The 113,816-nt window shown below is 64.8% G+C and carries 102 protein-coding genes and 7 tRNA genes (2 of these 109 cut by a window edge); 56 read left to right on the top strand and 53 right to left on the bottom strand.

The genetic code is table 11. From position 1 onward, the window contains the following. Together guaB and AXZ77_RS08895 are read right to left on the bottom strand one after the other, a co-directional pair. Positions 1–1,255, bottom strand: partial view of an IMP dehydrogenase gene (gene guaB / locus AXZ77_RS08900; protein WP_098410874.1) — the 5' portion only. It extends 194 nt beyond the left edge of the window; the window shows 1,255 of its 1,449 coding nt (coding positions 1–1,255); its start codon is at positions 1,253–1,255; its stop codon lies beyond the left edge, outside the window. A 300-nt stretch (positions 1,256–1,555) separates the two neighbouring features. Beyond that, positions 1,556–2,518: a tellurium resistance protein gene (locus AXZ77_RS08895; protein WP_098410873.1), complete on the bottom strand. Its 963-nt coding sequence runs from the start codon at positions 2,516–2,518 to the stop codon at positions 1,556–1,558. A gap of 107 nt (positions 2,519–2,625) precedes the next feature. Between AXZ77_RS08895 and speB (AXZ77_RS08890) the strand changes: the two genes are divergently transcribed. Then, positions 2,626–3,615, top strand: coding sequence for an agmatinase (gene speB / locus AXZ77_RS08890; RefSeq protein ID WP_098410872.1), 990 nt, complete (start codon positions 2,626–2,628; stop codon positions 3,613–3,615). 38 nt (positions 3,616–3,653) lie between these two features. Here the strand turns inward: speB (AXZ77_RS08890) and AXZ77_RS08885 are convergent, their stop codons facing one another. Next, complete coding sequence (locus tag AXZ77_RS08885; protein WP_176536001.1) at positions 3,654–4,547, bottom strand: GNAT family N-acetyltransferase; 894 nt, start codon at positions 4,545–4,547, stop codon at positions 3,654–3,656. A gap of 479 nt (positions 4,548–5,026) precedes the next feature. Between AXZ77_RS08885 and AXZ77_RS08880 the strand changes: the two genes are divergently transcribed. The 7 genes from AXZ77_RS08880 to AXZ77_RS08850 all read left to right on the top strand — a co-directional run bounded on the left by AXZ77_RS08880 (position 5,027) and on the right by AXZ77_RS08850 (position 11,620). Continuing rightward, complete coding sequence (locus tag AXZ77_RS08880; RefSeq protein ID WP_098410870.1) at positions 5,027–6,124, top strand: hypothetical protein; 1,098 nt, start codon at positions 5,027–5,029, stop codon at positions 6,122–6,124. A gap of 118 nt (positions 6,125–6,242) precedes the next feature. Next, the gene (locus AXZ77_RS08875; protein ID WP_098410869.1) at positions 6,243–7,148 is read left to right on the top strand and encodes a DMT family transporter; all 906 of its coding nucleotides are present in this window, start codon (positions 6,243–6,245) and stop codon (positions 7,146–7,148) included. 50 nt (positions 7,149–7,198) lie between these two features. Next, entirely contained in the window at positions 7,199–8,053 is an 855-nt protein-coding gene (locus AXZ77_RS08870; RefSeq protein ID WP_098410868.1) for an ATPase, read from the top strand. A 54-nt stretch (positions 8,054–8,107) separates the two neighbouring features. Next, the gene (metA, locus tag AXZ77_RS08865) at positions 8,108–9,028 is read left to right on the top strand and encodes a homoserine O-succinyltransferase (protein ID WP_098410867.1); all 921 of its coding nucleotides are present in this window, start codon (positions 8,108–8,110) and stop codon (positions 9,026–9,028) included. Then, complete coding sequence (locus tag AXZ77_RS08860) at positions 9,003–9,986, top strand: alpha/beta fold hydrolase (RefSeq protein WP_098410866.1); 984 nt, start codon at positions 9,003–9,005, stop codon at positions 9,984–9,986. Before metA ends, AXZ77_RS08860 begins: the two co-directional genes overlap by 26 nt. Before the next feature lie 136 nt (positions 9,987–10,122). After that, positions 10,123–11,019 (top strand): polyphosphate kinase 2, encoded by an 897-nt coding sequence (gene ppk2 / locus AXZ77_RS08855; RefSeq protein WP_098410865.1) that lies wholly within the window; start codon positions 10,123–10,125, stop codon positions 11,017–11,019. Beyond that, the gene (locus tag AXZ77_RS08850; protein WP_098410864.1) at positions 11,012–11,620 is read left to right on the top strand and encodes a TetR/AcrR family transcriptional regulator; all 609 of its coding nucleotides are present in this window, start codon (positions 11,012–11,014) and stop codon (positions 11,618–11,620) included. The genes ppk2 and AXZ77_RS08850 overlap by 8 nt, the downstream gene beginning before the upstream one ends. Before the next feature lie 101 nt (positions 11,621–11,721). On the opposite strand, the gene AXZ77_RS08845 is transcribed toward AXZ77_RS08850, so the two are convergent. After that, positions 11,722–12,315, bottom strand: a complete 594-nt coding sequence (locus AXZ77_RS08845) for an outer membrane protein (protein ID WP_098410863.1) — start codon at positions 12,313–12,315, stop codon at positions 11,722–11,724. Between the two features lie 249 nt (positions 12,316–12,564). On the opposite strand from AXZ77_RS08845, the gene AXZ77_RS08840 reads away from it, so the two are divergent. The 10 genes from AXZ77_RS08840 (at position 12,565) to AXZ77_RS08790 (ending at position 24,660) form a co-directional block, all read left to right on the top strand. Then, the gene (locus AXZ77_RS08840; protein WP_098410862.1) at positions 12,565–13,311 is read left to right on the top strand and encodes an SDR family oxidoreductase; all 747 of its coding nucleotides are present in this window, start codon (positions 12,565–12,567) and stop codon (positions 13,309–13,311) included. A gap of 109 nt (positions 13,312–13,420) precedes the next feature. Beyond that, a tRNA-Ser gene (locus AXZ77_RS08835) sits at positions 13,421–13,510 on the top strand. A 583-nt stretch (positions 13,511–14,093) separates the two neighbouring features. Then, positions 14,094–15,197: a transporter substrate-binding protein gene (locus AXZ77_RS08825; protein ID WP_098410860.1), complete on the top strand. Its 1,104-nt coding sequence runs from the start codon at positions 14,094–14,096 to the stop codon at positions 15,195–15,197. Next, a complete protein-coding gene (locus AXZ77_RS08820; protein ID WP_098410859.1) occupies positions 15,194–15,802 on the top strand; it encodes an ANTAR domain-containing response regulator in 609 nt (202 codons plus the stop codon). Before AXZ77_RS08825 ends, AXZ77_RS08820 begins: the two co-directional genes overlap by 4 nt. Further along, the gene (locus AXZ77_RS08815) at positions 15,780–16,667 is read left to right on the top strand and encodes an ABC transporter permease (protein WP_098410858.1); all 888 of its coding nucleotides are present in this window, start codon (positions 15,780–15,782) and stop codon (positions 16,665–16,667) included. The genes AXZ77_RS08820 and AXZ77_RS08815 overlap by 23 nt, the downstream gene beginning before the upstream one ends. Further along, entirely contained in the window at positions 16,667–17,587 is a 921-nt protein-coding gene (locus AXZ77_RS08810; RefSeq protein ID WP_078523182.1) for an ABC transporter permease, read from the top strand. The genes AXZ77_RS08815 and AXZ77_RS08810 overlap by 1 nt, the downstream gene beginning before the upstream one ends. A gap of 81 nt (positions 17,588–17,668) precedes the next feature. Continuing rightward, positions 17,669–19,300, top strand: coding sequence for an ABC transporter substrate-binding protein (locus tag AXZ77_RS08805; protein ID WP_098412492.1), 1,632 nt, complete (start codon positions 17,669–17,671; stop codon positions 19,298–19,300). A gap of 6 nt (positions 19,301–19,306) precedes the next feature. Further along, positions 19,307–20,266, top strand: coding sequence for an acetamidase/formamidase family protein (locus AXZ77_RS08800; RefSeq protein WP_078523181.1), 960 nt, complete (start codon positions 19,307–19,309; stop codon positions 20,264–20,266). A gap of 5 nt (positions 20,267–20,271) precedes the next feature. Beyond that, positions 20,272–22,086, top strand: coding sequence for an ABC transporter ATP-binding protein (locus tag AXZ77_RS08795; protein WP_176536000.1), 1,815 nt, complete (start codon positions 20,272–20,274; stop codon positions 22,084–22,086). Between the two features lie 354 nt (positions 22,087–22,440). Then, positions 22,441–24,660 (top strand): choice-of-anchor F family protein, encoded by a 2,220-nt coding sequence (locus tag AXZ77_RS08790; protein ID WP_176535999.1) that lies wholly within the window; start codon positions 22,441–22,443, stop codon positions 24,658–24,660. A gap of 98 nt (positions 24,661–24,758) precedes the next feature. Here the strand turns inward: AXZ77_RS08790 and AXZ77_RS08785 are convergent, their stop codons facing one another. Together AXZ77_RS08785 and AXZ77_RS08780 are read right to left on the bottom strand one after the other, a co-directional pair. Further along, positions 24,759–25,619, bottom strand: coding sequence for a polysaccharide deacetylase (locus AXZ77_RS08785; protein WP_098410856.1), 861 nt, complete (start codon positions 25,617–25,619; stop codon positions 24,759–24,761). A gap of 12 nt (positions 25,620–25,631) precedes the next feature. After that, on the bottom strand, positions 25,632–26,264 hold the full coding sequence (locus AXZ77_RS08780) for a TetR/AcrR family transcriptional regulator (protein ID WP_078605170.1): 633 nt from the start codon (positions 26,262–26,264) through the stop codon (positions 25,632–25,634). 138 nt (positions 26,265–26,402) lie between these two features. Here AXZ77_RS08780 and AXZ77_RS08775 point away from each other — a divergent pair, with 138 nt between their 5' ends. The 7 genes from AXZ77_RS08775 to AXZ77_RS08745 all read left to right on the top strand — a co-directional run bounded on the left by AXZ77_RS08775 (position 26,403) and on the right by AXZ77_RS08745 (position 33,783). Beyond that, positions 26,403–27,464, top strand: a complete 1,062-nt coding sequence (locus tag AXZ77_RS08775; protein ID WP_098410855.1) for an ABC transporter substrate-binding protein — start codon at positions 26,403–26,405, stop codon at positions 27,462–27,464. A 58-nt stretch (positions 27,465–27,522) separates the two neighbouring features. Then, entirely contained in the window at positions 27,523–28,323 is an 801-nt protein-coding gene (locus AXZ77_RS08770; RefSeq protein WP_098410854.1) for an ABC transporter permease, read from the top strand. 2 nt (positions 28,324–28,325) lie between these two features. Next, the gene (locus AXZ77_RS08765) at positions 28,326–29,120 is read left to right on the top strand and encodes an ABC transporter ATP-binding protein (protein WP_078601523.1); all 795 of its coding nucleotides are present in this window, start codon (positions 28,326–28,328) and stop codon (positions 29,118–29,120) included. Further along, positions 29,117–29,884 carry an SDR family NAD(P)-dependent oxidoreductase gene (locus tag AXZ77_RS08760; protein WP_176535998.1) on the top strand — a complete coding sequence of 256 codons (768 nt, stop codon included), beginning with the start codon at positions 29,117–29,119 and terminating at the stop codon, positions 29,882–29,884. Before AXZ77_RS08765 ends, AXZ77_RS08760 begins: the two co-directional genes overlap by 4 nt. Then, on the top strand, positions 29,881–30,612 hold the full coding sequence (locus tag AXZ77_RS08755; RefSeq protein ID WP_098410853.1) for an SDR family NAD(P)-dependent oxidoreductase: 732 nt from the start codon (positions 29,881–29,883) through the stop codon (positions 30,610–30,612). Before AXZ77_RS08760 ends, AXZ77_RS08755 begins: the two co-directional genes overlap by 4 nt. A 13-nt stretch (positions 30,613–30,625) precedes the next feature. Further along, positions 30,626–31,594, top strand: coding sequence for an agmatinase (gene speB / locus AXZ77_RS08750; RefSeq protein ID WP_098410852.1), 969 nt, complete (start codon positions 30,626–30,628; stop codon positions 31,592–31,594). 293 nt (positions 31,595–31,887) lie between these two features. Continuing rightward, positions 31,888–33,783: an acyltransferase family protein gene (locus tag AXZ77_RS08745; protein WP_176535997.1), complete on the top strand. Its 1,896-nt coding sequence runs from the start codon at positions 31,888–31,890 to the stop codon at positions 33,781–33,783. A 54-nt stretch (positions 33,784–33,837) separates the two neighbouring features. Here AXZ77_RS08745 and AXZ77_RS08740 read toward each other — a convergent pair whose 3' ends face one another. Then, on the bottom strand, positions 33,838–34,194 hold the full coding sequence (locus AXZ77_RS08740) for a hypothetical protein (RefSeq protein ID WP_098410850.1): 357 nt from the start codon (positions 34,192–34,194) through the stop codon (positions 33,838–33,840). A 549-nt stretch (positions 34,195–34,743) separates the two neighbouring features. Here AXZ77_RS08740 and AXZ77_RS08735 point away from each other — a divergent pair. Beyond that, the gene (locus AXZ77_RS08735) at positions 34,744–35,163 is read left to right on the top strand and encodes a CBS domain-containing protein (RefSeq protein ID WP_098410849.1); all 420 of its coding nucleotides are present in this window, start codon (positions 34,744–34,746) and stop codon (positions 35,161–35,163) included. 69 nt (positions 35,164–35,232) lie between these two features. Here AXZ77_RS08735 and AXZ77_RS08730 read toward each other — a convergent pair whose 3' ends face one another. Beyond that, positions 35,233–35,649: a cytochrome c gene (locus AXZ77_RS08730; protein WP_255266446.1), complete on the bottom strand. Its 417-nt coding sequence runs from the start codon at positions 35,647–35,649 to the stop codon at positions 35,233–35,235. Positions 35,650–36,180: 531 nt separating this feature from the next. On the opposite strand from AXZ77_RS08730, the gene AXZ77_RS08725 reads away from it, so the two are divergent. The 3 genes from AXZ77_RS08725 (at position 36,181) to AXZ77_RS08715 (ending at position 39,774) form a co-directional block, all read left to right on the top strand. Next, positions 36,181–37,062: a Crp/Fnr family transcriptional regulator gene (locus AXZ77_RS08725; RefSeq protein ID WP_098410848.1), complete on the top strand. Its 882-nt coding sequence runs from the start codon at positions 36,181–36,183 to the stop codon at positions 37,060–37,062. Between the two features lie 160 nt (positions 37,063–37,222). Further along, entirely contained in the window at positions 37,223–37,657 is a 435-nt protein-coding gene (locus tag AXZ77_RS08720; protein WP_098410847.1) for a hypothetical protein, read from the top strand. A gap of 161 nt (positions 37,658–37,818) precedes the next feature. Then, positions 37,819–39,774 carry an ATP-binding protein gene (locus tag AXZ77_RS08715; RefSeq protein ID WP_176535996.1) on the top strand — a complete coding sequence of 652 codons (1,956 nt, stop codon included), beginning with the start codon at positions 37,819–37,821 and terminating at the stop codon, positions 39,772–39,774. Here the strand turns inward: AXZ77_RS08715 and AXZ77_RS08710 are convergent. The 9 genes from AXZ77_RS08710 to AXZ77_RS08670 all read right to left on the bottom strand — a co-directional run bounded on the left by AXZ77_RS08710 (position 39,767) and on the right by AXZ77_RS08670 (position 46,990). Further along, positions 39,767–40,462 (bottom strand): response regulator transcription factor, encoded by a 696-nt coding sequence (locus AXZ77_RS08710; RefSeq protein WP_176535995.1) that lies wholly within the window; start codon positions 40,460–40,462, stop codon positions 39,767–39,769. The genes AXZ77_RS08715 and AXZ77_RS08710 overlap by 8 nt on opposite strands. A gap of 130 nt (positions 40,463–40,592) precedes the next feature. Next, on the bottom strand, positions 40,593–41,939 hold the full coding sequence (locus AXZ77_RS08705) for a hypothetical protein (protein ID WP_098410844.1): 1,347 nt from the start codon (positions 41,937–41,939) through the stop codon (positions 40,593–40,595). Further along, complete coding sequence (locus tag AXZ77_RS08700) at positions 41,926–42,963, bottom strand: helix-turn-helix transcriptional regulator (RefSeq protein WP_141536245.1); 1,038 nt, start codon at positions 42,961–42,963, stop codon at positions 41,926–41,928. The genes AXZ77_RS08705 and AXZ77_RS08700 overlap by 14 nt, the downstream gene beginning before the upstream one ends. Positions 42,964–43,199: 236 nt before the next feature. Then, positions 43,200–43,601 carry a curli-like amyloid fiber formation chaperone CsgH gene (gene csgH, locus AXZ77_RS08695; protein ID WP_098410842.1) on the bottom strand — a complete coding sequence of 134 codons (402 nt, stop codon included), beginning with the start codon at positions 43,599–43,601 and terminating at the stop codon, positions 43,200–43,202. A 73-nt stretch (positions 43,602–43,674) separates the two neighbouring features. Beyond that, entirely contained in the window at positions 43,675–44,088 is a 414-nt protein-coding gene (locus tag AXZ77_RS08690) for a hypothetical protein (protein WP_098410841.1), read from the bottom strand. 93 nt (positions 44,089–44,181) lie between these two features. Next, positions 44,182–44,538 carry a hypothetical protein gene (locus tag AXZ77_RS08685; protein WP_098410840.1) on the bottom strand — a complete coding sequence of 119 codons (357 nt, stop codon included), beginning with the start codon at positions 44,536–44,538 and terminating at the stop codon, positions 44,182–44,184. A 688-nt stretch (positions 44,539–45,226) separates the two neighbouring features. Beyond that, positions 45,227–45,601, bottom strand: coding sequence for a hypothetical protein (locus AXZ77_RS08680; protein ID WP_098410839.1), 375 nt, complete (start codon positions 45,599–45,601; stop codon positions 45,227–45,229). Positions 45,602–45,707: 106 nt separating this feature from the next. Beyond that, the gene (locus AXZ77_RS08675; protein ID WP_098410838.1) at positions 45,708–46,142 is read right to left on the bottom strand and encodes a host attachment protein; all 435 of its coding nucleotides are present in this window, start codon (positions 46,140–46,142) and stop codon (positions 45,708–45,710) included. 8 nt (positions 46,143–46,150) lie between these two features. Next, positions 46,151–46,990 carry a universal stress protein gene (locus tag AXZ77_RS08670; RefSeq protein ID WP_176535994.1) on the bottom strand — a complete coding sequence of 280 codons (840 nt, stop codon included), beginning with the start codon at positions 46,988–46,990 and terminating at the stop codon, positions 46,151–46,153. 369 nt (positions 46,991–47,359) lie between these two features. Between AXZ77_RS08670 and AXZ77_RS08665 the strand changes: the two genes are divergently transcribed. Beyond that, positions 47,360–47,782, top strand: a complete 423-nt coding sequence (locus tag AXZ77_RS08665; RefSeq protein ID WP_098410836.1) for a cytochrome c — start codon at positions 47,360–47,362, stop codon at positions 47,780–47,782. Positions 47,783–47,820: 38 nt separating this feature from the next. Beyond that, positions 47,821–48,246, top strand: coding sequence for a DUF2267 domain-containing protein (locus tag AXZ77_RS08660; RefSeq protein WP_098410835.1), 426 nt, complete (start codon positions 47,821–47,823; stop codon positions 48,244–48,246). Positions 48,247–48,259: 13 nt separating this feature from the next. On the opposite strand, the gene AXZ77_RS08655 is transcribed toward AXZ77_RS08660, so the two are convergent. Further along, positions 48,260–48,931 (bottom strand): phosphoribosyltransferase, encoded by a 672-nt coding sequence (locus AXZ77_RS08655; RefSeq protein ID WP_098410834.1) that lies wholly within the window; start codon positions 48,929–48,931, stop codon positions 48,260–48,262. Positions 48,932–49,267: 336 nt separating this feature from the next. Between AXZ77_RS08655 and AXZ77_RS08650 the strand changes: the two genes are divergently transcribed. Then, on the top strand, positions 49,268–50,005 hold the full coding sequence (locus AXZ77_RS08650; RefSeq protein WP_098410833.1) for a sulfite exporter TauE/SafE family protein: 738 nt from the start codon (positions 49,268–49,270) through the stop codon (positions 50,003–50,005). Here AXZ77_RS08650 and AXZ77_RS08645 read toward each other — a convergent pair whose 3' ends face one another. The 3 genes from AXZ77_RS08645 to AXZ77_RS08635 all read right to left on the bottom strand — a co-directional run bounded on the left by AXZ77_RS08645 (position 50,006) and on the right by AXZ77_RS08635 (position 53,079). Further along, entirely contained in the window at positions 50,006–50,704 is a 699-nt protein-coding gene (locus AXZ77_RS08645; protein ID WP_098410832.1) for a DUF2927 domain-containing protein, read from the bottom strand. It abuts the gene before it with no gap. Between the two features lie 62 nt (positions 50,705–50,766). Next, on the bottom strand, positions 50,767–51,204 hold the full coding sequence (gene aroQ / locus AXZ77_RS08640) for a type II 3-dehydroquinate dehydratase (protein WP_098410831.1): 438 nt from the start codon (positions 51,202–51,204) through the stop codon (positions 50,767–50,769). Positions 51,205–51,426: 222 nt separating this feature from the next. Beyond that, positions 51,427–53,079: a BCCT family transporter gene (locus AXZ77_RS08635; RefSeq protein ID WP_098410830.1), complete on the bottom strand. Its 1,653-nt coding sequence runs from the start codon at positions 53,077–53,079 to the stop codon at positions 51,427–51,429. Between the two features lie 346 nt (positions 53,080–53,425). On the opposite strand from AXZ77_RS08635, the gene AXZ77_RS08630 reads away from it, so the two are divergent. After that, positions 53,426–54,628: a M24 family metallopeptidase gene (locus AXZ77_RS08630; RefSeq protein ID WP_098410829.1), complete on the top strand. Its 1,203-nt coding sequence runs from the start codon at positions 53,426–53,428 to the stop codon at positions 54,626–54,628. A 137-nt stretch (positions 54,629–54,765) separates the two neighbouring features. On the opposite strand, the gene AXZ77_RS08625 is transcribed toward AXZ77_RS08630, so the two are convergent. Then, a tRNA-Ser gene (locus tag AXZ77_RS08625) sits at positions 54,766–54,855 on the bottom strand. Between the two features lie 179 nt (positions 54,856–55,034). Between AXZ77_RS08625 and AXZ77_RS08620 the strand changes: the two genes are divergently transcribed. From AXZ77_RS08620 to AXZ77_RS08590, 7 genes are all read left to right on the top strand, one after another. Continuing rightward, positions 55,035–56,135: an AI-2E family transporter gene (locus AXZ77_RS08620; protein ID WP_255266445.1), complete on the top strand. Its 1,101-nt coding sequence runs from the start codon at positions 55,035–55,037 to the stop codon at positions 56,133–56,135. 69 nt (positions 56,136–56,204) lie between these two features. Beyond that, complete coding sequence (locus AXZ77_RS08615) at positions 56,205–57,635, top strand: YdiU family protein (protein ID WP_098410828.1); 1,431 nt, start codon at positions 56,205–56,207, stop codon at positions 57,633–57,635. A 27-nt stretch (positions 57,636–57,662) separates the two neighbouring features. Then, positions 57,663–58,382 carry an endonuclease/exonuclease/phosphatase family protein gene (locus tag AXZ77_RS08610; protein ID WP_078523140.1) on the top strand — a complete coding sequence of 240 codons (720 nt, stop codon included), beginning with the start codon at positions 57,663–57,665 and terminating at the stop codon, positions 58,380–58,382. Positions 58,383–58,446: 64 nt separating this feature from the next. Then, entirely contained in the window at positions 58,447–59,343 is an 897-nt protein-coding gene (locus AXZ77_RS08605; RefSeq protein WP_098410827.1) for a DMT family transporter, read from the top strand. Between the two features lie 104 nt (positions 59,344–59,447). Further along, the gene (gene eno / locus AXZ77_RS08600; RefSeq protein ID WP_098410826.1) at positions 59,448–60,722 is read left to right on the top strand and encodes a phosphopyruvate hydratase; all 1,275 of its coding nucleotides are present in this window, start codon (positions 59,448–59,450) and stop codon (positions 60,720–60,722) included. Positions 60,723–60,920: 198 nt separating this feature from the next. Then, positions 60,921–61,595 carry a haloacid dehalogenase type II gene (locus tag AXZ77_RS08595; RefSeq protein WP_098410825.1) on the top strand — a complete coding sequence of 225 codons (675 nt, stop codon included), beginning with the start codon at positions 60,921–60,923 and terminating at the stop codon, positions 61,593–61,595. After that, the gene (locus AXZ77_RS08590) at positions 61,592–62,020 is read left to right on the top strand and encodes a cupin domain-containing protein (protein ID WP_078541337.1); all 429 of its coding nucleotides are present in this window, start codon (positions 61,592–61,594) and stop codon (positions 62,018–62,020) included. The genes AXZ77_RS08595 and AXZ77_RS08590 overlap by 4 nt, the downstream gene beginning before the upstream one ends. Here the strand turns inward: AXZ77_RS08590 and AXZ77_RS08585 are convergent, their stop codons facing one another. Both AXZ77_RS08585 and AXZ77_RS08580 read right to left on the bottom strand, forming a co-directional pair. Continuing rightward, positions 62,021–62,467: a DUF4405 domain-containing protein gene (locus AXZ77_RS08585; RefSeq protein WP_098410824.1), complete on the bottom strand. Its 447-nt coding sequence runs from the start codon at positions 62,465–62,467 to the stop codon at positions 62,021–62,023. It lies immediately after the preceding gene. A 78-nt stretch (positions 62,468–62,545) separates the two neighbouring features. After that, entirely contained in the window at positions 62,546–63,655 is a 1,110-nt protein-coding gene (locus AXZ77_RS08580; protein WP_098410823.1) for an anhydro-N-acetylmuramic acid kinase, read from the bottom strand. 59 nt (positions 63,656–63,714) lie between these two features. Here AXZ77_RS08580 and tyrS point away from each other — a divergent pair, with 59 nt between their 5' ends. From tyrS to AXZ77_RS08565, 3 genes are all read left to right on the top strand, one after another. After that, a complete protein-coding gene (gene tyrS, locus AXZ77_RS08575) occupies positions 63,715–64,962 on the top strand; it encodes a tyrosine--tRNA ligase (RefSeq protein ID WP_098410822.1) in 1,248 nt (415 codons plus the stop codon). Positions 64,963–65,036: 74 nt separating this feature from the next. Next, positions 65,037–65,219, top strand: a complete 183-nt coding sequence (locus tag AXZ77_RS08570) for a DUF4169 family protein (RefSeq protein ID WP_078523133.1) — start codon at positions 65,037–65,039, stop codon at positions 65,217–65,219. Next, entirely contained in the window at positions 65,216–65,440 is a 225-nt protein-coding gene (locus AXZ77_RS08565; RefSeq protein ID WP_078523132.1) for a ribbon-helix-helix domain-containing protein, read from the top strand. Before AXZ77_RS08570 ends, AXZ77_RS08565 begins: the two co-directional genes overlap by 4 nt. Here the strand turns inward: AXZ77_RS08565 and AXZ77_RS08560 are convergent. The 3 genes from AXZ77_RS08560 to AXZ77_RS08550 form a co-directional block, all read right to left on the bottom strand. Then, positions 65,416–66,243, bottom strand: coding sequence for a 1-acyl-sn-glycerol-3-phosphate acyltransferase (locus AXZ77_RS08560; RefSeq protein ID WP_255266444.1), 828 nt, complete (start codon positions 66,241–66,243; stop codon positions 65,416–65,418). The two genes, AXZ77_RS08565 and AXZ77_RS08560, sit on opposite strands and share 25 nt — an antisense overlap. Then, positions 66,240–67,016 (bottom strand): GNAT family N-acetyltransferase, encoded by a 777-nt coding sequence (locus AXZ77_RS08555; protein ID WP_255266443.1) that lies wholly within the window; start codon positions 67,014–67,016, stop codon positions 66,240–66,242. The genes AXZ77_RS08560 and AXZ77_RS08555 overlap by 4 nt, the downstream gene beginning before the upstream one ends. A gap of 169 nt (positions 67,017–67,185) precedes the next feature. Continuing rightward, on the bottom strand, positions 67,186–67,365 hold the full coding sequence (locus AXZ77_RS08550; protein ID WP_093477165.1) for a DUF3553 domain-containing protein: 180 nt from the start codon (positions 67,363–67,365) through the stop codon (positions 67,186–67,188). A gap of 25 nt (positions 67,366–67,390) precedes the next feature. On the opposite strand from AXZ77_RS08550, the gene AXZ77_RS08545 reads away from it, so the two are divergent. Further along, positions 67,391–68,005, top strand: coding sequence for a histidine phosphotransferase family protein (locus AXZ77_RS08545; protein WP_098410821.1), 615 nt, complete (start codon positions 67,391–67,393; stop codon positions 68,003–68,005). A gap of 25 nt (positions 68,006–68,030) precedes the next feature. Here the strand turns inward: AXZ77_RS08545 and AXZ77_RS08540 are convergent, their stop codons facing one another. The 11 genes from AXZ77_RS08540 to AXZ77_RS08490 all read right to left on the bottom strand — a co-directional run bounded on the left by AXZ77_RS08540 (position 68,031) and on the right by AXZ77_RS08490 (position 76,803). Further along, positions 68,031–69,296: a glutamate-5-semialdehyde dehydrogenase gene (locus AXZ77_RS08540; RefSeq protein ID WP_098410820.1), complete on the bottom strand. Its 1,266-nt coding sequence runs from the start codon at positions 69,294–69,296 to the stop codon at positions 68,031–68,033. Continuing rightward, positions 69,293–69,553, bottom strand: coding sequence for an RND transporter (locus AXZ77_RS08535; protein WP_098410819.1), 261 nt, complete (start codon positions 69,551–69,553; stop codon positions 69,293–69,295). The genes AXZ77_RS08540 and AXZ77_RS08535 overlap by 4 nt, the downstream gene beginning before the upstream one ends. An 81-nt stretch (positions 69,554–69,634) precedes the next feature. Continuing rightward, positions 69,635–69,711, bottom strand: a tRNA-Asp gene (locus AXZ77_RS08530). Positions 69,712–69,739: 28 nt separating this feature from the next. Then, positions 69,740–69,816, bottom strand: a tRNA-Asp gene (locus AXZ77_RS08525). 318 nt (positions 69,817–70,134) lie between these two features. Then, positions 70,135–71,076, bottom strand: coding sequence for a pirin family protein (locus tag AXZ77_RS08520; RefSeq protein ID WP_098410818.1), 942 nt, complete (start codon positions 71,074–71,076; stop codon positions 70,135–70,137). A 136-nt stretch (positions 71,077–71,212) separates the two neighbouring features. After that, positions 71,213–71,288 (bottom strand) — tRNA-Val (locus AXZ77_RS08515). A gap of 42 nt (positions 71,289–71,330) precedes the next feature. Further along, positions 71,331–72,044, bottom strand: a complete 714-nt coding sequence (locus AXZ77_RS08510) for a dimethylsulfonioproprionate lyase family protein (protein ID WP_098410817.1) — start codon at positions 72,042–72,044, stop codon at positions 71,331–71,333. A 137-nt stretch (positions 72,045–72,181) separates the two neighbouring features. Beyond that, positions 72,182–72,256: transfer RNA gene (locus tag AXZ77_RS08505), tRNA-Val, on the bottom strand. Between the two features lie 14 nt (positions 72,257–72,270). Continuing rightward, positions 72,271–72,732: an HU family DNA-binding protein gene (locus AXZ77_RS08500; protein ID WP_098410816.1), complete on the bottom strand. Its 462-nt coding sequence runs from the start codon at positions 72,730–72,732 to the stop codon at positions 72,271–72,273. 111 nt (positions 72,733–72,843) lie between these two features. Continuing rightward, entirely contained in the window at positions 72,844–75,258 is a 2,415-nt protein-coding gene (gene lon / locus AXZ77_RS08495; RefSeq protein WP_098410815.1) for an endopeptidase La, read from the bottom strand. A gap of 210 nt (positions 75,259–75,468) precedes the next feature. Then, the gene (locus AXZ77_RS08490; protein ID WP_098410814.1) at positions 75,469–76,803 is read right to left on the bottom strand and encodes an ATP-binding protein; all 1,335 of its coding nucleotides are present in this window, start codon (positions 76,801–76,803) and stop codon (positions 75,469–75,471) included. Positions 76,804–76,839: 36 nt separating this feature from the next. Between AXZ77_RS08490 and AXZ77_RS08485 the strand changes: the two genes are divergently transcribed. Both AXZ77_RS08485 and AXZ77_RS08480 read left to right on the top strand, forming a co-directional pair. Continuing rightward, entirely contained in the window at positions 76,840–77,712 is an 873-nt protein-coding gene (locus tag AXZ77_RS08485) for an MBL fold metallo-hydrolase (protein WP_255266442.1), read from the top strand. A gap of 71 nt (positions 77,713–77,783) precedes the next feature. Further along, positions 77,784–77,858 (top strand) — tRNA-Asn (locus AXZ77_RS08480). 343 nt (positions 77,859–78,201) lie between these two features. Here AXZ77_RS08480 and AXZ77_RS08475 read toward each other — a convergent pair. Genes AXZ77_RS08475 through AXZ77_RS08450 form a run of 6 tightly spaced genes read right to left on the bottom strand, consistent with a single transcriptional unit; the run spans position 78,202 to position 84,102 of the window. After that, positions 78,202–79,590 (bottom strand): acetyl-CoA carboxylase biotin carboxylase subunit, encoded by a 1,389-nt coding sequence (locus AXZ77_RS08475; RefSeq protein WP_098410812.1) that lies wholly within the window; start codon positions 79,588–79,590, stop codon positions 78,202–78,204. Next, positions 79,587–79,835 carry a biotin/lipoyl-containing protein gene (locus AXZ77_RS08470; RefSeq protein WP_255266441.1) on the bottom strand — a complete coding sequence of 83 codons (249 nt, stop codon included), beginning with the start codon at positions 79,833–79,835 and terminating at the stop codon, positions 79,587–79,589. Before AXZ77_RS08470 ends, AXZ77_RS08475 begins: the two co-directional genes overlap by 4 nt. A 24-nt stretch (positions 79,836–79,859) precedes the next feature. After that, the gene (locus AXZ77_RS08465) at positions 79,860–81,185 is read right to left on the bottom strand and encodes an aspartate aminotransferase family protein (protein WP_218000481.1); all 1,326 of its coding nucleotides are present in this window, start codon (positions 81,183–81,185) and stop codon (positions 79,860–79,862) included. A gap of 4 nt (positions 81,186–81,189) precedes the next feature. Further along, positions 81,190–82,272: a phosphotransferase gene (locus tag AXZ77_RS08460; protein ID WP_218000480.1), complete on the bottom strand. Its 1,083-nt coding sequence runs from the start codon at positions 82,270–82,272 to the stop codon at positions 81,190–81,192. Further along, positions 82,265–83,239: a biotin-dependent carboxyltransferase family protein gene (locus AXZ77_RS08455; RefSeq protein WP_098410810.1), complete on the bottom strand. Its 975-nt coding sequence runs from the start codon at positions 83,237–83,239 to the stop codon at positions 82,265–82,267. The genes AXZ77_RS08460 and AXZ77_RS08455 overlap by 8 nt, the downstream gene beginning before the upstream one ends. Further along, on the bottom strand, positions 83,236–84,102 hold the full coding sequence (locus AXZ77_RS08450; RefSeq protein ID WP_098410809.1) for an allophanate hydrolase subunit 1: 867 nt from the start codon (positions 84,100–84,102) through the stop codon (positions 83,236–83,238). The genes AXZ77_RS08455 and AXZ77_RS08450 overlap by 4 nt, the downstream gene beginning before the upstream one ends. A gap of 172 nt (positions 84,103–84,274) precedes the next feature. On the opposite strand from AXZ77_RS08450, the gene AXZ77_RS08445 reads away from it, so the two are divergent. The 7 genes from AXZ77_RS08445 (at position 84,275) to AXZ77_RS08415 (ending at position 91,733) form a co-directional block, all read left to right on the top strand. Then, entirely contained in the window at positions 84,275–84,937 is a 663-nt protein-coding gene (locus tag AXZ77_RS08445) for a GntR family transcriptional regulator (RefSeq protein ID WP_098410808.1), read from the top strand. Between the two features lie 304 nt (positions 84,938–85,241). After that, positions 85,242–86,000 (top strand): 5-oxoprolinase subunit PxpA, encoded by a 759-nt coding sequence (pxpA, locus tag AXZ77_RS08440; protein WP_255266440.1) that lies wholly within the window; start codon positions 85,242–85,244, stop codon positions 85,998–86,000. Beyond that, complete coding sequence (locus AXZ77_RS08435) at positions 85,997–87,472, top strand: TCP-1/cpn60 chaperonin family protein (RefSeq protein WP_098410807.1); 1,476 nt, start codon at positions 85,997–85,999, stop codon at positions 87,470–87,472. Before pxpA ends, AXZ77_RS08435 begins: the two co-directional genes overlap by 4 nt. Positions 87,473–87,494: 22 nt before the next feature. After that, the gene (locus AXZ77_RS08430; protein WP_098410806.1) at positions 87,495–88,580 is read left to right on the top strand and encodes an ABC transporter ATP-binding protein; all 1,086 of its coding nucleotides are present in this window, start codon (positions 87,495–87,497) and stop codon (positions 88,578–88,580) included. An 82-nt stretch (positions 88,581–88,662) separates the two neighbouring features. Beyond that, on the top strand, positions 88,663–89,871 hold the full coding sequence (locus AXZ77_RS08425; protein WP_098410805.1) for a hypothetical protein: 1,209 nt from the start codon (positions 88,663–88,665) through the stop codon (positions 89,869–89,871). Between the two features lie 103 nt (positions 89,872–89,974). Beyond that, positions 89,975–90,877, top strand: coding sequence for an ABC transporter permease (locus AXZ77_RS08420; RefSeq protein WP_176535992.1), 903 nt, complete (start codon positions 89,975–89,977; stop codon positions 90,875–90,877). A gap of 22 nt (positions 90,878–90,899) precedes the next feature. Next, entirely contained in the window at positions 90,900–91,733 is an 834-nt protein-coding gene (locus AXZ77_RS08415; RefSeq protein WP_098410803.1) for an ABC transporter permease, read from the top strand. A 28-nt stretch (positions 91,734–91,761) separates the two neighbouring features. Here AXZ77_RS08415 and AXZ77_RS08410 read toward each other — a convergent pair whose 3' ends face one another. The 7 genes from AXZ77_RS08410 to AXZ77_RS08380 form a co-directional block, all read right to left on the bottom strand. Next, positions 91,762–92,169: a DUF4345 domain-containing protein gene (locus AXZ77_RS08410; RefSeq protein ID WP_098410802.1), complete on the bottom strand. Its 408-nt coding sequence runs from the start codon at positions 92,167–92,169 to the stop codon at positions 91,762–91,764. A gap of 35 nt (positions 92,170–92,204) precedes the next feature. Continuing rightward, entirely contained in the window at positions 92,205–93,032 is an 828-nt protein-coding gene (locus AXZ77_RS08405; protein ID WP_098410801.1) for an NAD(P)H-binding protein, read from the bottom strand. Between the two features lie 105 nt (positions 93,033–93,137). Then, positions 93,138–94,142, bottom strand: coding sequence for an AraC family transcriptional regulator (locus AXZ77_RS08400; protein WP_098410800.1), 1,005 nt, complete (start codon positions 94,140–94,142; stop codon positions 93,138–93,140). Between the two features lie 202 nt (positions 94,143–94,344). Next, complete coding sequence (locus AXZ77_RS08395; RefSeq protein WP_098410799.1) at positions 94,345–95,637, bottom strand: HlyD family type I secretion periplasmic adaptor subunit; 1,293 nt, start codon at positions 95,635–95,637, stop codon at positions 94,345–94,347. 37 nt (positions 95,638–95,674) lie between these two features. Continuing rightward, complete coding sequence (locus AXZ77_RS08390; RefSeq protein WP_098410798.1) at positions 95,675–97,570, bottom strand: cadherin-like domain-containing protein; 1,896 nt, start codon at positions 97,568–97,570, stop codon at positions 95,675–95,677. A gap of 3 nt (positions 97,571–97,573) precedes the next feature. Continuing rightward, positions 97,574–99,346 (bottom strand): type I secretion system permease/ATPase, encoded by a 1,773-nt coding sequence (locus tag AXZ77_RS08385; RefSeq protein WP_098410797.1) that lies wholly within the window; start codon positions 99,344–99,346, stop codon positions 97,574–97,576. A 73-nt stretch (positions 99,347–99,419) separates the two neighbouring features. Further along, the gene (locus AXZ77_RS08380) at positions 99,420–106,202 is read right to left on the bottom strand and encodes a peroxidase family protein (RefSeq protein WP_098410796.1); all 6,783 of its coding nucleotides are present in this window, start codon (positions 106,200–106,202) and stop codon (positions 99,420–99,422) included. Positions 106,203–106,565: 363 nt separating this feature from the next. Here AXZ77_RS08380 and AXZ77_RS08375 point away from each other — a divergent pair, with 363 nt between their 5' ends. Both AXZ77_RS08375 and AXZ77_RS19560 read left to right on the top strand, forming a co-directional pair. Next, positions 106,566–107,939: a sensor histidine kinase gene (locus AXZ77_RS08375; protein WP_176535991.1), complete on the top strand. Its 1,374-nt coding sequence runs from the start codon at positions 106,566–106,568 to the stop codon at positions 107,937–107,939. A gap of 197 nt (positions 107,940–108,136) precedes the next feature. Beyond that, complete coding sequence (locus AXZ77_RS19560) at positions 108,137–108,805, top strand: response regulator transcription factor (protein ID WP_098410794.1); 669 nt, start codon at positions 108,137–108,139, stop codon at positions 108,803–108,805. A 71-nt stretch (positions 108,806–108,876) separates the two neighbouring features. Here the strand turns inward: AXZ77_RS19560 and ppsA are convergent, their stop codons facing one another. After that, positions 108,877–111,264 carry a phosphoenolpyruvate synthase gene (gene ppsA / locus AXZ77_RS08365; RefSeq protein ID WP_098410793.1) on the bottom strand — a complete coding sequence of 796 codons (2,388 nt, stop codon included), beginning with the start codon at positions 111,262–111,264 and terminating at the stop codon, positions 108,877–108,879. Between the two features lie 191 nt (positions 111,265–111,455). Continuing rightward, a complete protein-coding gene (locus AXZ77_RS08360; RefSeq protein WP_098412482.1) occupies positions 111,456–111,998 on the bottom strand; it encodes a flavin reductase family protein in 543 nt (180 codons plus the stop codon). A gap of 284 nt (positions 111,999–112,282) precedes the next feature. On the opposite strand from AXZ77_RS08360, the gene AXZ77_RS08355 reads away from it, so the two are divergent. After that, a protein-coding gene (locus AXZ77_RS08355; protein WP_098410792.1) for an SLC13 family permease crosses the window boundary here: on the top strand, positions 112,283–113,816 show its 5' portion. It continues 296 nt past the right edge of the window; only the first 1,534 of its 1,830 coding nucleotides appear in the window; its start codon is at positions 112,283–112,285; its stop codon lies beyond the right edge, outside the window.

Here is a 113,816-nt window from a genome sequence, read left to right as displayed (position 1 = left end):
TGTAGGGCACCTGCCCCTCGATGCCTTCCGGCACGAGCTTGTCGTTCGCCGCATCCTTCTGGAAGTAGCGATCCGCCGAGCCGCGCGCCATCGCACCCAAGCTGCCCATGCCGCGATAGGATTTGAATGAGCGGCCCTGATAGAGGATCACCTCGCCGGGGCTCTCATCGGTGCCCGCGATCATCGAGCCGACCATGGCGCAGCTTGCGCCCGCCGCGATGGCTTTCGCGAAATCGCCCGAGAACTTGATGCCGCCATCGGCGATGATCGGCACGTCGCCGGCAGCCGCCACGCAATCCATGATCGCGGTCAGCTGCGGCACGCCCACGCCCGCGACCATCCGCGTCGTGCAGATCGAGCCCGGGCCGATGCCGCATTTCACCGCGTCGGCACCCACGTCGATCAGCGCCTTGGTGGCGTCGGCGGTGGCCACGTTGCCCGCGATCACCTGCACGTCGCTCGACAATTGCTTGATGCGCTTCACCGCGTCGATCACGCCCTGGCTGTGACCGTGTGCCGTGTCGACCACCACGATATCGCAGCCCGCGTCGATCAGCGCCTCGGAGCGCTCGAAGCCCGCATCGCCCACGGAGGTCGCAGCGGCCACGCGCAGGCGGCCCAGATCGTCCTTGCAGGCGGTCGGGTTGAGAACGGCCTGCTCGGTGTCGCGCAGCGTCAGGAGGCCCGTCAGCTTGCCTTCGTCATCGGTCACCAGCAGCTTCTCGATCCGGCGCTCGCGCATCATCGCGATGGCTTGGGCGCGGTCGGCGGGCTCTTGCAGGATCGCGAGACGGTCGGTGGTCATCATCACCGAAACCGGGGTCTCGTCCTTCTGGGCGAACCGCATGTCGCGGTTGGTCACGATGCCCACGACGCGGCGGTTTTCATCGACGACCGGGAAGCCGGAGAAACCATAGCGCTCGGTCAGAGCCTTCGCATCCGCGAGCGTCTGGTCGGGGCGCAGCGTGATCGGGTTGTAGACGATGCCGCTCTCGAAGCGCTTCACGCGGCGGACCTCGTCGGCCTGCTGCTCGACGGTGAGGTTCTTGTGGATCACGCCCACGCCGCCCGCCTGCGCCATCGCGATCGCCATGCGCGCCTCGGTGACGGTGTCCATTGCGGAGGACAGAAGCGGGATGTTGAGCCGGATTTTCTTCGTCACCTGGGTCGAGACATCTGCGGTTGCAGGAAGCACCGAAGAGGCTGCGGGAAGAAGAAGAACGTCGTCGAAGGTGAGCGCCTCGCGAATCTGCATGGGGGGTCTCCAGTGTCCAGATGCGTTTGGCAGTTTGCTGTTTCACGCAATGGACGCGAAGGCAACCCCTCGCGGACGCGAGCACAGGGCGCTGTGCGCAAACGAGGGGTATAGCGCCATCGTGTCAGCCTCCTACGGTGGCGCGGGGCGACCAGCCCCGGGCCGCGCCCGACCCTCCCCCCGGGAGGGCGCATTGGCGATGTCAGCGCAGGCACATCCGACTTACGGGCTTGCAGGATAAAACGCCCGGCCACAATGGAGCAAAGCGCCCACCCGAAGCTCGGGCGCCGCCCTCTCGCCTCACGCAATCGCGGCGTTGGTCTTCATCGCAAGCTGACCCTTCGCCCAAAGCTGCAGCACTTTCAGCGCGATCGGCACCACGATCAGCGTCGCCGCCGTCAGCATCAGCGCGCCGGGCAGCGCCCAGACTCCGCCAAGCGCAAGCCAGCACCCCGCCGTCGCCGCTGCCGGGAATGTGAACGCCCCCCAGAGCGGCGAGAAGCCCCCCGCGAGCAGCCAGCGTATCGACACGACCAGCGCCAGAAGGAAAGCCGCCGCGAGGATCGCCATCGCCTGCGCGATCCCCATCGCGCCGAACGCGCTCGCCACGGTGCCGATCAGAGCGGCCGGCGCAAGGTGAATGGCGAGCAGCGGGCGCAGCGGCGCAGGCACGCGCTCGCGCGAGAATTGCTGCAGCGAGATCATCCAGATCACGACCGCCGACAGCATCGCGACCCAGAACATCACCAGCGCCACCGTATCGAGCCCGAGGATCACCCCCGCCACTGCGCCGACGATCCAGCCCGAGAAGGTCAGCTGCCATGTCGGATTGACGCGGCGCTGCTCCGCCGGGCCGGTTGCGAGCGTGTAAATCACCGCCGCAATCAGCCCCAGATGGACGACCACGCCCAGCCAGAAGACGATCGCTGCCAGCCCGCCATAAGGCGCAAGCGAAGCCGCAATCAGGTAGATCGTCAGCGTTCCCGCGGCGAGCCCCGCGCGCCCGGGCAGCACGCGCAGATCCTCGAACACCACGCCCGGACGCCGCACCACCTTCGCGCCATAGGCTATCAGCGTGAACAGCGCGAGCAGCGTCACCGCGCCCAGAAACAGCTCCGCCAGATCGGGCGGCAGCGCGAATTGCCCGACGCCGCGCCGCCACGCGATCCCGAGGCCCATCAGCCCCAGCACGGGCGGGAACATCGCGGGCGGGGTGCGGCGAAACAGGCCCTTGGGCGTCATCTTGGGCGGGGCGAAGGACATGCGCTCTCCTCGGGCAATCGGAAAATCGTTTCGGTCGCGCAGAAGCTTGCAATATTTCGCGCGCGGCGAAAAGCTGTCCGAGGTGCGACAGGGTGTCAGGAGGCAAGATGGCGGGACATGGATATGAATCGGGGCGGCTGAACCTGCCCTTCGTGGGGATTTCCACTTTCGGCAAGCGCGCTTACGTGGCCGATTGGGATGCGATCGAGGCCGATGTGGCGGTGATGGGCGCGCCCTTCGATTTCGGCACGCAGTTCCGCCCCGGCGCGCGGTTCGGGCCGCGGGCGGTGCGCGAGGCCTCGACCCTGTTCTCCTTCGGCCATGCCGGGGCTTACGATCACGAGGATGACGCGACCTATCTCGGGCCGGAGGTCACGATCGTCGATATCGGCGATGCCGACATCGTCCATACCGACACGGTAAAGAGCCATGCCAATATCGAGACCGGCGTGCGGGCGATGCTGAAGGCGGGAGCGCTGCCGGTGGTGATCGGCGGCGATCACTCGATCAATATCCCCTGCATCCGCGCCTTCGAGGCCGATTGCGCTGAGAAGGGCCCGATCCATATCCTGCAGATCGACGCCCATCTCGATTTCGTGGACGAGCGGCACGGCGTCACCCAAGGGCACGGCAACCCGATGCGCCGCGCCGCCGAGAAAGGGTATGTCTCGGGGATCACCGCGCTCGGCATTCGCAACGTCTCCTCGACCTCGAAGGAGGGCTATGACGCCGCCCGCGCGATGGGCGACGATTTCCTGAGCGTGCGGCAGGTCCGCAAGCTGGGGGCCGAGGGCGTGCTGGCCCGTATCCCGGACGGCGCGCGGATCTATGTCACGATCGATATCGACGGGTTCGATCCCTCGATCGCGCCCGGCACCGGGACGCCGAGCCATGGCGGGTTTCTCTATTACGAGGTGCTGGAGATCCTGCAGGGCGTGGCGAAGCGGCACGAGGTCGTGGGCATCGATCTGGTCGAGGTCGCCCCCGATTACGACCCCACCGGCTCCACCCCGATCCTTGCTGCGCAAGTGCTGCTGAATTTCCTCGGCTTCATCTTCCATGCGCGACAGTCCGGCGGTGCGCCTGCGGCGGGCTGAGGAGCCTCCGGCGGGGATATTTTCCTCAAGGAGAAGGGTTAACCGGGCAGCACCCACAGGGTCGCCCCAAGGCTGTGAGGCTGCGCGCCGGTGCCCAGTTTGAAGTGCATCCGCCCTGCCCCGTCCTCGCTATCCACCGCGCCCAGATCGAGCTGTCGGATGCCGCGCGCTTTCAGCCGCAGCGCCGCGTGCCAGAGCATCAGATTATGCGCGCCCGACGCGCGCCCCTGCGGCCCGGTCCAGCCGATGTGATAGCTCGCCCCGTCGCCATGGAGCAGGAAGATGCCACCCGCGAGGCGCTGCCCCGTGGCATCCTCGATGCGCAGCGCGAGGAGATCCGCCGGACCGTGATCCGCCCAGGCGCGGGTGAAGCCGGGCGGCAAGGCGCGGTAGCCACGCGCCCGTTGCTGCGCGGCATCGGCGGAGAGAAGCCAGTCGATCTCGGGCTCTAACCTCACCTGAAGCCCCGCGCGCTCCGCCGCCGCCAAGCGATTGCGCCATTTTCCGGCCAGTCCGGCGCGCAGTGCCTCCGTCTCGGGGTGCAAGGACCAAAGCGCGTGGTGGCGGGACGTGATCAGCGGGACCAGCCCGACCCCGGCCAGCGGCGCGTCCGGCGTCGCAAGGGTGATCCCCCATCGGCGCGCGATCCGGCGCAGCACCGCGATTTGGAGAGAGCGATCTAGGCCCGGAGCGAAAACCGGCCCGCGCGACAAGAGCCAAAGCCCACCGCGCCCGATCATCTGGGCCAGTGCGATCCGACTGCCCTCATGCGTGATCTCGAGCCGCAGGACGCGCCGCCCCCGCGCGGCAGCAAGCGTCCCATAGAGTGCCGCTTGCTGAAAGGCTGGCGGGTGCCCGGGCGCAAGCGCGCGCAACGCCCGATCCCAGCCCGCATCGGGGCCTGACAATTGCGTGAGACGGATAGGTTTCATCGCCGCCATTAAGGCTTGCTTTACCTAAGCTGGGGTTAATGACGACGCGAAACATGACAACCCTGAGGCGAAAATGGCCCGCGCTCCTGAAGATCCCCCGCGTGCAAAGCGCAGACAGCCTCCGCCTCCCGGGAAATCGTTGCAAGCGCGCAAGACCGACGGGCCGCCACATCTGCCAGCTCCACGCGCCACGCTTTGGAGTGCGTTTTTGGTCGCGCTTTTCGGCGCGGCTCTCTGGCTCGGCCTGCTCGCGATTCTCAAGCTTTCCAAGAGTTTCTAAACTTTTCAGTTCAGAACTTGACGTAAACGTCACCTTCGAGTGGCCCCGAAGACACGTTTTTGATGGCAAGCCGGCAACAGAACGTGACGTCACCGTGATGCGCAGATTGATTTACACCTTCCGGGTGATAGCGTCGCCAAAAGGAATTCCGTCGGGACGTTTGGATCTCCTTCGGGACACGTTAGGGAAGAGGAACATTATGAAACGTGTGATGACTTCGATGGCCGCACTCGCGATTGGGGCAGGCGCGGCCCATGCGGGCGGGGTGGAGCGCTCGACGCAATCGGTCGGCATCCTGTTCGAGCAGGGCAATTACGCTGAATTCAGCGTAGGCGGTTTCAACCCGGATGTGTCGGGCACCTACCCGCTCAACAACTCGAACTCGGGCGACATGGCTCCGGGCTACGGCACGGTGAGCCTTGGTTACAAGCAGCAGCTCAACGACCAGTGGGATCTCGCAGTCATCTTCGACCAGCCCGTCGGCGCGAAAGTGAACTACCCCGCAGGCGCCACCGGCAATCCGCTTGCAGATTACCCGATCGCAGGCTCGAAGGCCTCGATCAAATCGTCCGCAGTCACCGCCCTCGTACGCTATAAAATGCCGAACAACGTCTCGGTTTATGGCGGTCTGCGCAGCGAAAGCGTCCAAGGGCACGTGACCTTGCCGGCTCTCGGCTACTCCATGTCCACGTCGGACGAGACCGATTTCGGGTATGTGGTCGGTGCGGCTTGGGAGAAGCCCGAGATCGCCGCCCGCGTGGCGCTGACCTACAATTCGAAGATCGAGCACGAGTTCTCCGTGACCGAGAATGGCTCGCCGAGCGCCCCCTTCTCGACGACGGTTCCGGAATCGGTGAACCTCGAGTTCCAAACCGGTATCGCGAAAGATACTCTGGTTATGGGCTCCGTCCGCTGGGTGCATTGGAAGCAATTCGACATCACCCCGCTGGGCTACCAGATGGCGACCTCGGGTGACTCGCTCGTCGACTACGCGAACAACACGATCACCTACAACATCGGCCTGGGCCGCCGCTTTACCGACCAATGGTCGGGCGCGATCATGTTCGGCTACGAGAAGCACCAGGGCGGCACCGTCGGCAACTTGGGCCCGACCGATGGTTACAAATCGGTGTCCTTCGCTGCGAGCTATCAGGCGACCGACAACATCAAGATCACTGGCGGTCTGCGCTACGTCGATATCGGCGACGCGAAAACCACGCTTCCGCCGGGCGTCCAAACCGACTTCTCCGGCAATGACGGTTGGGGCGCGGGTCTGCGCGTTGGCGTTAGCTTCTGATCGCAAGCCTCTGATATTTCAGGAAAAGCCCCGCTTCGTGCGGGGCTTTTTCTTGGGGCCTCGGCAATGCCGCAAGTTCCGGGTGGTGCGCGTCGCTGCCGCCCGCTAGATCGAAGCGATGAAACACGCACCCGCCCCTTTATCCCTCACCCCGCTCGCCTGGGCGCTCCTCGCGGCGCTGGCGCTGATCTGGGGCTCGTCCTTCCTGTCGAACCGCGCAGCGTTGGAAGGCGCGGGCGTCTTTACCGTGGTCTTCCTGCGTGTGGCCTCGGGCGCGGTGCTGATCTGGGCCTATGTCGCGCTGCGCCGCCTGCCGGTGCCGCGGCATCCGATCTATCTCGGGCATTTCCTGATCATGGGGCTGTTGAACAACGCCATTCCCTTCTCGCTCATCGTCTGGGGGCAGAAGCATATCGATAGCGGGCTGGCCTCGATCCTGAACGCCTCTACCGCGATTTTCGGGGCGCTGGTCGCGGCCGTTGTCTTTACCGACGAGCGGCTGAGCGCACGCAAGGCCACCGGCATCGCGGTCGGCTTTGCAGGCGTCGTGGTGGCGATCGGACCGGATGCGCTGAAAGGGTTCGACCTGACCTCGGCGGGCCAGCTCGCCGTGCTGGGCGCGGCGCTGAGCTATGGCTTCGCCGGAGCCTATGCGCGCTTTGCAATCAGAGGGTTACGGCCCGAAGTTGCCGCGGCCGGGATGCTCACCGGCGGCGCGATCTGGACCCTGCCGATCCTGCTTGTCACCGACGGCGTGCCGAGCTTCGATTACGCGCCCTCGGTCTGGATCGCGATGCTCTGGCTCGGCTTCGGCTGTTCGGCGCTGGCCTACCTTCTCTATTACCGCATTCTCGCGCTGGCGGGGGCGGCCAACCTCGCGCTTGTGACGCTTCTAATCCCGCCCGTCGCGATCCTCGCGGGTTGGGCGGTCTATGGCGAACGTCTGGGCTGGGCGGAGGCCTTGGGCTTCGCGATCCTCGCGCTTGGCCTGATGATCCTGAACCGCCGTCCCAAAACCCCGTGACGCGCGCGCCTTGCCGGGCTACACCGGGGCGAAAGACCAATGGGGACGACATGATCTATTCCAATCGCGCCGAGTGGCTGGCCGCCAAATCGAGGAAGGTAGCGCTGTTCGGCATGTCCGGCCTCGGCAAGACCTGGGCTGCGAACCTCCTGCGCGACGAGGGCTGGTTCCACTACTCCGTCGATTACCGGATCGGCACGCGCTACATGGGCGAATATATCGCCGACAACTTCAAGCGCGAGGCGATGAAGAACCCGTTCCTGGCGGAACTTCTGCTGTCGGACTCGGTCTATATCGCGTCGAACATCACGTTCGAGAACCTCGCGCCGCTCTCGACCTATCTCGGCAAGCCCGGCGATCCGGCCAAGGGCGGGCTGCCCTTCGAGGAATATCTGGAACGGCAGAGCCAGCACCGCACGGCGGAGATGGCGGCGCTGCTGGATACGGCGCATTTCATCGACCGCGCGAAGCAGATTTACGGGATCGAGAATTTCCTGTGCGATTCCGGCGGCTCGATCTGCGAGGTGGTGGACCCCGACGACCCCGAGGATCCTATCCTGACCTCGCTGTCGCAGAACCTGCTGATGGTCTGGATCGAGGGCTCCGAGGCCCATACCGAGGAGCTGATCAACCGCTTCTCGCGCGCGCCAAAACCGATGTATTATCAGCCCGAGTTTCTGGCCGCGAAATGGGCCGAGTATCGCGAGTTGAACGGCGTGGCGGAGGCGCAGGTCGACCCCGACGATTTCGTGCGCTGGACCTATGCGCAGGCGCTGGCGCATCGTCAGCCGCGCTATGCGGCGATGGCGAAAAACTGGGGCGTGACGATCCGTGCCGAGGATCTCTACCTTGTCCGCGACGCGAAAGATTTTACATCGCTGATCGCTGATGCTTTGCCCGCGTGAGCCAAGACACTTCGCGCATCACTTTAACTTCGCCTTGTAAGAGATTGAGAAACAATGCCGATCAAGCTTCCTGAGAACCTCCCCGCCTTCGACATCCTGTCGCGGGAAGGCGTGATGGTGATGTCGCCCGAGCGCGCATCCCGGCAGGAAATCCGCCCCATTCGGATCGGTCTTCTCAATCTCATGCCGAAGAAAATCCAGACCGAGAACCAGTTCGCCCGGCTGATCGGTGCGACGCCGCTGCAGATCGACTTCCAGCTGATCCGCATGAGCGAGCACCAGACGAAGAACACCGCCGCCGCGCATATGGAAGAGTTCTATCGTCCATTCGAGGAGGTCGAGGCCACCGGCGAGAAGTTCGACGGTCTGATCATCACCGGCGCCCCGATCGAACATTTACCTTTCGAGGAAGTGACTTACTGGGAGGAGCTCAAGCGGATCTTCGAGTGGACCCAGACCCATGTCTTCTCGACCTTCGGCGTGTGCTGGGGCGGCATGGCGATGGCCTATTACTTCCACGGCGTGAACAAGCATATGCTCGATCACAAGGCCTTCGGCTGCTTCCGGCACCGCAATTGCGCGCCCGCCTCGCCCTATCTGCGGGGCTTCTCGGACGATCTGCTGATCCCGGTCAGCCGCTGGACCGAGATGCGGCGCGACGAGCTGGAAGCGGCGGGCATGACCACGCTGATCCATTCCGATGAAACCGGGCCCTGTCTGGTCGAAGATCGCGCCCATCGCGCGCTCTATATCTTCAATCATCTCGAATATGACAGCGGCACGCTAAAGGAAGAATACGATCGTGACGTCGCGTCGGGGAAACCAATCAACGTCCCCGCGAATTACTATCCTGAGGACGACCCTAGCCGGGTGCCGACCAACAGGTGGAAAAGCCACGCCCACCTGCTTTACGGCAACTGGATAAACGAGATTTATCAGGAAACGCCGTATGATCTGGCCGAGATTGGTAACTAGCCTTGTCGTGCTGCTGCTCATCTTGGGCGGCGCGACATGGGGGTTGGAGAGCTGGCGGGCCCGCATGGCGGAGCAGCGCTATCCCCCCAACGGCATCTTCGTCGATGTCGGCGACCAGCGCGTTCATATGGTCATCAAGGGCGATCACGGCCCGGCAGTGGTATTGATCCACGGCGCGTCGGGCTCGGCCCGCGACCTGACCTTCGATCTCGCTCCGGAACTGGCGAAACGCTATCGCGTCTTCGTGCCCGACCGTCCGGGGTTCGGCTATTCCGACCCGCTGCCGGCGGATCAGGATACGATCGAAAATCAGGCCAAGCTGCTGCAGGAGGCGACCAAGCTCGCGGGCGCGGACGTTCCCATCGTGCTTGGCCATTCCTATGGGGGCGCGGTGGCGATTGCCTGGGCGGTGTATCAGCCCGGAACGCTCTCGGGTCTGGTGCCGGTCTCCGCGCCTTCGCATAGCTGGGATAGCGGGCTGCCGCTGCTCTATGAGATCACCTCGCCGCCGCTGGGTCAGGCGGTCGTCGTGCCGCTGATTTCGGCCTGGACCCCGCCCGCGATCATCCGCTCCGAGGTCGAGAGCGTCTTCACGCCGCAGGAGATGCCGATCGGCTATCTGCACTGGTTCGGCCCCGGCATGACGCTGCGGGTGCAGACGATGCGGGTGAATGCCCGTCAGCGCGCCAGCCTGAAGCCGGAAATTCAGGCGATGATCCCGCATTACCCCGATCTCGATCTGCCGGTGGTCTCGGTCCACGGCACGGCCGACACCATCGTGGGCGAGCAGATCCACGCGGTGCCGTTCACGAACGAGGTGCCGGGGGCAGAGCTGATCTCGCTCGACGGGATCGGCCATATGGTCCCGCATGTCGCGTTGCAGCAGACGGTCGCTGCGGTCGATCGCGTGGCCAAGCGCGCGGGCTATTCGATCCCGATGCGCGCGGCTGCGGAGTGAGGGCCGCCTGAGCGCCCGGCCCTCCGGCTTTGCACACAAATCACAGACGCGCGTTCGCCGCCCCTTGCGCATGCGGCGCCGCTTGCACCGCCCCTGCCCGCGCAGCATACTGCCGTGAAACGACAAAAGGCAGATCATGGCCAAGGATAAGAGCGACCCGCCGTTTGACATCCCCTTCGTGGGCGACATCACCCGCTACCTTGAGACCGAAGCGCCCGATGCCGTGCGCGAGGCGATCGAGGAGGCGGGCAAGGATGACATGCTCTCGCCCTCCTATCCCTATGACGAGGAGATGAAGCGCAAGAAATACGACCGCCAGATGGAGGCGCTTCAGGTCGAACTGGTCAAAATGTTCTGGGACGCCAAGGAAACCGGCAAGCGGATCGCGGTGATCTTCGAGGGGCGCGACGCGGCGGGCAAAGGCGGCACGATCGGGCGGATGCGGCAGAACCTGAACCCGCGCTCGGCCTATGTCGTGGCGCTGCCCAAACCCACCGAGACCGAAGCCACGCAATGGTATTTCCAGCGCTATATCGACTGGCTGCCCGCGGCGGGCCAGATCGCGATGTTCGACCGGAGCTGGTATAACCGGGGCGTGGTCGAGCATGTCTTCGATTTCTGCACGCCCCAGCAGCGCGAGCATTTCTTCTACCAGCTTCCCGATTTCGAGAAGATGCTGGTGGATGACGGGGTCATCCTCGTGAAGCTCTGGCTGAACGTGGACCGCGCCGAGCAGCTGCGCCGCTTCCTCAAGCGCGAGAAGGACCCGCTCAAGCAATGGAAACTGAGCTGGATCGACGTCGAAGGGCTCAAGCGCTGGGACGCCTATTCCGAGGCGATTCAGGAGACGCTCGAGCGCTCTGACACCGATCATGCGCCCTGGACGGTGATCCGCTCGGACGACAAGAAACGGGCCCGGATCGCCGCGATCCAGACGGTGCTGAACGCGGTCGATTACGCGCATAAGGACCCCGAGGCGATTGGCGAAATCGACGGTAAAATCTGCGGCGGCATCGACGTTCTGAATGTCTAAGCAAGGCTATCATCACGGCAATCTGCGTCAGGCGCTTGTCGCCTCCGCGCTGGAGCTGATCGAGGAGAAGGGCCCGACCGGGTTCACGCTCTCGGAGGCGGCGAAACGCGCAGGCGTGACCCCGGCTGCGGTCTATCGCCATTTCGAGGGGCGCGAGGACCTGATCGCGGAATGCGCGCGTCAGGGTTATCTGATTTTCGGCGATCTTTTGGATCATGCGTGGAACGGTGGGAAGCCTTCAGCGTTGGCGGCGTTTTCGGCGGTGGGCCGGGCCTATCTCGCCTTCGCCCGGAAATATCCGGGGCACTACATGGCGATGTTCGAAAGCGGCATCTCGCCCAACCGTTCGCCCGACCTTGCCGCGGTGGCGAGCAAATCGAGCACCGCGATGGAACGCGCGACGCGCGCCCTTATGGAACATGTGCCACCGGAAAAACGCCCGCCCGTCGCGATGGTCGCAGCGCATGTCTGGGCGATGAGCCACGGTGTGGTGGAGCTCTATGCGCGCGAGGGAAATCGCTCGCCCTATGCCCCCGAGGATCTCTTGGAAAGCGGCATCGGCGTCTATCTGCGGGGCCTCGGCCTGATCGCTCCGGATTGAGCCGCCCTGCCCCGATTTTGCCGCGCCGCGGCATTGCCCGTGCATAGAAAAACGGGCGGAGGTTTCCCCCCGCCCGCGTAGATCAGACGATCCGCCTGAGATCAGAACTTGTAGGACGCGGTGAGGTTCAGCGTCGTGGTGTTCAGATTGTTGGTGGTGCCGTCGAAGTTGTTGCCGTCACGATAGTCGAGCTCGGTCCCGACGGTCCACTTCGGGTTGATGGCATATTTCATGCCGATACCAACCAGCGGAACGGTGTCGGAATAGCCGTTGCCCGCACCGTCTTCGGCGTCGACATAGGACGCACCGAGCGTGCCGTAGAACAGCATGTTGTTGTAGGGCGCACCGGCGATCATCTTGAGGTCGGTCATCGAGTTGACCTTCGCGCCGGAGTTGCTGTCGTCGATATTCGCAGCGTTATAGGCCAGCTCGCCACCGAGGACATAGTTGCCGAAGTCATAGAGGTAGCCAGCGTGGGCACCACCGACGACGCCGTCACCGTCGATCGACTCGTTCGCTTTGCCGTAGCCGAGCTGAACACCGGCGTAGAAGCCGTCCCAGCTGAACTGCGCCGGCGCCACTGCGACCGGAGCCGGGGTGACCTCGGGGGCCGGTGCCGGGGTGGTGTAACCGCCCGCCATTGCGGCGGAGCCAGCGAGTGCCAGAATGCTCGACGTAACGATGATACGTTTCATGTTTCTCTCTCCTGTCTTGGGGGTTCATCCCCCGTTGAGACGTTTTGGATCAGATCCGTTGCCCGGACCTATGCCCCCTGAATGCGAAATCAATCCGGTTGGTTCCAAGCATAAGCGGCGCTTTGCCGAACGTGTCACAAGACGTGATCGAAGCGACAAATGCTGCAGGCGCAAAATGCATTGGCAAGACTAGACAAAGCGGGGGTTCCTTTGGTTAATGAACACACGTTCATTTCCAGGGAGGATCACATGGAGTTGAGTGAAATTCGTGCCGTCATCACCGGCGGCGCCTCGGGTCTCGGGGCTGCGACCGCCCGTCACTTCGTCGAGTCGGGGGCGCAGGTGACGCTCTTCGACCGCGACCGCGCGGGCGGCGAGGCCTTTGCCGCCGAGATCGGCGCGACCTTCGCCGAGGTCGACGTGACCTCCGAGGACAGCGTCGCCGCCGGGATCGCCGCCGCCGTCGAAGCGATGGGCGGGATCAATGTCACCGTCAATTGCGCGGGCATCGCCACCGGAGAGCGCGTCGTGGGCCGCGAAGGGCCGCACCGGCTCGAGAGCTTCGCGCGCACGATCGACATCAACCTCGTGGGCAGCTTCAACGTCGCCCGCCTCGCCGCCGCCGAAATGGCCCGCAACCCCGGCCCCGAGCGCGGCGTGATCGTCAACACCGCCTCCATCGCCGCTTTCGACGGGCAAAAGGGGCAGGCAGCCTATGCGGCCTCGAAAGGCGGAATCGTCGCGATGACCCTGCCGCTGGCCCGCGATCTCGCGAGCCAAGGCGTGCGCTGCTGCGCCATCGCGCCGGGCATCTTCGCGACGCCGATGATGAAGGGCCTGCCGCAAGAGGTGCAAGACAGCCTCGCCGAGGAAGTGACTTTCCCGAAACGGCTCGGCGATCCGTCGGAATACGCGAAACTCGCCGGTTTCATCGTCCAGAGCGGCTATCTGAACGGCGAAGTGATCCGCCTCGACGGGGCGCTGCGGATGCGTTGACCTCACGTTTATGAAGGCTTTGCGAAGGATCTGAAAAAATCCGCGAAAAACGGGTTGCAAGGGCGCGCGAGGGCGGCTAAATCCCGCCCTACAAGACGACCCCTGATGCGGAGAGGTGGCAGAGTGGTCGAATGCGGCGGTCTCGAAAACCGTTGTCGGTGAGAGCCGACCCAGGGTTCGAATCCCTGTCTCTCCGCCACTTCCCCCTTGCGTGGGGCGTGGGCAAAATCTCCAAAGAAATCAGTATCGCTTAGCTTGATGCGGATCGTGAGCCGTCCTTTCGCGCCGGTTTTCTGCGTCTTCGACTTTAGGCGCGGAAACAGGCCTCCGGGCCGTCACGCCCTGGCGGGAGAGCGCCCTTTCCCGGACCGCTGGACGAAGAGCGCCCAAACGCAGAACGGCGCCGTCGCGACCGTGACGCACTCGGACCGGGCAACCTGCCCCCGTCAGTGGATGCCTCATCACCGGCCCAAACGCGCCGCCATTTCCAAAGAAACCGCCCGGTTCATCACGGACGATTCTCACCACGCCGTGAGACAAACACGCTTCTCAATGACGCATTTGTGCTTAAATTTTATGCACGCCACCCCGAAAATCCCGTTCTGACTCCCGATCCCGGCGCGGTTTCGCAATTTGCGCTTGTCGGCTGACGGGCGCGCTGCAAACCTTAAGACACATCGGAATAACCCGAACGGCATTCGCGCCTCGCTTTGACACCGCACATCCGCGGCAAGTCAGCGGGGCGTTTTGCGTTTTGGCTCAAAGGGTCTGCAAGAGTGGAAATGAAGAAACGGATCGAACTTGGCCTGCTGTATTCCCGCTCGGGAAGCTACTCGCTGATCTCCGAAGCCTGCCGGACCGGGGCGCTCAGCGCGATTGCCGAGATCAATTCGATGCCCGATCTCCCGATCACCTTCGCCCCGATCGAGCGCGACCCGCAGGGCAATATCGACGCCTATGGCCCGCTCTGCGAGGAGATCCTGCGCGACAGCGATGCGCGCCATGTCGTCGGCTGCGTCACCTCGTGGAGCCGCAAGGAGGTGATCCCGACGCTCGAGAAAGCGGGCGGGACGCTTTGGTATGCGGTGCCCTATGAGGGGTTCGAGGCGTCCGATCATGTCGTCTACACCCATGCCTGCCCGAACCAGCATCTGCTGCCGCTGCTTGGCTGGGCCTTTGCGCGGCTCGGGCGGCGGGGCTTCCTGACCGGCTCGAATTACATCTGGGGCTGGGAGATGAACCGGCTTGCGCGGGACGTGATCCTGAGCGCCAGCGGCGAGGTTCTGGGCGAGCGTTACCTGCCGCTCGGTTCGCTGGATGTCGAGCGGATGATCAATGAGATCCGCGCGACCCGGCCCGATTTCATCCTCAACAATCTGATCGGCCCGTCGCAATACGCCTTCCTTGAGGCCTATCACAAGCTCGGACAGGAAGACGCGCATTTCCGCCCCGAGACCTGCCCGATCCTGTCGTGCAATCTGACCGAATGCGAGTTGCCCGCCATTCACCCGGACGCGGTCGAGGGGCTAGTCGCTGCAGGGCCCTATTTCCGGGGCGCGACCGGCTGGCCACAGGCGGAGCGCAATTTCGGCTCGTCGCATGAAGCGGCCGCATGGTCGTCGGTCTATCGCCTCGCAATTCTGCTCTCTGGGCATGACGACGCCGCCGAGCAGAGCCTCGCACAGCTGTTGCACGATGCGCCGCAGGGCTCGGAAGGGATCGACCTGTCGACCCATCACACCGCCCTGCCCGTCCTGATCGCGCAGGTCGAGAACGGCGCTTTCGCGGTCCGCGAGCGGTTCGAGGCCGTCGCGGGCGATCCCTATCTCGCACGCGGCCGCAACCCGATCGCGCCCGGAGCGCCCCGGCTGAAGGTGGTCTCATGAAGCGCAAGATCCGCATCCCCGATCTCGGCGGCGCGCGCGCCTATATCCTGCATCGCCCCCATGCGACCGTGCAGGCGCTCGAGCGGCAGTTGCGCGCAATCGGCCTGACGGTTGTGCATTGCTGGCCCGAGCTACCGGCGGAGGCCCTGTCGGGCGATTTCGTCTTCTTCGACGCCGATCAGGGCTATGACGAGCAATTCCCGTGGAAACCGGGCGAAAGCCCGATGCCGATGATCGCCTTGATCGGCACCGAAGCGCCGGGCCGGATCGAATGGTCGCTGGAGGCCGGCGCGCATGCGCAGCTCCTCAAACCCGTCGGCGATGGCGGGGTCTATTCGGCGCTGCTGATCGCGCGGATCGCCTTCGAGGCGCGGGCGCAGCTCTCGGGCGAGATCGCGGATCTGCGTCGCAGGCTCGATGAGCGCCAAACGGTGGTGCGGGCGGTCACGCTGCTTGCCGCACGCGGCAAGAGCGAGGCCGAGGCCTATGACCAGCTGCGCCAGATGGCGATGGCCTGGCGCGTGAATTTCGAAGATGCCGCGCGCCGCATCGTCGCCAACCATGACGAACAAAGGAAGACCGATGACCGACGCGACCTTGGCTGAGGGACCGGCCCGACCGCAAAGCGCCTTGCGCCGCCTGATGCGCCGCAAGCTCGCGCTTCTGGGCTTTGCGATCATCGCGATCGTGACGCTCGGTGCGATCTTCGCGCCGTGGATCGCGCCATTCGAGCCGCAGGAGCAGATGTTCGACGGGCTGTCGCTGCTGGGTGCGCCGATGCCGCCGGGCGAGAAGTTCTGGCTGGGTACCGACCTGCTGGGCCGCGACCTGTTCTCGCGTATCCTCTATGGGGCGCGGACCTCGCTGATCATCGGCGTCGTCGCGAACGGTCTGGCGCTGATCATCGGCACGCTGATCGGCGTCACTGCGGGCTATTTCCGCGGCTGGATCGGCGCGGTGCTGATGCGCTTCACCGATCTGATGATGGCTTTCCCGGCGCTTCTGCTGGCGATCTGTCTTGCGGCGATCTTCACGCCGTCGCTGTGGATCGTCGCGATGGTGATCGCGCTGGTGAACTGGGTGCAGACGGCCCGCGTGGTCTTCACCGAGACCTCCGCGCTGGCCGAGCGCGAATTCGTCGCCGCCGAGCGCACGCTGGGCGCAGGCACGGTCCGCATCCTGTTCCGCCATATCCTGCCGCATCTGGTGCCGATGATCATCGTCTGGGGCACGCTTGGGATTTCGACCACCGTGCTGCTGGAGGCGACGCTGTCCTATCTCGGCGTGGGTGTTCAGCCGCCGACGCCAAGCTGGGGCAACATCATCTTCGAGAACCAGACCTATTTCCAGGCGGCCCCGTGGCTCGTCTTCATCCCGGGCGCTGCGATCCTGCTGCTGGCGCTGTCCTTCAACCTCGTGGGCGACGCACTGCGCGACGTGCTCGACCCGACGCAGAGAGGGCGTGAGTGATGCTGGCCTATCTGATCCGCCGCCTGATCCAGGCCGCCCTGATCCTGCTGGGCGTGTCCTTCATCACCTTCTTCCTGCTCTTCGTGCTGCCGGCCGACCCGGTGCGCCAGATCGCTGGCCGCTCGGCCACGCCCGAGACGGTGGCCAATATCCGCCACCAGCTGGGCCTCGATCAGCCCTTCATCGTGCAATACTGGCACTATCTGACCGGGCTGGTCCAAGGTGATATGGGGCGCAGCTACCTGCAGAAGACCGAAGTCGCGACGCTGATCGCCGCGCGGCTGCCCGCGACGCTTCTCTTGATGCTGGGCGCGATCGTGGCCGAGCTGATCATGGGGCTCACGCTGGGGATCGTGGCCGCGATCCGGCGCGGGGGCGCGCTCGATCAGTCGCTGATGATCACCTCTTTCGTCGCGGTCTCGGCACCTCAATTCGTGGTCGGCCTGCTCCTGCTTTACGTCTTCGCGGTCAAGCTGAGCTGGTTCCCGATCGGCGGCTACGGCAGCTTCTCGAACCTCGTGCTGCCTGCTCTGACGCTCGGGATCATGGGCTCGGGCTGGTATAGCCGGATGATGCGTTCCTCGATGATCGACGTGCTGCGCTCGGACTATATCCGCACCGCGCGCGCCAAGGGTCTGCGCCGCTTCCGGGTGCTGGCGCTGCACGCGATGCCCAACGCCATCCTGCCGATCATCGCGATGATCGGGATCGATATCGGCATCTTCATGTCCGGGATCGTCGTCGTGGAAAGCGTCTTCGGCTGGCCCGGTATCGGGCAGCTCGCCTGGCAGGCGATCCAGCGCGTCGACATTCCGATCATCATGGGCGTCACGCTGGTATCCGCCTGCGCCATCGTGCTGGGCAACCTGCTGGCCGACCTGATCACCCCTTTCATCGATCCGCGCATCAAGCTGCGCTGATCGCAATCAGATACCTCGGGCCAACCGGGGAGCGAACCAAAAGAAAAGTCCAACTGACGGAGAACACCTCAAATGAGCCTGATGAAAAACATCCTTGCCACCAGCGCGCTGTCGCTCTCGCTGGGTCTTGCCAGCTTCGCCTCGGCGCAGGACTATCAGCCCGATCCGAACGCCAAGCCCGGCGGCAATATCATCGTGACCTACAAGGACGATGTAGCCACGCTCGACCCGGCGATCGGCTATGACTGGCAGAACTGGTCGATGATCAAATCCGTCTTCGACGGTCTGATGGATTACGTCCCTGGCACCACCGAGCTGCGCCCCGGTCTTGCCGAGAGCTACGAGATTTCGGACGACGGCACGACCTTCACCTTCAAGCTGCGCGAGGGCGTGAAATTCCACAACGGTCGCGAGATGACGGCCGAGGACGTGAAATACTCGCTCGACCGCGTCACCACCCCCGCGACCCAGTCGCCGGGTGCCGGTTTCTTCGGCTCGATCAAGGGCTATGACGCGATGGCGGACGGCTCGGCCAGCAGCCTCGAAGGCGTCACCGTCGTCGATCCCTACACCATCAAGATCGAGCTTTCGCGCCCCGACGCGACCTTCCTGCACGTGATGGCGCTGAACTTCGCCTCGGTTGTGCCGAAGGAAGCGGTCGACGAATACGGCACCGATTTCGGCAAGCACCCCGTGGGCACCGGCGCATTCAAGCTCGCCGACTGGACCATCGGTCAGCAACTCGTGCTGGAGAAGAACGCCGATTACTGGCGCTCGGGCGTGCCCTATCTCGATAGCATCACCTTCGAAGTCGGTCAGGAACCGATCGTGGCGCTGCTGCGCCTGCAGAACGGTGAGGTGGACGTGCCCGGCGACGGCATTCCGCCCGCGAAGTTCAACGAAGTGATGGGCAATCCCGACGAGGCCAAGCAGGTCGTCGTGGGCGGCCAGCTGCATACCGGCTACATCACGCTGAACGTCCAGATGGAGCCCTTCGACAAGGTCGAGGTGCGTCAGGCGGTCAACATGGCGATCAACAAGGATCGCATCGTGCAGATGATCAACGGCCGCGCGACGCCCGCGACCCAGCCGCTGCCGCCGTCGATGCCGGGCTATACCGAGGGCTACGAGGGCTATCCCTTCGATCCCGCGAAAGCCAAGGAAATGCTTGCCGAGGCCGGTCTGCCCGACGGGTTCGAAACCGAGCTCTACGTGATGAACACCGACCCGAACCCGCGTATCGCGCAGGCGATCCAGCAGGACCTGTCGCAGATCGGCGTGAAGGTCGACATCAAGGCGCTGGCGCAGGCCAACGTCATCGAGGCGGGCGGCACGCCGAAGACCGCGCCGATGATCTGGTCGGGCGGCATGGCGTGGATCGCCGACTTCCCCGATCCGTCCAACTTCTACGGTCCGATCCTGGGCTGCGCGGGCGCGGTCGAGGGCGGCTGGAACTGGTCGTGGTATTGCAACGAGGAACTCGACGCGATGGCCACCGAGGCGGATTCGATCACCGATCCGGCCATGCAGGACGAGCGCCTGCAGAAATGGTCCGACGTCTACATGAAGGTCATGGAAGACGCCCCGTGGGTCCCGGTCTTCAACGAGAACCGCTACACCATGAAGTCGGGCCGTATGGGCGGCGAAGATGCGCTCTATGTCGACCCGGTCTCGATCCCCGTGAACTACGACTACGTGTACGTGACGGAGTAAGCGCGCATGTGCAAAGCCTGTGACTATACGATCCATGGCGCACAGCACCATTTCGGCTGGGACAACTCGTTTGTCCCGGCCGAGACGGTGGCCCCGGGATCGACCATCGAATTCCACTGCCACGACAGCTCGGCCGGACAGCTCGGGCCGTCCTCGACGGTGGAAGACGTCAAGACGCTCGATTTCGGCAAGATCAATCCGGTCTCCGGCCCGATCTATGTCGAAGGGGCGAAACCCGGTGACGTGCTCAAGGTCACCATCGACAGCTTCACCCCGCGCGAGCAGGAAGGCTCCGCATGGGGCTGGACCGCGAATATCCCGGGCTTCGGCCTGCTGGCGGATCAGTTCGAAGATCCGGCGCTGACGATCTGGAAATACGACGCGGCCTCGCCCGACAAGGCTCTTTGGGGCAGCGAGGGCAAGGTCGGCCTCAAGCCGTTCTGCGGCACTATCGGCGTCGCCCCGGCCGAAAAAGGCCTGCATTCGATCGTGCCCCCGCGCCGCGTGGGCGGCAATCTCGATATCCGCGATCTGGCGGCGGGCACCACGCTCTATCTGCCGGTCGAGGTCGATGGCGCGCTGTTCTCCGTAGGCGACACCCATGCCGCCCAAGGCGATGGCGAGGTCTGCGGCACCGCGATCGAGAGCCCGATGAACTGCGTGCTCAGCTTCGATCTGATCAAGAACGAGACGCTGAAATTCCCGCGCTTCACCACGCCGGGGCCGGTCACGCGCCATCTCGACACGGCGGGCTACGAGGTCACGACGGGCATCGGCCCCGACCTGATGTCGGGCGCGCGCGATGCTGTCTCGGGCATGATCGACCTTCTGTGCGCACAGCGCGGCATGTCGGCGGTCGACGCCTATATGCTGGTCTCGACCTGTGGCGATCTGCGCATTTCCGAGATCGTCGATATGCCCAACTGGGTTGTCAGCTTCTATTTCCCGAGAAACGTGTTCGAATGATCGAAATGCAACAAACGCAAGCCGGGGCCGTCATGGCCCCGGAGCCCGCCCAGCCGGTGCTGTCCGTCGAGGGTCTCACGATCTCGGTGCGCTCCGAGGGGCACGAGCGGGCGCTGGTCAGCGATCTGAGCTTCACGCTCGCGCGCGGCGAGACCATCGCCATCGCGGGCGAGAGCGGCTCGGGCAAGTCGCTGACCTCTCTGGCGATCATGGGGCTGTTGCCGCCCCCTGCCCTGCGGGTCAGCTCCGGCGCGATCCGCTTCCATGACGAAGACCTCACCCGCCTGCCCGAAAGCCGGATGCGCGCCATTCGCGGCAACCGGATCGCGATGATTTTCCAGGAGCCGATGACGTCGCTCAACCCGGTGCTGACGATCGGCCTGCAACTTTCCGAGGCGATCCGCGCGCATGAGCCGGTCTCGAAACGCGAGGCCCGCGCCCGCGCACTCGAGGCGCTGCGCCGCGTGCGCATCTCCGAACCCGAACGCCGGATGACCCAATATCCGCACGAGCTGTCCGGCGGCATGCGGCAGCGCGTGATGATCGCGATGGCGCTGGCGCTGCGCCCCGACGTGCTGATCGCCGACGAGCCGACCACCGCGCTCGATGTGACGGTGCAGCGCGAGGTGCTCGATCTGCTGCGCGATCTGCAAAGCGAGATGGGCACGGCGATCATCCTGATCACCCACGACATGGGCGTGGTGGCCGAGATGGCCGAGCGCGTCATCGTCATGAAACAGGGTCAGGCGGTCGAGACCGGCGCTGTCTCGCAGATTTTCACCGCCCCGCGCGAGGCCTATACGCAGGACCTTCTGGCCGCGGTGCCGCGCATGGGCGATGGCAGCGGTGCTGCGGGCGCGTCCCCGGATGCGAAACCCGTGGCGCGGCTGCGCGACGTGAAGGTTCATTTCGACATTCGCGGCGGGATCCTGTCGCAGGTCACACACCGGGTTCATGCGGTCGAGGGCGTCAGCTTCGACATCATGGAGGGCGAGACCTTCTCGCTGGTGGGTGAAAGCGGCTGCGGCAAATCCACCATCGCGAAAGCACTGACCGGCCTCGTGCCGCATCAGGGCCGCATCGAGGTCGCGGGCCACACGATGGGCGGGCTGAGCGGCGCGAAGATGAAAGAGATGCGCCGCGACGTTCAGATCGTGTTTCAGGACCCGATGGCCGCGCTCGATCCGAGGATGCGCGTGGGCGATCTGGTGGCCGAGCCGCTGGTGATTCACGAGATCGGCACGCCCGAGGAACAGCGCGAGAAGGTAGCAGGCCTGTTCGAGCGGGTGGGCCTCACCCGCGATCAGCTCGACCGCTATCCGCACGAATTCTCGGGCGGTCAGCGTCAACGGATCTGCATCGCCCGCGCGCTGGCGCTGCAACCCAAGCTGATCGTCGCGGATGAAAGCGTCTCGGCGCTGGATGTGTCGGTGCAGGCGCGGGTGCTGGACCTGCTCGAAGCGCTCAAACGCGAGTTCGGCATCGCCTATCTGTTCATCAGCCACGACATGGCGGTGGTCGAGAATATCTCGGACCGGATCGCGGTGATGTATATGGGCCAGATCGTGGAGATGGGCACGCGCGCGCAGATTTTCGGCGCGCCGCAACATCCCTACACCAAGCGCCTGATGGCCGCCGTGCCGGTTCCCGACCCCGACAAGGTGCGCGAGCCCACGCCGCGCCTGTCCGGCGAGGTCCCGAGCCCGGTCTACAAGCTGGGCACCGGACCGCAGCGCCTGATGCTGCGCAATCTCGGAGACGGGCATCTCGTGGCAGATAGCGACCTGCCCGCGATACCGACCGAGACGGCGGCCGAATAACACGAAATCGCGCTCAGGGCGGGCGGAAATCTCCGCGCCGCCCTGTGCTTTTAAGGCCGGTTTCGCCCCCGAAACCCACCGCTCGCGCGCGAAGACGTGCAAAGGCGGCAAAGCAAAAGCGACATCTACTCCGTAGCTTTTGCGCAACACCCCAAACACACCACCAACTCATTGATGCAAATCAAAGAAAGCAACCGGGCAGACGTTTAGCGCGGGAGCTGAAGTCCGTGCGAGGGAACTTCTGAAACGCGCCGAGGCAAACGCACGGACATATCGTCAGTACGATCGAGTGAAGAGTCGCTTGTTTCGCGTGCGAAATTTATCGTGGCGATCGCCTTGGGAATGGGACAAAAAATGACAAATACTCTGCTCACCAATTTGAAAAGAACCGTAGCGCCGGCGGCTTTGCTGCTGTGCCTCGGGAATCCTGCCTGGTCGGGCACATTTGATGACGCGCCCGTCATCAGCGTGACCGGCGACGGGCTTATCTTCTCCGATCCGACGGAAGGCGTCCTGCCTCCCGGGCTCAAAGCCGTCACGGGCGAGGTCAACGCCGACTTTCCCAACACGGACAATCCGAAGGACATCACCAACTGCCTGATGTCGAACAACCCGGACTTCACCTGCACGGCCCCTCCCGGCTCGGGGAAACGGGTGAAGACGCAGCTGACCGGCCCGACGCCGATGGATATCATGCTCTCGACGCAATCGAGCAGCGGCATCACGGAATACTACACCTACGGCAAGACCTCGAACCTCACCGGCGCCCGTATTCTGGCCTTCAAGGTCCAGCTCGGCACCGGCTCGGGTGACAGCTTCACCCCCTTCGATACGGCCGATCCCGCGACCGCAGCGCTTTTCGATCCCGATTACAACTCGAAATTCAATCTGCCCGACGGGCTCTTCGGGGATGGCGGTCAGGAAGAGGCAGGCATCGGCTTCTTCGACAGCACCTCCGCCGAGATGAGCATTGTGAACAACGCCAACACGCTCGACGCGACCGACCTGTCGAACAGCGTTCTGGCCAACTATTTCGGCAACTCGCTGATCGACAACAGCATGCTGCCGAAAGCCTTCTTCTGGGACGCGACCGGTACGCCCGTCGCCTCGGACGAGGCCCAGCTCATCGCGTGGTACAACCTGAGCGCCGGCCAGTGGCAGTACGGCAATCTGGGCGTCGACAGCTCGACCTATCTGGATGACAAGCTGCAGGCGATGGCCGACTCGCTGGGCGTGACGGTCGCGGATCTCGGCTATACCGGCGGCGGCGCCGTGCCTGCCGATATCGTCGCGGCGATGCAGGCCAATGGCCTCTACACGCAGGACGTGGTCGAGGATCTTCGCAACCTCAACCTGAACTACATCATCGATCTCGGCGATGTCGCGGGCAACAACGTCACGATGCGCATCGCGCCAATCTTCGCGCCGATCGTCGAGCAGACCGCGACCCGCTACCAGTTCGCAACCGCCGGTCGCCTCGATGCGGCAGCCAACATCCCCTATCTCGATATCGGGAATGCGGAGACCTATCAGACCGCGATCAGCGACATCATGGCGATCGAGGATCCGGTCGCGCGCAACGACATGCTTGAGACGACGGGCTACAGCTTCCTGCCCGCCTTCAGCGCTGTCGGCTTCGAGTTCGGACAGAACATCACGAATGGGATCGGTCGTCCGGTTGCGCAGAAGCAAAACGGATCGGTCACGCTTTCGACGATGGGCGGGCCGACCTCGTGGAAGATCGGGGACGACACCTATGCCTTCGTCTCGGCGGGTGCGCAGAAGGCCAATTACGACCGCACCACCAATGCGATCGGCTATGACGTCAACTCGCATTACATGATGGTCGGCGGCGAGAAGTTCGTCGACAATCAAGTCTCGGTCGGCGTCTTCGGCGGCTACTCGGACGGCACGTCCGACGCCGATCAAAACCGTGGCAGCGTCGATGGCTCCGGTGGCTTCGTCGGTGGCTTCGCGCGGACGGCCTTCGGCAATGGCGGCGCGGCGCAGTTCATGATCGGCTATCAGGATCTTTCCTACGACATGAAACGCAATGTCATGGGATCGACCGCACAGGCGAGCACGAATGGCCATCAGTTCTTCGGCGCAGTCGATGCCGAGTACATGTTCGGCCAAGACCGCTTCCGCTACGGTCCGACCGGTTCGTTTGAACTGTATCACCTCTCGGTGGACGGCTTCGATGAGACCGGCGCGGGCGCGTGGAACCTGTCCGTCGGGGATCAATCGGGGACCGTGATCGTCGCTTCCGCCGGGATGCGTGGCCAATATGCGCTGTCGTCGAGCGCACAGGCCCCGACCCTGTCCGGCGCGATCAAGTACAACAAGGTCAGCGGTGACGATCAGCTCGTTCAGACCGCCTTCGTCGGGCTGCCTTCCAGCGCAACCCCGGTCGACGGCTTCAACATGAACTGGGTGACGGCGGACCTCGGGATCGATGTGCCGCTCGGCCAGACCGGGAAATTCTCCTCCAGCCTGCATGCCGGGATCTCGGGGACCTTCTCGAACAACTATGAGAGCCACGCGCTGCAGGTATCCTTCAACGCGAAGTTCTGAGCGCTCACAGGCCTAAAAGAAGACACCGCGGCGCTTTTCAGCGCCGCGGTGCATTTATATTCGCAGGTCGATAACGGATATCCCGCACCGAGCGGGCGTTACCCCTCCATCCCGATCCGTTCCCGGCGCAATGTCGACGCCCCGGATTTCGCATGGCTGGCGATCTCTTCCATCGGCGCGAACCAGACGTCGCCCGCCTCCACGGCGCGCTCCAGCAGACGCTCCATCTCGCGCCAGCGCGCCAGACGGCCCGTCAGGAACGGGTGCAGCACCGGCATCCAGAACCCGCCCGCCTCGTGCATCGCGTCGAATTCCTCGGCGAAGGCACGGATCCCGTCGGAAGGCGCGCGGATCGGCATCAGGTAGTCGATCTCGCCGAAATGCGCGAAGGGCGGCCAGTCGTCGGTGCCCCAATGCGGCGGGACCTCGATCAGGCTGCCTTTCGGCGTCTCGACCAGATAGGGCAACTCGTCGGCCATCATCGAGCTGTCATAGAGAAACCCGTGCTCGATCAACCGGTTAAGCATCGCAGGCGTGAAGGAATAGACCGGGGCGCGATAGCCGCGCGGCTTGCGGCCCGTCATCGTGACATGGACCTCAAGCGCGCGTTCGAACAGCTCCGCCTCGCGGTCGTCGGAATGCTCCATCGGGTCTTCGTGCATCCACGAATGGTGCCCGATCTCGTGCCCCGCCTTCAGGATCGTCTCGACCGTCTCGGGGTAGTTCTGCATCACCCAGGCGGGCATGAAGAAGGTCTGGGTCAGCCCCAGACGGCGATAAGTCTCGAGGATGCGCGGCACGGCGACCGTCGGCCCGTAACGGCCCATCGAGATCGGCTGCAGGCGCAATTCGGCGTCCTCGGGCCGCGCCGTGCGGATCAGCGAATCCGCGTCGATATCGAAGGTCACGCAGGCGGCGCTGCGCTTGCCCTCGGGCCAGGTGATCGGGTTGAGAAACATGTCACTCTCCGCTCAGGAAGGATCGGCGGGCACCGGGAGCATCACCGAGAACAGCGCCACGAGATCGTTGCGCAGCCAGGTCTCGATCTCGTCCCGGCGCGCGGCGTCGGTGGAAATGAACTGGATGAAACGGGCGTTTTGCAGCTGGAACAGCGCCCGGCCCAGATGGAGCGGGTTCAGATCGGCACTGAGCCGCCCGTCCCGCTGCATCGCCTCGATCCGGCGCACCAGCACCGAGGCAAGCTGTTCGTCGAGCTTGAAATAGGCCTTGGAAAGCTGTGTTCCCGCCTCGATCGTCACTGCCGCGATGACCTGACGCCAGATGTCTTTCTCCAGCGTCTGCATCGCGTGAACCATGATCTCGTGCGCGAAGGCCACCGTCAGCTCGACGAGCTCGGCCTCCGGCCCGGGCAGCGTCGAATCGAGCCGTTCCAGCAGCTGTTTGTCGCTTTCGATCACCAGCGCGAGCAGCACCCCGGCCTTGGTTCCGTAGTAGTTATGGACCGTTACGCCCGAGACGCCGGCCGCCACCGCGATCGCCTCGATCGTCGTCTTGTCATAGCCCTTCTCGCGAAAAAGCTCTTTGGCCGATGTGACGATGCGGTTGCGACGGTCTTGTTTTTGTTGGGCGCGCAGGTTGCTCACTGAGTCCTCCTAGGGTTGCGAACAGTTTTCGGCGATGGGTCGTTTTTGGTCAAGACAAATTTTTTATTGCATAAAAGTTTTTATCGAATAAAGTTTTTGTACAAGATCAAGAATCCATACCAACAGCGAGGTCCGCATATGCGCTCCGTACTCAAACTCGCCGCCGCCTCCGCGGTCGCCCTCTCCGCGGGCAGCCTCTCCGCTGCCGCCGCTGAAACCGTCAATGTCGGGGTCTGCGTCTCCTGGCCGGGCTATGCCATGCTCGAAGTCGCCAAGGAAAAGAACCTGATCCCCGATTACGACCTGAACATCACGATCTTCGAGGATCCGCTGGGCGGTCATGCCGCCCTCGCCGCGGGTCAGCTCGACGTCTATGGCTGCACCGCCGATTACACGCCGCTGGTCGTGGATCGCGGCACCGATGTGGTGAACGTGGCCCAGCTCAACCCCTCCTACGGGGTCGATCACGTCATTCTCGCGCCCGACACCGAGCCCGCCGACCTGCCCGGCAAGAAGGTCTCGGCCCCGCAGGCCTATATTGGTCAGCTGCTGATGGGGATCTGGCTCGATTCCGAGGGCATCACCCCCGATCAGGTCGAGTGGGTGAACCTGAATGCCGATGAAGCCGTCGGTCCGATGATGTCGGGCGATCTGTCGGCTGCCTACATGTACGAGCCGTGGATCTCCAAGGTCCTCGAAGCCAAGCCCGGCGCGCGGTCCATCGTGAACACCGCCGATCCGGAGATGCTGAAGACCGGGATCTTCATGGACGCGCTTTACATGAACAAGAACTTCATCGCCAATGACCGCGAGGCGGCGCTGGCCGTGCTGAAAGCGCGTTGGGAAGGGCTGGCCTACTGGAACCAGCACACCGAGGAGACCAACAAGTTGCTCGCCTCCTTCCTGCAGTGGCCCGAGGAAGACATCGGCTACGTCATCGGGACCAACGGCAAGTCCTTCGAGGGCGGCATCTACATGATGGACTTCGACGAATCCGCCCGCCTGTGCGGCGTGCTCGACGGCGAAGGCCCGCTCGGGATGGCGAACGGTTCGATGGTCGACTCGATCGCGATGACCAATGACTGGTGGATCAAGCTCGGTCTGATGGAAAACAAGATCGACGCGTCGAAAGGCATCGACTGCTCGCTGATGGGCGATCTGGTCGAAGCCGGTTACCGTCAGAGCCTGAGCGCTCACTAAACCCCTCGGGAAGCGCCGATCCCCGGCGCTTCCCTTCCCCCAAGCCGGAGCATCTACCTTGAGCGCCCGACCCACCCCCTTTCTCCAGCTGCGCAAGCCCGTGAGCCGCCGTCAAAAGCTGCTTTCCGCGCTCGCCATCTGGGTGCTGTTCTTCGGCATCTGGATCGTCGCCTCGGCCAGCGGCTTGGTGAACCCGCTTCTCGTCCCTGCCCCGCAGCAGGTCTTCGCGACCACGTTCGATCTGTTCTTCAGCCGTGCCTTCGGCGGAGACGTCCTGATCTCCATCAGCCGCGTGTTGATCGCCTTCGCGCTGGCCAGCGCCGTGGCGGTGCCGCTGGGCGTGATGATGGGGTCATTCCCTGCGATCGAGGCCTTCTTCGCCCCCTTCGTCTCGGCCTGGCGCTACCTCCCCGCGCCGTCTTTCATCCCGATCCTGCTGATGTGGTTCGGGACCGGCGAGGCGCCGAAACTGGCGCTGCTGTTCCTCGGCGTGATCTTCTTCCTGATCACCCTGATCATGGATCACACCAAGAATGTGCGCGAGGAACTGGTCGAGACCGCCCTGACGCTGGGCGCACCGCGCCACAAGGTCGTGGCCCGGGTGATCTTCCCCGCCGTGCTGCCCGATATCGTGACCGCGATGCGCCAGATGCTGGCGATGACCTGGACCTATCTGGTGATTGCCGAGATCGTCGCCTCCACCACCGGTATCGGTGCGATGATGATGCGCGCGCGGCGCTTCCTGAACACCGATGAGATCCTGTCGGGGATCGTCGTGATCGGGGTGCTGGGGCTGCTCTTCGACCTCACTTTCTCCGCCCTGCACCGCTGGGCCTTCCCCTATCTGAGAAAGGCGTGACCATGAGTGCCGAAACCGCATTGGAAATCCGCGAGATCTCGAAGGAATTCGAGCTCTCGGGCGGGCGCAAGCTGGTCGCCGTCGAAGGCGCGGGATTCACCGTCGAACGCAACTCCATCTGTGTCCTGCTCGGCCCGTCGGGCTGCGGGAAGTCAACGATCCTGCGCATGATCGCAGGGCTCGAGACCCCGAGCGGCGGCGAGATCGTCATCGGCGGCCGCCGCGTCGAGGGACCGGGCCGCGACCGGGGCATGGTCTTTCAGGCCTATACCTCCTTCGACTGGCTGACGGTGCGCAAGAATGTCGAGTTCGGGATGCAGATCAACGGCGTCCCGGCCGCCGAGCGCCGCGAACGCGCGGAACGCTTCATCAATCTCGTGGGGCTCGGGAAATTTGCCGAGGCCTACCCTTCGCAGCTCTCGGGCGGGATGCGTCAGCGCGTGGCGATCGCGCGCACGCTGGCCAACGACCCGGAAGTGCTGCTGATGGACGAGCCCTTCGGCGCGCTCGATGCCGAGACCCGCTGGCTGATGCAGGAACTGATGATCGACGTCGCCGAGAAGACCAACACGACGATGGTGATCGTCACCCACGATCTCGAGGAGGCGATCTTCCTCGCCGACAAGATCGTTTTTCTCTCGAGCCATCCGGGCCGCGTGAAAGAGGTGATCGTGCCCGAATTCAAGCAAGGCGCACGCATCGCCGACAAGGAAAGGGCCGTGAAACTCGACGGCTACTCCGATCTGGAGGCCCATCTGATGCGGCTGATGCGAGAGGAAGGACGCGGCAAGGAATGAGCGTGACATTCGACTTCACCGGCAAGACCGTTCTGGTCACCGGCGCTTCGAGCGGGATCGGCTATGGCATTGCCGAAGGCTTCGCGCGCGCGGGCGCCGACCTGATCATCCTGTCCGAGACCGAGACTATCTATGAGGCTGCCGAAAGCCTGCCCGGCAAGGTCCGCGCAATCCGCTGTGATATCGCAGACGCCGCGATGGTGACCGAGGCGCTGGCCGATATCGAACGCGTCGATGTGCTGGTGAACAATGCAGGCCTCGAACGCCCCACCCCGCTCAACGGTGCGAACCCTTTGGGAAACACGACCTTCGAGCGGATCGTGGCGATCAACATCACCGGCACGCAGAACGTGACCGACGCGCTGATCTCGCGCATCCCCGAAGGCGGGCGCATCCTGAACACGGCCTCAATCTGGGCGCGCACCGCCGTGCCGGGCTTCTCGGCCTATGTCGCAAGCAAACACGCGCTTCTGGGCCTGACCCGGACATGGGCGCAGGAACTGGGCCCTCGCGGCATCCGCGTCAACGCGATCTGCCCGGGCTGGGTGAAAACCGGCCCCGCCGCGAATTCGCTGCGGGAACTGGCGGAATCGAGCGGCCGCAGCGAGGCCGAGGTCGAAGCCGAGATCATGGCCGCGCAAGCGATCGACGGGCTGATGGTGCCCGCCGATATGGCCGATCCCTACATGTTCCTCGCGTCCGAGGCCGGCGCGAATATCACCGGTCAGGCGCTCAACGTCGACCGCGGCGAGGTAATGTCATGAGCCTTCAGGGAAAAGTCGCACTGGTCACCGGCGGCTCGCGCGGGATCGGGCGCGCCATCGCGCTGGCGCTGGCCGAACAGGGCGCGAAAGTCGCCTTCTGCCATCCCGACGACGCGCAGGCGCACGACACGCTGGCCGAGCTTCAAAAGCTGACCGAGGCGGAATCCCTGCCCGCCGATGTCTCCGACGAGGCGCAGATCGAGGGGATGTTCGACGCCGTCATGTCCCGGTTCGGGCGGCTCGACATCCTCGTGAACAACGCGGGCATCCTGCGCGAAGGGCCGATTGCCGAGACGAAGATCGACGAATTCGACCGCGTGATCGCGGTCAACCTGCGCGGCACGTTCCTTGCGTCGCGCGCCTTCGTGCGCCGTACCGAGGAAGGCCGTATCATCAATATCGCGAGCGATCTGGGCATTCTCGGGCGCGAGGAAATGTCTGCCTACACCGCCTCGAAAGGCGCGATCATCGCGCTGACCCGGACGCTGGCGCGCGAGCTGGCGCCGAAGATCCTCGTCAACGCCATCGCGCCGGGCTCGATCGAGACCGATATGACGAGCCCCGCCTCGATGAGCCCCGAACAGCTGGCAATCGACATGGCGACGCCGCTCGCCCGGTTCGGCCAGCCCGAGGATATCGCCGCGATGGCCTGCTATCTCGCGGGCCCGCAGAGCAATTTCATCACCGGTCAATGCTTCGGCGTGAACGGTGGCAGTGTCATGACCTGACAGGAGCGACCCCATGTCCAGCGATCCCCTTTTCCACCCGGTTTCCGGCTTCGATCTGCCGCGCTTCGCAGGCGTGCCGACCTTCATGCGCCTGCCGCATGTCGAACTCGACGACCCGCGCCTGAAGGATGTGCAGGTCGGGTTCATCGGCAGCCCCTGGGATTCCGGCACCACCAACCGTCCCGGCCCGCGCCACGGGCCGCGCCAGCTGCGCGATCTCTCGACGATGATCCGGGCGCAGAACGGTGCGACCGGCGTGCGCCCCTTCGAGATGGTCAATTGTGCCGATCTCGGCGACGTGGCCCCCAACCCCGCCGACATTCAGGATGCGATGGACCGGATCACCCGATTCTTCGAGACCGTCCGCGCCCAAGGAATCCGCCCGATCACCGCAGGCGGCGACCACCTCAACTCGCTGCCGATCCTGCGCGCGCTGGGCACGCCCGAGCCGCTCGGCATGGTGCATTTCGACAGCCATACCGACCTGTTCCACAGCTATTTCGGCGGCAATATGTATACCCACGGCACGCCGTTCCGCCGCGCCATCGAAGAGGGTCTCCTGGACCCGAAACGCGTGGTGCAGATCGGCATTCGCGGCTCGACCTATGACAGCGAGGACCGCGATTTCGCCGATAGCGTGGGCGTGCGCGTGATCCCGATCGAGGAATTCCACGCTCGCGGCGTCGAGGATGTGATGGCCGAGGCGCGCGAGATCGTCGGCACCAAGCCCACCTATCTCTCCTACGATATCGACTTCATCGACCCGGCCTTCGCCCCCGGCACCGGCACGCCCGAAGTGGGCGGCCCGAATTCCTATCAGGCGCTGCAGGTGATCCGCCTGCTCGACGGGGTGGAAATCGTCGGCGCCGATCTGGTCGAGGTCTCCCCGCCCTTCGACCCGTCCGGTGCGACCGCCTTCCTCGGCGTCTCGGTGATGTTCGAGATCCTGTGCCAGATGGCGGTGCGCATGACGCGCGGGTGACGGACTTGGTTCGGGAACCCCAATAAACAAACCTTCGGCAGCGCGTAATTTCTATTCCGCGCTGCCGAAGAAATCATCGCGAGCCAGCCAGCCCGGAAAGTCGTGTCCGGATTTCCTTACCTTTTCTTGCTGCGCCGCAGCATCCCCATTGACCCAGCGTCATCAACTCAAAACCCTGACCTTGGGGTCTGTCGGAACATGTCCGGCGCAGCACCGGGGGCAGATATATGGGGCCACGCTTCGGGGTAGCGAGATCGCTGCACAGCGATAAATATCGTCCGGATATCGACGGATTGCGCGCTCTCGCAGTCATCTCAGTCGTGATCACGCATGCCTTCCCGAGACTCTGGCCTGCGGGGTTCATCGGGGTCGATATCTTCTTCGTCATTTCCGGCTATCTGATTTCGACGATCCTGATGCGCGATCTCGCCGAGGGGCGCTATTCGATCGCGCGTTTCTACCAAAGGCGCATCCTGCGGATTTTCCCGGCGCTGATCGTGGTGCTTGCCGCGATCTTCGCGATCGGCTGGTATCTTCAATTGAAAGGCGAGTTCGCCTCGCTCCTGAAACACATCCTCGCGTCGATCTTCTTCTCCGAAAACCTGCTGCTCTGGAGCGAGGCGAGCTATTTCGACATCTCCTCCGTCTTCAAGCCGACGCTGCATTTCTGGAGCCTCGCGGTCGAAGAGCAATTCTACATTGTCTGGCCGCTGCTGCTCGCTTTCGTCTGGCGCGGGCGCGGGAGCCTGCCGCTCGTTCTGGCAGGGCTGACGCTCGCCTCTTTCGTCTATGGACTGTTCGAAACCTACCGCAATCCGACCGCCGCCTATTACTCGCCCTTCGCGCGCGGCTGGGAGCTGCTGATCGGCGCGGGTCTCGCCTATCTCAAGCGTCATCACGCCGCCCTCACCGCACGTCACACTCATCTGCAATCGCTGATCGGGGCGGGGCTGATCGCGGTGGCCTTCATCTTCATGGAAGACGGCAGCCCGTTCCCCGGATGGTGGGCGCTGTTCCCGGTACTGGGCGCGGCCTTACTGATCTCTGCCGGCAGCGAAGGGATGGTCAACAAATACCTGCTCTCGCTCAGGATTCCGGTCTGGATCGGGGTGATCAGCTATCCGCTCTATCTCTGGCACTGGGTATTTCTGAGCTACATGCACATCACCTTCCGCCATGTCTATTTCAAGATGGGTCTGGTCGCGATCGTGCTGTCGCTGATCGCGGCCTGGGCCACCTTCCGCTTCGTGGAATTGCCGATCCGGCGCAAAGGGCGTGACCGGGATAAAACGCTGGCGCTGGGCGTCGCGATGGGTGGCTTGGCGGGGCTTGTGTTGCTCGCCGCGCTCATACCCCTGCCCCCACGGTTTCGGATCGACCTGCCGATGCCCGACAAGACCGAATGGTCCTTTCTGCTGAGCAAGGTCGACGCGCCCAAACCGAACGAGACCGACATCTATCAACTTGGCCCCGAGAGCGCGCAGGAGGTTCTGTTCATCGGCGACTCGCATGTCGCGCAATATGCGACGCGGATCGAGAAGCTCGTCTCCGCGGGCGATGAGCCAATCGGCGCAACGCTCGCGATCGGGAGCGGCTGCGCCCCGATCCCCGAAATCAAGACCGATGACCCGAACCGGGCTCCGTGTCGTGACAACACGGTCAATGCTTGGCGACTCGCGAGTCTGCCGCGCTATCACACCGTGGTCATTGGCGGCGCTTGGAATTTCTACGCCGGAAGCCCGGCCTTCTATGTCGAGCGCGCCGACGCGCGCGTCCCGCTCGTCGAAGCACCGGGGCGCCGCGCCGCTTTGTCACGCCTCGCTGAATCTGTTCGCGAACTCAGCGCGGCCGGAAAGAGTGTATTCGTCCTTCTCGACAACCCGCGCCTCCAGGATTTCACCAATATCGCGCCGGAGATGCGTCTTGGATGGGGGCCGGTGTCGGATGCGCGCGCCTTGCTACGCGAGCAACCGATCCCCGCGAAAGACAAGGCGCTGACGGAAGAAATGAAAAACGTTTTGGCAAAGTCCCAAGCGGTTGTGATCGATCCGGCATTTGCCTTTTGCTCCGAGGACCACTGCCGTGTCCGCGAGCCGGATTTGACGACCGTCTATAAAGATAACAACCATTTCAACCCGGATTGGGTGGCGCAACACGCGCGCTTCCTCGATTCGATCTTCGCGAAATAGGCTGTGATGTGCGCGGGACCGCCTTGAAGGGCAGCCCGCGTCCCCCCGATCGTCTCAGCCCACGTGACGGATCGCATCGAGGCGATAGACCGGGGTCATGTTGTTGACGAGGCTCGCACCGAGATCGAGTTCCACGCTTTTCAGCCGCAACACCTCCTGCAGGGCGAGGCCGAGATAGCGCGCGATTTCCCGCGTCGAGAGGCCGAGATCGAGCAGCGCCGAGACCTCCAGCGCACGATCCGGACCCGTCGCCGGAGCGCGTGCGACCCGGGGGATCGCCGTGGTGCAAGGCTGGGCCTGCGCGCTCGACAGGGGCCAGGGAACGGTCTCCGGCGCGAGGCCGTCATCCTCTGCCTTTCGCGGCAGCGGGAGAAGGTCAGGATTGTTTTTGGGGGTGATCCAACGAAACATCCGCACACTCCTTCGATGCGTGGCTATGACGTCCGAACAGCTAAACCGCATCCGGTCCGCCGCGCCATTGATCTCCGTCAATGAGACGCGCACAAAGCCTCTCGAGCGCGCGATCTGAGCAGGCATTCGCCAATCCAGACAAGGCGGCGGTCGGCACGAGAGCATGGTCAAACTTGCGAGACTGCATGTGATCCGAGCGGGCCGGACCCGGCACGCAGATGTCTGGAATATGGCGAAGGGCCATCGTCCGACCTGCGAATTCCGCGTTTTCACATCGCAATTCGCACAGCAACGATGACCCTTCGATCGATGGAGCTCTCCGCGTCACGGCGGGCCGACCATCGGGCAGCAGCGCGCAGCACATCCATATGGCGCTCACCGGTTCGACTCCTCCCATCGATCTCACCAACCTGACTGGATTTCCCCGCGCCGCATTGACCGGCGACAATCGCGCGGGCCTCCAAAGGCGTGCGAAGGCTGATTGCGGTCAATGCGCACCCGCGTGGATCGGGCAGACTGAGAGGATGTGCTTACACTCGGGAGGATGCCATGAAGATCAGTGACGCGATGCACAAGCCAGCCGCATGGGTCGATGCCGATACCCCTGTGAAGGAGATCGCGGACCAGATGGGCAAGGACGATATCGGCGCGGTCCCGATCGGCAAGGATGACAAGCTCATCGGGATGATCACCGATCGCGACCTTGCCCTGCGGGTGGTGGCGCAAGGGCTCGACCCGGCCAAGACCCGCGCCGAGGAGGTGATGACGCCGGGGATCGTCTATTGCCGCACCGATGAGACGGTGGAAGATGCGGTGCATCTGATGGATCAGCGCAAGATCCGCCGCCTGCCGGTTCTCGACGACGAGAAACGGCTGGTCGGGATGCTCAGCCTCGGGGACGTGGCCCACGGAACCTCGCTCGAACTCGTGGGAGAGATGACGCGCGCCGTCGCCAATCACCACCGGTGACCTGCGCCACCTTCGACGCGTCTCGTCTTCGCGCCGCCCGACCCGCTCGGGTCAGACGGCGCGGGTCCGTCATTGCTGCAAGGTTCCGACATGCTCCGCGATGGCCAGCATCCGCCCGCGGATCAGCGCCTCGGTGCCGAACCGCCCGACCATCGGCTCCAGCTCGTTGCGGAAAAGCGCGCCGAAGACCGGCATCGGCCCGCCATGCCCACGCACTTCCGTCCGCCCGTCGAGGATTTGGATCACGTTCAGCAACGGGAACTCCCCGTCATTGGCCGCCGCCAACCCGGTGAGCGAAGGAATGTCCTGAATGAACGCATCCGCGAGCGGGCCATCGCCCTGCCCGCTCATGCCGTGACATGCGGCGCAATTGTCCGCGTAAAGCTGTGCGCCCATCTCGTCGGATGTCATGGCGTCCTGCGCCGCGAGCGGCCCCGCCGCACCGATCAGGCAAAGGGCGAGCAGGAAAGGTCGATACTGTGTCATTTGGTGTCCTCCGATGTCCATGACCCAGCTTTCCCGCGGCGCGCCCCGGCGGCATTGTCGGCGGTCAATGCCACCGCGGCCGAAGGCGGGCGGCGCAGGGTGTCCCGCGGATCCCGGAGCCGCCGATCGCGCGCGCGATCTTTGCCGTGATTGACGCCCGATAATGGCACGCGGGCGGTTCGGGCGTATCATTCGGGCATTCGCGGACGTTCGGGTGACCTCACCCACTCGACCGTGGTCGAAGAGCGTTTCGCGATACCCGTCGGCCACCGCGCGCCTGTCCTCAAGGTGTGGTCGGCGGGGCCATTTCCACCCCGTTTCAGGGGTTTGACGGCACTGCGCCAAACGGCCAACGACCGCAAAAAGCACCCGCAAGATCGCCGGGCGCGACCCCGTTTCGCGTGTCAAAGGTCACATTTCTCTACAATTTGCCGCCTGACAGACGCGCTCCGAGACGGCAAGATTCCTTCAGTCACGCTATGCGACCGTTCCCCGAACGTTGCCAGAGCTCGGGGAGCTGAAGGGGGGAATATGTTTAATTCACAGGGTATTCGACCGGAATACGACGCGAAATGCGAGGATTGCGTTGCGCGCCAGACCGGGCTTTGCAGCGCTTTCGACGGCGGGGCGCTCCTTGATTTTGCACATCGAAGCTATCGCGAAAACTATCACCAAGGGGCCGAGATCGCGGCTCAGGGCGAGGTGGCGGAGCGGGTCGGGATCGTCTCCTCGGGGCTGGTCAAGGTCGTCGTGCTGACCGAGGGCGGCGACGAATACGTGCTGCAGATCCTGCGCGCGGGCCATCTGATCGGCGACCCCGACCGCGAGGTGAACGGGTTCTCGAGCGAGGCCGCCACCGACACCGCGATCTGCTGGATGCCACGCTCGACATGGCACGGTTTCCTGCAAACGCATCCGCAGATTTTCCGGGGCTGCCTGTCGGCGCTGAACCGTCAGTTCGAGGAGCTGCAGTTGAGCGTCGTGAAGATGCGCGGGCGCAGCACCGTACAGCGGCTCGCGCTTTGGCTGATCGAACAGCTCCCCGGTGCGCCCGAGGACAGCACGCCGGAAATCCGCATCGTACTGACCCGGCGCGATCTCGCCTCGCTGTTGGACATGACGGTGGAGACCCTGTGCCGCGCGCTGCACCAGATCGAGGAGCGCGGCGCGATCCGCCTGCTTGCGCCCGATCATCTCGAGGTCAGGGATCTCGGTCGGCTGCGGCGGCTTGCAAAATACCAGAACGAGCGGATCGGTGCGGCCCTCGCCCAGCCCGATCCCGCGCCGCGCCTGTCCGAGCGCGACGGGTGGTCCGGGGGCGCGAAAGCCTCCGGCACGCGCGCGTCGCGCTGGCAAACCGACGAGCAAACGCCCGTCGCCACCACAACGCGCGCCGTATCAGGCCGGAATTGAGGCGCGCGTTTCGGGCACAAGGCAACACGGAGCCTGAACACCCCGTGATCGCCGCCGGTCGGAGCGGCATGAAACCGCGCGCATTGACCTCCATCAATGCATCCAGCCCCGCTCACGACAAAGGTCGGGACGATGTCATCGCAACTCATGGGAGGCCCAGATGCCCAGCAAGTCAGACGCGAAAGCGCGCACCAGCGCGGGCTATGCCGAATTGGTGAAACGCCTGCTTCCTCCGGACGGGCCGGACCCGGCGATGCTCGGCCCGTTCGTCGCGCTGCACACACAGGCGGCGGATCGGATGTTGCAGCACAATCAGGAATGGCTGCGCTTCACCGCCGATCGGATCACCTGCGACCGCGCCCTGCTCGCCAATCTCTCCAATCCCGGCGATCCCGCCGCGATCGCCTCCGCCTGGTCGGAGTTCTTCTCCGGTGCGATCGACGATTATTCCGCGCTCTATCGCCGCCTCTGGGGGCAATATGCCGAGGAGATGACAGCGGCGGTGTTCGACAGCCAGAAACAGGCGCAGGACTTTATCATGACCGCGATGCAAGGCGGGGGTTTCGGCGAGAAACGCCACGCGACGCCGGTCTGAGCGACCGCGACGAAAGGCCGGATCTGCCGCCAACGGCTGGCCCGGCATTTATAGTTTTGTGCGATTTTTCGTTTTTTCCTCCACTGCCGGACACGAAACCGAGTATGATTTCCTGATTGATGGGGGCGTGGTGCCAAGCGCGAAATGAGGTGGCGCCAGTGGTGAATTCCGAACGCGAAGAGCCCGGACCGAAGACGCATGCCTGCCGCGCAGCGCTCGCCGACGGTCTGGAGGATGTGATTAGCGTGATGCCGATCCCGGTCGCGGTGTTCGACACTGCGGCGCGCTTGGTCGCGGCCTCGGCGACCTTTCAGGAGAGCTACGGCGTCGACATCTCCAGCGCCAATAAGCCGGACGACGGTGACCTGCTGCCGTGGCTGCCAGAGGGATACCCCGCCGCCCGCGACAAGGCGCTTTCCGGAGAGGTCGTGCGATGCGACGAGAGCCAAACGACGCTCCCCGACAGGCGCGTGATCTGGAACCGCTGGCTCACCGCGCCGATCCGCCATGAGGGCAGCGTCGCGGGGATCATCCTGATCATCGAGGATATCAGCGTCGAGAAGGACTTGCCGCAACCTGCCGAGCTGCGCGCGGAGCGGGTCGTCGAGGCGATGGATGCCGCCGGGATCGCGCTCTTCGAGATGGATTTCGACCGCGACACGTTTTTCTCCACCGAGTCCGCCCAGCAGCTTCTGGGCACCGATGACGTGCCCGACAGCTACGAGAAATGGATCGCCCTCGCCGCCCCGGAAGATCGCGCGCGGCTCAAGGAGATGCACCGCGCGGCAATCGATCCTGCGGGCAGCCGGAAGTTCTCGATCGAGTTCAAGCTCGCCGACAGTAACGAGCCCAAAGTGATCGAATTGCGTGGCGATATCCGGTTCGACGAGACCTGCGACCCGCCCCATCCGCAAGGCGCGCTCGGCGCGCTCCTCGACCGCACCGAGCGCGCGCAGATTGCGGCGGCGCTGGTGCGGGCGCAGCGGCTGGAGACCGTGGGCCGGATGGCGGGTCTGATCGCGCATGATTTCAACAATCTGCTGACGGTCATCCTGTCCAATCTGGAACTGGCCTCGCGCGCCGAGATGGCCGAGGTCGCGCGCGACCATCTGAAGCGCGCCATCGACGCGACGCGGATCGGCGCGGGGTTCAACCAGCGACTTCTGGCGCTGGCGGGCGCGCGGACGCCCAAACCGGTGTGCTTCGACCTCGATGCCCAGCTCGCCGAGACATGGACGCTGCTGGAGCGGGTCTTGGGCGAACAGGTGCATCTGCGGCTTCTGCCGGGTGCGGGAGAAGGCCAGATTTTCATGGATCGCGGCGAATTGGACGGGGCGTTGCTTAATCTCGTCATCAATGCGCGCGACGCGATGGCGGTCCCCGGCACCGTCACCATCGCGACCGGTCGCGCGCAACTCGACGCGCATCAGGCCACGGAGATCGACGGGGCGCGTCCGGGCCGCTTCCTGACGGTGCGCGTGAGCGATACCGGGCAAGGCATGACCCCGGACGTGCGCAAGCAGGCTTTGGATCCGTTTTTCACCACGAAGGATGCGCGGGTCGGGAGTGGGCTCGGGCTGACCAGCGTCGAGAGTTCGGTGGCGCGCGCGGGCGGGTTCTTACATATCGACACCGCGCCCGGACAGGGTACGACGATCACGCTTTATCTGCCCGAGGCCGAGGGAGAGCCTGCGCCCGCGCCTGCCGACCACCGCGCCGCGCTGCGGATGGGCGATGGGCAGCTCGTTCTGGTGGTCGAGGATGATCCCTTCGTGCGCGAGGCGGTGCTCGACCGGTTGGAGGCGCTCGGCTACGCGGTGATCGAGGCCGGGAACGCGAGCGAGGCGCTGGAACAGATCGAGGCGGGCGAACCTGTCGAGTTGCTGTTTTCCGACGTGGTGCTGCCCGGTTCCAGTTCGGGGTTCGACCTCGTCGATCAGGCCCGCGCCCGCGATCCCGCATTACCGGTGCTTCTGACATCGGGCCACGCGTCGGAGCATTTCGCCCAGCGGCCCGAGGCCGAGCGCGAGGTGGAACTGCTGATGAAACCCTATTCGCTCGCGACGCTGAGCGCGGCGGTCGCGCGCGCGCTCAAGCCCGACGCGCCGCCTATGTGATCTGCCCGGTGAAGACATAGCCCACGCCGCGCACGGATCGGATCATCCGATTGGCATCATCCGACGGTTCGATCTTGCGCCGTAGCCGGGCGATATGGGTGTCGATGGTGCGGTCATAGGGCGACCAGTCGCGCCCGTGCAGCGCCCGGTTGATATCATCGCGCGAGAGGACCTGCGCCGGGCGGCTGAGGAACAGCTCGAGCAGTTTCGCCTCTGTTCCGGTCAGATCCTCGCGGCGCCCGTCGCGATGCTCGATCACGCCTTGGCGCAGGTCGATGCTGCTGTGATCGATGCGCAGGCGGTCGAGCGGGACATTGCGCGCCCGGTAGCCATCGAGCACCCGGCGCACGCGGATCGCGACCTCGCGGGTGTCGAAGGGTTTGACGATATAGTCATCCGCCCCCGCCTCCAGTCCGCGCACCCGGTCGAGCGGCTGGCCATGCCCGGTGATGAAGATGACGGGAATATTGCTGCGCCGTCGCATGACGCGCGCCAGCGCCAGCCCGTCATCGGCCCCCAGCCCCAGATCGAGGGTCACAAGATCGATGCCGCCCGCCTCGATCTGCTGCATCATGCCCGCGGCGTCCTGCGCCTCGCGCACCGCCCAGCCTTCCGCCTCAAGGCAGTCCCGCAGCGCCTCGCGCACGTCCTCATGATCCTCGACGACGAGAATTGTCTGCTGTTCCAAGGCGCGACCTCCTTGCCCCTCCGCACCTATCGGGGCGCCGTAGCGTGACGTTGCCGACGTCACAAAGCGCTGTCCCGAAGTATGTCATGATCCAATTTCTCTGTCCGTTCTGTCTTTGACGGCGATCAAACTAGAAAAGATGGACGAAATTGATCGAAATCGTCCCCTCAAACCCGTGCCGCCAGCGGATTTCGTCATGCCGGACGGTTTCGCCCGTGCTCGAGAGCGTGGCGCCGGACACCGATGCGGAGCCGAGCGCAGCCTGTCCTGACAGGCGCGAGACGAGAACGGTTTGCCCCGTTTCCTGCACTCCCAGAGAGAGCGCGAAGAAGCTGTTTCCGCCGAGGCGCTGCTCGAACACCATGCCCGCGCGCAGGATCGGCTCCAAAGCGGAAAACCGTGACCGCTCGGGCGCGCTGCTGGCCGAGGCGAGCCCCGGGATCGAGAGCATCTCCTCACTGCGCCCGCGTGCCGACACCGCCTTCGCGCCGAGGTCGAGATAGAGGCCGAAGGCCAGATCCTTTGACAGCAGCCGCCGCCCGCCCAGCCCCAAGGTGAGGCTCTCGCTGCGCGCGTGCAGGCGGGTGCGGCGGGTGGTCTCGATGGCCGGGAGCGCCCGGCTCGCCGTCAGGGACGCCGTGGTCGTGTAGGTTTCGCTCGTGTGGCGCGAGAGGTCCCCGAGACCGAGCCTTGGCCCCCAGCTCCAGTCGCGGCTACGCCCCAAGGGGCTCGCGATCACCCCGCCCAGCTCGCGCACGCGGCTGTGGGTGCTGACCCGCTGCTCCACCCGCGCGCTGTCCGGCGCGCCGAGGCCAATGACGGAAAACCCGCCCGGATCGAACACCGCCGCCAAGGCCGATGCCGTGCCCGTCGCCCCGTCGAGGCTAAGCTCCGCGAGACCGCCCCCGCCTGAAGCGGGCGAGAACGCATAGGTCTCGATGTGATTTCCCGGTGTCGCGGGCGAGAAAGACTGTTGCGCGATATGGAGAGTGCCGCCCTGCCCATCCGGGATGGTCAAGGAGGCGACCGCATGCGCCCCCGACAGCGCGCCTCCCGCGCCGAGCGCCGGGCTGAGGTCGACCGAGATATCGCCGCGCCCCGCATGCGGCCCGGTCATCACGAGCGGTCCGGACTTGGGCAGCCCCGAGACAGCCTGCGCCTGCGCGAAACCGGAGCCCCGCCCGAAATTCAGACCAAGCTGAGGTCGCGCCGAGAAATCCGGTATCCAGCCCGCCTGCGGCAACAGCCCAAGCGGACGCACGGGCCCGAGCAACCCGAAGTCCAGACCGCGCCCGTCCTCCCCTCGGATCGGCGTCCCAAGCCCCGGCAGGAATGGCCCGCGCGGCTGCCGCGCGAGCGACCAGCCTTGCCACGCCACGGGCGGCTGAGCCTGCGCCTGCGGCGCCAGCACGGTAAGCGCGACGAGCCCGCCAAGCGCACAGCAGAAAGCGCGACCTATGGGGTCACGCCGTCGCATTGAGCGTGGCAAGGCGTCCGAGAAGGGCGACCAGCTCCTGTTGGCGCGACGTCTCGGTCTTGCGCATCACCGCCGCGAGCTGATTGCGCAAGGTTTCCTTCGACATCCTCCGGCGCGAGGCCAGCTCGCCGATCGACTCCCCTGCCAGCAGCGCCAGCGCGAGATCGGCCTCCTTCGCGTTCATGCCAAAGAGCCGCCACAGCAGATCCTGATCCAGTTCGAGCGGCATATCGAGGTCTTCGTAGATCACCGCGAAACTCGGCCCGCCGCCCGGCAGACCGATCGCCTCGCCCGCGGCCAGCCGGATGACGGTGAGGATTTCACGCGTCTCGCCGCAGGTTCGCGGCACGGTCATGATCGCGACGCGCTGGCGCAGACTGCCTTGCAACGACTGGAGGAGCGTCGCGAATTCGTCCTCCGCCACGGGATCGGAGAGCCGCAGCGTCCCGTCGGGCGAAACCTGCAAGGCGCACCCGTTGCGCAGGATCGCCCGCGCCCGCCCGTTCATCCGCGAGACGTTGCGCCGCTCGTTGCACAACACCACCGAGAAAGGTAGAATTTCCAGAAGGTTGCCGCTGAGCCGTTCCGCCGCATCGAGCCGCCGGCGCAGCTCCATGATCCGCATCGCCACATCGAGCTGCCGCGCGAGCCGGGTCAGAAACTCCTTCAACGGTCGGTGCAGCTCCGCCTCCAGATGGCGCGGATAGCGCAGTTCGATCCCCATGAGGTGACGCTGGCCCCGATCGAACAGCACCCCGGCGAGGCAGGACTTGGGCGGGCGCATCCGGCGCAGCACGTGACCCAAGGGCCCGCCATTCACCGCATCCGCCCCCAGATCGCCATCGTCATAGACCCGGCCGATCTCCTGCTCGCGCAGCCTGTGCGCCCAGCCTTCGGGGGCGCGCATCTCCTCGGCGAAAGCCCGTCGCAATTCGGGGTCCGGCACGTCGAGAAGCATGAAATTCCCCGCCCCCGGCGCGGCTTCCAGACCGACGATCATCGCCGTCGCTTCGGGAAAATTCATCGAAACGACCGCGAGCACAGACCGAAATAGATCCCCTTCGATAGCAGATGTGAAAATTTGTTCGACCGCAGCCCCGTTCTCAGCATGCGTGTTCCAAGACATGGCACACCCCTTGATTTCCTAATGAGGGAAATCCTCTGCCTAGGGGCGATGTGGACAATGACAGCCATCAAGGCTGCCTATGCGCGCCGACAATGAACGGCGCGCGCAATGGGGGATTCACGCAGTTCCGGCGATCACTTTGTCGCGTGACAGGTCAAGCCGCCCTCGCCTTCGACCTCCAGCCGGGCCGAGACGACCGCATGGGGGCCAGCGGAGACATAGACCTTGGACAGGGTCTGCGCCGCGTTCGCGCGGGTGGTGAAAGCGCCGCCCTGCGTGGTGCTGGAGGTTCCGCCCGCGCCGCTCGAGATCACGGTGAAGGAGTAGCGTCCGCGCATCGCGCGCGCCGATTGCACCCGCGCGGTCAGTTCCAGTTGCGGATCGACCGTGCGCTCTGCGATCTCGCATTGCAGCGGGGCCGCGCCTTTCACGTTTTGCGCGGTCATCGCGAGCGCCATTCCGACGGGCGTGCCCCCGGCGATGACAAGCAATGCTCCGCCGCGCAGATAATCGAGGAGTTGCAGCTTCCGAGGCATAGCGTGCTTCCTTTCTCGTCTCCCTGCCCCGCACGCGGTGCGACGGGCGGGGCTGCACGGACGGCTAACGGTTTCATTTCAGCTCGAACTGAATACCGATCGAGCCGTTTCCGCTGGTACGGCTCCCGCTTCGGGTCACACCCAGCCGGGTCTCGCCCTGGAAATGGGTCTCCGTCTGGTTGTTGCCGATCTGCGAGATCGAGCTGCTGAAGCCAGAGCCCGCTTGGACCGTCCCCGCGACATTGTTCTGGCCGCTCTGCGTGGTCGAGGCGTCATTAAAGCTGCCCTGCTGCTGCGTGACGGCCACATTGCCGCGTGAAGGCTGCGGGGCGATAGATGCAACGGGTGCGCTGCTCGGATCATAGAAAGGACGGCTCTGCGCCGAAGCTTCCTTCGCGAACATGCCCAATGCGAGAGCGGCCAACACCCCGGACGCGAGGATCGCGGGGCGCGCCGCTGCGGGTCTCATCTGTGTTGCGATACTCATATCCCTTCTCCTTGTTGCTGTCGCGACTGCGCAGCAGCCGTTTTCGGGTCGTGGATCGGGCGGATCGCGACCCGCCCGATCATCCATTGGAAATCAGTTCTGAACGGTGCTCGACACGTTGCCGACGCCGGTCTGGATCGTGGACGACGAGTTGCCGATGCGACCCTGAACGGTGGTCGAATAGTTCCCGTGGCCCAACTGGTCGGTGATCGACGAGTTGAAGGCGCCGGTCTGGCCGGTGCCCGAGAAGTTGGCACTCCCGCGCTGAACGGTGATGCTGGAATTGGCCAGATCGCGCTGCACGGTGATGGCCGCGTTGTGGTGGCCAAGCTGCGTCGTGCTCGACCCGTTGAACCAGCCCATCTGGTCGGTGAGCGACACGTTGCCGCCTGCGAGGGCGGCTCCGGCGCCGGAGAGAACGACAGCGGTGGCGAGAAGCAGATGTTTCATGGTGATGGTCTCCAGGCTTAAAGAATGTTGACCGATCAGGATCCGCGCCCTGATCGTGCCTCCACGCTACGCCGGAGCTGCGCCGGAATCGGCACCGCAAACGCAACCGAATCCGGCCCATTTGCCATCGCCCTCGGTCTGAAAGACGCCCGGACGGCACTGCCAGACCGCGCGCCGCCCGGGATCGTCCGCCCGCCGACGCAAGTGGCGCATCGGACGCGAAATCCTTGCCCGGTGCGCGCGGATGGCCATGCGGGTGACCCGAACGGGCCATGTCCTGCCCCTCGCAGGCAAAGGAGCGCGATGCTTGGGGCGCGGGGCGTGCCGGTCGCGCTTGCGCCCGCGCAATGACGGGCGGCATTATCCGGGGGACTCAGGCCGGGATGTGGGCGGGCATCCGGTGGCAAGCGCCTCCCCGCGGGGTGACGCATCGCCCCACCGGGGCAAAGCCACGTCGGATCGGCGCTGCAAAGATCGGGAAACCTGACCGCATAGGGCGACCCGGACGAGACCGCCGCAGGGCGCGTAACAAGCTGCAACGAAACGCGGGGCGCGAGAATGTGCAACGCGCGCTCCCGCTCGATGCGGAAACGCGCGCTGCTCCCCCCGACAGACCCTGCGAGCGGCGTCTTTTATCGACCCCAACCGCTCATGCGGCCTGTCCCCACACTCGTACCAATGGCGATCATCAACTGCGCCGCTCCATCAACAGAGCGACGAGGAGCCCTGCCCCGACCATACCCAGAATAGCCCCGGCCCACGGCACCGGATGGCTGCGCACATTGCGGCTCAGCTCATGCTCGGCCTCGCTCAGCGAGCGGCGCATTTCCAGAACCGCGTCGCGGGTCTCATCCACGAAATCATGCCCGCGCCGCGACGCTTCTGCGCCCAGATCGGTGGCACGCAGACGACCGTAACGCTGCAACGCCTGCGCCAAGGCTTTCACATCGTAGCGCAACTCCTCGAGATCGGTCTGGATTGCCTCTGCGGCCTTGCGCTCGCGCTCCTTGAGGGCGGACGTATCGACATGCTCGGAACCGACGGTGCTGGATGCATGGCTCATGGATTGTCTCCTGTGATCAGGTTGGACTCCGTTCGACTGGTCCAGAATGCGAAGCCCCGAAGCGGCTCGCATTGACGGCGGTCACTGCAGGCGAAAATTGCACCGCTCAACTCACCTTCAGCGCCTCTTGCAGCTTTTCGCGGAAATGGCGCGGCGAGAGGCTCGCGAGATTGGAGTGGATTTCCCGGCTCACGCGCGCCGCCAAAGCCGCGGGCATCGCCTCGCGCATCGCACCCAACATGCGCGGCGGCGCGACGAGGACCAGCGTGTCGAACTCCCCCTGCCCAAGACTGCGTTCGAGCCGTTCGCTCAGATCGCGGGCGAAAGCGATTTCCTGCGCATGTTCGGGATCGCCATGCGGCGCCATCGCGGCGCGCCGCCCCGGCGACCCGATCGCGAAACTCCGCCCGGCCCGGTCGCGCGGGGTTGGATGCGGCGCCTCCAGCTCGAAGACCTTCGCACTGGCACTCGCATCCGCCAGCACATGCGCGCTGGCGGCGTTCATCACAACGATCCATTCGGTTTTCTTCGGCTGTGGCATCGGCTTACCTATTTTGAGAACAGCACCGGCAGATGGGATTTTTCCAACAGGCGCGTGGTTACCGCGCCGATCACGAAGTCATAGAGCCGCGAATGGCCGTAAGCGCCGACCGCGATCATCTCGGCCCCGCGTTCGCGCGCGGTATGGAGCAACGCATCGCCCGCTTCCGAGGTCGTCTTCATCCGGTCCAGAAGCGTCACATCGAAGCCGCGCCGGTCCAGCGCCGCTGCGAGGTCGTCGCGCAGATCGTCCACAGCCTCCCGCTCCCCCTCGGAGGGAGAGACGGAAAGCAGATCGATCCGCGCACCGTGCGCCGCAAGATAGAGCATGTCATGCACCGCCCGCATCGCCTCGCGGCTGCACGAAACCCCGACGAGGATATGCTGCGCGGGCTTGTCCAGTTGCGCAGCCTCGCTCACCACCAGCACCGGGCGCCCGGCCTGGCGGATCAGTTGCTCTTGCATACGCAGATCGGCCGCGCGCCCGGCATGGGTCGGCACCTGCGCGGACAGGACGAGGTCGGCGGCGCGGCAGCTATCGACGAGGAAATCGATCAGCGCGTCACGGGCACCGCTCGGGCTGCGGAACTCGCCCTGAACATCGTCGGCCTTCAGCGCATGCTCGAAGGTCTCGCGGATCGCGGCCGCCTCCTTGCGCTGCCAATCGACGAATTCGGGATAGACGATCGGATCGCTCGCAAGATCGCCGCCCAACAGCGGCAGCGGCTCGACACCATGCGCCCCGATCAGATGCGCCTCGAAGCGGCGACACAGCGCGGCCGCCATCGGGGCGAGCCAGCGCGCTTCGTCTGTGTCGAGAAAGGCTGCGGCGAGGGTGCGCGGAATCATCTTGGGGCTCCTGACTGGGTGGTATCGCGCCAAGACTGCGCCGCTGCGCGCGCGGCGGCATTGATCACGCGCAACGTCCAAGCGGTTCATGCGCCTCGGGCCGCTGGCCGCCGCTATGCGCGCCGTCAATGCGGGTGCCGCGCCGGTCATGAGAGGCTTGAACTCGTTCCACCGAGACACTTTGCACGGGAGATCCAGCATGTCGGAGCGACGGGGTCCTGACCGTGACCCTGCCGAAAACCGCCGAAGCGCGCGCAAAAGATCGCCGCATCGACGTCAAGGCGCGATGAGCGCGCATCACCCGGGCGGCCCTTCGCGCCCCAAACTGTCAGCGCGACGGGCCGCCCCCTGAACCGGAAGGACAGTCCGATGACCAGAGCCATTCTTGCAACCCTCGCAGCCCTCGCATGGGCCCTGCCCGCCAGTGCGGAAGAGGCCTCCAGCAGCCCGATGACCGCGGCGCAGATGGGGGCCGATCTTTACCAGAATTACTGCGCCACCTGCCACGGCAAGAGCGCGGCCGGCGACGGTCCGCTCAGCGAATATTTCACCACTCAAGTGCCGGCGCTGACCCAGCTTTCGGCGAATAATAATGGGGAATTTCCGCTCGCGCGGGTCGTGCATCTGATCGACGGCGGCCAGCAGATGCCCTTCCACCGGGGCGCGATGCCCAGCTTCGGCTCTACGATGATGGAAGAGACCGCAGGGACGGTCGGCGCGCTCAACGCGGAGGTCTATACCCGCGGGCAAATCCTGCTGATCGCGGAATATCTCGCAAGCATCCAAAGCTGAGGCAGCGTCCTCAGCCATCCACCCGGGAGGTTTGACCGATGAAAGTGACCGGCCTGAGTGCCATCGACCACGCCCCGCAGATCGTGGCGGAATGGCTCAACGATTTGGAATATCGCTTGGACAACAAGGACCGCAGTCACGCCTATCTGCTGCTGCGCACGACCTTGCACGCGATCCGCGATTTCCTGACCACCGCAGAAGCTGCCGATCTCGGGGCGCAACTTCCGGTGCTGCTGCGCGGGATCTACTACGACGGCTTCGTGCCCTCGCGCCAGCCCGCCCATCCGCGCAATCGCGACGCCTTTGTGGGACGGGTCGCGGAGGCGTTTGCCGACCGACCGCTCGACAATCCCGAAGCTGAAGTGGCGGCGGTGTTCGATCTGCTGCATGAACGGATTTCCGAGGGCGAATACCGGCAGGTGACGCAGGCGATGCGCCACTCGCTGCGCAGCCTGATGGCCTGACCGGGAGGGGCCGCTAGGCCCGATCCTTGCGCGACGGTCGCGCCTGCGCCGTGGCGAGGATTTGCGCGACCTCCGCATCGGGAACCTGCCCGAAATAGGTGTAATAGGCCCCGACCGCCCCAAAATACGACGGCACCAGCGGGCAGATCACGCGGTCGGCCTCGGTGCGGATCGCCTCCAGAGCGTCCTCTGACGCGACCGGGACCGCGCAGACCAACTCTTCGGGACCGGCGGCCCGCACCGCCCGCAGCGCCGCGCGCATGGTGGCGCCCGTCGCCACCCCGTCATCCACGATAATCGCGACCCGCCCGGCCAGCGGCAGACCCGGCGCGCCGTAGCGCTTGATCCGGTCCGCGATCACCTCGCGCTCGCGGGCGGCGAGGCCCTCCAGCGTGGCCGCATCGCAACCGCTGGCGCGGATCACATCGGCATTGCGCACCAGCACCTCACCGCGCAGCCCCGCAATCGCTGCGAGCGCCACTTCGGGATTGCTGGGCGCGCCGAGCTTGCGCACGAAGACAAGATCCAGCGGCAGATCGAGGCTCTCGGCCACCTCCCACGCGACCGGCACCCCGCCACGCGGCAGCGCAAGAACCACCGCGTCGCGCCCGCGATAGGCCTCAAGCTGACGCGCGAGGACGATCCCCGCCTCGGTCCGGTCGGTATAGCCTTCGAGATCGCTCATGCGGGCCTCCCCTGCCCATGGGTGCAGTCGGAAGCCAGCGTGCCGCGCCATCGAGGGCGCGGCATTGATCGCGAACAAGCGCGCCCCTTCTGCCCCGCTCTTCTGATCGTGAAAAGAAATGCGGGACCGCCGAAGCCGTGGCCCTATGTCGATCTGGAGCGGCTGTGGCGTACTCGAACGCTGCGGACCGAGAGCGGGAGATCAGCGCCATGAGCTTGAAAGACAACCGCATTCTCGTCGTGGGCGACGGGGCCGCGCGCTGTTCGACACTGCGGCCGAGCTTCTGCCCCTGGGCGGAGCCACCCGATCCTCCCCTCCCGACCGGACCCCGTTTACATGTATGAAATCGTTTTGCTGATCGTGGCGGCTCTGATCGTCGGGATGTCGAAGGGTGGGCTGTCGACTGCCGCGGCCATCGCGGTGCCGATGCTGGCGCTGTTCATGAACCCCGTGAAAGCGGCGGCGACGCTGCTGCCGGTCTATATCGTGACCGATTGGGTGGGCGTCTGGCTCTACCGCCACCATTTCTCGAAGCGGAACCTGTTCATCCTCTTGCCTGCGATCCTGGCGGGCGTCGCCATCGCGACCCTCATCACGCCCTACACGCCCGAATGGGCGCTGCTGATCTTCACCGGGTTGATCGGGATCTGGCATGTCGCGCGCGCCTGGCTGAAACGCCATGACGACAGCCAAGCCGAGGCTCATATCATGCCGGGGCTGTTCTGGGGGACACTGACCGGGATCGCGAGCTTCATCACCCATTCCGGCGCGCCGCCGGTGCAGGCCTATCTGCTGCCGCAGAAGCTGCCGAAACTGGAATTCGCGGGCACCATCGCCATCGCTTTCGCGATCGGCAATATCGTGAAACTGCCCGCCTATTGGGTGATCGGTCAGCTCGACGGGCTGAACTGGTCGCTGGTCGCGGGGCTTGCGGTGGCGGGCATCGCGGGCACCGTCGCAGGGCGCTGGCTGACCGCGCGGCTGTCGCAGCAACTCTACATGCGGGTCATCCAGATCATGCTGGCGGTGCTGTCGGTTCTGCTGCTGATCCGCGGCGGGATGCAGGTGATCTGATCAGCGCGGCGGGTAATGGCTGCGCAGGGTCATCGCGTCCTGCCCGATCAACCGCGTGACCGAATTCCCGTTCTCCGAGAAAATCGAGTTTTGCGTATAATACGGGTCTTCCAGATCGGTCGAGAAGCCCAGCGATTGCACGATTTCCTCCAGCACGACCGAGCGGATGTCGCGCATCTGGATGTCGCGGCTGAAGGCGATATCGGCATCGGTGATCCGACCCGTATTCGTCTGCCAGTAGAAGGTCACTTTCGCGACCGTGCCCCGACCGAGCCGCCTGCCGTTGAGGCGGTGCGAGGGCGTTCCCCGCACGGTGCCGCCCACGGGCGTGTCGGTCAGATAGAGATTGATATCCGCGGGACGCGCCCCGGCATAGCTCAGATGCAGCGCGGCGCCGGTCTTGTTGATCTGGTCGATCGCCGCGCGGGCGGCCTCTTCGATGGCATGGGCGCGCTTGGCGGGGAAATGCTTTGAGCGGAAAGCGAGGCCCACCGTCAGATCGCGGCACTTGCTGGCCGCCCATCGGCGATAGGGCAAGGTGCAGGCGCCCCCGGGTCGCGCGGCGCAGGCCATCGCCCGGTAGAAGTCGCGATCGCTCATCTTGCCGGAATTGGCGATGTTGCGATCAGCGGCGGTGTCGCGCGCCTGCGCGGGGAGCGCAACGCTCAGCGCAAGCGCGATACTGGCTGCACCGGACATCACCCGGCGCGAAATTCCTACTACCTTTTCAGACCCTTGCAGACCGATCTTAAAGCCCCCTCTTAACTCAGAACCGAACAGGCGCGGCGGGTGGCGAGGGCGTAACCCTCGATCCCGAAGCCCGCCAGAACCCCCTCCGCCCGCTGCGAGATGAAGGAATGATGGCGGAAGCTTTCGCGTTTGTGAACATTCGAAATATGCACCTCGAAAACCGGGCCCTCGAAGGTGTTGAGCGCATCGAGGATCGCGACGGAGGTGTGGGTATAGGCGCCAGCATTGATCACGATGGCGCAGGCTTCGTCGCGCGCACGGTGGATCTGCTCGACGATCTCGCCTTCGAAATTCGACTGGAACAGCGCCACCTCGAAGCCTCGGGGCTGCGCCTCCTCGCGGCAGATCCGCTCCACATCCTCGAGCGTGTCCGAGCCGTAGATCTCGGGCTGGCGCTTGCCCAGAAGGTTCAGGTTCGGGCCGTTGAGGATATGGATGGTCTTCGACATTCTGCGCTCCGGGTGGCGCGTGGGGCGGGCGCGCCCTGCCCCCAGCGCGGATCATTTCCCCAAGCTATAGGGCCTTGCGCGGGTTCGCGTCCAGCAAAAGCGGGGCAATCCTCGACCAACTCACCGCGATCGAGACATCCCGGACGCCGCCGCGCCCCGGTCTTTCCCGCATGAAAAGGCCGGGCGCTGTGGCCCGGCCTTCTCTCGTCATGGGTCTTGCGATCACTCGGCGGGGTTGGCTTGCGCGCCCTGCGGTGCCGGTGGTGGGGTCGGATCGGATCCGTAGAGATCGCCCGGCAATTCGGAGGGCATCGCGTTATCGGCCTCCTCGTCGCTCCGGTAGCGCTGGTTGTGGCGATAGAGCATCAAGGGGTCCCATCGCAGCGCCTTCAACAAGCCCACGAGGATGAAGAAGCACACGATGGCAAAAGGGAAACCCGCCACGACCGCCGCCGCCTGCAGCGCGTTCAGCCCGCCCGCGAGCAGCAGCACCGAGGCCACCGCGCCTTCCGTGATCGCCCAGAAGATCCGCTGCACCTTGGGCGGATCGGCATCGCCGCCCGCGGTCAGCATGTCGATCACGAAGGAGCCCGAGTCCGAGGAGGTCACGAACCACATCACGATCAGGATCACAGCGAAGCCCGAGGTCAGGCTCGCCAGCGGGAAATGCTCGAGCAGCGCGAACATCGCATCGCCATAGGCGTTCTTCGTCGCGTCCACGATGGTGCTGTCACCGCCCAGCGAGATGTCGAGCGCGGTGCCCCCGAAGGCGCAGAACCAGAAGAACATGATCGTCGTCGGCAAGAGCATCACGCCGACCACGAATTCCCGGATCGTGCGCCCTTTCGAGATGCGCGCGATGAAGACGCCCACGAAGGGCGACCAGGAAATCCACCACGCCCAGTAGAAGATCGTCCAGCTATTCTGCCACGAGCCGTCCTTCTGCCACGCCTCGGTCCAGGAGCCCCAGCTGACGAGCTCCGCGATGTAGTCGCCATAGCTTTGGACGAAGAGGTCGAAGATGAAGACTGACGGGCCGACGATCACCATGAAGGCAAGGAAGACGATCGACAGGCCGATATTGAGGTTCGACAGCCGCTTGATCCCGCCGTCGAGACCGGCCACGACCGACAGGGTCGCAGCCGCGGTGATGCAGGCGATGATGATGATCTGCACGGTGGTCGACTGACCGATGCCGAAGACGGTGCCGAGGCCCGAATTGATCTGCATCGCGCCGAGGCCGAGCGAGGTCACGATCCCGAACATGGTGCCGAACACCGCGAGAATATCGACCGCAGAGCCCCACGGCCCGTAGATCTTCTCGCCCAGAAGCGGATAGAGCGCCGAGCGGATCGTCAGCGGCAGGCCCTTGCGGAAGTGGAAATAGGCCAGCGCCAGCGCCACCACTGCATAGATCGCCCAAGCCTGAAAGCCCCAATGCATGCAGGCGATGGTCATCGCTTGCCGGGCGGAGGCCGGGGTTTCCGCCTCGCCGATGGGCGGGGCGAAGAAGTGATAGAGCGGCTCTGCCACGCCCCAGTAGATCAGGCCGATCCCGGCGGAGAACAGCATCGCCGTCCATGAAAAAAGCCCGTAAGCGGGCTTGTCGGTCATGCGACCCAATCGGATATCGCCGTAAGGCCCGAAAGCGAGAAAGACGGTTGCGGCGAGGAACAGGTTCACCTCGACGATCAGCGCCCAGCCGAGATTGGTCGCGAGCCAGCCCTGCAACCCGGTGAAGAGCGCCTTGGCCTGATCGCTGAACATCGAACCGAAGACGATGAACCCGACGATGAGGACCGCCGAGACGAGGAACACCGTCTTGTGGACCTTGGGGAATATGAACAGCCGTTCTTGCGGCATCTTATCTTGCATTGCTCTCCCTTTCTGAGGGCGCGGCGGCGCGTCGATTGACGCAAACGGGGCGCCTGCTCCCCACACTGTCCGGCGAGGTTCCCTCGGCTCGATCAATGTTCCACGCGTGCGCCGGGTTCCGCCGATCGGGAAAAAGAGCAAATCGCATGCGACGGAATGTAAGGACTTGGCAGTGGCGACATTTTCGCCCAATCTGCCGCGCAGGGCTTGAGGCGATGGCGTCGCCGGCGCGTAGCGCGCCCGCCCGATCACCCATCCTGCACGCCGGGATCTTGCTTTGTCGTAGCGCGCGACGGGGGAAGATCGACCCTCGGCGCGGTACGGCCTCTGAGAAGGAAGAGTGCCGATGGACCGTCCTGCTTTTTACCGATTTCACCAAGGCGAGCGCATCCTGCCTTTCGCCGCCACCGAATACGAGGCGCGGCTCGCGGGTCTGCGCGCGGCGATGACCGAAGCGGGCATTGAGGCCTGCCTGTTCACCTCGATGCATAACATCGCCTATTACTCGGGCTTTCTTTACTGCGCCTTCGGGCGGCCCTACGCGCTGGTGGTGACGCCAAGCGAGAGCGTGACGATCTCGGCGGGGATCGATGCCGCGCAGCCGTGGCGGCGCTGCCATGGCGACAACATCACCTATACCGACTGGGCGCGGAACAATTACTGGCGCGCGATCGCGTCGGTCACCGGCAAGCGCCGCGTGCTGGGCGTCGAATCCGATCACCTGACGCTGGCGCAGGCGGCGCTCTTGCAGGATTTCCTCGAGCCGTCGGTGACCCATGACATCGCCCCCGCCACGATGCGGCAACGGATGCACAAATCGCCCGCCGAGATCGCGCTGATCCGGCAAGGCGCGGCGGTCGCCGATGTGGGTGGCTACGCGATCCGCGAGGCGATCCGCGAAGGTGTGCGCGAGATCGATGTCGCGATGGCGGGCCGCGACGCGATGGAGCTGGAGATCGCCAAGCGGTTTCCCGAGGCCGAATATCGCGACACCTGGGTCTGGTTCCAGTCGGGCATCAACACCGACGGCGCGCATAACCCGGTGACGGGCCGCGTTTTGCAGCGCGGCGACATCCTCTCGCTGAACACCTTCCCGATGATCTCGGGCTATTACACGGCGCTGGAGCGGACGCTTTTCGTGGGCGAGGTCGATGACGCCTCGCGCGCGATCTGGGAGGCGAATGTCGCCGCGCATGAATACGGGATGAGCCTGTTGAAGCCGGGCGCGAGCTGCGCCGACGTGACCGAGAAGATCAACGCCTTCTTCGCCGAGCGCGATCTGCTGCAATACCGCACCTTCGGCTATGGCCACAGCTTCGGGGTGCTCTCGCATTACTACGGGCGCGAAGCGGGGCTGGAGCTGCGCGAGGATATCGACACGGTGCTGGAGCCCGGCATGGTGATCTCGATGGAGCCGATGCTGACGATCCCCGAGGGCCAGCCCGGCGCAGGCGGCTACCGCGAGCACGACATCCTCGTGATCACCGAGGACGGCAATGAGAACATCACCGGCTATCCCTACGGCCCCGCGTTCAACGTGGTGGGATGACGTGACCGGCGCGCGGGCGGCACGTCTGCCCGCGTGACTGCCGGACCGCTTGACTGCCCGACCGTGCGGACATGACCGAAAAGAGATCGCGCGCGGCCTGCGCAAAGCGGGTATCATTGGCGAATGCTGGGGGATTGTGGCGGAGCGGAAGGGATTCGAACCCTCGAGACGGTTCCCCGCCTACACACTTTCCAGGCGTGCGCCTTCGACCACTCGGCCACCGCTCCGCCGGCGGGTTTATCCGCAAATCCGGGCGGGATGCAAGACCCGATCCGGAATAATGCGCAGGTCATGAAAAAGCCCTGAAATCACGCGGGTTCGGCGCTTGCGCGCCTGCGCGGCGGCTCCTAGCATAAGAAAAACCGGTTACGACCCCGTCAGGGTCAGGCACAGGAAGATGATGAAGATGAAGGACACTCCCGATGAGGGCCGCCCTGCCCTGATCGATGGGCGCGCGTTCGAGCCGCGTGCGCTCACCAATGTGCTTCTGGGCATCATCGCCTTTGCGCTGGCGCTGTTCCTGATGGTGCAGGCGAAATTCATCCTGATCTCGCTGGCCATCGCGATCATCCTGTTCTCGCTGACCTCCGAGGCGATCAACGCGGTCGGGCGGCTGCGCATCGGGCCGGTCTCGATTCCGCCGCGTCTGGCCTCGCTGGTGGCGCTGGCGCTGATCGCGGGTAGCCTTCTGACGCTGAGCGCGGTGCTGATCTCTCAGGTCAACACGGTCGTCACGATGGTGCTCAACTATGCGGGCCCCGCGCAGCAGGCGATCGCGCAGCTCTTCGGCTGGATGGGCCCCGAGGTCGAGCAATCGGTGCTGGAATCGATGCAGAGCATTCAGGTGGCGGGCTATCTGACCACCTTGGCGGGTCAGGCCTCGAACCTGCTGTCGGCCACGATCCTGATCATTCTCTTCGTGGGCTTCCTCTTTGCCGAGCGGATCTGGTTCGACGCCAAGCTCAACTCGCTGATGGGTGATTCCGAGAGCGCCGAGCGGATCGCGCGGATGGTCGGCACGATCATGCGCCGGGTGAACCACTACCTTCTGGTGAAAGCCATCGTCAGCGCGGTCACCGCCGTCGCGGTCTATGGAGTCTTCACCGTGGGCGGGTTCGATCTGGCGCTGCCGGTCGCGATCATCACCTTCGCGCTGAACTTCATCCCTTCGATCGGCTCGATCATCGCAACCGTCATCGCGACGCTCGCGGTCTATGTGCTGACGCAGAACCCCTACACCGCGGGCACGGTGCTGGTCGCGGTCGGCATCCTGCAATTCGTGATCGGCAATGTGATCGACCCGATGCTGATGGGCCATGCGCTGCGGCTGTCGAGCTTCGGGATCATCATCTCGCTCGCCTTCTGGGGCGCAGTCTGGGGGCTGCCGGGGATGTTCCTCGCCGTGCCGATCATGGTGGCGCTGATGATCATCTGCGCGCAAAGCCCGCGCCTGCGACCCTTGGCGGTGCTGCTGTCGCGCGAAGGCCTGCCCGATATGGACCATTGAGGGCTGCGGGTCGCGCGCGGGGATTGGATTGACCGGCACATGGCTTAGATAGGGAGGCAAGGAGACCCCATGACCATTCCCTTCGACAACAGCTATGCCCGCCTGCCCGACAGCTTCTTCGAGCGTCAGCCGCCCCAACCGGTGAAAGCGCCGGAGTTGGTGGTCCTGAACCGTGACCTTGCCGAGCGTTTGGGGCTCGATGCCGATTGGCTGGAGAGCCCAGAAGGGCTCGCGATGCTGGCGGGCAATACGATGCCCGAAGGCGCCGAGCCGATCGCGCAGGCCTATGCGGGCCACCAGTTCGGCGGCTTCGTGCCGCGTCTGGGCGACGGGCGCGCGGTGTTGCTGGGCGAGATCGTGGCACCGGACGGCGCGCGGTTCGATCTGCAATTGAAAGGCGCGGGCCGCACGCCGTTTTCGCGCGGCCGCTCTGACGGGCGGGCGTGGATCGGTCCGGTGCTGCGCGAATATGTGCTCAGCGAAGCGATGGCGAAGCTGGGCGTGCCGACGACGCGCGCGCTGGCTGCCGTACGCACGGGCGAGACCGTGGTGCGCGATGCCTCGGGCCGCCCCGGTGCGATCCTGACCCGTGTCGCGCGCAGCCATATCCGCGTCGGCACCTTCCAGTATTTCGCGGCGCGCAACGACCGCGATGGATTACGAACGCTTCTCAACACATTGATAGAGCGTCACTATCCTGATTGCGAGACGCCGCTTGAGGTGCTGCGCGCGGTCGCGGCGAAGCAAGGCGAGCTGGTCGCGAAATGGATGGCAATCGGCTTCATCCATGGAGTGATGAACACCGACAATATGGCGCTTTCCGGGGAGACGATCGATTATGGCCCCTGCGCTTTCATGGACCATTACCATCCGGGGCGCGTGTTCTCCTCCATCGACCAGCAAGGGCGCTATGCCTATGCGCGCCAGCCGCAGGTGGCGGTCTGGAACCTCGCGCAATTCGCGACCTGCCTGATGCCGCTGATCGGTGACGACGATGCCGCCATCGAGCAGGCGAGCGCTGCGGTCGACAGCTTCATCGGCGTCTATCAGCGCGAATGGCTGCGGCTGATGGGTCGCAAGATCGGCATTGCAGAGGCGACCGAGGACGATCTGACCCTGATCGAGGATCTGCTGAACCGCATGTCGACGGAGAAAGCCGATTTCACGCGCGTCTTCAGTGCGTTGCGTCGCGATCCTAAGACAGCGGGACAGGAATTCACCGAGCCGATGGCCTTCGATCTCTGGCGCGAGGGCTGGGAGAAGCGGATTGCCAGCGAAGACGATCCGCACTCCGTCATGGCCACCGCGAACCCGCTGCGAATCCCGCGCAATCACCGGATCGAGGAGATGATCGCGGCGGCGGTCGAGGGCGATGACGGCCCGCTCCATAGCCTCATGGCCGCGCTCGCGGATCCCTATGCGGAAGATCCGCGTTACGCCGCTTATGAAGCCGCGCCGAAAACCGATGAGCGGGTTTTCCGCACCTTCTGCGGCACATGAAGACCATCCTGTAAGGCACTCAGAAAAATGACACTTCGGATCGCTTCCTACAATCTGCACAAATGCGTGGGGACCGACCGCAAGCACGATCCGGCGCGGGTCGTGAATGTCATCAATGCGCTGCATGCCGATGTGATCGCCTTGCAGGAGGTCGACAAGCGCATGGGCGAGCGGCCGGCGGCGCTGCCGCAGAAATTGATCGAGGAAGAGACCGACTTCATCCGCCACGACATGCCGCGGACCACCGCCGCCTCGTTGGGCTGGCATGGGCAGGTCGTGCTGGTGCGGCGCGGCTCGCGGGTGCTGGGGGTCGAGCCGGTCACCCTGCCCGGCCTCGAGCCACGCGGGGCAATCGCAGTGAATATCGCCCCCGACAGCGGCGCGCCCTTCCTGCTGATCGCCGCGCATCTGGGGCTGCGGCGCACGGATCGGCGCGCGCAATGGGCGCGGATCGCGGAGATCATGGCCGGGGTGAAACCGCACCCCGCCCTCGCCATCGGCGATTTCAACGAATGGCGCGCGCGGCACGGGTTCGAGGCGCTGACCGGGTTTCACATCCACGCACCGGGCGCGACCTACCCCTCGCGCGCGCCGATCGGCCAGCTCGACCGGATCGTGACTTCGCCGGGGCTGCGGGTGGTGCGCAAGGGCGTGCTGGATACGCCGCTGGCGCGGGTGGCCTCGGATCACCTGCCGATCTGGGCCGATATCGGCGGCATCGTCACCCGGGCGCATCCCAGTTCGTGACGCGCCTTGAAGGCCGATCACACCCGCGCTAGGTGGGCTCTGACCACCCGGTCAGGAGCACCCCATGACACCCGATACCAGCGAAAACGACAACCTGCGCGGCTCGATGCTGATGATCCTCGCGATGGCGGGGTTCGCTCTGGAGGACATGTTCATCAAGATGCTCGCGGGCGACTGGCCGGTGGGGCAAATTCTCGCCGCGGTGGGGCTTGGCGGCGCGACCATCTTCGCGGTGCTCGCCAAGCTGACGGGGGAGCGCATCTTTACCCGCTCGCTGCTGTCGCGGGCGCTGTGGCTGCGCAATCTGGGCGAGATCGTCGGCACCGGCTTCTTCGTCTCCGCCGTGGCTTTCACCCCGCTGGCCCAGGCGACCGCGATCCATCAGGCGACGCCGCTTGCAACCACGCTTGGCGCGGCGATCTTCCTCAAGGAGAGGGTCGGCTGGCGCAGGCTCTCGGCCATTCTGATCGGCTTTCTGGGCGTGCTGGTCGTGATCCGTCCCGGCACCGAGGAATTCTCGATGCTCTCGCTTCTCGCGGTCGGCGCGGTCATCGGCCTATCGATGCGCGATGTGACCACGCGGCGCGTGCCGCGCGACGTGACCTCGCTGCAGGTGGCGACGCTGGGCTTTTTCTGCGTTTTGCCGCTGGGGCTGGTGCTGCTGGCCGTGCTGCCCGAGCCGATCGTCACGCCTGCGCCGATGGACTGGCTCTATCTGCTGGGCGCGCTCGCGATCGGGCCGGTGGGTTATTACGCGCTGATCGCCTCGGTGCGGCTGGGCGAAATCGCGGTAATCATGCCGTTCCGCTATTCGCGCCTCGCCTTCGCCGTGGTGATTTCCACCGTCGTTTTCGCCGAGCCGCCGGACCGCTGGACACTGATCGGCGGGGCGGTGATCGTGGGCTCTGGCCTCTACGCGCTGTGGCGGCAGGCCAAATTGCGTCGTGAAGGCCGCCGTTAGCGGCAACATTTCCTCCAGAAATCGCCCTTACGGCCTTTTCGCAGGCGCAGCACGGGTGTATGCACCTAGCCAAGCATCAACCGGAGCCCGAGGAGAGCGCCCCCATGAGCACCATCATCGACATCCACGCCCGCGAGATTCTCGACAGCCGTGGCAACCCCACCGTCGAAGTCGACGTGATCCTCGAAGACGGCACGATGGGCCGTGCGGCGGTACCGTCGGGCGCCTCGACCGGCGCGCATGAAGCGGTCGAGCGCCGCGACGGCGACAAGGCCCGCTACATGGGCAAAGGCGTTCTGGAAGCGGTCATGGCCGTGAACGGCGAGATCGCGGAGAACCTCGTCGGCGAGGACGTCACCGAGCAGGTCGAGATCGACCGCGCGATGATCGAACTCGACGGCACCGAGAACAAGGGCCGCCTCGGCGCCAACGCGATCCTCGGCGTCTCGCTCGCCTGCGCGAAAGCGGCGGCCGATTTCTCCACCCTTCCGCTTTACCGCTATGTCGGCGGCACCTCGGCGCGCGTCCTGCCGGTGCCGATGATGAACATCATCAATGGCGGCGAGCACGCCGACAACCCGATCGACATCCAGGAATTCATGATCATGCCGGTCTCGGCGGGCAATATCCGCGACGCGGTTCGCATGGGTTCGGAAGTGTTCCACACGCTGAAAAAAGAGCTCTCGGCAGGCGGCATGTCCACCGGTCTGGGCGATGAAGGCGGGTTTGCTCCGGAACTCAGCTCGACCACGGCGGCGCTCGACATCATCCTGAAGTCGATCGAAAAAGCGGGCTACAAACCGGGCGAGGACATCTACCTCGCGATGGATTGCGCCTCGACCGAATATTACAAGAACGGCAAATACGAGATGACCGGCGAAGGTCTGTCGCTGACCTCGGAAGAGAATGTCGACTATCTCGAGAAGCTGCTGGGCGCCTACCCGATCATCTCGATCGAAGACGGTATGGCGGAAGACGACTGGGAAGGCTGGAAGCTCCTGACCGAGCGTCTGGGCGACAAGGTGCAGCTGGTGGGCGACGATCTCTTCGTGACCAACCCGACGCGTCTGGCCGATGGCATCAAGCAGGGCGTCGCGAATTCGATGCTGGTGAAGGTCAACCAGATCGGCACCCTGACCGAGACCCTGCAGGCGGTCGATATGGCGCATCGCGCGGGCTACACCAACGTGATGAGCCACCGTTCGGGCGAGACCGAGGACGCGACCATCGCCGATCTCGCGGTCGCCACGAACTGCGGTCAGATCAAGACCGGCTCGCTGGCACGTTCGGACCGGCTCGCGAAATACAACCAGCTGATCCGTATCGAGGAATCGCTGGGCGAGACCGCGGAATATGCGGGTCGCTCGATCCTGCGCTAAGCGCTCTTTCGAAGTGAAGAATTACCCCGCCGGAGGCAGCCGCCCTCGGCGGGGCTTTCTTTTGCACCTTGCCCGGATCAGCCGCGAAGCGGCCCGGGCAGCGCCCACCCGGCGGTCGCGCACAGCCCTCGATCACAGCATCTGGCGCGAACACGCGGAACGATTGCGCCGCGCGGCGATCCGGGTCAGTGTCGGGCCATGATCAAGGCTCTGATTTTCGATGTGTTCGGCACCTGTGTCGATTGGCGCAACTCGGTCGCGCATGAGGTGGAAATCGCCTTTCCCGGGATCGATTCCCTTGCCTTCGCCGATGCGTGGCGCGCCGAATACGATCCTGCGATGCGGCGCATTCGCGACGGCGGGCGCGGCTATGTGGCGCTCGACGATCTGCATCGCGAGAACCTGCACCGGGTGGCCAAGCGCTTCGCGGTCTCGGCGCCCGACAGCCTGTCGCATGTCTGGGAGCGGCTGAACCCGTGGCCCGATGTGGTCAGCGGCCTTCACGCGCTGAGGCGCCATGCGATCATCGCGCCCTGCTCCAACGGGTCCATCGCGTTGATGACGCGGCTTGCGCGCCATGCGGGGCTGCCGTGGGATTGCATCCTCGGCGCGGATATCGCGCGCGACTACAAGCCCAAGCCAGAGGTCTATCTGGCCTCCTGCGCCGCGCTGCGCCTGCCGCCCGAAGAGGTGATGATGGTGGCCGCGCATAATGACGATCTCGCAGCCGCCCGGGCGCTGGGGCTACAGACCGCTTTCGTGCCGCGCCCCACCGAATACGGGCCCGCTCAGGACAAGGACCTTGTGCCGAGCGAGGAATGGGAGGCCATCGCGCCCGATTTCGAGACGCTGGCGAAGGAGCTTTTCGCATGAGTGAGGCCGACGCGATCATCGAAGCCCTCGGCCTCGCGCCCCATCCCGAGGGCGGGCATTACCGCCAGACCTGGGAGGCCGAGGCCGCCGACGGCGCGCGTCCTTCGGGCACCTGCATCTATTTTCTGCTCAAAGCCGGCGAGCGCAGCCATTGGCACCGGGTGGACGCGACCGAGATCTGGCATTTCCACGCAGGCGCACCGGTGCAGCTCGATATCGCGCCGCAGGAGGCGGGGCCGGTGCTGGAACTACTGTTGGGGCCCGACGTGCTTGGCGGCGATCAACCGCAGGGGATCGTGCCCGCGGGCCAGTGGCAATCGGCGCGCTCCACCGGGGCGTGGAGCCTCGTCAGCTGCACCGTCTCGCCGGGCTTTCGCTTCGAGGGGTTCGAGCTGGCCCCGAGAGGCTTCGACATCCCCCGCTGATCACCAGAGCCCGATGCTCGCCCAGCGGGCCAGCTGATCGAGCCAGCTGATCGGCGGCCACCAGAGCAGCGTCAGCACGATCACCGCGCCCACCAGCCCGACCGCCAGCGCCAATTCGCGCCGGTGACACAGCGTCTGCGCCGCCGCCGACCAGAGCAGGTTGCGGATCACCGGCCAGTGCAGCTTGATGTGCCAGACCCCGGCGAAGATGAAGAGCACCCCCATTGCGAGGTGCAACAGCTCCCAATCGGCGCGGTTCAGCGCGAGGAGCGACCAGTCGATATCCCGCGCCACCCGGCCCGAGGGCGCGATGCTGACGACGAGGCCGGAGACGACCATGACGACGAAACTGAGCCCCGCGAGGAAGACCGCCGCGGCCCGGTTCGAGAACGGGGCCTGCTTGCGCGCCTGCGGCGTGGGACAGGGATCGGTTGGAGTTTCAGACATCGGATTCCCCTCTTCAATGAGGCCGATCCTAGCGCCTTGCGCCGCGGCGCGGCATGATCGGCGTCAAGTGATGTGAATTTAGCCGGGGCGCGAGACCTTGCCGCCGCCGATCAGCGCCGGAACCCCGGTCGTGGACGGCCCCGAGGTCGCCATGCCGCGCGCGACCCGCACCGCGAGATAGGCGAAGGCCTGCGCCTCGAGCATGTCGCCATCGAGCCCGATATCCTCGACCGGCTGCACCGGCACGTTCATCCGCCGCTGCAAGGCCACCATCAGCGCGGTGTTGAGCCGCCCGCCGCCGCAGACATAGATCGCTTTCGGCGGCGTCGGGTAATGCTCGCCCGCGCGCGCGACCGAGGCTGCGGCACAGGCTGTGAGCGTCGCCGCCGCATCGGCATCGTCCAGCTCCGCCACGCGGGTCAGGATGTCGTGGAAATCGTTCCGGTCGAGCGATTTCGGCGGCATTTTCAGGAAATAGGGATGCGTCAGGAAGGCCTCGACCGCGGCCTCGTCGACCTCACCTGCCAGCGCCAGTTCCCCGCCCGCATCGAACTCGGCCTTGCGCCGGAGCCGCATCAAGTCGTTGATCGGCGCGTTGGCGGGGCCGGTATCGAAGGCCAGAACGGCGCCGGGCACTTCTGCCGAAGGCTGGCGCGGATCGACCCAGGTGACATTGCCGACGCCGCCGAGGTTCAAAAACACCGCTGGCGCATCGAGCTTGGCATATTTCGCGCAGGCGAAATGGAAGAACGGCGCGAGCGGCGCGCCCTGCCCGCCCATCTCGACATCGGTGGAGCGGAAATCCCAGACCACCGGGCGCGACAGCACCTCGGCCAGAACCGAACCATCGCCGGCCTGATGGGTGCGGCGCGGGCCCTGCATCCCGTAAGGATCATGGGCGAGCGTCTGGCCGTGAAACCCCACGACCTGCGCCTCTCCCAATCCGCTGAGCAGTTCCGCATGGGCGGTCTCGACCACCTCGCAGGCCTCTTCCACGCCCGGCTCTCCGGGCCAATGCCCGAGAGCTGCGTGAAGCGTCGCACGCTCCGCCTCGGTATAGGGGCGGTAGTCGCTGCGGCCGAAATCGAGAATTCGCGTTCCGTCGGTCAATACGAGCGCCGCGTCCACCCCGTCCAAGGACGTGCCCGACATGGCGCCAACTGCCCAGACCGGCCCGGATTTCAACATGGCTTCCCTCTCGTCGCCTGCCCCGATATACGCACGCTCAGACGAAAGGAACAAGCACGATGACCTACCATCCGAAATCAGACTTCATGCGCGTGATGATCGAGCGGGGCTTTCTGGCCGACTGCACGGATTATCAGGGGCTGGACGAGGCTTTGGCGAAGGGCACCGTGCCGGGCTATATCGGCTTCGACGCGACGGCGAAGTCGCTGCATGTCGGCTCGCTGATCCAGATCATGATGCTGCGCTGGCTGCAAAAGACCGGCCACCAGCCGATCACCCTGATGGGCGGCGGCACGACGAAGGTGGGCGACCCCTCCTTCCGCGCCGATGAACGCCCGCTGCTGACGCCCGATCAGATCGACGACAATATCGCGGGCATCAAGCAGGTGTTTGCGAAATACCTCGATTACGAGGCCGAGACGCCGGCGCTGATGCTGAACAATGCGGAATGGCTCGACGGGCTGAACTACCTCGATTTCCTGCGCGATATCGGGCGGCATTTCTCGGTCAACCGGATGCTGTCCTTCGAGAGCGTGAAATCGCGGCTCGATCGCGAGCAGTCGCTCAGCTTCCTCGAATTCAACTACATGATCCTGCAGGCTTATGACTTCCTCGAGCTGAACCGCCGCTATGGCTGTCTGCTGCAGATGGGCGGCTCGGATCAGTGGGGCAATATCGTCAACGGGATCGACCTGACGCGCCGCGTGCTCGATTCCGAGATCTTCGGACTGACCTCGCCGCTTTTGACCACCTCGGACGGCAAGAAGATGGGCAAATCGGCCTCGGGCGCGATCTGGCTGAACTCGGACATGCTGAGCCCTTACGAGTTCTGGCAGTTCTGGCGCAACACAACCGATGCCGATGTGGGCCGCTTCCTGAAGCTCTATACCGAGCTGCCGGTGGCGGAATGCGAGCGTCTGGGCGCGCTGGAAGGCTCCGAGATCAACGAGGCGAAGGTGCGTCTGGCCAACGAGGTCACCGCACTCTGCCACGGCTGGGACGCGGCGCATGCCGCCGAGGCGACCGCGCGCGAGGTCTTCGAGAAAGGCGGCGTGGGTGAGGATCTGCCGACGCTTACGCTGACGGTCGAGGAACTGGGCGACGGGATCAGCCTCGCGCAGCTCGTCGTGCGCTCGGGGCTTGCAAAGTCGGGCAAGGACGGCAAGCGGCTGATCGCGGAAGGTGCGCTCAAGGTCGATGACGAGACCTGCGCCGATCCGGGCCGCATGTTCACCGCCGCCGATCTGGAGACCCCGGTGAAGCTGAGCGCGGGCAAGAAGCGCCACGCGCTGGTCGAAGTCGAGTAAACCTTTCGGGCGCGCCTCACGAGGGCGCGCCCAAGCCCCTTTCCCGATCCGATCGGCTGTGGCACTCTTTGCTTATGAGCAAGGTCACCAATCTCAACCAGTTTCGCAAACAGCAGGCCCGCGTGAAGAAACGCGAGCAAGGATCTGTGAACGCTGAGAAATTCGGGCGTAGCAAGGCCGAGAAAACGCTGCAGGAAAGCCGCGCCACGAAAGAGCGGCGCGATCTCGACGGGCATCAGCGCGAGCACGACGAATGAGCCGACCGAAGAAACGCTCCCTGACGCTGGGCGGGCACCGCACCTCGGTCACGCTGGAGGATGAATTCTGGCGTGCCTTCCGCGACATCGCGACCGAAAAGAACCTTGGCCTCAATGAGTTGGCAGCCGAAATTGATGTGGATCGCGGCACCGAGACGGGGCTTGCCACGGCAATACGCCTCTACGTTCTGGCCTATTACCGGGCGCGCGCGATCTCGTAAGGCAGGCCGCGGCGCACGGCGCTTTCCGCCGCCCAAGCAAGCTCCTTGCGCGAGCGATAGTCGGAGACGGAGAGCGGCGTGTGGAACACCACCTCGACCGCGCCCTGCCGCTTCTGGGCCAGCACCTTCAGCAGATGCGGCCCGAAGCCCATATCGCCCCACCAGCCATAGAACCGTACGTCTTCGCCCGCGGGGGGCGTGTAGACGACGGTGACCGGCTGGATCTGCATCACACGCTCCAGCCCGTGGCTGTAGAAGGCCTGAAACAGCGTCGGCTTGAAGGGCAGCACTCGGCGCGCATCGGTCGAGGTGCCTTCGGGGAAGAACAGCAGGTGATGGCCTGCGCGGATGCGATCCTCGAACAGCCCCTGCTGCGTCTTGGCCTCGCGCGGATCGCGCTTGATGAACACGGTGCCGGTGGCCCGCGCGAGCCAGCCGACGAAGGGCCATTTGGCGACCTCGGCCTTGGAGACGAAATAGACCCGCTGGCAGGCGTTGAGCGCGAAGATATCGAGCCACGACCCGTGATTGGCGACCACCGCGCCGATCTTGGTCATCGGGCGCCCGGTGACGCGGTAGGAGATCCCGAGGATCGGGAAGCTCATCCGGCACACCACCTGCGTGATCCAAGGCGTCCAGGGCCGCGCCAGCCCGTGAACCGGGCGCTCCACCAGACGCACCAGCAGCAGCACGATGAGCCCGATCAGCAGCATCAGCCCCCAGATCAGACAGCGCAACCCCGCCCGCGTCCAATCGAGCGCGCCAAGTGGTTTGGGATCGGGCTCGTCCTCGATCCAGCTCACGCGCGGCCCTCGAAACGACGGGTGTAGAAGCTGCGATGCTTGTCGCTCATCGCCTTGGCATCCATCAGCAAAAGGACATCGGTGGTGTTGAAGGGACGGTCGATGAAGGCGCCCTCACCCACGAAGCCGCCAAGCCGCAGATAGGCCTTGATCAGATTGGGCATCTGAGCCAGCGCCGCGCGCCGATCCAGCGCGTCCTCTGGCACGAGGTCCATCGGCTGATAGGCTTCGGGCCGTGCGCGCGGGCGCATGTGTTCGGGCGCAAGATGATGGTGATGCAGCCAGGAGAGCGGCGCTTTCAACGTCTCGGCATCGGTGCCGTGGAAGGAAGCCACGCCGAAGAGAATCTCGATGTCATGGGCGAGCACGTAATCGGCGAGCGCGTTCCACAAAAGCAACATCGCCGCCCCGCCGCGATAGTCCGGATCGACGCAGGAGCGGCCAAGTTCCAGCAACTTGCGCCCGGTGCCGATCAGCGGCGCGAGGTCATATTCGCTGTCGCAATAAAACTGCCCCGCGCGTTCCAGCCGATCCGAGGGCAGCAGCCGATAGGCCCCCACCACATGCTCGCCTTCCGCGCGTGCGGGATCGACCAGCAGCAGGTGATCATAGACCGGGTCGAGCCGGTCGCTTTCCAGACGATTTTCGTGATCGACCGTCTCACCGCCGCCGCCGAGCTCTTCGACGAAAACGCGGTAGCGGAGCCGCTGCGACGCCACGAGATCGGCGGCATCACGGGCCAGCCTGATTTCGAATGCGGCGCTGTCGATCACGGGCGTCCTCCTGCCGATCTTCGCTGGCCCGGTTTAGAAAGCCGCGCCCGGATTGGCAATATCGCGCGGCGCGACCGGCGGCATCGGCACCAGGAGCGTGACGGGAAAATATCACACCCTGAAGTTGCAAGTTTTTCTCCTGCCATTCGAAGAAGATGTTAACCTTTCATCAACTTTGTTCAGAGAAAACCAATTCCAGCGCTACCCGTCGACCGTCCAGGACAAGCTTGCCTTGATGCTCAAAATTCACCGTTACTTTTTCACCGATACGCGATTGCACCTGTCCGGTGCCCCAGTCCGGCTGGGCCGGGTTTCTGACCAGCATGCCGGGTTCGAGAATTTCATAGATCACATTTCACCTTTTGGAGATTTTAATGCCATTCGAGACCGCCAATGCGGCTACGGACGACGATGATTTGACCGCCCTTGTGGGCTCGCGCCTGTGTCATGACCTTATCAGCCCGATCGGGGCGATCGGCAATGGGGTCGAATTGCTCTCCATGACGGGCGATACGCCCGGCCCCGAGCTCGAGTTGATCACCCAAAGCGTGGCGGCGGCGAATGCGCGCGTCAAGTTCTTCCGGGTGGCCTTCGGGCGAGCTGGCGCGGAACAACAGCTTGGCGAGGCGGAAGTCGCCGGAATGCTGGGCGAATTATCGGCGCAGAGCCGTCTGGACTACGAGTGGAAAGTGCCGGGCGATGCGCCGCGTACCGAGGTGAAACTCGCATTTCTCGCGATGCTTTGCCTGGAGACCGCGCTGCCCTTCGGCGGCACGCTGCGCGCGTTGCCCTGCGGCGATGGCTGGATGATCACCGCACGGTCCGAGAAAGCACGGCCCAATCGAGAGGTTTTCGCCGTGCTCGATGGCGCCCAGATGGAGCTGACGCCCGCGCGGGTGCAATTCGCGATGCTGCCGCGCGAGGCGGCGCGGCAGGGTCGCAGGCTCGACTGGTCGGTCGATGCCGAGGGCGGCACGATCGCGTTCTGAGCGCTTCGGGGATGTTCGGTGCGCCTTAGGGGCGCACCGTGCCCTGCCCCGTCACCAGATATTTGAACGAGGTCAGTTGCTCGGCGCCCACCGGGCCGCGCGCATGCATCTTGCCGGTCGCGATCCCGATCTCTGCGCCCATCCCGAACTCGCCACCATCGGCGAATTGGGTCGAGGCGTTGCGCATCAGGATCGCGCTGTCGAGCCGCTCGAAGAAGCGGTCGGCGGCGGCGTCATTCTCGGTCAGGATCGATTCCGTGTGCTGGCTGCCATAGCGGCGAATATGTTCGATCGCGCCGTCCACGCCATCGACGATCTTCGCCGCGCAGATCATATCGAGGAATTCGCGCCCGAAATCTTCCGCGCTCGCCTCGGTGACTCCCTCGATCGACAACAGATCCCCCGTGCCGCGCACCTCGACGCCTGCCTTGAGCAGATCTTCGATCAGTACGCCGCCATGGGTTTCCCAAAAAGCGCGGTCGATCAGTAGACACTCCATCGCACCGCAAATCCCGGTGCGCCGGGTCTTGGCGTTCACCACCACGGCCCGCGCCTGCTCCACATCGGCAGCCCCGTCGGCATAGATGTGGCAGATGCCCTCGAGATGGGCGAAGACCGGCACGCGCGCCTCTGCCTGCACCAGCCCGACGAGCCCCTTGCCCCCGCGCGGCACGATCACGTCGATGAATTCGGTCGCGCGCAGCATCTCGGCCACGGCGGCGCGGTCGCGGGTGGGCACAAGCTGGACCGCCGCTTCGGGCAGCCCCGCGGCGCGCAGACCTTCGAGCAGGCAGGAATGGATCGCACGGCTGGAATGGAAGCTCTCCGAGCCGCCGCGCAGGATCACCGCATTGCCCGATTTCAGGCACAGCGCGCCTGCATCCGCGGTCACGTTGGGCCGCGATTCATAGATCACCCCGATCACGCCAAGCGGCGTGCGCACGCGCTTGATATGCAGCCCCGAGGGCATGTCCCATTCCGCGATCATGTCGCCCACCGGATCGCGCTGCGCCGCCACCGCCCGCAGCCCCTTGGCGATCGCCTCGATCCGCGCGTCGTCCAGCATCAGCCGGTCCATCATCGCGGGGCTCAGCCCCTTCTCGGCGCCGTAAGCCATATCCTCGCCATTGGCGGTGATGATCTCGCCCTTGCGCGCGAGCACCGCATCGGCGGCCGCTTCCAGCGCCTTTTGCTTCACCTCGGCGCTGGCGAAGGCCAGTTCCGCGCTCGCCGCGCGCGCGGCCGCGCCCATCGTCTCGATCAGCCCCTTGGCGTCCATGTCATCTTTCATTGCGCACCTCTACCGGATTTCCCGGTCTGTCCCGTCTTCACCCATTGCGCCAGCTTCACCGCCAGCACGATCCACGGCAGCCCGTGCATCACCAGATCGAACCAGTCGATCGGACGCACCAGCGTGCCCGCCACCAACATCTTCAGCTTTTCCCAGATATGTGGCTCTGGGGTGAATGGCGCGAGACCGAGCAGCGCTGCCAAAAGCACCGCCTGCAGCAGGGTGATGTGGTCGAAAACCTGTTTGATCCAGCGCATACGCTCCTCCCGAAACTTCGCCCGGATATAAGCGACAGATGCGCGTTTCACAAACGCAACTTTGCCGTAAAAGGGGGAAAGTGGCGCGGTTGACGGGGCTCGAACCCGCGACCCCCGGCGTGACAGGCCGGTACTCTAACCAACTGAGCTACAACCGCGCATCTGCGCTCGGGGCGATCCGGATGATGGCGCGGTTGACGGGGCTCGAACCCGCGACCCCCGGCGTGACAGGCCGGTACTCTAACCAACTGAGCTACAACCGCTCGCATCATCTGCCCGGATCGCCGTCCGAGCGTGGGGAGGGTATTACGCGGGCGACCTGCCCCCGTCAAGCGGCCTAAGAGCAAAAAACCGACGAATTTTCACCTGCCGTTCGGGCAAGCAAATCGCGGCTCTGCGACGCACGACCGCAGGAGCCTCCGGCGGGGATATTTGGAGCAGTTGGAAGCGCGAGCGCTCGGCTCTTCCAACTGCGTGAAATATCCCGGGGGCAACCGAAGGGCGGGGGCGGAGCCCCCTCTTCTTTTAGTTTTGTCGCCGTCCGGCGACGGGGAGCAGAGCCCCCTCCTCAACGGGGGCAATCAGCGTTCGGGAGCGGGAATGAACTCCGCATCGTCTGCAGGCGGGAGCTGGAATCGGCCGTGCGCCCAGTCGCCCGCGCGCCATGCCTCTTTTGCCGCGTCGATCTTGTCGCGCGAGGAGGCCACGAAATTCCACCAGATGTAGCGCGGCCCGCCCATGGTCGCGCCGCCCAGCACGATCAGCCGCGCGCCCTGCCCGCCCGCCTTCAATGAGACCCGGTCGCCGGGGCGGAAGACGAGCATCCGGCCTTCCTCATAGGTTTCGCCCGCCACCGTGACGGAGCCCTGCAGCACATAGACGCCGCGATCTTCGTGATTGTCGGGCAGCGGGATTTGCGCGCCCGGATCGAGATTCGCGTCGGCGTAGAACATCTCGGAGGGCAGATCGATCGGCGCATGCGCGCCCCAGGCATCGCCCAGGACCAGACGGACGGTCTTGCCCTCGGCCTGCAGTTCGGGAAGCGCCTCGGCGCCGACATGCTTGAACGCCGCCTGCCCCTCTTCGAGATCCTCGGGCAGCGCAACCCACGTCTGGATGCCCGCGAGATGCTGGCCGGTGTCGCGCACCTTGCCGTCGGTGCGCTCGGAATGGGTGATGCCGTAGCCCGCATTCATCCAGTTCACCGCGCCCGGCGTGATCCACTGATCGGTGCCTAGCGAATCGCGGTGATGCAGGCGGCCCTGCAGAAGGTAGGTCACCGTCGCGAGGCCGATATGCGGGTGCGGGCGAATGTCGATGCCACGCTGGCCGGAGAGGAATTCGACCGGACCGATCTGGTCGAAGAAGATGAAGGGGCCGATCATCTGCCGCGCAGCCGAGGGAAGCGCGCGGCGTACCTCGAATCCGCCGAGATCACGCGCCCGCGGCGCGATGACGGTCTCGATGGCGTCGACGGCGTCGCCGATAGGAATTTCGGGGTCGAGGGCGGGGTTCCAGCTCATCGGGGCGCTCCTTTCCTGTGGTTGAGGGAAAGGTAGCATCGTGGCGCGCATATCATAGAGCCATGCGCGAACAGAGTCTGAGCGCGGCCGCGCAACGAGGCGCAAGACTTTGATATCGTTATACTTAAGGGGGGAATGGTGGGCGGTGAGGGGCTCGAACCCCCGACATCTTCGGTGTAAACGAAGCGCTCTACCAACTGAGCTAACCGCCCCCGGCCCTTCCTCTAGCCTCGCCTTGCGCGGGGATCAAGGCCTCAGATGCCCTCGCGCATCCGCACCTTGCGGGTCGAGGAGAGTTTCATCCCCGGCGCGGTCAGCCGCGACTCCGGTCCGACCCAGGCATAGGCCAGCAGGCAAGGGTCGAGATCGGCGGTGGTGATGCGGTGTTCGTGATCGGGCCGGTTCAGGATCAGCGAGCCCGGCGCATGCACGGCGGTATCATTCTCCGACCACGGGCCCGCGACCGAGATGTAGCTCTCCTCGATCTCCTTATGGCTGTGCTGCGGATAGGTCGTGCGCGGCGCGAAGAGGACGAATCCCAGCACCAACCGATCGGAAGCCACCGGTCCGCGCGGGCCCAGCACCTCGCAATAGGCATATTTGCGCGCCAGCGCCTTCGGCACTTTCTCGTAGCCATATTCCCATGTCAGCTGTCCCGTCACGCGCGAGAGCGCCCGCGCCATGCCTGCAACCGCGCCGCGCTCGCCCAGGTCGAGCGCCCGCGACAGATGCGCCGTCACCGGTTTCGGCTGCGGTTGGCGCGGCGTCACCGGGGGATTGGTGTCGATGATCTGCGAGAGCGTGTCGCGCACCCGTTTGCGATGGCTGCGGATCAGGCGGCTGCCACCTGCCGAGCCGTGCCGGTAGAGCGTGTCGAATTCGCGCAGCAGATACAGCCAGTCCGGGCAATCGGAGACGCGCAGCCCCTCGTCGGGCCGGGCGTCGGATATCGGCGTGGTCTCGGTCATCGCATCCTCCGCATCTTGCGCATGGGGCGCGCATCTCTGGCGTGCTGTCTGGCTCATAATCTGACGCCGCGGGGCGCAGAAAACCAACCGGAAAACGACAAAGGCGCGTCTGTTCAAGACGCGCCTTCGTAGGAAGATGGTGGGCGATGAGGGATTTGAACCCCCGACATCATCGATGTGAACGATGCGCTCTACCACTGAGCTAATCGCCCTCCGTGGCGGACTTTTAGCGCCCCTCTTCTGGCTCCGCAAGAGGGTTTTCGTCGAAATCTCCACCGCCCTGCGCAGGGTCATCTCCACCCGCATTCGTCTCTGCCGCGACCGCTTCGAGCATGCCCGAGGGGCGGCGCAGTTTGACCACGAGGATCTCGTCTCCGTTCTTCTCGAACTGGCGGTTGATCTTCAGCTTGCCGAGCGGCGGGATGCTGAGTTCCTCGCCTTCCGAGAGCGCCTCGCCCAGAACCTTGAGGACCGCTTCCGACATGGCCTTGGCCTCGCCGCGCTTCACCCCGGCCTCGACCATCACCCGATCCACGAAGCTCCTCTTGCGCACGAGCGCCTTCGCCTCGCTCGGCTCGGGCGCCGGGTCGGGCGTGGCGGGCGTGAGCGTCGCGGCGGAGGCCGGAGGCGCCTCGGGCGTCGGGACGGGCGGCTTGCGGGTCGATTTCGGTTTCTGGCTCTTGGCCATAGCGGCTCCTTTTTTGACCGTAATAAAAGGAGGTTACGTGCAAATGTCCTCAGATGCAAAAACGCCCGCCGCGATATGCGACGGGCGTTCTCGTTTTCGATCTCAAGACGATCAGTGCGCGGTTGCGCCCTGCCCGTCCGATTTGGCCGCGGCGGCGGCAGCGGCTGCTGCCTCTTCGGCCTCCTCGTCCCAATCGACCGGCTCGGGCTGGCGAACCAGCGCGCGGGCGAGGACTTCGCGAACGTGGGTGACCGGCACGATTTCCAGCCCCTCCTTCACGTTGTCCGGGATATCCGCGAGGTCTTTTTCGTTCTCCTCGGGGATGAAGACGGTCGTGATCCCGCCGCGCAGCGCCGCGAGCAGTTTCTCTTTCAAGCCACCGATCGGCATCGCGTTGCCGCGCAAGCTGACCTCGCCGGTCATGGCGATATCCTTACGCACCGGGATCCCGGTCAGCACCGACACGATGGAGGTCACCATCGCCAGACCCGCAGAGGGCCCGTCTTTCGGCGTCGCACCATCGGGCACGTGGACGTGGATGTCCCACTTCTCGAAGCGCGGCGGCTTGATGCCGAATTGCGGCGCAACCGAGCGGACGTAGCTGGACGCCGCGTCGATCGATTCCTTCATCACGTCACCCAGCTTACCGGTGGTCTTCATCCGACCTTTGCCCGGCAGGCGCAGCGCTTCGATCTGCAGCAGGTCGCCGCCCACGGAGGTCCAGGCAAGGCCGGTCACGACGCCCACCTGATCTTCCTTCTCGGCCAGACCATAGCGGTGCTTCTTGACGCCCAGATAGTCGCCCACCTTCGCCTCATCGACGGTGATGTGCTTGATCTGACCCTTCGACTTGATGATCTCGGTCACCGCTTTCCGGGCGAGCTTCGCGATATCGCGTTCGAGATTCCGCACGCCCGCCTCGCGGGTGTAGTAGCGGATCACGTCGGTCAGCGCGCCATCGGTCAGTTCGAACTCGTTCTTCTTGAGCCCGTGACCCTTGATCTGCTTCGGGATCAGGTGCTGCTTGGCGATCTCGGCCTTCTCGTCCTCGGTGTAGCCCGCGAGCGGAATGATCTCCATCCGGTCCAGAAGCGGGCCCGGCATGTTGTAGGAGTTCGCCGTCGTCAGGAACATCACGTTCGAGAGGTCGTATTCCACTTCGAGATAGTGGTCCACGAAGGTCGCGTTCTGCTCGGGGTCGAGCACTTCAAGCATCGCCGAAGCCGGGTCGCCACGGAAGTCCTGACCCATCTTGTCGATCTCGTCGAGCAGGATGAGCGGGTTCGTGGTTTTCGCCTTCTTCAGCGCCTGAATGATCTTGCCGGGCATCGAGCCGATATAGGTCCGACGGTGGCCACGGATCTCGGATTCGTCGCGCACGCCGCCCAACGAGATGCGGATGAATTCGCGCCCCGTTGCCTTGGCGACAGACCGGCCGAGCGAGGTCTTACCCACGCCGGGCGGGCCGACGAGGCACATGATCGGGCCTTTGAGCTTGGCCGAGCGCGCCTGCACCGCGAGATATTCGACGATGCGTTCCTTGACCTTCTCGAGACCGTAGTGATCGGCATCGAGCACGGCCTCGGCCTTGCTGAGGTCTTTCTTCACGCGGGATTTGGTGCCCCACGGGATCGACAGCATCCAGTCGAGATAGTTGCGCACGACGGTGGCTTCCGCCGACATCGGCGACATCGACTTGAGCTTCTTCAGCTCGGCCTCGGCCTTTTCCTTGGCCTCTTTCGAGAGCTTGGTGTTCTCGATGCGCTCTTCGAGCTCGAGGATCTCGTTCTGGCCGTCTTCGCCATCGCCGAGTTCCTTCTGAATGGCCTTCATCTGCTCATTCAGGTAGTACTCGCGCTGGGTCTTCTCCATCTGCGTCTTCACGCGGGATTTGATCTTCTTCTCCACCTGGAGAACCGAGACCTCACCCTGCATGAGCCCGTAGACCCGCTCCAGCCGCTCGGAGACGTCGAGCGTTTCCAGAAGCTCCTGCTTCTGGGCCACTTCCAGCCCCAGATGGCCTGAGACGAGATCGGCCAGCTTGTCCGCTTCGGTCGCATCGGCCACGGCCGACAGCGCTTCTTCGGGGATGTTCTTCTTGATCTTCGCGTAGCGCTCGAATTCCTCGGCAACCGAGCGCAGCAGCGCGCGGATCGTCTCCACGTCGCCTTCGGTCTCGATCAGCGGTTCGGCATTCGCTTCGAAATAGTCGTCATTCTCGACGAAATCGGTGATGCGCACGCGGCTCTTGCCCTCGACCAGCACTTTCACGGTGCCATCGGGCAGTTTCAGCAGTTGCAGCACGTTGGCGAGCACGCCAACGCGGAAAATCCCGTCCGTATCGGGGTCGTCTTGCGACGGATCGACCTGGCTTGCGAGCAAGATCTGGCGATCCTCCGCCATCACCTCTTCCAGTGCGCGCACGGATTTCTCGCGCCCGACGAAGAGCGGCACGATCATGTGGGGGAAAACCACGATGTCGCGCAGCGGCAGGACCGGATGGGTGACAGAGCTAAATTCGGTCATCGGCGTTCCTCTCTTGGCAGGAGGGTCCGGCCCCGTTTTCGGCGACCACGTCCCTCCCCTGTTCAACCCGCTATCTAGGAGCCGTGAAGCATCCGTTCAACTAGGGCATGTCACTCAACGGTCACAATGCGTGGCCCCGGGACAGGCCGCAAGGGGCGATCTCGCTGCCGTGAGCAGTTCGTGCGCGCGCGTGATCGAACGTGTAGCCGCTCAGCGCGGCAGGATCATCTCTGCCATCAGGCCGCCAAGCCGTTCGGATCGCCCGAGTTTCAGCGATCCACCGTGGCGGCGCAGGATGTCGGCGGTGATCGAAAGCCCCAATCCGACGCCCTGCCCGCGATCTTGATTGCGCGCCGGGTCGAGCCGGGTAAATGGCCGGATCGCCTCTTCGCGGCGCTCGGGCGCGATGCCCGGCCCGTCGTCATGCACCGCGATTCGCCACCCCGTGCGCGCGATCGAGACGGTGATCTCCGCGCGCGTGCCGTAGCGCACCGCATTGCCGATCAGATTCGCCAAGGCGCGCTTGAGCGCATCGGGGCGGAAGGTCGCCTCCTCCTCGCTGGTGCAATCGACCAGCGTCACATCGCGCCCCATCCGCCGCATGTCTTCCACCACGCCGACGACGAAACCGCAGATCGGCAGCGTCTCCGGCTCACCATGCGAGGCGCCGTCGCGCGAGAAATCGAGAAACGCATCGACCAAGCGCCCCATCTCGTCGACGTCACGCTCCATCGCGCGGACCTCGTCAGTCTCCTCCATCATCGACAGGCCGAGCCGCAGACGCGTGAGCGGCGTGCGCAGATCGTGGCTGACACCCGAGAGCATCAGCGTGCGCTGCTCGATCTGCCGCTCGATCCGGTTGCGCATATCGAGGAAGGCGCGGCCCGCGGCGCGCACCTCCGTCGCCCCCGAGACTCGGTAATTCAGGTTACGCCCCTTGCCGAATTCCTCCGCCGCGTGGCTCAGCCTGCGGATCGGACGCAGCTGATTGCGCAGGAAGATATAGGCGATCAGCGTCATCAGAATGGAAACAAAGACCATCAGAACCAGCAATTGGTGAGGATTTGACGCCGATACCCGGCTGCGCCCGAAGGTCACCGCCAAAGGCCCTTTCGGCGTCTCCTGCACCACGCGCACCGTGTTCGTGTCATTGTCGAGATCGATGGAGCGGATCTGTGACAGGTTCGCGCGCAGCGTCGAGATCACCACGATCCCGGTCAGATCGAAGAAACTGCGCGTATCGCCCCGCTGCGACGCAAGATCCGTCGGCGCCGGAAATTGCGAGGTGAAGTTCAGCGTCTTGTCGAGCACATCGAGCCGTTCGCGCGCAACCTCTGCCGTCGGCGCATTGGTCGCGACCTGATCGAGCAGAGCGATCTCGCGCACCATCCCTTCGGTCATCTGCTGCGTGACGCGTTCGAAATGGCGCTGAATGAAGACAATCGAGACCACGAGCTGGATCGTCACTACCGGCAGAATCAGGATCAGCGCGGCCCGCCCATAGAGCCCGCGCGGCATCATCTGTTTCAGCCAGCGAAATTTCATGCCAGAACCCTAACGATGGCCGCGATGGAGGGAAAGATGGAAGAATTGCAGCCCGGCTTGCGCCGGATCATCGCACCGAACCCGTCGCCCATGACCTATACCGGCACCTGCACCTATGTCCTCGGCACAGGCGAGGTCGCGGTGGTCGATCCCGGTCCCGCCGATCCGGCCCATCTGCAGGTACTCCTGGACGCGCTCGCCCCCGGAGAGCGCGTCAGCCATATCCTCGTCACCCATGCCCATCTCGACCATTCCCCCGGCGCGCGGCTTCTGGCCGAGGCCACGGGCGCGCCGATCCTGGCCTTCGGCCCGCCCGAAGCCGGGCGCGCGCCGGTGATGGCGGAACTCGCGGCGCGCGGCCATGCGGGCGGCGGTGAAGGGGTCGATCACGCCTTCGACCCGGACATCCTGCTCGAGGATGGCGAGGAACTGAGCCATGGCGACTGGTCGCTCACCGCGCTGCACACGCCCGGCCATTTCTGCAACCATCTGAGCTTCGCGCTCGGCGATGCGCTTCTGACCGGAGATGTGGTGATGGGCTGGTCCTCGACGCTGATCTCGCCGCCCGACGGCGATCTGGGCGATTACTACCGCTCACTCGCGCGGATCGAGGCGCATCGCCCGCGCATCCTATACCCCGGCCACGGCGACCCGGTGACCGACCCCCAGACCCTGATCGCGAGTCAGCGCGCGCATCGCGACGCCCGTACCGAGCAGATCCGAAGCGCCCTCATCGAGCGCCCCGCCACCCCGCAGGGCCTCACCCGCGCGATCTACACCGACGTCCCCGCAGCCCTCCTGCCGGCGGCCGAACGCAACGTCTTCGCGCATCTCGTTGAAATGTCAGTGCAAAACCAAGTCATCGCCGCGCCCGACCTGCGCCCAGAGGCGCTATTTTCGCTGACGTGACGAAAGCCTGAATTTTTTCGCCAGAACCCTCTGGACATCCCAATTCGAGATTCATATACACCCTCACATGTTCCGGCGTAGCTCAGCGGTAGAGCAGTTGACTGTTAATCAATTGGTCGTAGGTTCGATCCCTACCGCCGGAGCCAAATCTCCCTGATCCATCATAGATTTGCGAGCTAGCCCCTTCGGGGGCTTTTCGCGTTTTTGGGCATGCGGACGGACCGGGCGCAGCGGTCGTCGCGCGTGACGACATGCCTCCGGTCCTTCGGCGCTTTTCGTTAACGCAACCCATCGCGCTTGATGAAGATAATCCCGCTCGGTCCCCGTCGGCCGTAGACCCTCGGCTGTATGGGGTTTTCGGGAAGCAGATCGCGAAACGCTCCATCTGCGCATTACTCAGCCAGACGAGATCAGAGATGTCGTCTCTGTGTTTTCGCGCGCTGGCTCATCTCTCTGGGCTGAACGCAATGCGTCCTGACCCCAAAGCGGTCAGGCTGACTTGCGCGCTTCTTCGGTGCGTTTCGCCAGCCAATCTTCGAGCCAGAGGGTCGACACCGTGCCGGAGACGACATCGGGCGCTGTCAACAAGGCGGCATGAAGGCTCGCTGTGGTCGGATTCGGACCGATCTCGAGCTCACCGAGCGCGCCTGCGAGCCTCGCCAATGCCCCGTCGCGCGTGCGATCCCAGACGATGAGCTTCCCGAGAAGCGAGTCGTAAAAGGGCGGAATGGTATCGCCTTCGCTCACGCCGGTGTCGAAGCGAACACCGGGGCCACCCGGAACTTTCAGCGTTTCGAGAATGCCGGGCGCGGGAAAGAAGCTCCTGTCCGGATCCTCGGCATTGATGCGCACTTCGATGGCGTGGCCCTGCGCGATGATGTCCCCCTGCGCAAGCGACAGCTTGGCACCGCCCATGATCAGAAGCATCTCGCGCAGGAGATCGACTCCGGTGATCATCTCGGTGATCGGGTGCTCGACCTGGATGCGCGTATTCATCTCGATGAAATAGAACGCTTCTCGGTCCATGTCGTAGAGATATTCCAGCGTCCCTGCCCCGCGATACGAAACGCCCTCGGCCAGGCGCACCGCGGCGGCGCACAGATCGGCACGCACGGAATCGGGCAGCGCCACGGCTGGCGCTTCTTCCCAGACCTTCTGGCGGCGGCGCTGCAAGGAGCACTCCCGCTCGAACAGGTGGACCGCACGGGTTCCATCGCCGAGAATCTGCACTTCGATATGACGCGCGTTGCGGATGAAGGCCTCGAGATAGACGCCGTCATCGCCAAACCCGGCCCGCGCCTCGTTCATCGCCGTCGGGAGCGCAGCGATCAGTTCCTCGCGGGTCTCCGCGATACGAATACCGCGCCCGCCTCCGCCAGCGGCAGCCTTGATCATCACCGGGTAGCCGATGCCCTCGGCCACGTCGACCGCAGCGTCTAGATCGGCGACACGCCCGTCGCTGCCGGGCACGACCGGAACGCCCGCCGCAATCGCAGCGCTGCGCGCGTTCACCTTGTCACCCATCCGCTCGATGGTCGCCGCGTCCGGGCCGCAGAAGGTCACGCCCATCTCGCTGACCCGGCGGGCGAACTCTGCGCTCTCGGACAAGAAGCCGTAGCCGGGATGCACCGCGTCCGCGCCGCTCTCGGCGACAGCCATCAGGACGGCGTCGATGTCGAGATAGGATTTCGTCGCCGGCGCCGGCCCGATCACGACCACCTCATCGGCCATCCGCGCGGCCAGCATATCGCGGTCGGCTTCCGAAACGACCTGAACCGTCCGAATACCCAGATCTCGCGCCGCACGAATGATGCGCACCGCGATCTCCCCGCGGTTCGCGATCAGGAGCTTCCTGATGCCGGGCTTTTCCGACGTCATTCGGACACCTCGATCTCGCACAGCGCGTCGCCCGGCTCGATGCTTTCGCCATCGGGCGCGGCGTAACCCTTGAAAGTTCCCGCCACCTCGGCCTCGATAGGAATGTAGGACTTCATGACCTCCACGAGCGCGAGAGTATCCCCCACAGCCACGGCATCGCCGGGCGCCTTGAACGGCTCGGATTCAGGCGACGGGCGGTGAAAGACGAGCCCCGGAAGTGCAGCTTCGATTTGCGTGATGGCCATATCGGGCCTCCTGTTGGTCTCGTGTTACTTGATGCGGGCGAGAACCCGGTCGAAGGCGGCCAGAAACTGGTCGGCATTCTCGCGGGTGAAGACGAGCGGCGGGCGTATCTTGAGCACGTTATGCGTCTTCGAGCAGGCCGAGATCAGCACACGCTCCTCCCGCAGACCGTTGACGATGGCCGACGTCGCGGTCGCATCCGGCGTCTTGGCGGCGCGGTCAGACACGATCTCGACCCCGAGGAACAGCCCCGCGCCCCGGACGTCGCCGATGCAAGGATGGGCCTCCGCCCGAGCGCGGATCCCGTCCTGGAGATAAGCGCCGATCTCGCGCGCGTTCTCGGTCAGCCCCTCGCCCTCGATCACGTCGAGCACGGCGGTCGCGGCGGCGATCGCGACCGCGTTGCCCCCGAAAGTGTTGAAATATCGCGCCTTGCGCCCGAATTCCTCGACCAGCTCCGGGCGCACGGCAACGCCCGCGACCGGGTAGCCATTGCCCATCGGCTTGCCCATGGTGACGAGGTCGGGGACCACGTCATGACGCTGGAAGCCCCAGAGCGCGTCTCCGGTCCTCCCGAAGCCCGACTGCACTTCGTCGGCGATGTAGACAGCACCAGCCGCATGTGCCGCGTCGACCGCCCCCTTGAGGAAACCGCGCGGCCCGTCGAAGACCCCGTCGCTGGCGAAGATACCGTCGCAGATGAAGAGCGCGGGCTTGATGCCGTGCCGCTTCAGATCCGCGAAGGCGGCCTCGACGGCGGTGGCGAAGTTAGCCGCCATTTCCTCGCCCTGACGATAGGCATCCGGCGCGGGCACGGTGCGCACATGCGGACCGAGATCGACATTCGCGCCGAGCGAGGGCGAAAACTCGGATACCGACTGGGTGATGCCGTGGTAGGCCGTCTCCGTCACGACGATCCCGAGCCCCCCGGTATAGGCCTGCGCGATACGCACGGCGAGGTCGTTGGCATCGGACCCGGTGCAGGTGAACATCATGTGCCCGATCTCGTCCGGCATCGTGTTCAGAAGCCGTTCGGCATAATCGAGGATGCTGCCGTGGATATAGCGGGTGTTGGTCGCGAGGATGCCGGCCTGCGTCGCGATCGCCTCGACCACCTTTGGGTGGCAATGCCCGATCGAGGTCACGTTGTTATAGGCATCGAGATAGGCGTTATCTTCTTGATCGAAGAGCCAGGCCCCCTCGCCGCGCACGAGATGCAACGGCTTGTCGTAGAAGAGACGATACGCCGGACCAAGCAGCGCCTTGCGCCGCTCGATCATCTCGCGCGTTTCAGGGTCGAGATCCGTGGCGCCTTCTTGGAAGGCGTTCACCATGCCGGTGTCAATATTCATGCGTTCACTCCATATCGCACGCGCTGAGCAAAGCCCGGGTCACGTCCTGGGTGGGAAGGGTCGCGAAACGGGCCATGGCCGTGCGGGCCGGCCCGTTGTTGCGCAGGATGTATGCGGCGTTCTCGGGGTAGCGCGCCGCACGCCAGTTGGTGATCGTGATCGAGGCCACGAGCCGGGCCACCGTCAGATCGCGTAGCACCTCCACCTCCTTGCGCTCGAGCGGCAGGACGGAGTGATAGGAGGCCACGAGACGCGCGATGGCGCCGAGCGGATCGTCTTCGCTCGCCAGATAGGAGGCGGCGACGGCCACATCGATGGCGAGATGAGTGTTCACCATGTCGCCGAAATCGAGAATGCCGGTGATCCGGTCCTGTTCGCTCGCATCCACGAGTATGTTGTGGTGATTCATGTCGTTATGGATCACCTGACGGCGCAGACCGCCGAGCGCAGGGGCAACCTGCGCCTCGAAATGGTCAAGCTCGCGCCGCACCGCATCCGCCACCGCGTCTTCGCCGAGGCTCTCGGTCAACGGGCGCAGGCGCGGGAGATGCCGGATGTCCCACAGTAGCTCGTGGCGCGCGCCCGGATGGTCGAACCCTTCGAGCGCCCGGCCCAGCCGCGCCGTCATCGCGCCGATCCCGGATTGCATCTGCGCCGTCATCGGCACGTGATGCAGCGGCGTGCCGTCAAGCCAGGACAGAACCCGCACCACGCTGGTGCGCCCCGACGGCAGCTGCAGCCGCTGCGTGAACGCGCCGTCGAGCGCGGCCACCGCGCGCGGAAGTGGAAGCTCGGGATCGACCCGGGCAACCCAGCGCAGCGCCGCGGTCTGGAACTCCGTGTTGAGCGGATCCTCGACCGCGTTCGAGATCTTCAGGATATAGTCCTGCCCGGTCCCGGTCACGATGCGGAAATTCTGGTCCCGCTCGCAGGCGATTTCATGTGCGGAACCGTCGATCCCCCAGTGATCGTGCAAGAGCGTCTGGGCCTGATCCGGCGTCAGCCGCGGCGGCGCGCTGGCCAACAGTCCAGCCAGAAGGGAGTCTTGGTCGACCGCAGAGCCGTCTGTCATCATCGCTTCAGGCATTTTGCAGAATCTCGGGTTTGGTTTTTGCATCGATTTCGGCCCGCAGCGCCGCTGCGCCGTCGCGGTCCACGCGGCGAAAACGCAGGGTCTCGTTCGGCTTGGCCTGCGCCAGCTTCCAGAAGGCGGCGCTCGCGATGGTGAAGGGGTTGATGAAACCGCCGGTGCTCGGCGCGTCATTGACGAGGATGATCGGCGTCTGACCGGCAAGGTTCACAGCCCCCATCGGATAGCCGTGATCGATGATGTTCGACGGGTCCTGCCCGTGATCCGGGGACTTGTTCAATGCCTTGTCGGAAAACCCGAATTCCGGGCCGGTCAGGCGAATACCGGTGCGACTGCTCTTTGTCTGGATCTGCCAGTCGGTCGAAAAGAACATCTCGATCGTCGCCTCGTCGAGCCAGTCGTCATTCGGCCCGCACAGCGCCTCGACCTCCCAAACGCGATCGGTGCCGATCACCGGGCGCGCGGATTCGGGCAGAACGTAGAGGGCGCTCGCCTCCGAGGCGCCGACCGGCAGCGCCTGACCGGCGATGAGGGCGTGACCGCCGACACCCGCCTGATGGAACACGGCGCGAGAACCCAGAACCGGCTCGGTCGCGATCCCGCCGGAGACGGCGAGATAGGCCCGCGCGCCGGTCTTTGCGAAGCCCATGGTCAGCGTCTGGCCCGCCGAGACCGCGACGGTCGCGTACATCGGGATCGGCGCGCCATCGACCGACGGCGACATGTCCGCGCCGGTGACGGCGATCAGCATGTCGGCGTCGAAGGTCAGGGTCGGCCCCATGAACTGGCATTCCAGCGCAGCTGTGTCACGGTCATTGCCGACAAGGATATTGGCCTGACGGAACGACCAGGCGTCGAAGGGACCCGAGAGCGGAAACCCCTGCTCCAGAAAGCCCTCGCGCCCCGGAAGCTCCTGCACACAAGTCTGAAGACCCGGCTTGACCGTGGTGATGGTGCGGCTCATTTGGAGGCCTCCTCTTGCGCCTTGGCCCAGTCGAGATAGCGGTCGACCGAGAAGACTTGGTAATCGACGATATCGTGGCGGAAGGAGCCCTCGGCGACGCGCGTTTCGATCTCGTTGTACTCATCGCGTTCGACGGGCTTGAACCGAACCCGGTCGCCAGCCCGGAACAGCGCGAGGCTGTCCGCGAAGTCGGGAAGCCGCTGCGCCCCATCATAGGTCGGCGCCGGCGTATGACCGATAAGCTGATAGCCGCCCGGCGTCGCGTCCGGATAGATACAGGTCAACGCACCACCGAGACCCACCGCCCCTTTCGGGGTATGGGTGCGCGGCGGATTGTATTTCGGTGCGATGATCCGTGCGGTGGGATTGAGCGCGAGCAGCGAGCACAGACCGGGCCAGAAGCCGAGCGCCGCAACCCAGTATTCGGTCGAGGCGTGACGGCGGCGCAGTGCGGCACGATCCGGCAACCCGTTCAACTCGCAGATCAACTCGGGATCGGGCGTCTTTTCGGGATAGTCCTTGCGGTAGTCTTCGACGCAGGCTTCCGTCTTCTCATCGAAATAGAGCACGGGAATGGTGATCAGCCGGCTTGCGAGCGTTCCGGTCACCCCGCGCCCCATCTCGGCATAAAGCGCTTCGATCTCGTGGCACAGGTCTTCGTAGGAGATACGGTCGGGATCGTAGTTCACCTGGAACGAGGCCAGTTCGGGGATCAGATCGACAAGGCCCGCGATCCGCGCCTCTCGCACAGCAGCGACAAGCCGGTGAACGATGAAATTGATGGTGAAATCCATCCCATCACCCAGCTCGACCTCGATCGCGCGATCTCCTCCGGGATAAAATCGCAGAGCTTCGTGAAGCATTCGACCTGTTCTCCTCTCGGCTATGTTCTGGGACGCATCCGCACGACTTTGTCGCAGGACCTTCCCTAGTCGGAGTATATGATATATCAATAATCGTCAACGGACTTTACCCATCGACATAAAGTAAGATACCAAGCAATAGAGCGGACCACGCGCAACGAGAGGCATTCGAGTGAAGAAGATCGAGCATCAGTCATTGAGCGACCAGGCGTATCACGCGATCCGGGACGGATTGCAGGAGGGCCTCTTCATGCCGATGGAGCCGCTGGTTATCCGCACGCTCGCGGCGAATTACGGGATCTCCGCCACCCCGATCCGCGAAGCGCTTCAACGGCTCGTCGCCGAGCGCCTTCTGACGGTGCTGCCGAATCGGTCGATCGTGGTGCCCCGCATGACGCAAAGACGTTTTCGCGAGCTCATGCCAATCCGCGCCGCGCTTGAAGGAATGGCGGCGGAACTGGCCGTCGACAAGTTCACCGAGGAGGAAATCGCGCAGCTCTCGGAGCTGACCGCGCGGGTGGAAGAGGTCGCGAAACGCCATGATTCCGCAGGCTACCTGACCCTCAACCGCGAATTCCACTTCACCGTTTACCGCCGCGCGAACAATCCAGAACTTCTGCAGCTTATCAATGACTTATGGTTGAAAGTTGGCCCGGTTTTTACCGGCCTTTTCGACGATGAGCACTTCAAACACCACGCCAATGACGAACACCGCAACATCCTCGCGGCGATCGAGCGGCGCGACGCTGAAGCAGCAGGCCAGTTCATGCGGCAAGATATCGACATCGCCGCCAAAGCATTGCTTCCGCTGATGCCGCTGACCGACGGAGCCTGAGCGCGAACCCGGCCAGAACCCAAGCAGACACCCACCGGGGCGGCATCGTGCCGCCCCTCTTTTTTGCGCCAGCACGTCTTGCGCAAAATGCCCCAGCAGCGCCCGGCGACCCAACCGCGCCGCACCGGCCTCGCTGCCGACATCCCTGCCCTGCCCAAAAAATCAGCCACCCGCCCAGATTCGATCACGTCACGCGATTTTCGCTTCCGACGCAAAGAGGCGCCGCAGGTTTTCGGCCCCGCCCTGCTTCCCCTTGGGAAAGATTATCTTGACACAAGGTGGTGATCCGGTCGTTATAGGATACATGATATATCATTTGGAGGCCGAGATGGTGACGATCAATTGCGACATGGGCGAATCCTTCGGGATCTACGCGTTCGGCGACGACACGGCCTGCATGCCCTTCGTCACCCACGCCAACATCGCCTGCGGCTTTCACGCCTCCGATCCCGTGGTCATGCGCGACACGCTGCGCAAGGCGAAGGCCGCCGGCATCAATGTCGGCTCCCACCCCGGCCTGCCCGACCGTGAGGGCTTCGGGCGGCGGCGGATGCAGATGCGCCGTGACGAGATCTACGCGCTCATCATGTATCAGACCGGCGCGCTGCAGGCGCTGGCCGCGGCCGAAGGTCTTGCGCTCTCGCACATCAAGCCGCACGGCGCGCTCTTCGGAATGGCGCAGAACGAGATGCATGTCGCGGAAGGCGTTGCCGATGCGGCCGAGGCGCTCGGTCTGCCGGTGATCGCCTATTCCGACTGCTGCATGTCGGAGGTGTTCACCCGACGCGGCATCACTTTCAGTTGCGAGTTCTATGCCGATCTCGACTATGATGACGACGGACGCCAGATCATTTCGCGCGCGCATGAGAGCGTTGCGCCGGAGGCGGTCGCCGAGAAAGTCCGCCGCGCCGTGCTCGAAGGCATGACCACCGCCGTGAGCGGCAAGGACGTGTCGGTCGTCGCCGAAAGCATCTGCGTCCATTCCGACACGCCGAACGCGATCGCGGTCGCGAAGGCGGTTCATCAGGTTCTCACGGACGAGGCGAGGCTGACCACCGCATGACCGCCGTGCGCATCATATCGGGCAATTCGCTTCAGGCGGAGCTGACGGACGATCTCGCGCCGGTTCTGCGCGCGATTGCGGCCAAGCTCGGCCCCGACGGGCGCGCGGCGCTCTACACATTGGGCGCGCGCGTGCGACGCGCCACCACAGGCACGGAAATCGCCCGTCATTTCTGCGCGGACGGGACGAGCGAGGTGCTTCTGCGGGAAGCGCTGGTGTCGGCGGACCGCGATCTGGGCGACGGCACCTCGCGCATGGCCGTGATGACCGGCGCAGCCTTGGCTGCCGGACGCCGGTCCGTCGCCGCAGGCGTGCATCCGTCCCATCTTATCCGCTCGGTCGACGGGCTGCGCCCCGAGATCACGCGCCATTTCGCGGCCGTCACGCAGGACACGAGCAATATCGAAGGCATCCTCGCCGCAGCCGCGCTTCCCGGCGACGCGACGGATGCCCTGGACCGCGCGCTCGAACTCGCAGGGTCCGAGGGTCATGTCGAGCTGAGCGACCAGCCGGAGCCCGGACTGCGCCTCGATCATGTCGAAGGCTTCTCCGCCGACATGGAGCCGCTCCTGTCGGGAGTGCTGACGCATATGGATGCGGTCCACGTTCTGGTGGTCAACGACATCCTGACCGATTTCAAACGCCTCGCCCCCGTGATCGAAGGTTTCGCGCAGAGCGGCAAGTCGCTGCTGATCGCGGCGCGGGGGCTCGAAGGCGCCGCCAAGCAGCTTCTGGAGCGCAACCGGCAGGCTGGCGTTCTGCGCGTGGCCGCGATCACACCCCGCGACAAGGGCCCGCGCGCCGCCGAAATCCTGCGCGACCTCGCGCTCGCGACCGGCGCGACCCTCGTGGATGACGAGACCGGCCAGACACTCGACACGCTCACGCCCGAGCATCTCGGTGCGGCAGAGGCGTTCCGGCGCAGCGGAGATCACGTGACCTTCTCCGCCCCCGCCGGCGACGCCGCGGCCATCGCGCTGCGGCTTCAAGACATCGCCCACGAAATCGAGCGCAACCGCTATCTCGCTCTCGACCGCGAACATGCACAACGGCGCCACGCCCGTCTTTCGGGCCGTTGGGTCGAGCTTTTCATCGGTCCGCACAGGACCGAACCGGATTTGCGCGCACGGATGGCACGTGCGCTTGCCTCGGTGCGCTCGGCGCGAACTGGCGGCACGCTGACAGGTGGAGGCGTCGGCCTTACCGAAATTGCCGCGCGCCTTGAAGCCGAACGTCCGTCCGACCCTACCGATCGCGCCGCCCGGGCCCTTGTTGGCGAAGCCCTGCGCGCGACTGGACGCGCCTTGCGACGCAACGCCGGGCTCGAGCCCCTAGACGGCGTCCTTCCCGCCGACTCTGTGCGGGACCCGGCCCGGCTTTCGCGCGACGTGCTCGACCTCGCGCTGTCGCTCGCATTGCGGATTCTGACGCTTGAGACGGCCGTGCTGCGCACGCCCCATCACTCTCACTGAACGACTGACTTGAGGACATGAAATGAAGGATATGCATAGCGAACCCATGCTCGAGGTCAGCAATGTCGTCCACAAGTACGGCAAGGTCACCGCGCTGTCGGACGTGTCGCTGTCTGCGGCGAAGGGCGAATTCCTGACGATCCTCGGCTCCAGCGGCTCGGGGAAGACGACGATGCTGCGCGTGATCTCCGGGCTGGAAACGCCCTATTCGGTCGACCGCCTGCGCATCGGGGGCGAAGATGTCGTGGGACTGCCTGCCGCCAAGCGCAACTGCACGACGGTGTTCCAGAATTACGCGCTGTTCCCGCATATGAACGTGATCGAGAACGTGGCCTATGGCCTGCGCATCCGCGGCCGGACGGCTCAGGATTCGACAGCCGAAGCGAAGCGCGCGCTGGAGATGGTCCAGCTCGGGGCCAAGGCCGACCGCTCCATCGGGCAGCTCTCGGGCGGGGAACGCCAACGTGTGGCACTTGCGCGCGCGGTCGTCACCCGCCCTGCGATCCTGCTTCTCGACGAGCCGCTCGGCGCGCTGGACGAGCGGTTGCGCCAGGACATGCAGCTGGAACTCATGGAGCTTCAGCGCAAACTCGGCATGACCTTCATCTACATCACGCACTCTCAGGAAGAAGCGCTCACCATGAGCGACCGCGTCGTTCTGATGAAGCACGGCCGGATCGAGCAGAGCGGCGCGCCGCTCGACCTGTTCGACCGTCCGGTCACGCGGTTCGCTGCGGATTTCATGGGCTACGAGAACATTCTCGACGGCAAGCTTCTGCGCAAGGACGGCGAGATCGGCGAGGTGGAACTGGTCGGCAGCGCAGTCGTGCGCGGCACTCTCGCCACCTCTGACATTCAGCCGGGCGGCGCCATCAACCTTGCCATCCGGGCCGAACGGATCGGACCGGTCGCAGCCGACGAGGACGGGCTCGATGCCACCCTGTCCAACCGCGTCTATCGCGGGAAATACACCGACATGATGGTCGAGACGAAAGCGGGCACGCTGCGTCTGCGGTCCTGGCACGGTGCGCCCAACGAGAAGGGCGCCATCTCGCGGGTTGGCTGGAAGCTCTCGGACGCCGTGATTTTCCCCGAACACAAGGGCTGATCGCGTCGATCGGTCCACCTTCGGGAAAACTGGCTTACGCAGCCGCTCGAGACGGCGCGAAGCCCCAACAGGAGAAGGAAATATGAAAGACAAGCACTCTACGTTCGACCAGATCGAACTGACCCGGCGCAACATGCTTCGCGGCATGGGCGCGGTTGCCGGGACGGCAGCCCTCGCGGCTACCGGTCTCGCCCCCCGTGGTGCGATGGCGCAGGATATGCCCGTGGTGCGGGCTTACGGCGTTCCGACCGCCGCGCTCAAGGATTGGTCGCCGCTCGAGGCCAGCCTCGGCATCAAGTGCGAACTCAACGGCACCTCGAACGATGTCGGCGTTTTCATGCGCGACATCATGGCGTCGAACCTCGGTGACAGCACCGACATCTACATCTTCGAGAGCGGCACCGAAGACATCCTCGGCCCGCGCGGCATGTATGCCAAGATCGAGACGGACCACCCCGAACTCACCCTTTGGGAGCGCACGTCCGATGCCTGGAAACGCTCGCCTGTCGTCACCGACGAAGAGGGCAACCAGTGGGGCGTTCCGGTCATCGGCAACGCCGACAGCTTCGGCTACGTGCCCGAAGCCATCGGCGTCGATCCCGAAAGCGAAGAAGAGCTCTCGTGGTCGCTGATGTTCGAAGACGAAGCCACCCGCGGCCGCGTCGCCTACGGGCAGGGCTGGAGCTACTCGATGCCCTCCGCCGCGCTCTACCTGAAGGAAACCGGCAAGGCCGACATTGCGAATGTCTCGGACATGACCGCCGAAGAAGCGGCGATGGTCGCGGACTTCCTCATCGAGCGCAAGAAAGCGGGTCAGTTCCGCACGCTCTACGGCGCCTTCGAGGAGCAGATCCAGCTTCTGACCAACAAGGAAGTCGACGTGATCAACTGCTGGGAACCGGCAGTGCGTGAAGCCAACAACGTGCTGGGCGAGAACGCGACGCGTTACGCCTACACCGTCGAGGGCTACTTCAAATGGGGCCACGGCGCCTATGTCGCCGCCCCCGCGATGGAACGCGACAATGTCGACAACATCTACAAGATGCTGAACTACTTCCTCGGCGGCGAATACCGTGCGCTTCAGGCCCGCGATCGTGGCTATGCCGGCCCGAACATGGACCTCGGCGTGGCCTATGCCGAAGAGAACGGCTGGAGCGACGCGGAAATCGAAGCCCTGCGCGCCACCGAAGCCAAGGTGAACCGCAAGTTCGAGAAGCCCTTCACCTCGACCACGACGCCGCAGAACGCGTCGGACATCGAGGAGCAGTGGCAGCGGTTCCTCAACGCCTGATCCCTTCGCGTCCTCCGCGCCTGCGGGGGACGCTACCCGGCCTCGCCAAGGGCCGAACACCACAGGAAGATAGATGACCATGAACGCCGAATTGGATGCGCCCATGACGCAGACCAGACCGAAGGACAAAGGCCGCAAGCCTGCCATGAGAATCCCCGTCGCAACCGTGGCGCTATGGGTGATCTGCGCGGCCTGGACCATTCTGGTGATCGTTCCGCTCCTCATCCTGTTCGTCTACAGCTTCTTTTCGACCGAGTATTTCCAGACGATCTACGAGCCGAGCCTCGAGACGTGGAAGGGCCTCTTCGCCTCGGGGCGCTGGGAGGTCACGCTACGCACGCTGCGCATCGCGCTGACCGTGACGCTGATCGAGCTCGCCATCGGCTTCCCCTTCGCGCTCTGGCTCGCCAAGGGAGCGCGCAGCCAGATGGCCCGTGCCGTGTTCCTCGCGCTGTTGACCATTCCGTTCTTCCTCGACCTGTCGTCGCGCACGATCGTCTGGCGCGCGATCCTTGGTCAGAACGGCCTGATCAACACCGTCCTCATGTCGACCGGGATCACGGATGCGCCGCTCGACTGGCTGCTCTACTCGGAATTCTCGGTGCATTTCGGGATGATCCCGGCCCTGTTCCCCCCGATGGTCCTGCCGATCTACATGGCTATCATCCTCATCGACGACACCCTGATCGAAGCCTCCAACGACCTCGGGGCGACCCCGGCACAGACCCTGTGGAAGGTGATCGTGCCCCTCTCCCTGCCCGGCGTGATGGCGGGCTTCGTCTTCACGCTCGGACCGGCACTGGCCGCTTGGGTCGAGCCGGGAATGCTGGGCGGCGGCTTCGTGAACCTGCTGTCGAGCTCGATCGAGAGCGCCTACACCGCCCTGCGCTATCCCGTCGTCGCCGCCCTCTCCGCTTTCGTGATCGGTCTCCTGCTGCTGATCCTCGCGGTGATGGCCCTCATCCTGCGCCACCTCGGCGGCGCGAGACTCGCGCTGCGCCGATGACCACGGGCACAAGGAAAGACCAATGACCGACATGACCGCCACGACACGCCCCGTTCCGCTCGAAACCAGTTACAACCCGAACTGGAAGCGGCTCGGCAAATGGATGGGCATCGCCATGCTGGGGCTGATCTATTTCCCGCTGCTGTGGCTCGTCTTGCTGTCGATCTCGAACGATCCGCTTTCGGGCATCCCCGGCGCCTTCTCGCTGCGCCACTATCAGGCGCTGTTCGCCAGCAGCGATTGGCACATGCCCTTCGTCTCCAGCGTCGTGATCGGCCTGATCGTCGGTCTGGTCAGCGCGATCACCGCGACCGTGATCGGGCGGGCGGTGCCGCGTATGGCCAGCCCCGGCCCGATGCTCCTCGTCTTCGTCTTGCCGCTCTTCGTGCCCGGCATGTCGATGGGCGCTGCCCTCTTCATCTTCAGCCAGTCCGTGCTCGGTCTCGATCTGGGCTTCTGGTCGATCGCCGTGGGGCATTACGTCTGGGCCCTGCCCTTCGCCCTCCTGATCGTGCTCGTCGTGACCCTGCGCTTCGACCATACCCTGATCGAGGCGGGACGCGACCTCGGGGCGAGCGACTGGCGCGTCTTCAAGGACATCGAGTTTCCGATCCTGATGCCGGGCATCGTCAGCGCCGGGCTCTTCGGCTTCCTGATGTCCTTCAACGAGGTCATGCGCACGATCTTCCTGCGCGGCACATCAGAGACCATGCCGGTGTGGAACTGGGTGCAGGCGGCAGCCCAGCAAAGCCAGGTGCCGATCATCTTCGCCCTGTCTTCCCTCGTTTTGCTGGTGACCCTGCCGCTTCTCAGCGCGATGTTCTGGCTGCTATTCGTGCGGCTGAACCGGACCTGACTGTCCGGCCTCCCGCCACGGCCCGAGGTCAGCCGAGAGACACGCGGGCCTGCGCACCCGCGCCGGGCCGGAAAGCGAGGACGCAGAGCGCGGCGATTGCAAGTTCGAGGACAAGCGCCACAAGGATGCCGTTCGACGGCATCCCGTCTGCGACGATCCCCAGAATGCGCCCGACCGGAAAAGCGAGGAAGACGGTCAGCGCGGCCACGACAGCGGCTTGGCTCATCGCCGGTCGGAGGATGCCGAGAAGCATGACCACACCGAACCCCGCGAGACCGGCACCGGGGGCACGCAGCTCGCTCAGAAGGCTCGGATCGGGCCCGAGCGCGATGCCATAGCTCGCGTAAAAGCTCTGCGGGGTGGTCAGGATGAGAGCCCCGATGCTGATCGCGGTGACGCCGGAGATGGCCAGCGCAAGTTTCTGAAAACGTGTCATTGGATTTCCCTTTTCGTTGAGATTTCGCGCGGAACTCACGCCGCGGCGCGCCATGCGCCCGCCCTGGCCGCGGCGCGAGCGAAGTCGACGAAATCGCGCGGGGGACGACCGAGGGCGCGCTCGACGCCGTCGGTGACATGGGCGTTGCGCCCGTCCAGTGTCTCGCGGGCGATTGCGGTGAAGACATCGGCCACGAAATCCCCGCCGACACGGGCGATTTCGGCATGGAATGCCTCGAAAGAGATCGGGAGATGCTGGATGGGTCGACCGATGGCCGACGACAGGTCTGCCGCCATGTCGGCGAAGGACATCAACCGCGGCCCCGTCACCTCATAGAGCGCCCCCTTGTGGCCCTCTTCGGTCAGCGCGGCCACTGCGACATCGGCAATATCGTCGATGTCGATAATCGGCTCGACGATATCGCCTCCGGGCATCGGCAGGACACCGGCGAGGATGGGATCGCGCAGATAGCCTTCGCTGAAGTTCTGCGCGAACCAGGCCGCGCGCACGATGGTGAAATCGATGCCGGAACTGCGGACGACCTCCTCCCCCAGACGGGCGTGATGCTCGCCACGGCCCGAGAGCAGGACGAGATGGGAAAGCCCCGCGCTCTTCGCGGTCGCGCAGAGCGTGTCCAGCTTATCGACCGCGCCGGGAAAGGCGAGGTCCGGGAAATAGGTGACATAGGCCGCGCGGGCGCCTTCGAGCGCGGGGGCCCAGGTCTCGGGCACGTCCCAGTCGAAGGGCGTTGCGGACAGCCGCGAACCACGGCGCACCGCGCGGCCCTTGGCGTCCAGCCGGGCGGCGACACGCGCGCCGGTCTTGCCGGTGGCGCCGATGACGAGGATGGGATCGGGGTGCATGGGGCTTCCTCCTTGGTTCGGATGTGACCCAGAGGATAGGCCGCCGAAAGCTGCCCGGTCTTGACCGGCGCCGCCACGGTTTTGACCGAGCCTGCCAATTGTCGATCAGCGCGACGAGAGGTCCTTTCGGCAACTGGCTGGGGTCCGCCCGACCCAGCGCTTGAACGCACGGGTGAAGGAGCTTTGCTCGGAGAACCCGGTCAGGAAGGCGATCTCGGCGAGCGAATAGCGCGCGTCGCGCAGGAGCCCCTCGGCCAGTTCCCGGCGGGTCTCTTCCGTGAGGGTCTGGAAGCTCATGCCCTGCTCCGACAGGCGCCGGTGGAAGGATCTCGCGCTCAGACCCAGACCGCGCGCGACATCTGCCATCCGTGGTGTGCCTTCACTTAGCGACTGCGCGATCGCGTCCTTGGCCTGCGCCACGAGGGACATTTCGTCGGCGATCTCGGACAGTGCGGCATCGAGATGCGAGATCAAATAACTCGAGATCCCCGCATCGCCAAGAATGTTGGGCTGCGCCAACGTCTCGGGCGACAGCAAAAGCGCATCCAGCTCGGCATCGAACCGAACCGGGCAGCCGAACCAGTCCTCGTGGGCGGCCACCGATCGCGGTGCGCGATGCCGGATCTGCACCTCGAGCGGCGCAAAGGGCGCCGGGCAGACCTGCCGGGCCAGCGACACCGCGCTGGCGAGCGTCGCCTCGTTCGACAGCCGCATCCCCAGTCGCCGTTCCCCCTCACGGTGCAGGATGAACAGGATGCCACGCGGATCGGGGCGCAACTCGTAGCGAACGACGCTCGTCCATAGCCGCGAATAGCGCTCCACCCGCGAAAACGAGCCGCCGAGGTCGAGCGCGGCCTTCCAGGCAAGCCCGAGCGCGCCGTAATCGTCGCACCGCATGGACGCCCCTCCGCGCACCGGAAGATCGGTCACGTCGGTCTGCTCGGCAATGCGTTCGAGCATGTCGTAATAGATGGAGGCGGGGATCATCACCTTCGGGTCCCAGGCGCCATCGGGATCCAGCCCTGCACCCGCCAGAAGCGCGCGCGCATCGACAGCCTTCCCCGCTGCGGCGACCATCTTTCGGGCAAAGAGCGATGTGACATGTCCCATGCCAACAGCTTAGGCAGGACCGTCGCGATGTCCATGCGGGTGTGGCACTGTCAGCGCGGCGTCTGCTGGCCCCGAGTTGCCGTTAATCACGAGCGCGGCGAACCTTGCCTGCCCCCCAAACGCCCGCGCTGCTGCAATTTGACAGCTCGGGCGGTGGCTCTCTTTGACGCGCGGCCACTCACCCATCAAAGGCGTCTCACCCTCAGTCCTCGCGCATCGTGCGCTGCACCTGATCGGTCACCGGTTTGAGCAGATACGAGATCGCGGTGCGCTCGCCGGTCTGGAAGAACACCTCCACCGGCATCCCCGGGCGCAGGCCGCGCCCGTCGGGCAGCACCGGCGCCTCGGTCAGCGCGACGGCGCAGAGGTAATAGCTCCCGCCGCTCTCGTCCTTGGTGGCCGAGGCTGCGACCACGCGCACCTCGCCCGCCACTTCCGGCGTCGTGCGCTGGTTGAAAGCGGTGAAGCGCAGCCGCACCGGCTGGCCCGGCATCACCTGATCAATATCGGTGGTGCGCAGTCGCGCCTCCACGATCAGCTCGCCATCGGGCACGATCGCCATAACCCGTTCCCCGGGCGCGATCACACCGTTCACCGTATGCACGCCCAGCTCGTTCACCACGCCCGCGATCGGCGCGCGGATCTCGGTGCGCGAGAGGCGGTCGCGCGCGGCCACGGCGCGTTCGTGCAGCTCAGCCATCTGCGCGTCGATGTCGCGCAGCTCCTTCTGCGCGGCGGTGCGGGCCTGATGGTCCAGTTCGAGGATGCGCAGGTTCGACTCGCTGATCTGGCCCTTCACCCGCGCGATATTCGCCTCGATCTCGCCCGAGACCCCGTCGAGCCGCGCCATGTCGCGCTCGACCTCGGTGATTGCGCCCTTTTCGGTCAGACCTTTCTTCAGGAGCTTTTGCAGCCGGTCATGATCTTCGCCGCGCAGACGGCGTTCGATATCGTTCGACTGGCGCTGCGCTTCGAGCGCGCGGATTTCCTCGTCGAACTGATCGACCTGAGATAGAAGCTGATCGCGGCGCAAGTCCTGCATCGCGCGGTCATGCGCCAGAAGCTGGCGTTCGCCATCGGCAATCGCGGCTGTCTCCTCGGCGGCCTCGAACCCGTCCGGGAACACGATCTCGCCGGCGCTGTCGCGCACCGCGATCAACCGTGCGCGGCGACCAGTGAATTCGCGGATCTGGGTCTCGACGATCCCCAGTTCCGAGCGCAGCTGCGTGTCGTCGAGGCTCAGCACCACGTCGCCCGCCTGCACCAGATCGCCGTTCTCCACCCGAATGTCTCGGATCACGCCGCCATCCGGGTGCTGCACCACCTTCAGTTGCGATTTCACCGCAACCTGCCCCTGCGCGATCACCGCGCCGGAGAGTTTCGCCTGCGCCGCCCAGCCCCCGAAGACGAGGATCAGCGCACCCAAAAAGGCCGTCGCGAACAGGATCCGCGCGCGGATCGAGAACAGGGCCGGATCATGGTCAGTCTTGGTCATTTTCGGTTCCCCCCACCAAAAATTTGCGCGCAGCCCGTCAGGCGGGCACGTCGCTATCAAACAGGAAATTGGTTTCTTCGAGCGTGTGATGGCCTTCGAGTTCGATCTCGAAGTCGTAATCCTCGACGCTGCCATCCGCGTGCTCGGCGCTCAGCTTGGCTTTCACGATGGTGAATTCATGCGCGTCGTCTCCATCTTCGATCTCGTAGGCCACGAAAACGCCGCCGCGCGCCTCGGCGACCTCGCCGGTGGCGCCTGCAAAGAACAGGCGCATCTCGCCATAGCCTTCGCCCATCGGGTCGATCTGCGAGAGGTCGATCCGGTCGCCGGGTTCGAAATCGGTGATGCGGTCATGGCCTTGGCCCGCGTTCTGGATCGCGGCGAGCGAGGTGAAGACGAAGACATCCTCGCCCGCGCCCCCGGCGAAGAGGTTGCAGGCATCGCTTGCGATCAGCTGGTCATCTCCGGCACCGGAGGCGACGTTCTCGATGTTGACGAGAGAGGCTTCGCCGGTCGCGCTGGTCATTGTCCCTGAGGACAGATCGACGGTGACCGATTCCGCGATGCGGTGCAGATCGAGCGTGTCGGAGCCCGCGCCGCCATCATAGCTGTCGCCCGCGGCCTCCGAGATCTCCGCGACAACGATGCGGTCCTCGCCCGCCCCACCGGATACCACGTCTTCACCTGCGCCACCGTCGAGCAGGTCGCAACCTTCTCCGCCCATCAGCGTGTCGTTGCCCGCGCCACCATCGAGGCTGTCCGCGCCCGTGCCGCCATCGAGATAGTCGTTGCCGTCCTCGCCATGCAGCAGGTCCGTCCCGGCCTCGCCGAAGACGATATCGTCGCCCGCTCCCGCGAAGACTGTGTCATTGCCTGCGCCGCCATAGATCACATCAGCGCCTGCGCCGCCGATCAGCACGTCGCAGCCATCGCCGCCGTCGAGAATGTCGTCGCCCTCGCGACCGTAAAGAATATCGTCGCCCGTCTCGCCCCGGATCGCGTCGCGGTCGGGCGTGCCGCTCAGCAGATCGGCCTCGGCGGTGCCGATCACGTCATGATAGTCAGGCGGCAGGATAAGGGCCGTCGCGGTCTGTCCGATCGACATTTCCCCATCGCTGAGGTCGTAGGTGATGACCAACTCGCCCTCGAACCCCTGATCGGGTTTGATGAGCCATTCGCCCTCGCCATGGGCGATCACCTCGCCCGCTTCGGCTTGCATCGACAGGATCGAGAGCGGGTCGCCGTCGGGATCGCTCGCCCCGCTCAAGAGCACCGCCGCCACGACGAAGAAGCTCTCGTCACGCCGTCCGGGTGAGAGGCGCACCGGGCCATTCGTCTCCGGAGCGCGGTTGCGCGAGGCTTCGGGCGTCTGACCGGGTGGGCCTGCGTCCTCAGCCGCGCCCTCGGCATCGCGCGCCTTGCGGGCCGCGGCACGGGTCGAGGAAAAGACCGGCACTTTCGGGAAATCGTACTCCTTCACCTCGATCGTGTCCGGGAAGAAAAGCGTATCGTCCTGCGCATTCACCGTCGCCTTGTGCTTGGCGTGCCAGCGCTGCGGCGAAAGGGCGAAAGGGGCCGGATTTGCGCCCGGGAACAGGATCACGTTCTCGGGTAAGGGAGCGGACAGCTCCTCTTTCTGCGCCTGCGCGGCACTCGGCCCCATTTCGGGGATGTGATGCGCAGCCGGCGTCTGCGGGCCGGCGGGGGCGTCGGGATCTGCCGGGGGGTGGGCCGGGCCGTCCTGAACACCTTCCGCCTGCGCCGCATCCGTGCCGAAGAGCTTGCGCGCGAGCGCCGCCCAGGCAAGAGCGACCAGCCCCACCGCCACGCGGCCGGGCCAGACCGCGCGCCGCTCCGGCGCACGGTATTTCTGTATCGGCGCGAGCGCCGCTTCGTCATCCGGGATACCGAGCTTGAGCTTGTCCTGTTCCATGGCTCAGCCCACCGCCTGCTCGATGCTGTCCCCCAGCTCCGCCGCCGGAGCGGGGCGTTTGCCCTTGGGCAGCGGTTTGAGCCCGACGGATCGGTTGACGATCTCGTCTTTCGGACCGAAGGCCACCAGCTTGCCGCCCTGAACGAAGCCAACGAGATTGACGGATTCCAGCGCCTTGGGGCGATGCGCGATCACCACGACGATGCCGCCCCGGCCCCGGACCGACGCGATGGCCGCGCTGAGCGCCGCTTCGCCATCGGCGTCGAGGTTCGAGTTCGGTTCGTCCAGCACCACGAGGAAGGGCGCCCCATAAAGCGCACGCGCAAGTCCGACGCGCTGCCGTTGTCCGGCGGAAAGCGAGGTGCCGAAGGGGCCGAGCTGCGTCTGATAGCCGTCGGGCAGATGGATGATCGTCTGATGCGCGCCCGCAGCCTTCGCCGCCGCCACCACATCTGCATCGGTCGCGTCCGGCGCAAATCGCGCGATATTCTCGGCGACAGTGCCCTCCATCAGCGAAACCTCCTGCGGCAGGTAGCCGATATGATCGCCCAGAAGGTCCACCCGCCATTGATCGAGCGCGGCCCCGTCGAACCGAACATGCCCCCGCAAGAGCGGCCAGATGCCGACGATCCCTTTGGCGAGCGTCGTTTTGCCCGAGCCCGAAGGTCCGATCAGTCCCAGCCCGTCGCCCGCTTTGAGATCGAAGCTGACATCGCCCAGCAGGACCGCGCCGGACCCGGGGGCCACAACCGTCATCCCTTCGACCGTGAAGCTCTCGGACGGGGCCGGCAGCGCGACCATGCTGTCATCGTCTTCGATGGTGGCGAGCGTGTCGCGCAGCCGCGCATGGCTGCGCCGCGCCGCTACGAAGCCCTTCCAGTTGCCGATCGCCATCTCCACCGGCGCGAGCGCACGCGACGCGGCCACCGAACAGGCGATGATCGCACCGGGCGACAGCTCGCCCACGATGGTCAAGTAAGCGCCAAGTCCCAGCAGCGCCGATTGCAGCATCATCCGGGTGACCTTCGACAGCCCGCTGAGCGTGCCGGTGATGTCGCTGGTGCGCGCATGAAGACGCAGATGCTCGGCATTGGCGGTGTCGAACCGCTCGACCGCGCGGCGCCCGAACCCCATCGCGTGCAGCACATCGGCGTTACGCGTGTTGGTGTCGGCGATCATCGCGCGGGCGATGGAGGCCTTCTGCAGCTCCCGACCCGAGCGGCGCGACATCATCTCGGTGATGACGGTCAGCGTGATCAGCACGCAGGCCCCGCCGATGGTCATCAGCCCCAGCAGCGGGTGCAGCAGATAGACGAAGCCCAGAAACAGCGGCATCCACGGCAGATCCAGAAGCGCAATGGCCCCTGCCCCCGAGACGAAGCTGCGGATCGTGTCGACGTCACGGCCCCGCTCCAGCGCCTCGGAGGTGGAATAGCCGAAACGCGGCATCTCGATCGCAACGCGATGCGTGAGCGGCGCGAGGCGGTTGTCGATCCGCGCGCCGACGCGCACGAGGATCTGGTTGCGCAGCACATCGAACAGCCCCTGAAACAGGTAGAGTGCGATGGCCAGAACCGAGAGCGCCAGCAGCGTCGGAACCGAACCGCTTGTCAGCGCCCGGTCGTAGATCTGCAGCATGTAGAACGAGCCTGTCAGCGCCAGAAGGCTGATCACGAAGGACAGGCCGAGAAGAAAGATGATCAGCCCGCGATAGCGGCCGAGACGCTCGGAGACGAGCTCTTCGCTGGCTTGGAAACGGCGACGTGCATTGCTCATGTGATCCTCCCACCAAGATCTTGAGACTTTGAAAAATCACGCCCGGCGGACCCCTCCGCCGGGCGCTACCCCCTTAATTCACCCCGTTGAAATCAGAGGCGTCGAGAATGTGACGGCCCGCGATGTCGATCTCGAAATCGGCCTCCAGATCGTCGTCGACATTGCCCGCGACGATCGTGTGCTCGCCATCGTCGCGCATCTCGTAGGAGACGCGCAGCTCGCCCGCGGCGCTGAAATCGCCCGCCGCGAACAGGACGAAGGATTGCGCCCCTGCCGCGCCCTGATCGGCGTCGATCCCGCTCAGGTCGATCTTGTCGCCCGGTGCGAAACCGTTGATCCGATCGCCATCGGCATCGGCGGCCGCGTTGAACACGAAAGTGTCGTGACCGCCCCCGCCATCCATCACGTTGACCGCGCTGTTGGCGATGATCGTGTCGTCGCCGCTGCCGGTGATGACATTCTCGAAGCTGTAGATCTGATCCGCGGTCTCGCCGATCATCACCTGACCGTGACCATTGGTGCCGTGGCCCAGATCGACCTCCACCGAGGCCTGGATCGCGGCGTAGTCGAGCGTATCCGAGCCCTCCCCGCCCCAGTAGCTGTCGACCCCGTCGTCTTCGGTCGCGATCACCGTATCGTCGCCGTCATCGGCAAAGACCATGTCGCGGCCTTTGCCAGCCTCAATGACGTCGTCGCCCTCGCCGCCGAAGAGACGATCCGCGCCCCCGTCGCCGAAGATCATGTCGTCGCCCTCGTTGCCGAGCGCATTGTCCGCGCCGCCGCCTGCGAAGATGACGTCATTGCCCTCCATCCCGATGAAGGTCTCGGCGGTGTCGTCGCCCACCAGCACCAGCCCGTCGGGCATCGCGCTGTCGGTTCCGGCATCGCTGTCGCTATCCGGGCTGTCCTGATCGGAGCTGTCGGAGCGCGTGCCGTGGCGGGCGCCGTTGAGCACATCCTGCGGACGTTCGCCGCCCACCACCACGTCATCGCCGCCGCCGCCGTTGAAGACGATGCGGTGATCGGAGGTAAGCCCGGAGATGTCGACTGTATCATCAGCGCCATCGCCGTTGATGGTGATCGTCGAATAGGCGAGGCTCGTGCCCGAGAAATCGCCCAAGATCTCGACGAAATCCCCGCGCCGTCCGCCGGTGTTGCCGCCATCGAGCCCGCCATTGCCGTTATCGGCGGTCACGTCGAGCGTGTTGATCGTGATCTCCTCGATATTGGCAAGCTCGGCAATCACCTCGCCATCGCGGGTGATGATGATCTCGGCGGCGGCATTCTCCGCCGTGATCCCGGCAAGCGCCGCGGCTGCGATCGTGTAGATCGCGAAGGTCTCGCGGGTGTTATTGCCGGAGACCACGAAGCGATCCCCCGCCGTACCATTGGTCCCGCCATCCACGAAGTCCCGACCGTCCGGGCGTTCGGGCTGGTTGCGCCGCTGGTTGGTCACGGTCCAGACGAAGGAATCGTTGCCCGACCCGCCGGTGATCGAGTCGTTGCCCTCGCGACCGTAGACGGTCGTGTCGTTGGTGGCCGCGCTCAGGTCGATCATGTTGTCCCCGGCATCGCCGGTGACGATGTCGAAGGTCTCCGTCACCTGCGTACCAGAGGCGTCGGTCGCGCGGATCGTCGCGCTATGCGTCTCGTTATCGCCAAGCCCGCCCGCGACGCGCAACTGATCGTCGTTGGCACCGCGAAGCCGGATATCCGGCGTGCCCGAGAGCAGCTCATAGCTCGCCTGCCCGCCGAAGGGCACATCCGCACTCAGCCGTGCAAGCGTGCCGTCGGTTCTCCCCGTTGCGTTCATCATGATATCCGACATCGGATCGGGATTGAGCGAGATCGTCTCGCCATTCGCGAACTCGGCCCATTCGACGCCCACGAGGATATCCACCCCATCGGTCGCGACCGGGTTGCCCTGATTGTCGGTGCCGTTGCGCAGATCGGTGATCTTCACCGCTTGCTGGCCGTTCATCGAGATCAGCTCGATCCGGTAGTCGTCGCGGTTGCCAGTATAGAGCGCCGTATCGGTGCCTTCCGCCCCGGTATCGCCGAGGATATGGCCCAGCGAGCCGTCGGAGAACTGAACGCGGGTGTCGCCGGTGCCATACCAGTCCTCGATGAAGCCGGTCACGGTGACTGTCTGGTCGTGGCGGTTGTCGCCGATCCAGTAGAGGTCCGCATCCACGATCACGGCGTCGCCGAAGATGAAATCGGCCTGACCTGTGCTCTCGTCGCCGCCATCGCCCAAGCCGGTCAAACGGTCGTCTCCGCCGCCGCCCACGAGGTAGTTATTGGCGCCGTTCGAGCCGATGCCGTTCTCATCCGCGCCGGTCAGATCGTCATTATATTGCGAGCCGACAAGCCCTTCGAGGAACGCATATTGGTCCATCAGCACGGAGCCGGTGCCTGCGTTGTTCGAGGTCTGCAGGTTCGCGACCACGTTGATATAGGCGTCCTCGTAGGAGCCGATATCCATGTCGCCCTCGGTGCCGTCGCCGTTGAACTCGATCACCGGGTTGAGCTGCGCGGGGCTGTCGCCGTTGAGACGGTCGCCATCATTCGCGGTCGGGCCGAGCCCCCCTTCGAGTAGGTCATTGCCCGAGCCGCCATTGATGTTATCGTCGCCCACGCCGCCGACCATCCAGTCCGCGCCGTTGCCGCCGAACATCTCGTCGACGCTGTCGCCGCCATCCATGTAATCGTTGCCGTCACCGCCCATCATCAGGTCGGTATCGCCCTCGCCATAGAGCCGGTCATTGCCATCGTCGCCGAAGACCTCGTCGATGCCATCGCCGCCATGGACCTCGTCATCGCCCGCGTTGCCGTGCGAGGTATCGAGCACACCGGGGCCCGCAAAGATCGTGTCATTGCCGTTCCCGCCGAGGATGAAGTCGTCATTCTCGTAATCGGTGATGTAGTCGTCGCCGTCGCCGCCATAGATATGGTCGTTGCCCTGTGCGCCCTCGATGCGGTCATTGCCCTCATCGCCATAGAGCACGTCATCGCCCAAGGCCCCGACGATGAAGTCGTCGCCCGAGAGGCCGATCACCGTGATATGGCCGTCATTGGCCGGACCGCCGGGGACGGTCTCGGTGAGTTGGACATTGTCGATCAGGATCTGGTCGGTCGAGCCCGCGAGATCGAATTTCTCGATCACGATGCGCAGGTCCAGCCCAGCCGAGCCCGCCGGGATCGGGTCACTCACGAGTGTCACCGTCACCTTACCCCCATTCTCGGTGGGCGGATCGAAGATCACGGAGCCCAACAGGTTCCCGTCGCTGTCGAACAGCTTCGCCTCGCCACCCGTGGCGACCCGGTCGAGCCGGTCGATCACGTCGAAGGTCAGCGTATAGGTGGCGTCCTCCACCAACGGCGTCTCCACCGTCTTCGACAGGATCGCGCCATTGCCCATATAGGCCACCTGATCGCCGGTCAGCATCGCGCCATCCACCGGCGGGTTCGGGTCAGCCGGGAGCACTTCGGTCTCGGGCGCCCAGGTGCCGCCATTGGTCAGCTGCCAGCCTTGCGGCGCGCCGTTCAGATAGGTGCCGTTGGTGTTGGTCGTGCCGACGCCGCCGCCCAGCAACTGATCCTCAAAGCTGCCATTGCCGACATCGATCTGGCGCACCTCGTCGGGCAGCCGCTCCAGCGTCGCGTTGAAGTAGTCGTTGTCGCCATAGGCGTCATCGACACCCAGCAGACCGTCGCGCGCATTGTCGTGGTAGTCGCCGCTCGAGGTCGTCCCGTCGAGCACATAGGTCGCCGAGGGCGTGGCGAAGGCATCCGGGATATGCTCCAGCCCGGTGGTGCGCATGATCAGATGGGCGAATTGCTCGCCGATGATCTGATCGCCCAGATGGTGGCCGACTGGCATCCGGTAGAGGTAGTAGAAGCGGTCGCCATCCTGCAGGCGCTGAGTGAAGTCCAGCATGATGAAGCTGAAGGTGGTGCCGAGCGGGCCGTCGAACATCGCCTGTTCGGCCAGACCGCCGACCCAGAGGTCGATATCCCAGAACCCCTGATCGCCCTGCCCGCCCGAGAGCGACCAGCCCACACCCGGCGTATAGGTCGGCTCTCCCGATCCACGCATGAACATCAGTGCCGCGTCATGCATCGGATCGGACGCATCGGCTGCGGCATCGAGGATCGCCTGCGCCGCCGCGCGGATCTCATAAAGCTCGCCCGTGCCCGCCTGATAGGCGTCGCGCGCGGCTTGCAGCCCGAACGTGCCGTCTTCGTCCCGCCCATAAGCGGCGATGAAGTTCACCAGCGATTCCGGCGTGCGCAGATGCGCCCCGAAATCTTCCCAGCTGTGATAGGGCGCGATGCCCGAGCCGTTGGTATTGTTCGACGTGTTCTGGGTCAGCCCGTCGAAGACTTCCATGCGCAGCTCGTTGAGCGTCGGCAGCCCGACATCGCGACCGCGCGCGATATTCAGCGCGGGCAGATCGAGCGGCACACCCACCAACGACTGTTGCAGCGCGGCGGTGACGAATTCATCCATTTCGTTGCCCTGCTGGGTCAGCAGACCCGCCGCGATCCCGGACGCGCCATAGACGTCAAACTGATCGGGATTGAGAAAGACGTCGAAGAGGCCCTTCTCGACATAGGTCGGCACATAGCCCGGCTCGCCGGGATTGACGCCCGCCTCGTCGGTCACCGCGATCTGAACGGTCTCGCGCAGCTGCGAATGACCCAGACGGAACACGGCCTGCGAGAATTCGAGGCTGATATTGAGGTTGATATCGGCGGAATAGGACACGAATTCCGGCAGCGCCGGGTAGAGCGTGCCCATGTATTGGTCGACCGCGATATGGTTGTATTCGCTCTCGGTGATGATGCGCGCGGCCTGATAGACGCGCTCGCCATCCCAGGTGAGGCTGTCGACGATGGCCTGCACAGCCGCGTCGTCGGTCAGATCGGTGCCAGCCCAGCTGTCGAAGGTGATCTGGTCGATATCCACCGCCAGCCAGCCTTCATTCGCCGCATCCGTGCCGTTCAGCCCGTCGATATCGCCGCTTGCGATCGCATCGCGGACCGCCGACATCATGACGTTGCGGGCTTGAATGTTGTGCTCTTCGTGGAAGACGTGGTGCACCGAGGTCAGCGTGATATTCTCGTTCACGCGGCCATCGCCGGAGACCTTGTGGCGGGCCAGAAGCGCGTCATCGTAGGTGAAGGCGCCCGCATTCGGGTCGGAGGCCGGGTCGAGCTCATTGCCCTGAAAATCGGCGCCCGGCGAGGCGCCATGCGCGATATCCAGAAGGACCGCCTGATTGGTGGTGCGCACCTCGCCGATATCGGCCGCGGCGCATTTGCCCTCCATCGCATCCTGCAGCGTCCAGCGCACATAGGGGTCGTAGCCAGCCGCCGCCAGATCGGCGAAGGAGGTGTAGGTCACGCCCCCGATCTCGATCCCGGTGGTCGTGGCGATCGCCTCGAGATCGGCGATGCTCTGATCCGAGCGGAACAGGAAATCGCTCTGCGGGGTGTAATTCAGCCGCCCGATCGCATCCGCGTTGATCCACGGGCAGTCGAGGACATCGGTGTCGACCAGCTCGATCCCGATGCGCGTCGCGTTGACCTTCATGTCGGCCCAGGTCGCCAGCTCATCCTTGCCGTCGACCATCGTGCCATCGGGCGCCATCGCCGCGCCCATCGAGACGTCGAGCGCCACGAGAGTGCCATTCGCATCGGGACGATGGACGATCCCGTCCTCGGCCCCGGTGATCAGGGCGCCGGTGACCGTGCCATCGGCATCGTATTGGCGCAGCAGCACATTGACCGCCTCATGCGAGCCGTAGGTCTGGCTCTGGTCGATCATCAGGCCGGTATTGTTGTTGTAGAGCGGCGTGACACCCGGCAGCAGGTTGCCGTTCTCGTCGAAATCCGTATCGGGGTTCGACAGTTTCGCGCGGCTCAGCATCATCACGTTCGAGACGCCGGGGATGTAAGCCGGATCGGCCGGGTCGATCCAAAGCGGGTCGTTCTCGCTCAGCGGGATCATCACCACGCCGCCGGTCTTCTGGATGAAGTCCAGCCCGTGATCGAAGAACTGACCGAAGGCCACGAACCATTCGTTATAGGTCACGCCGCCGAGGATGCCGGGGTTCGGCATGAAGGCGGTGGTGATGTCGCCCACGACCGAGTTCGACACGTCCACGGCCTCGCCGCCTAGATTGTTCATCGCGGCCACGGCGGCCGGATTGTAGTTCGGATCGGTCATGTCGACATTCGAGCTGGTGATCAGCTCCGAGATCAGACGCGGGGTGGAATCCACCACGACCGAGCTGTTGAGAATGTCGAGCGTCGAGCCGTCCGTGCCGAACTGATACTCCGCCTGCGCATCCGACATCGCCACCATCATCGACATCGCATCGACGGTGGGCGTGTAGTCGGGATCGCCGGGCAGGTTCCCTGCCCCATCCGCCACGAACATCGAGGGCGACATCGACATCGGGTTGTCGACCAGCACCTGCTTGGAGGTCGCGACATAATCGGGATCGTCGGGAAGGCGGCCCTCGCTGTCGGGCAGCACCAGCGTCACCCACATCTTCTGCACGGTGGCGTAAGAGGTGCCGTATTCCGGCTCGGTCGGGTGGTTGGTGGTGAACATGCGCAGGAACTCGGTATCGGCCTGCCCCCAATCGGGATGCACATTGCCGCCGGTCCAGACGATCGTGCCATCCGCGCCGACGGTATAGCCGCCCGCGAGGTTGTTGTTATAGCCCGACACTTCGCGCACCCCGTTCGGGTCGAGCGCACTCGTCAGTCGCGAATAATCGTTCAGGATATTCGCTTGTTGCAGCAGATAATCGAGATCGGCTCCGGCCAGTTTGATCGTCATGTCAGCCCCCTAAAACCAAATCGGGCCGCGCCGCGGTCCCGTGTCACACCCATCGCCGGTGCTTGCTTCATGAGAGGCTGTGCGAGACGGCACTTATCCCTGTGCCGCGTCTCGCGCCGTCACCCCCACAAGCACGGCGCTTTTTCCTGTCTTCCATCAGGCCAGCAAAACGGGGGGGCGAAAATTGTCTTAGGTCGAACGAGATTCTCCCCTATGGTCGGGGACGCTCCTCGCCAAAGGACGCAAGGGACTATGGGACAAAGGTCTAAGAGCGATGCGACCAAGGTCGGGGATTTTGGGCCCCCGGACCCGGCGCACCCAGCGCGAAACCCGCTGCGGTGGTTTCTGGGGTTTTCGCTGTCCTTGCAGTTTCTCGTGGGGCTTGGGCTGGTGCTCAGCCTCGTGCTCGCCTCGCTCGCCTATTGGATCAACACCCGCGCGACGACCCGGCTGCTCGACGCCTCCGCCGACACGGCCGCCTTCTACATGCAGAACTTGTTGCAGCCGCATGTGCAGGCGCTGGGCCGATCGGAGGCCCTGCTCGCCGAGGATTTCGCAGCCCTGGATGCGCTGGCTGAGGGGTTTCGCAAACAGGGCAATTTCCTCGCCATCAAGATCTGGAGCCGCGAAGGCAAGCTGGTCTTCGCGCCTGACACCGGGCATGGCCACGTCCTGCCCGACGATGAGATTTTCGAGGCGCTCAAGGGAAAGGTCTTCGGGCGCTTTCCCGATCTGGAGGACGCAGCCCATGATGCCGAACGTGCGCTGGGCGTGCAGCTCTATGAGATCTACGCCCCGCTGCGCGATATCGAGACGGGCGCTATTCTGGCGGTGGGCGAATTCTATCAGAATGCAGATGTGGTCCGGGGCGCGCTGCTGACCTCCGCCAAGACGACGTGGCTCTTCGTGGGGCCAGTGGCGATCATCGTCTTCACCATGCTGTTCCTGATCGTGCGGCGCGGCAGCCTGACGATCGAGCGCCAGACCGTCGAGCTCCGCCGCCAGTTCACTGAGCGCGAGCGGCTACTGCTGGGCAATTCGCAATTGCACCGCTCGATCGCGGAGGCAGCCCAGAACGCCGCCAATGTCGACGAGCGCGCGAAACGGCGCATCGGCGCGGATCTGCATGACGGCGCATGCCAGCTTCTCTCCTATCTGGTGCTGGAGATCGACCGGCTGGAGCATATGATTCGTTCCCCCGGCGCGACCGATGAGCCGAAAGCGGCCGGGATTGTCTCGGAAATCAAGAAAGTTGCGCGCAAGACGATGGAGGAAATCCGTGCCATCTCGGGCGGATTGGTCGCGCCGCAATTCGACGCCGCGCCGACGCTTGCCGCGCTGATCGAAACGGTCGCTACGGACCATAGCAGGAGGACCGGAGCGCAGGTCACGCTCTCGCTTGCGCCTGACGCGCCTGAGCTGACCGAGACCACGCGGCGCACGCTGGGCCGGATCGTGCAGGAAGCCCTGGCCAACGCCGCCCGCCACGCGCCCGGCTCGACGCAGACAATCGAAACTTATCAAGAGGATAACCGCTTCGTCCTGCGCATCAGCGACAGCGGCGCGGCCCCTGGCCATACCGCCCCGCAGGAACGCGAATACCGCGAGGGCGGGCTTGGCCTGCCGGGGATGCAGTTCCGCGCGCAATCGCTTGGCGGAACGCTCGAATTTCGCCGCCTTGATCCGCAGGGCGCGGAGGTTGTTTGCCGCATTCCGCTCGCTCCAGACGCGCCCTGAAGGTGACGGGAACGTAACCCCAAAGGGCTATAGCCATAGCCAGATGGGACTATTCCATATGCGTCTTTCTTTATTGTGTTTCTTTACGGCACCTTCATTCTGTTGGTCCGGGGGGAGACGGATTTCGCGACATTCCGGACGGCAGGGCCGTCACGCGTTGGGGAACGCGGTCGCGGGATCGTTTAAGGGGTATTTCCATGTCCGATTTTGCGCCGACGACGGCTTGTATTGTCGATGACCATCCAATTTTCCGGCAGGGGCTCTGCGCCGTCCTGCAAGACGCGCTCGAAATCGAGGTGCTCGATCAGGGCAGTTCCGCCATCGACGCGATCGAACTTGCCCGAACGCGGCGGCCCGACGTGATGATCCTCGATCTCAGCATGCCCGGCGGCGGGCTGAACGCGCTGCGCAAGATCATCGACCACGACCCGTCCATGCAATGCATCCTGCTCACCGCCTGCGACGAGCCCGGAACCGCGATCGATGCGATGAGCGCCGGGGCGAAGGGCTACATTCTCAAGGGCGTGGGCGTTTCCGAATTGCAGGCCGCAATCGACGCGATCCTGCACGGCGGCACTTTCGTCTCGCCCAGCTTCGCAGCGGCGCTGTTGCAGGCCGCGCTTGCGGGGCAGGAGAAGTCCGAGAGCGAGAACCTCACCCATCGCGAAATGCAGGTGCTGCGGGAGCTGGAACGCGGCAAGACCAACCGCGAAATCGCCAAGCGCCTCGCGATCAGCGAGAAGACGGTAAAGTTCTATATGACGAATATCATGCAGAAATACGGGGTGAGGAACCGGCTTGAGGCCGTGATCGCCCATCGTCAGGCGCATGAGCGCGCGCTCTCGGGGCAAGCACGCCTGTCATAGGCGCCACCGCCCCCGGACGCGCAAAGGCGATGTCGGGGATCTGTCGCGGTCAGATCCCCGACGAAACACCGTCACTTTTTCCCTTCGGCCTCCGCGACGTGGCCTTTGACCTTCAGGAAGCTGTCCGGCGTCACCGAGATCGAGTCGATCCCGAACTCCACCAGCCTTCGGGCGAATTCCGGGTAGTTCGACGGCGCCTGACCGCAGAGCCCGACCTTCGCGCCCACGCCATGCGCTCTTTCGATGACGCTCCGGATCATCCACTGAACGGCGGCGTGCCGTTCGTCGAAGAGCGGCGCGAGCCGGTCGCTGTCGCGGTCGATGCCCAAGGTCAGCTGCGTCAGATCGTTCGACCCGATGGAAAACCCGTCGAACCGCTTGGCGAATTCCTCGGCGAGGATGACGTTCGAGGGCACTTCGCACATCACGTAGATCTGCAGACTGTTCGATCCGCGCACCAGCCCTTCCTCGGCCATCACCGCCAGCACGCGGTCGGCTTCCTCGGGCGTGCGACAGAACGGAACCATCACCAGCACATTGTCGAAGCCTGCCTCTTCGCGCAGCCGCCGGATCGCCCGGCATTCGAGCCGGAACCCCTCGACATAGGCGGGATCGTAATAGCGCGAGGCACCACGCCAGCCGATCATCGGGTTGGATTCCACCGGCTCGAATTGCCGCCCGCCGAGCAGGTCGGCATATTCGTTCGTCTTGAAATCGCTCAGCCGCAGGATCATCGGGTTCGGGTAGGCCACGGCGGCGATCCGGGACAGACCAAGCGCCAATTGATCGACGAAATACTCGGCCTTGTCCTCGTATCCTCTTGTGAGCGTTTCGATTTCCTCCCGCACCTCCGTCTCCCGGATGTCGGAGAAATGCAGCAGCGCCATCGGATGGACCCGGATCGTGTTCGAGATCACGAATTCCATCCGCGCCAGACCGACACCGTCGATCGGCAGCCGCCACCAGCGCGCCGCAATGGCCGGGTTGGCGAGGTTGAGCATGACCTTGGTCTTGGTTTCCGGCACCGCGTCGAGGTTCAGATCTTCGACCGAGAACTCGGCAAAGCCGTCATAGACCAGACCCTCGTCCCCTTCGGCGCAGCAGACGGTCACTTCCTGCTCGTCATGCAGCACATGGGTCGCGTCGCCACAGCCGACGATGGCGGGCACGCCCAATTCGCGGCTGACGATGGCGGCGTGGCTGGTTCTGCCGCCGTGATCGGTGATGATGGCCGAGGCGCGTTTCATCACGGGCACCCAGTCGGGGTCCGTCGTCGAGGTGACGAGGACCGAGCCGTCCACGAAATCGTCGATATCCTTGACGTCTTCGATCAGGCAGACCCGCCCGGTCGCGATCTGCTCGCCGACCGACAGGCCGCTGACGACGACCGGACCGTGCGCGCCGATGGTATAGCGCCGCAGTGACCCAGCGGAGACCCGCGACTGCACCGTCTCGGGGCGCGCCTGCACGATGAACAGTTTCCCCGTCACACCGTCTTTCGCCCATTCCATATCCATCGGTTGCCCGTAATGCGCCTCGATGGTCGCCGCCTGCTGCGCGAGGTCGAGTACCTCGTCATCCGACAGGACGAACTTCCCGCGCTCGGCTTTCGATGTCGGCACGTTGCGCACCGGGTTCGGGGCGTCCGGCCCGGCATAGATCATCTTGATCTCTTTCGCCCCGAGCTTCTTCTCGATGATCGGCTTGACGCCCGCCTTTCCAAGGAAAGGCTTGTAGACCTGAAACTCGTCCGGCGTGACCGCGCCCTGCACGACATTTTCGCCCAAGCCCCAGGCCGCGCTGATCAGCACGACCTTGTCGAAGCCGGTTTCGGTGTCGATCGAGAACATCACCCCCGACCCGCCGATATCGGAGCGCACCATCTGCTGGACGCCCACGGAAAGCGCGACATCGAGGTGATTGAACCCTCTGAGCTTGCGATAGGTGATCGCGCGGTCGGTGAAGAGCGAGGCATAGCATTTGCGGCAGGCGGTCAGAAGCTCCTCTTCGCCCGTCACGTTGAGATAGGTCTCCTGCTGACCGGCGAAGCTGGCATCGGGGAGGTCTTCGGCCGTGGCGCTCGAGCGCACGGCGACGGAGACCTCGGGCACCCCTGCCCGCTTCGACAGATCGCGGTACGCCTCCCGGATCGCGGTCTCGGTCGAGGCGGGCCAGTCCCCGGCCACGATCGTGTCGCGAATGCTCTGACCCGCGACGTGAAGGCTGATCTTGTCGGCATCGTAATCGGCAAGATAGCCCGCGATGGCCTCGGTCAGATTGTTTTCATCGAGAAACATCCGATAGGCATCGGAAGTGGTAGCGAAGCCCGGCGGGACCTGAATGCCCTTGGCGCCAAGTTCCTGCACCATCTCGCCAAGCGAAGAGTTCTTGCCGCCCACAAGCGCGACGTCCTCGCGACGTAAGCTATCGAAAGGAATGACTTCTTTCTTCGTGGTCATGGGCTCGCCTCCCCTGTTTGCTCCTGCGGGCACTCTATCTGAGGGGCGCGTTGGAGCCTTGATCTCTGTCAACGCGGATCGTCGGAGGCGGTGCGCCGTGTTCACAAACCGGAGAATGGACTGCGGAACGCTGCCGGAGGGTACGCAGGCCGGGCGGAGCCTGCCGCAAGGCGACTTCGGTTCGCGTCGGCCTAGAGCCCGGCGGGGAGTTTGCCGCGCATCGCCGCGCTTCGGTCGAACCGCTCGCCATCCGCGATGAAGGTCCCGTCGCCCACCGCATGAAGCAGGCGCGTGTCCTTGCGGTCGATGTCGATATGGGCATCGACGCCCTGCAGCAATACGAGGTTGAGACGGTCGACGATCTCCTCGACACGGCATTCGATATTGGCGAGGCATTCGCCGATCAGCGGCGCCCGGACATGATGCGCGGGCAACGGGGTAAGACCGAAACGCGCGAATTTGTCGGTATCGGCCCCCGAACACATCCCGATGCCGACGACCGTGTCGATCATGTCGGCCGTGGGAATGGCGAGGACACAGTCTCCGGTCTCGCGCAACGCGCCCCAGGAATGGTTCCACGGCCCGGTCGTGAGCGCGAAACTGGCGTCGAACCCACGGACCATCGTCCAGGTGATCGTCATGATGTTGGGCTTCGTCCCGTCATGGGTCGTGACCAGCACCACCGGGCCCGGTTCGATCAAGGTGAAAGCGCGCGAAAGCGGTAGCGGGGTCATCGGCATCTTCCTTTCCGTCCTGAAAACCTTAGTCCCGTTGACGAATTTGACCACCTGAAATGCCGCACCCTGCCCCGCGAAAGCTCCGTCAGAAAAATGGGAACCGCAGCGTGCTGGTTTTTTCTCCTCACAGGCGCTCCGACAGGCTCGATGTGCTCAAAACCTGATCCGTTAGGGTTCGGAGCTAACGGTCTCGTCATGTGACCTTTCATCTGCCCGCCAAGATTTGCAGTATGGGCGCGAATAGACCCTGCCTGACCCTTGGAAGTGATCTTGGAAACCGAATGACATTCGAGCTCGCCTCCGTTCTCGTTCTTCTCATTGCGTCGCTCGTGCTGTTCGTGCTGGGCAAACCGCGCATGGATGTGGTTGCGGTGATGCTCGTCATCGCGATGCCGTTCACCGGGCTGATTTCGGTTTCCGAAGCGCTCGAAGGGTTTTCCGATCCGAGCGTCATCCTCATCGCGGCGCTGTTCGTCGTCGGCGAAGCCCTCGTGCGAACGGGTGTGACCCAGTGGATCGGCGATCAGCTCAGTCTCCGCTCCGGCGGCAGCGAGGCCAAGATGCTCGTGCTCTTGATGCTGTTTGCCGCCGGGCTCAGCGCCTTCATGAGTTCGACCGGCGTCGTCGCGATCTTCATTCCGATCGTGCTGAGCGCGGCGCGCAAGATGCATATCCGGCCGAACCGGCTGATGATGCCGCTCTCGATCGCGGCGCTGATCTCTGGGATGCTCACGCTCGTCGCGACCCCGCCCAACATGGTGCTCAACGCCGAGCTGATCCGGCAGGGCTATGACGGGTTCGGCTTCTTCGAGTTCTCGCTTTTCGGCGTGCCGGTCCTGATCTTCGCGATCCTCTACATGCTGTTCATGCGGCGTTTTCTCGGGCCTGGCGAACAGATCGCCACTGCCGACAGCCTGCGGCCGAGATTTCCAAACCTGCTCGAGCGCTACGGGCTGACGGATCGGATCGCGCGCATTGCCGTTCCGGCGGGCAGCAACGTCACCGGGCAAAGGCTCGACGAACTCGGGCTTTTCGCGCGCGACGGCGTCGCCATCTTCGCAATCGAGCGACGCACGCGGCATGGCAGCGAGTTTCTGCTCCCCCAAGCCCATGAGCCGATCGTCGCGAATGATCGTCTCATCGTCATCCTGTCCTCGCCCTCCTTCGACATCGACGGCTACATGGCGGCGCATGATTTGCAGCGATGCGCCCCCATCAAGACCTCCACCCCGCTTCCGAACCGCGACGTGGGGCTCGTCGAGGCGATGGTGCCGCCGAATTCGCCCCTGGTCGGCAAATCGCCGGTCGAGGCGCAGCTCCGGACGATTTCGGAATTGAGCGTTCTGGGGATTTGCCGCAGCCAGCAACCGGTTGAGGGCGACGTCGCGGACACGCAGATGAAAGCCGGCGACACGCTGTTGCTGAGCGGGCCGTGGACGACGATCCAGCGCCTGCAGGGGCATCGCCGCGATCTCGTCCTTCTCGAGTTGCCGGAGGAAGCCGAAGACTATGTGCCCGAACGCAAACGGGCGAAAACCGCCATCGCCATCCTCGCCGCGATGGTGCTCGCGATGACATTCGGAGTTCTGCCGAACGCGCAGATCGCGCTGATCACCTGTGTCGCCCTCGGCGTTTTCGGCTGCATCGACCTTCAATCGGCCTATCGTGCGATCAACTGGCAGACCTTGGTGCTCATCGCGGGCATGATCCCCTTCGCCTTGGCGCTCGAACGCGCAGGCGGTGTCGATCTCGCCGCGACGACCGTCCTCGACACCTTTGGAGAGAGCGCCCCGCGCGTCGTTCTCGGAACGCTGT

It is taken from the genome of Thioclava sp. ES.031 (assembly GCF_002563775.1).
Taxonomy (GTDB): domain Bacteria; phylum Pseudomonadota; class Alphaproteobacteria; order Rhodobacterales; family Rhodobacteraceae; genus Thioclava.
This window is presented reverse-complemented; position numbering and strand designations above follow the sequence as displayed.

What these genes read in the sequence shown, in the direction of transcription:
- AXZ77_RS08645 (WP_098410832.1), bottom strand. Translation starts at nt 50,704, where the DNA reads ATGTCCGGTGCAGCCAGTATCGCGCTTGCGCTGAGCGTTGCGCTCCCC.
- AXZ77_RS08765 (WP_078601523.1), top strand. Translation starts at nt 28,326, where the DNA reads ATGAGTGCCGAAACCGCATTGGAAATCCGCGAGATCTCGAAGGAATTC.
- AXZ77_RS08545 (WP_098410821.1), top strand. Translation starts at nt 67,391, where the DNA reads ATGCCATTCGAGACCGCCAATGCGGCTACGGACGACGATGATTTGACC.
- AXZ77_RS08385 (WP_098410797.1), bottom strand. Translation starts at nt 99,346, where the DNA reads ATGAGCAATGCACGTCGCCGTTTCCAAGCCAGCGAAGAGCTCGTCTCC.
- AXZ77_RS08435 (WP_098410807.1), top strand. Translation starts at nt 85,997, where the DNA reads ATGACCGCCGTGCGCATCATATCGGGCAATTCGCTTCAGGCGGAGCTG.
- AXZ77_RS19560 (WP_098410794.1), top strand. Translation starts at nt 108,137, where the DNA reads ATGTCCGATTTTGCGCCGACGACGGCTTGTATTGTCGATGACCATCCA.
- AXZ77_RS08725 (WP_098410848.1), top strand. Translation starts at nt 36,181, where the DNA reads ATGTTTAATTCACAGGGTATTCGACCGGAATACGACGCGAAATGCGAG.
- AXZ77_RS08760 (WP_176535998.1), top strand. Translation starts at nt 29,117, where the DNA reads ATGAGCGTGACATTCGACTTCACCGGCAAGACCGTTCTGGTCACCGGC.
- AXZ77_RS08805 (WP_098412492.1), top strand. Translation starts at nt 17,669, where the DNA reads ATGAAAAACATCCTTGCCACCAGCGCGCTGTCGCTCTCGCTGGGTCTT.
- AXZ77_RS08565 (WP_078523132.1), top strand. Translation starts at nt 65,216, where the DNA reads ATGAGCCGACCGAAGAAACGCTCCCTGACGCTGGGCGGGCACCGCACC.
- eno (WP_098410826.1), top strand. Translation starts at nt 59,448, where the DNA reads ATGAGCACCATCATCGACATCCACGCCCGCGAGATTCTCGACAGCCGT.
- AXZ77_RS08815 (WP_098410858.1), top strand. Translation starts at nt 15,780, where the DNA reads ATGACCGACGCGACCTTGGCTGAGGGACCGGCCCGACCGCAAAGCGCC.
- AXZ77_RS08430 (WP_098410806.1), top strand. Translation starts at nt 87,495, where the DNA reads ATGAAGGATATGCATAGCGAACCCATGCTCGAGGTCAGCAATGTCGTC.
- AXZ77_RS08510 (WP_098410817.1), bottom strand. Translation starts at nt 72,044, where the DNA reads ATGACCGAGACCACGCCGATATCCGACGCCCGGCCCGACGAGGGGCTG.
- AXZ77_RS08485 (WP_255266442.1), top strand. Translation starts at nt 76,840, where the DNA reads ATGGAAGAATTGCAGCCCGGCTTGCGCCGGATCATCGCACCGAACCCG.
- AXZ77_RS08675 (WP_098410838.1), bottom strand. Translation starts at nt 46,142, where the DNA reads ATGCCACAGCCGAAGAAAACCGAATGGATCGTTGTGATGAACGCCGCC.
- AXZ77_RS08540 (WP_098410820.1), bottom strand. Translation starts at nt 69,296, where the DNA reads ATGAAAGATGACATGGACGCCAAGGGGCTGATCGAGACGATGGGCGCG.
- AXZ77_RS08680 (WP_098410839.1), bottom strand. Translation starts at nt 45,601, where the DNA reads ATGAGCCATGCATCCAGCACCGTCGGTTCCGAGCATGTCGATACGTCC.
- ppsA (WP_098410793.1), bottom strand. Translation starts at nt 111,264, where the DNA reads ATGACCACGAAGAAAGAAGTCATTCCTTTCGATAGCTTACGTCGCGAG.
- AXZ77_RS08730 (WP_255266446.1), bottom strand. Translation starts at nt 35,649, where the DNA reads ATGACACAGTATCGACCTTTCCTGCTCGCCCTTTGCCTGATCGGTGCG.
- AXZ77_RS08605 (WP_098410827.1), top strand. Translation starts at nt 58,447, where the DNA reads ATGACACCCGATACCAGCGAAAACGACAACCTGCGCGGCTCGATGCTG.
- speB (WP_098410872.1), top strand. Translation starts at nt 2,626, where the DNA reads ATGGCGGGACATGGATATGAATCGGGGCGGCTGAACCTGCCCTTCGTG.
- AXZ77_RS08520 (WP_098410818.1), bottom strand. Translation starts at nt 71,076, where the DNA reads ATGAGCTGGAACCCCGCCCTCGACCCCGAAATTCCTATCGGCGACGCC.
- speB (WP_098410852.1), top strand. Translation starts at nt 30,626, where the DNA reads ATGTCCAGCGATCCCCTTTTCCACCCGGTTTCCGGCTTCGATCTGCCG.
- AXZ77_RS08790 (WP_176535999.1), top strand. Translation starts at nt 22,441, where the DNA reads ATGACAAATACTCTGCTCACCAATTTGAAAAGAACCGTAGCGCCGGCG.
- AXZ77_RS08615 (WP_098410828.1), top strand. Translation starts at nt 56,205, where the DNA reads ATGACCATTCCCTTCGACAACAGCTATGCCCGCCTGCCCGACAGCTTC.
- AXZ77_RS08735 (WP_098410849.1), top strand. Translation starts at nt 34,744, where the DNA reads ATGAAGATCAGTGACGCGATGCACAAGCCAGCCGCATGGGTCGATGCC.
- AXZ77_RS08405 (WP_098410801.1), bottom strand. Translation starts at nt 93,032, where the DNA reads ATGCACCCCGATCCCATCCTCGTCATCGGCGCCACCGGCAAGACCGGC.
- AXZ77_RS08820 (WP_098410859.1), top strand. Translation starts at nt 15,194, where the DNA reads ATGAAGCGCAAGATCCGCATCCCCGATCTCGGCGGCGCGCGCGCCTAT.
- AXZ77_RS08670 (WP_176535994.1), bottom strand. Translation starts at nt 46,990, where the DNA reads ATGATTCCGCGCACCCTCGCCGCAGCCTTTCTCGACACAGACGAAGCG.
- AXZ77_RS08740 (WP_098410850.1), bottom strand. Translation starts at nt 34,194, where the DNA reads ATGTTTCGTTGGATCACCCCCAAAAACAATCCTGACCTTCTCCCGCTG.
- AXZ77_RS08800 (WP_078523181.1), top strand. Translation starts at nt 19,307, where the DNA reads ATGTGCAAAGCCTGTGACTATACGATCCATGGCGCACAGCACCATTTC.
- AXZ77_RS08665 (WP_098410836.1), top strand. Translation starts at nt 47,360, where the DNA reads ATGACCAGAGCCATTCTTGCAACCCTCGCAGCCCTCGCATGGGCCCTG.
- AXZ77_RS08845 (WP_098410863.1), bottom strand. Translation starts at nt 12,315, where the DNA reads ATGAAACGTATCATCGTTACGTCGAGCATTCTGGCACTCGCTGGCTCC.
- AXZ77_RS08870 (WP_098410868.1), top strand. Translation starts at nt 7,199, where the DNA reads ATGATCTATTCCAATCGCGCCGAGTGGCTGGCCGCCAAATCGAGGAAG.
- AXZ77_RS08400 (WP_098410800.1), bottom strand. Translation starts at nt 94,142, where the DNA reads ATGGGACATGTCACATCGCTCTTTGCCCGAAAGATGGTCGCCGCAGCG.
- AXZ77_RS08860 (WP_098410866.1), top strand. Translation starts at nt 9,003, where the DNA reads ATGATCTGGCCGAGATTGGTAACTAGCCTTGTCGTGCTGCTGCTCATC.
- AXZ77_RS08880 (WP_098410870.1), top strand. Translation starts at nt 5,027, where the DNA reads ATGAAACGTGTGATGACTTCGATGGCCGCACTCGCGATTGGGGCAGGC.
- AXZ77_RS08535 (WP_098410819.1), bottom strand. Translation starts at nt 69,553, where the DNA reads ATGCGCTGGATCAAACAGGTTTTCGACCACATCACCCTGCTGCAGGCG.
- AXZ77_RS08690 (WP_098410841.1), bottom strand. Translation starts at nt 44,088, where the DNA reads ATGAGTATCGCAACACAGATGAGACCCGCAGCGGCGCGCCCCGCGATC.
- AXZ77_RS08775 (WP_098410855.1), top strand. Translation starts at nt 26,403, where the DNA reads ATGCGCTCCGTACTCAAACTCGCCGCCGCCTCCGCGGTCGCCCTCTCC.
- aroQ (WP_098410831.1), bottom strand. Translation starts at nt 51,204, where the DNA reads ATGTCGAAGACCATCCATATCCTCAACGGCCCGAACCTGAACCTTCTG.
- AXZ77_RS08685 (WP_098410840.1), bottom strand. Translation starts at nt 44,538, where the DNA reads ATGAAACATCTGCTTCTCGCCACCGCTGTCGTTCTCTCCGGCGCCGGA.
- AXZ77_RS08630 (WP_098410829.1), top strand. Translation starts at nt 53,426, where the DNA reads ATGGACCGTCCTGCTTTTTACCGATTTCACCAAGGCGAGCGCATCCTG.
- AXZ77_RS08415 (WP_098410803.1), top strand. Translation starts at nt 90,900, where the DNA reads ATGACCGACATGACCGCCACGACACGCCCCGTTCCGCTCGAAACCAGT.
- AXZ77_RS08380 (WP_098410796.1), bottom strand. Translation starts at nt 106,202, where the DNA reads ATGACGATCAAACTGGCCGGAGCCGATCTCGATTATCTGCTGCAACAA.
- AXZ77_RS08875 (WP_098410869.1), top strand. Translation starts at nt 6,243, where the DNA reads ATGAAACACGCACCCGCCCCTTTATCCCTCACCCCGCTCGCCTGGGCG.
- AXZ77_RS08455 (WP_098410810.1), bottom strand. Translation starts at nt 83,239, where the DNA reads ATGAGCCGCACCATCACCACGGTCAAGCCGGGTCTTCAGACTTGTGTG.
- AXZ77_RS08580 (WP_098410823.1), bottom strand. Translation starts at nt 63,655, where the DNA reads ATGTTGAAATCCGGGCCGGTCTGGGCAGTTGGCGCCATGTCGGGCACG.
- AXZ77_RS08810 (WP_078523182.1), top strand. Translation starts at nt 16,667, where the DNA reads ATGCTGGCCTATCTGATCCGCCGCCTGATCCAGGCCGCCCTGATCCTG.
- AXZ77_RS08635 (WP_098410830.1), bottom strand. Translation starts at nt 53,079, where the DNA reads ATGCAAGATAAGATGCCGCAAGAACGGCTGTTCATATTCCCCAAGGTC.
- AXZ77_RS08825 (WP_098410860.1), top strand. Translation starts at nt 14,094, where the DNA reads ATGAAGAAACGGATCGAACTTGGCCTGCTGTATTCCCGCTCGGGAAGC.
- lon (WP_098410815.1), bottom strand. Translation starts at nt 75,258, where the DNA reads ATGACCGAATTTAGCTCTGTCACCCATCCGGTCCTGCCGCTGCGCGAC.
- AXZ77_RS08795 (WP_176536000.1), top strand. Translation starts at nt 20,272, where the DNA reads ATGCAACAAACGCAAGCCGGGGCCGTCATGGCCCCGGAGCCCGCCCAG.
- AXZ77_RS08410 (WP_098410802.1), bottom strand. Translation starts at nt 92,169, where the DNA reads ATGACACGTTTTCAGAAACTTGCGCTGGCCATCTCCGGCGTCACCGCG.
- ppk2 (WP_098410865.1), top strand. Translation starts at nt 10,123, where the DNA reads ATGGCCAAGGATAAGAGCGACCCGCCGTTTGACATCCCCTTCGTGGGC.
- AXZ77_RS08785 (WP_098410856.1), bottom strand. Translation starts at nt 25,619, where the DNA reads ATGTTTCTCAACCCGATCACCTGGCCCGAGGGCAAGCGCAGCGCCGCC.
- AXZ77_RS08650 (WP_098410833.1), top strand. Translation starts at nt 49,268, where the DNA reads ATGTATGAAATCGTTTTGCTGATCGTGGCGGCTCTGATCGTCGGGATG.
- AXZ77_RS08755 (WP_098410853.1), top strand. Translation starts at nt 29,881, where the DNA reads ATGAGCCTTCAGGGAAAAGTCGCACTGGTCACCGGCGGCTCGCGCGGG.
- csgH (WP_098410842.1), bottom strand. Translation starts at nt 43,601, where the DNA reads ATGCCTCGGAAGCTGCAACTCCTCGATTATCTGCGCGGCGGAGCATTG.
- AXZ77_RS08610 (WP_078523140.1), top strand. Translation starts at nt 57,663, where the DNA reads ATGACACTTCGGATCGCTTCCTACAATCTGCACAAATGCGTGGGGACC.
- pxpA (WP_255266440.1), top strand. Translation starts at nt 85,242, where the DNA reads ATGATATATCATTTGGAGGCCGAGATGGTGACGATCAATTGCGACATG.
- AXZ77_RS08570 (WP_078523133.1), top strand. Translation starts at nt 65,037, where the DNA reads ATGAGCAAGGTCACCAATCTCAACCAGTTTCGCAAACAGCAGGCCCGC.
- AXZ77_RS08450 (WP_098410809.1), bottom strand. Translation starts at nt 84,102, where the DNA reads ATGCTTCACGAAGCTCTGCGATTTTATCCCGGAGGAGATCGCGCGATC.
- AXZ77_RS08655 (WP_098410834.1), bottom strand. Translation starts at nt 48,931, where the DNA reads ATGAGCGATCTCGAAGGCTATACCGACCGGACCGAGGCGGGGATCGTC.
- AXZ77_RS08700 (WP_141536245.1), bottom strand. Translation starts at nt 42,963, where the DNA reads ATGAATTTTCCCGAAGCGACGGCGATGATCGTCGGTCTGGAAGCCGCG.
- AXZ77_RS08500 (WP_098410816.1), bottom strand. Translation starts at nt 72,732, where the DNA reads ATGGCCAAGAGCCAGAAACCGAAATCGACCCGCAAGCCGCCCGTCCCG.
- AXZ77_RS08850 (WP_098410864.1), top strand. Translation starts at nt 11,012, where the DNA reads ATGTCTAAGCAAGGCTATCATCACGGCAATCTGCGTCAGGCGCTTGTC.
- AXZ77_RS08490 (WP_098410814.1), bottom strand. Translation starts at nt 76,803, where the DNA reads ATGAAATTTCGCTGGCTGAAACAGATGATGCCGCGCGGGCTCTATGGG.
- AXZ77_RS08465 (WP_218000481.1), bottom strand. Translation starts at nt 81,185, where the DNA reads ATGAATATTGACACCGGCATGGTGAACGCCTTCCAAGAAGGCGCCACG.
- AXZ77_RS08595 (WP_098410825.1), top strand. Translation starts at nt 60,921, where the DNA reads ATGATCAAGGCTCTGATTTTCGATGTGTTCGGCACCTGTGTCGATTGG.
- AXZ77_RS08885 (WP_176536001.1), bottom strand. Translation starts at nt 4,547, where the DNA reads ATGAAACCTATCCGTCTCACGCAATTGTCAGGCCCCGATGCGGGCTGG.
- AXZ77_RS08395 (WP_098410799.1), bottom strand. Translation starts at nt 95,637, where the DNA reads ATGACCAAGACTGACCATGATCCGGCCCTGTTCTCGATCCGCGCGCGG.
- AXZ77_RS08360 (WP_098412482.1), bottom strand. Translation starts at nt 111,998, where the DNA reads ATGACCCCGCTACCGCTTTCGCGCGCTTTCACCTTGATCGAACCGGGC.
- AXZ77_RS08585 (WP_098410824.1), bottom strand. Translation starts at nt 62,467, where the DNA reads ATGTCTGAAACTCCAACCGATCCCTGTCCCACGCCGCAGGCGCGCAAG.
- metA (WP_098410867.1), top strand. Translation starts at nt 8,108, where the DNA reads ATGCCGATCAAGCTTCCTGAGAACCTCCCCGCCTTCGACATCCTGTCG.
- AXZ77_RS08475 (WP_098410812.1), bottom strand. Translation starts at nt 79,590, where the DNA reads ATGACGTCGGAAAAGCCCGGCATCAGGAAGCTCCTGATCGCGAACCGC.
- AXZ77_RS08660 (WP_098410835.1), top strand. Translation starts at nt 47,821, where the DNA reads ATGAAAGTGACCGGCCTGAGTGCCATCGACCACGCCCCGCAGATCGTG.
- AXZ77_RS08895 (WP_098410873.1), bottom strand. Translation starts at nt 2,518, where the DNA reads ATGTCCTTCGCCCCGCCCAAGATGACGCCCAAGGGCCTGTTTCGCCGC.
- AXZ77_RS08425 (WP_098410805.1), top strand. Translation starts at nt 88,663, where the DNA reads ATGAAAGACAAGCACTCTACGTTCGACCAGATCGAACTGACCCGGCGC.
- AXZ77_RS08460 (WP_218000480.1), bottom strand. Translation starts at nt 82,272, where the DNA reads ATGCCTGAAGCGATGATGACAGACGGCTCTGCGGTCGACCAAGACTCC.
- AXZ77_RS08840 (WP_098410862.1), top strand. Translation starts at nt 12,565, where the DNA reads ATGGAGTTGAGTGAAATTCGTGCCGTCATCACCGGCGGCGCCTCGGGT.
- AXZ77_RS08590 (WP_078541337.1), top strand. Translation starts at nt 61,592, where the DNA reads ATGAGTGAGGCCGACGCGATCATCGAAGCCCTCGGCCTCGCGCCCCAT.
- tyrS (WP_098410822.1), top strand. Translation starts at nt 63,715, where the DNA reads ATGACCTACCATCCGAAATCAGACTTCATGCGCGTGATGATCGAGCGG.
- AXZ77_RS08390 (WP_098410798.1), bottom strand. Translation starts at nt 97,570, where the DNA reads ATGGAACAGGACAAGCTCAAGCTCGGTATCCCGGATGACGAAGCGGCG.
- AXZ77_RS08720 (WP_098410847.1), top strand. Translation starts at nt 37,223, where the DNA reads ATGCCCAGCAAGTCAGACGCGAAAGCGCGCACCAGCGCGGGCTATGCC.
- AXZ77_RS08620 (WP_255266445.1), top strand. Translation starts at nt 55,035, where the DNA reads ATGAAGGACACTCCCGATGAGGGCCGCCCTGCCCTGATCGATGGGCGC.
- AXZ77_RS08470 (WP_255266441.1), bottom strand. Translation starts at nt 79,835, where the DNA reads ATGGCCATCACGCAAATCGAAGCTGCACTTCCGGGGCTCGTCTTTCAC.
- AXZ77_RS08705 (WP_098410844.1), bottom strand. Translation starts at nt 41,939, where the DNA reads ATGCGACGGCGTGACCCCATAGGTCGCGCTTTCTGCTGTGCGCTTGGC.
- AXZ77_RS08420 (WP_176535992.1), top strand. Translation starts at nt 89,975, where the DNA reads ATGACGCAGACCAGACCGAAGGACAAAGGCCGCAAGCCTGCCATGAGA.